The organism is Pantoea sp. Tr-811 (assembly GCF_011752535.1).
Taxonomy (GTDB): Bacteria; Pseudomonadota; Gammaproteobacteria; order Pseudomonadales; family Pseudomonadaceae; genus Aquipseudomonas.
This window is the reverse complement of record NZ_VWXJ01000004.1, coordinates 340,244-444,195: the sequence shown is the minus strand read 5'-3', so window position 1 is coordinate 444,195 and position 103,952 is coordinate 340,244. Positions and strand designations below refer to the sequence as shown.

Genomic DNA, 103,952 nt, shown 5'->3' with positions numbered 1-103,952 from the left:
GCGAACACCGGCAAAGCCGGTGCCAGCCAGCGCGGTAGGGCACCGGCTTCGCCGGTGTTCGCGGGGCAAGCCCGCTCCTACAAGACCAGCTCTTTGAGCTGGTGCCAAAGCATCCCCAGCGCCAGGATGGGCGAGCGCAAGTGCTTGCCACCCGGGAAGGTGATATGCGGCACCTTGGCGAACAGGTCGAAGCGCCCGCTTTCCTGGCCACTGATCGCTTCACCCAGCAAGCGCGCGGCCAGGTGCGTGGCGTTCAGGCCATGCCCGGCATAGGCCTGGGCGTAATAGACATTCGGCTGGCTGGCCAGGCGGCCCACCTGGGGCAGGCGGTTGGCGCCGATGCCGATCATGCCGCCCCATTGGTAATCGATGCGCACATCCGCCAGCTGCGGGAATACCTTGAGCATCTTCGGCCGCATGTAGCCGGCAATGTCCTTCGGGTCGCGGCCAGAGTAATGGCAGGCGCCACCGAACAGCAGGCGGTGGTCGGCGGACAGGCGATAGTAGTCCAGCGCCACGCGCTGGTCGCACACCGCCATGTTCTGCGGCAGCAACTGGCGGGCGCGTGCTTCGCCCAATGGCTCGGTGGCGATGATGTAGCTGCCGGCCGGCAGCACCTTGCCGCCCAGCTCTGGGTTGAGGTCGTTGAGGTAGGCGTTGCAGCACAGCACCAGGTTCTTGGCACGTACCCGGCCCTGGGCGGTGTGCACCTGCACCTCGGCGCCGTAGTCGATGCGGGTGACCTCGGACTGCTCGAACAGCTGCACGCCCAGGCGGCTGGCCACGGCCGCTTCGCCCAGGGCCAGGTTGAGCGGGTGCAGGTGCCCCGAGCCCATGTCGACCAGCCCGCCGACATAGCGGTCGGAGCCGACCACGCTATGGATGTCGTCCTTGCCGACCAGGCGCAGTTCATGGCGATAGCCCAGGCTGCGCAGCGCCTCGGCTTCCTCGGCGAAGCCTTCCAGCTCGCCGGGTTTGTTGGCCAGGTCGCTGTAGCCCCAGGTCAGGTCGCAGGCGATGGCATGCTTTTCGATGCGCTCGCGAACGATCTGTACGGCCTCCAGGCCCATCAGCTTGAGGCTACGCACCCCCTGCTCACCGATCACCGGCAGGAACTGCTCCAGGCCATGGCCAACGCCGCGAATCAGCTGGCCACCATTGCGCCCGCTGGCACCCCAGCCGAGCTTGCGTGCTTCCAGCAGGATCACCGAGAAGCCGCGTTCGGCCAGTTCGATGGCGGTGTTCAGGCCTGAGTAGCCGCCGCCGACGATGCACACATCGGCGCGGTGCTCGCCCTGCAGGAAGGAATGGTCCGGGTGTGGCGCGCTGCTGGCGGCGTAGTAGGAGGCGGCGTGCTGCGCGCTGTGGATCATGAAGGGCGGCCCTTGAACGTGGAGGGAGGCGCGAGGATAAGCCGAGCCATCGAGGTGGGGCAACCAGCGAGGGCTGCGCCCTCGTTCGCGGGCAAGCCCGCTCCCACAGGTTGGCCAAAGGGCTCGAACCTGTGGGCGCGGGCTTGCCCGCGAATGGGCCTATAATCCAGCCAATTTCTCAGCCCTGTAACCGTCATGTCCTGCAACCGCCACAAGATCCACTTCCTGCGCGAACTCATCCCGTCCTTCGAGTGCGTACCCGGCTGCCACGACTGCTGCGGCCCAGTCACCACCTCGGCGGAAGAAATGGCCTGCCTGCCGCGCAAAACCCAGGCCGAGCAGGACGCAGCGCTGCAGCGCCTGGACTGCGTGCACCTGGGCCCCAACGGCTGCACGGTGTATGAAGAGCGCCCGATGATCTGCCGCCTGTTCGGCACCACCCCGCGCATGGCCTGCCCACGCGGGCGTGGCCCCGACCCGATGATCGAGCCCGAGGCCGAGCAACTGGTCCACCAGTTCATCGCCAGCACCCGCCAGGTGCTGGTCTAGCCTCAGTCCGGAATCGGCAGGCAAAGGCTTTCCTTCACCTCTTCCATCACGATGTAGCTCTTCGACTCGCGCACGTGCGGCAGCTTCAGCAGGATGTCGCCCAGCAGCTTGCGGTACGAGGCCATCTCGGAAATGCGCGCCTTCACCAGGTAGTCGAAGTCGCCCGACACCAGGTGGCATTCCAGCACATGGGGCAGCTTGAGCACCGCGCGGCGGAACTCCTCGAAGGTGTCGCCCGACTTGTAGTCCAGGCTGATTTCCACGAACACCAGCAGGCTGCCCTTCAGGTGCTGCGGGTTGAGCCGGGCGTTGTAGCCCATGATGATGCCCTCGCGCTCCAGGCGGCGCACGCGCTCGGTGCAAGGGGTGGTGGAAAGCCCAACTTTCTCGCCCAGTTCGGTGAAGGAAATACGCCCGTCATTCTGCAGAATCCGCAGGATGTTGCGGTCGATCTTGTCCAGTTCACGCTTGCTCTGGTGCTGGGTTCTCATAGGGGATGCCCCTCCGTGAAAGGCGATTTTGCCGAGAATTCTCGCCAATATTAGGCTTTTATATAGTGAATTGCACTGGGCTTAGCTTCTTATACTGCGCGCATCCATGCCATATCAACAAAATCAGCGGTGCGCCGCGTGCGAGGGATCAACGATGCGAGTATTGGTACTTGGTAGCGGGGTAATCGGTACCGCCAGTGCCTATTACCTGGCCCGGCAAGGCTTCGAAGTGACCGTGGTCGACCGCCAACCGGCCGTGGCCCTGGAAACCAGCTTCGCCAATGCCGGCCAGATCTCGCCCGGCTATGCCTCGCCCTGGGCTGCCCCGGGTGTGCCGCTCAAAGCCATCAAGTGGTTGCTGGAGCGCCACGCGCCCCTGGCCATCAAGCTCACTGGCGATGTCGACCAGTACCTGTGGATGGCGCAGATGCTGCGCAACTGCACCGCCAGCCGCTACGCGGTGAACAAGGAGCGCATGGTGCGCCTGTCCGAGTACAGCCGCGACTGCCTCGACGAGCTGCGCGCCGAAACCGGCATCGCCTATGAAAACCGCAGCCTGGGCACCACCCAGCTGTTCCGCACCCAGGCCCAGGTGGACGCCGCGGCCAAGGACATCGCCGTGCTCGAACAGTCCGGCGTGCCTTACGAGCTGCTCGACCGCGACGGCATCGCCCGGGTCGAACCGGCGCTGGCCGGTGTGAAAGGCATCCTTGCCGGCGCCCTGCGCCTGCCCAACGACCAGACCGGCGACTGCCAGCTGTTCACCACCAAGCTGGCCGACATGGCGGTGAAGCTGGGTGTTGAGTTCCGCTTCGGCCAGGACATTCAGCGCCTGGACTTCGCCGGTGACCGCATCAACGGTGTATGGATCGACGGCAAGCTGGAAACCGCCGACCGCTACGTGCTGGCGCTGGGCAGTTATTCGCCGCAGCTGCTCAAGCCGCTGGGCATCAAGGCGCCGGTGTACCCGCTCAAGGGCTACTCGCTGACCGTGCCGATCACCAACGCCGACATGGCCCCGACCTCGACCATTCTCGATGAAACCTACAAGGTCGCGATCACCCGTTTCGACAACCGCATCCGGGTGGGCGGCATGGCGGAAATCGCCGGTTTCGACCTGTCGTTGAACCCGCGTCGACGTGAAACGCTGGAGATGATCGTCAACGACCTTTATCCTCGCGGCGGCGACCTGAGCCAAGCCAGTTTCTGGACCGGCCTGCGCCCGGCGACCCCGGACGGCACGCCGATCGTGGGCGCCACCGCGTTCCGCAACCTGTTCCTCAATACCGGCCACGGCACGCTGGGTTGGACCATGGCTTGCGGCTCCGGGCGCCTGCTGGCCGACCTGATTGCGCGCAAGAAGCCGCAGATCAGCGCCGAAGGCCTGGACATCTCGCGCTACGGCAATAGCCCGAAAGTGGCCGAGCACGGTCGGACCGAGCCTGCCCACCAGCAGTGAGGTTGCTTGTGCCGGCCTCTTCGCGGGGCAAGCCCGCGCCTACAGGGACCGTGTGGCTCCTTGTAGGCGCGGGCTTGCCCCGCGAAGAACCCAACACCGTTTTCAACCCGTACACCATAAGGCAGCCGCCATGCGTCCCGCCCGCGCCCTGATCGACTTGCAAGCCCTTCGCCACAACTACCGCCTGGCCCGTGAACTGTCCGCTGCCAAGGCCCTCGCCGTGGTCAAGGCCGACGCCTACGGCCACGGCGCCGTGCGCTGCGCCCTGGCCCTGGAACCCGAAGCCGATGGCTTTGCCGTGGCCTGCATCGAGGAGGCGCTGGAACTGCGCGCCGCCGGCATCAAGGCCCCGGTGCTGCTGCTGGAAGGCTTCTTCGAGGCCAGCGAGCTGGCGCTGATCGCCGAGCACGACCTGTGGTGCGTGGTGCACTCGCTGTGGCAGCTCGAAGCGATCGAGCAAACCCGGGTACACAAGCCATTGACCGTCTGGCTCAAGCTCGACAGCGGCATGCACCGCGTCGGCGTGCACCCCAAGGACTACCACGAGGCTTACCAGCGCCTGCTGGCTACCGGCAGGGTGTCGCGCATCGTGCTGATGAGCCACTTCGCCCGCGCTGACGAGCCGGACGCCGAGACTACCGAGCAGCAGATCGCTGTGTTCAACGCGGCCCGTGAAGGCCTGGTGGCCGAGTGCAGCCTGCGCAACTCGCCCGGCGTGCTGGCCTGGCCGCAAGCACCAAGCGACTGGGTGCGCCCCGGCATCATGCTGTACGGCGCCACGCCTTTCGAGGCCGAACAGCCCCTGGCTGCGCGCCTGCAGCCGGTGATGACCCTGCAATCGCGCGTCATCAGCGTGCGTGAACTGCCCGCGGGCGAGCCGGTGGGCTACGGCGCCAAATTCATCAGCCCACGCCCGACCCGGGTCGGCGTGGTCGCCATGGGCTATGCCGACGGCTACCCGCGCCATGCGCCCACCGGCACACCGGTGATGGTCGCCGGCAAGCGCAGCCAATTGATCGGCCGGGTGTCGATGGACATGCTCTGCATCGACCTCACCGATGTGCCCGAAGCCACTGTCGGCAGCCCGGTGGAGCTGTGGGGCAAGCAGGTACTGGCCAGCGACGTGGCCCAGCAGGCCGGCACCATTCCTTACCAGATCTTCTGCAACCTGAGGCGCGTGCCGCTGGACTATTACGGCGAATAAGGCGCCGAAGCGGTCAGCGTGAGGGCGGTGTGTTGTAAATACTGAACGGCATTGCCATGATATCGTTCACATTCACCCCGCCATCACACCGTTTCAGGAGGCGCAAGCTTTGGACGTCGGCGAACGACTGCAAGCTATCCGCAAGCTCAAGGGCCTGTCCCAGCGGGAACTCGCCAAGCGCGCTGGGGTGACCAACAGCACCATCTCGATGATCGAGAAGAACAGCGTCAGCCCCTCGATCAGCTCGCTGCGCAAGGTGCTCAGCGGCATTCCCATGTCCATGGTCGAATTCTTCTCGGTCGAACTCGAACCCGAGAGCCCCACGCAGATCGTCTACAAGGCCCACGAGCTGATCGACATCTCCGACGGTGCGGTGACCATGAAGCTGGTGGGCAAGTCGCACCCCAACCGCGCCATTGCCTTCCTCACCGAGGTGTACCCGCCGGGCGCCGACACCGGTGCTGAAATGCTCACCCACGATGGCGAAGAAACCGGCATCCTGCTCGAAGGGCGCCTGGAGTTGGTGGTGGGCAACGAGTTGTTCATCCTCGAAGCGGGCGACAGCTACTACTTCGAAAGCACCCGCCCGCACCGTTTCCGCAACCCGTTCGATGCGCCTGCGCGCCTGATCAGTGCGGCCACCCCCTCGAATTTTTGATCCAGCGCAGTGCATTGATTCGCTAATACCCCTTTCCGGAGTAGGGTCGTTTCACGCGCTCAGGGTTCCCGCTATACTTTTCAACGCTCGCAGAACCGTGGCCGCGGGCGTGATTAGCCACCATGAGGGTGTTCGCGTGAACCAAATCAAGAAGATGCTGGCCGTACCAGCAGCCGTACTCGCCCTATGGGCAATGAGCGCAAGCGCAGCGACCAATGATGAACTCGCCAAGCGCCTTGAACCCGTGGGCCAGGTGTGCGTGCAGGGCCAGGAATGCAAGGGCATGGAAGTGGCCGCCGCAGCCGGCGGCGGCGGTGCGAAAACGCCCGATGACGTGATCGCCAAGCACTGCAACGCCTGCCATGGCACCGGCTTGCTGGGCGCGCCGAAGATTGGCGATACCGCGGCCTGGAAGAAACGTGCCGATGAACAAGGTGGCGTGGACGGGATTCTGGCCAAGGCCATTACCGGTGTGAACGCCATGCCGCCCAAGGGCACCTGCGCCGATTGCTCGGATGATGACCTCAAAGGGGCCATCAAGAAGATGTCTGGGCTGTAAATTACAGATCAATCACATGAAGCCCGCCTTATTTGGCGGGCTTTGTTTTTATGTGGCTCAGTCGGCCCCGGTCATCTATCGACCTAGGCCAATGCTTGCCCCAGTAGCCCAAGGGCCCATCAAAAGGTCCCACCTATGCGTTTGGGTGGGGTGGCGAGGTCCGTCATTTTTACCAGTTTCATTTTTCTTCCTGCTCAGGAACACTCAAACCGCTGCTTAGATGAGTAGGAGGTAGGCTATGAAACCGGCAGAAGGCGGCGACCATTGCCCAGCGCATACTGCAATCAATCGGGCACAGGCGCAACGTCCGGTCCCGGGTAGGGCACTGGACTGTTTTGGCTATTCAGCCTACGGCTATGACACAACAAGGCAAACCCTGCTCGGTTTCAATGGCAGCCGACCGGATAGGGTGACGAGATGTTATTTATTAGGTAATGGCCGTCGAGCATTCAGCCCTTCACTGATGCGTTTCACCAGTTCCGACCGCATGAGCCCGTTTGCAGCGGGGGGGTTAAACTCATATGCCTACTGTCTGGGCGACCCGGTTAACCGGCGGGACCCCAGCGGCAGCGTTCCGGTGTTTGAGTCTATGAGGAAATCGTTCAGGCGCCATTTTACAGCGCGCCCTGTTGCATCTGCGTCTTCGCCGAGAGTACGAAAGCTGCCGGATCGCATTTATTCGGAGCGAAATTACTATAAACATGAATATAAAGGCGTTGAAGATGTCATGAATGTCGTTGGTTCATCCGATAAAGTTCCGCGTGGTTATCAATTAGTTGGGCTTCATGGAACAAGATCGGAAGAAAGCGTTAGAAGTTTGGAAGCCGGGTTGAATGTCGAATTCTCCGGCGCTGGACTGATGGGGCGCGGGCTTTACTTTACACAATCCGTTGAGCTGGCCAAGCATTTTGCAGGCCCTGATGGGACTGTGGTAGGGGTATATACAAAAGGCCTCTCTCGATTGGTTGAAGGTAGCGACTATTCATTTTTTCGCAAAGATGTAATGGTCGTTTACCCCAAGGCCTATGACAAATTTATAGTGCGCCGAGACATCATTCTGCCAATGCGTTTCAGTGCCGAATACATAAGGCAACCCTCTAACGAACTCTATGCGGGCAGGGAGTGGTTCTAGGTTTTTCACGGTGCTTTGAAGCCTCCGTTTAGGTATTCGTGAGCGTATGGCGCGGCGTGTAGGCGCGGGCTTGCCCCGCGAAAGGGCCGGCCCAGGCAACCAACCCGCTTGAGCTCTGTCCAATCCCTGACCCCAAGGATGACTCAGGAGGCCCCATGCACCTCTGCTCCATCGACCACGCCGTCGAGCAGGTTCTCGCCCGCCTGCCAGCCCACATCCACATGGGCCTGCCCCTGGGCCTGGGCAAACCCAACGCCTTCGTCAACGCACTGTATGCCCGCGTGCGTGAGTTGCCCGAGCGCCGGCTGACCCTCTACACCGCCCTGTCCCTGGGCCGCCCACCCCTGGGCGACGGCCTGCAACGGCGCTTTCTCGAACCCTTCGTCGAGCGCATTTTCGCCGACTACGAAGAACTCACCTACCTCGCCGACCTGCGCCACGACCGCCTGCCGCCGAACATTCGCGTCGAGCAGTTCTTCATGCAGCCCGGCAGCCTGCTGAGCAGCGAAACCGCCCAGCAGGACTACATCAGCAGCAACTACAGCCACGCCGCCCGCGACATCAACGCCAAGGGCCTGAACCTGATCGCCCAGCTGGTGGCCGCCACCCCGGAAAAGCCGGTGCACCTGAGCCTGGCCTGCAACCCCGACATCACCCTCGACCTGCAGCCGATGATCGCCAAGCGCCGTGCGGCGGGTGAAACCATCCTCATGCTCGGCCAGGTGCACGCCGAACTGCCCTACATGCCCGGCGATGCCGAGCTGCCGATCGATGCCTTCGACCTGCTGATCGACCAGGCCGAGCAGCGCCGGCTGTTCTCCACGCCGAACATGCCGGTAACCACCCAGGACCACTGCATCGGCCTGCATGCCAGCTCACTGGTTCGCGATGGCGGCACCTTGCAGATCGGCATCGGTGCCATGGGCGATGCGCTGGCGGCGGCGTTGCTGGCGCGCCAGGGTGACAACCCAGGCTACCGCGCCCTGCTCGACGAATTGGATGTCGGCCCCTGGCAGGCACTGATCGACCGCGAGGGTGGCCTGGGTGCATTCGCCCAGGGCCTGTATGGCTGCAGCGAGATGTTCGTCAACGGCCTGCTGGCGCTGGCCGATGCCGGCGTGGTGAGGCGCCCGGCGGACGAGCAGGGGGTGCTGGTACACGGCGGTTTCTTCCTCGGCCCACGGGCGTTCTACCAGCGCTTGCGGGAAATGCCGCTGGAGCAGCGCGCCCGGTTCGCCATGACCCGCATCAGCTACATCAACGAGCTGTACGGCGAGGAAGACCTCAAGCGCCGCCAGCGCCGCGATGCGCGCTTCGTCAACACCGTGTTCGGCATGACCCTGCTCGGTGCCGGGGTGGCCGACCAGCTGGAAGATGGGCGGGTGCTCAGTGGCGTGGGTGGGCAGTACAACTTCGTCGCCCAGGGCCATGCACTGGAAGGCGGGCGTTCGATTCTGCTGCTGCGCAGCTGGCGCGAGGCGGGCGGGGAGGTGACCTCGAACCTGTTCTGGAACTATGGCCATTGCACGATTCCACGGCACCTGCGCGATATCGTGGTGACCGAGTACGGCATCGCTGACTTGCGTGGGCAAACCGACAGCGAGGTGATCGCACGCTTGCTGGCGGTGAGCGATTCGCGGTTCCAGGGTGAGTTGATGGCGCAGGCCAAGCGCGCAGGCAAGCTGGCCAAGGATTTCGAGCTGGATCCGCGTTTTTCAGGCAACACCCCGCAACGGTTGGAAGCGGTCAGGGCACGGCATGCGAGGCTGTTCCCGGAGTATCCGATGGGCACCGATTTCACAGTTGAGGAGCGGGACTTGCTGCGGGCGCTGAATTGGCTGAAGAGCAAGTTCAAGCTGAGCGAGGTGCTGGAGCTGGGCAAGGCCGCGCTGGAGGCGCCGGGGCCACAGGGGTATGAGGCGCACCTGGTGCGCATGCAGCTCGACAAGCCGCAGGGGTTGAAACAGGAGCTTTACCAGCGGTTGTTGCTGGCGGGGTTGGCGGCTACCTGAAGAAGGCCGGGGCTGCTTTGCAGCCCATCGCGACCTGCGGTCGCTCCTACCGGGCGCGATCCGTCTGTAGGAGCGACCGCAGGTCGCGATGGGCCGCAAAGCGGCCCCAAGGGCAATCACTCGATGAAGCTGACCACACCACCTTCCAGCGACTTCACCCGGGCCAGCGATTCAACGCGGTAGCCCTGGCTGTCCAGCTCGGCGCGGCCGCCCTGGAACGACTTCTCGATCACGATGCCCAGGCCCGCCACGGTGGCGCCGGCCTGCTTGATGATCGAGATCAGCGCCTGCGACGCCTTGCCGTTGGCCAGGAAGTCGTCGATCACCAGCACGCGGTCGCTGCTGTTGAGGTGGCGCGGCGAGATCGCCACGGTGTTCTCGGTTTGCTTGGTGAAGGAGTACACCGAGGCCGTCAGCAGGTTCTCGGTCAGGGTCAGCGACTGGTGCTTGCGTGCGAAGATCACCGGTACGCCCAGCTTCAGGCCGGTCATCACCGCCGGGGCGATGCCGGAGGCTTCAATGGTGACGATCTTGGTCACGCCGGCATCGGCGAACAGGCGGGCGAACTCGTCACCGATCAGCTGCATCAGCGCCGGGTCGATCTGGTGGTTGAGAAACGCGTCGACTTTGAGAACCTGGTCGGAAAGCACGATGCCTTCTTCGCGAATCTTCTGATGCAGTGCTTCCACTGTGGTATTCCTCGATGTAACAAAGGTGGCCGCTGAAAGCGGCAGATTTAAAGGATAAGGGTTGATCAGCGTTTGAGCATTGCCCGGATGTCGGCCAGGGCGTTGTTGCCACGTGCGGCCTTCACCTCGACCGGCGCATCGTCCAGGCCTTCCCAGGCCAGGTCGTCGGGCGGCAGTTCGTCGAGGAAACGGCTGGGCGTGCAGTCGATGATTTCACCGTACTGCTTGCGCTTGGCTGCGAAGGTGAAGGCCAGGGTCTGGCGGGCGCGGGTGATGCCCACGTAGGCCAGGCGGCGCTCTTCTTCGATGGTGTCGGCCTCGATGCTGGAACGGTGGGGGAGGATTTCCTCCTCCATGCCCATGATGAACACGTAAGGGAATTCCAGGCCCTTGGAGGCATGCAGGGTCATCATCTGCACGCCCTCGGCGTTCTCTTCCTCTTCCTGCTGGCGTTCGAGCATGTCGCGCAGCACCAGCTTGCCGATGGCGTCCTCGATGGTCATGTCGCCCTCTTCGTCCTTTTCGAGGGTGTTCTTCAGCGCCTCGACCAGGAACCAGACGTTGCTGATACGGAACTCGGCAGCCTTGTCGCTGGCGGTTTGCTGGCGAATCCAGTTCTCGTAGTCGATGTCGCGGATCATCTCGTGCAGCGCGGCAATCGGGTCTTCCAGGGCGACCTTGTGGCGTACCCCGTCCAGCCAGTGCTTGAAGCGCTGCAGGCGCTCGGTGTAGCGGGCGTCCAGGTGCTCGCCCAGGCCCAACTCCTCGCTGGCGGCATACATCGAGATCTTGCGCTCGGTGGCGTAGTTGCCCAGCTTTTCCAGGGTGGTGGAACCGATTTCCCGGCGCGGCACGTTGATCACCCGCAGGTAGGCGTTGTCGTCGTCCGGGTTCACCAGCAGGCGCAGGTAGGCCATCAGGTCCTTGACCTCCTGGCGGCCGAAGAAGCTGTTGCCACCGGACAGGCGATACGGCACCTGGTGGTGCTGCAGCTTCAGCTCGATCAGCTTGGCCTGGTAGTTGCCACGGTAGAGGATGGCGAAGTCGCTGTACGGGCGGTTGGTGCGCAGGTGCAGGGTGAGGATTTCCATGGCCACCCGTTCGGCCTCGGCTTCCTCGTTCTTGCAGCGGATCACGCGGATTTCGTCACCCACGCCCATCTCGCTCCACAGCTCTTTCTCGAAGGCATGCGGGTTGTTGGCGATCAGCACGTTGGCGCAGCGCAGGATGCGGCTGGTGGAGCGGTAGTTCTGTTCGAGCATGACGATCTTCAGGGAGGGGTAGTCCTCCTTGAGCAGCATCAGGTTCTCTGGGCGCGCGCCCCGCCAGGCGTAGATCGACTGGTCGTCGTCGCCCACCACGGTGAACTGGTTGCGCATGCCGATCAGCATCTTCACCAGCAGGTACTGGCTGGCGTTGGTGTCCTGGTATTCGTCCACCAACAGGTAGCGCACACGGTTCTGCCAGCGTTCGAGCACGTCGGGGTGTTCCTGGAACAGCTTGACCGGCAGCAGGATCAGGTCGTCGAAGTCCACCGCGTTGAACGCCTTGAGCGTGCGCTGGTAGTGGGTGTAGACGATGGCGGCGGTCTGCTCGCGTGGGTTGCGGGCGTTTTCCAGGGCTTCGGCGGGCAGGATCAGGTCGTTCTTCCAGGCACCGATCATGTTCTTGATCTCGTCGATGCCGTCGTCGCCGGAATATTCCTTCTGCATGATGTCCGACAGCAACGCCTTGATGTCGGACTCGTCGAAGATCGAGAAGCCCGGCTTGTAGCCCAGGCGCTCGTGCTCCTTGCGGATGATGTTCAGGCCCAGGTTGTGGAAGGTACACACCGTCAGGCCGCGGCCTTCCCCCGGGCGCAGCAGGGTGGCGACCCGTTCCTTCATCTCGCGGGCAGCCTTGTTGGTGAAGGTCATCGCCACGATGTACTGGGCACGGATGCCGCAGTTCTGGATGAGGTGGGCAATCTTGCGCGTAATCACGCTGGTCTTGCCCGAACCTGCACCGGCGAGCACCAATAGAGGGCCGCCGACGTAGTCACGGGCTTCCTGTTGCCGGGGATTGAGTCGGGACATGCTAGAAACCGGGGGTCGCCAGAAAATAGCCGCGCATTCTAACAGGCATGGGGCGTTTGTGGCGTGACCGTCTGACGTTTGAGTCAGACTTTCTCTTGCGGTCCATAGCATGAATCAAACTAATGGTATTCACCGAAAAAAACCTAATTGCTGCTTTAGCGCGTTTCCCTCAGGATGCACGTCAAATTGCGACGGGAGGCGCTGCAGGCAAAGGATATGTCTAAAAGTGAAAATCATTTTCATTTATGCAGTAGCATATCGTGCGCCCAACGTATTACGCCCAAGCCTTAAGGAGCCCGCTTGTCCACGCCTGCCGAACCTCTGCGTTTGCTGCTGTTGGCCGATGAGCCGGAGTGGGCCGCCTTATTGCGCGAGCGCCTCAAGCCCCTGGGCGACGCCGCGGTATTGCTGACCGCGCCGAACTGGGCGGCGGTCGACAGCCTGTTCAGCCACGACCGCCAGGCCGTGGTGCTGGCCACGCCAGCGTTGCAACCGGCTGCGGGGCGCTGTGAACTGCCGACCATCCTGTTGCTGGACCACGAACCTGCGGCCACCCCCACAGGCGTCAGCGACTGGCTGGTACGCGGCCAGCTCACCAGTGATGCGCTGCGCCGTTCGCTGCGCCATGTGCGTGAGCGCGGGGTGCTGGTGGCGACTTTGCAGCGCCTGGCCGAGCAGGACCCGCTCACTGGCATCGCCAACCGCCAGGGCTTCCAGGCCCTGCTCACCGCGCGCCTGGCGGAAAACGACGGTCGCGGCCTGGCCCTGGGCCATCTCGACCTCGACAACTTCCGCCACGTCAACGACGCCCTTGGCCACCAAGGCGGCGACCGGCTGATTCTGCAGGTGGTGTCGCGGCTCAAGAAAGAGCTCGAAGCCAGCGACCAGCTGGCGCGCCTGGGTAGCGATGAGTTCGCCCTGCTGATCGACACCCGCCGCGACCCCAACCGCGCCGAGTGGATCGCCGAACGCATCGTCGAGGCCCTGGCCGAGCCCTACTGGATCGACGGCGAAAGCCTGCTGCTGGGCTGCAGCCTGGGCATCGCCCATGCCCGTACCCAGGGCGGCGCCGACCCGTTGATGTGGCACGCGCACATTGCCATGCGCCAGGCCAAGGGCGTGCAGGGGTGCACGTTCCATGTGTTCAACGAGCGTATCAACCGCAACGCGCGCAGCCTGGCCGACCTGGAAAGCGAGCTGCGCCGCGCCCTGCGCCGCGATGAGCTGGAGCTGCATTACCAGCCGCGGCTGAACCTGGCCGACGGCCGCATCGTCGGCCTGGAAGCGCTGGTGCGCTGGCGCCACGCCGAGCGCGGGCTGCTGCCGCCCAGCGAGTTCGTGCCGCTGGCAGAGCAGAGCGGGTTGATCGTGCCGCTGGGCTACTGGGTGATCTCCCGCGCCCTGCGCGACATGCAGGCCCTGCGCGAGCGCGGGCTGGCGCCGCTGCACATGGCGGTGAACCTGAGCTTCCGCCAATTCCAGGACAGCCAGCTGCTGGCAACCCTGAGCCGCCTGATCATCGAGCACGGGGTGGACGCCCGTTGGCTGGAGTTCGAGCTCACCGAAACCGCAGTGATGCGCCGTAACGAGCTGGTGCGCCAGACCATGGACGCCCTGGGCCGGCTGGGGGTGCGCTTCTCGCTGGACGACTTCGGCACCGGCTTCTCGTCGTTCGTGCACCTGAACAGCCTGCCGATTACCTTGCTCAAGGTCGACCGCAGCTTCGTCGCTGAAATGGAGATGCGCGAGGAGAACCGCAAGCTGGTGCATGCGATGATCAACCTGGCGCACAACCTCAACCTGGAAGTCGTAGCCGAAGGGGTTGAAACCCCCGAGCAGATGGCCTTGCTGCGCGAGTTCGGCTGTGATCAGGTGCAAGGGTTCCTGGTCAGCAAGCCGCTGCCGGTGGGGGAGTTGATCGAATACCTGGTGCAGGCCTCAGACCTGGAGCTGGCGGCAGCCCTCTAGGACCCATTCGCGGGGCAAGCCCGCTCTTGGTAGGAGCGGGCTTGCCCCGCGAAAGGGCCCTCATGTCAGGCCGAAACCGCCACCCCAACCCCGGCCTTCACCATCAACCGCTTCATCCGCCACTCGAACCCCAAGGTCAACGCCACCGCTGCACAGGCCAGCCCCAACGCCAGCCCCCACCAGATCCCCACCGCGCCACCACCAAGGTTGAAGGCGAACAGCCAGGCGCTCGGCGCCCCCACCAGCCAATAGCAGCACAGCCCGATCAGGAAGGTGGTCTTGGCGTCCTTCAGCCCACGGATCGAGCCCATGGCGATGGTCTGCATGCCGTCGAACAGCTCGAACCAGGCCGCCACCATCAGCAGTTGCACGGCCAGTTGATAGATCGCCGCAAAGCCTGGGTCGCTACGGTCGATGAAAACACCCACCAATGCCTCGGGCAGCAGCCAGAACAATGCCGCGAAGCCGAACATGATCATCGCCCCGAAGCCGATCCCCACGCGCCCGGCGCTGCGCGCCGCAAGCAGGTTGCCGCCGCCGTAGTACAGCCCCACGCGCATGGTTACCGCATAGGACAGCCCGGTCGGCACCATGAACGCGGTGGACACGATCTGCAGGGCGATCTGGTGCGCCGCAAGCTCCGTGCTGCCCAGCACGCCCATGCACAGCGCGGCAAAGGCGAACAGCCCCACTTCCACCATGTAGGTGCCGCCAATCGGCAGCCCCAGCCGCCACAACTCGCGCAGCGCCGCCAGCGACGGGCGCGACAGGCCCTTGCGCAGTGGGTAGTCGGCATAGGCCGGGTGCCAGCGAATGTACAGCGCCAGGGCGATGGCCATGCCCATCGACACCACCGCCGTCACCAGGCCAATGCCCATCAGGCCCAGCTTGGGCAGGCCGAACATGCCCTCGATCAGGGCCACGTTGAACAGGTAGTTGAGCACCGTGCCCACCAGGCTGATGACCATGACCGGGGTGGAGCGGCCCAGGGCGCTGGTAAAACCACGCAGGGCCATGAAGGTCAGGTAGCCGGGCAGGGCCAGTGGTAGCAGGGTCAGGAACTCGCTGGCCGCGTCGACGTTGGCCGGCTGCTGGCCGAACAGCAATAGCACCGGCTTGAGGTTCCACAGTGCCAATGCCGCCAGCAACGCCAGGCCCCAGGCCAGCCACAAGCCGTTCTGCGCCAGGCGCGTGGCGCCTTCGATGTCTTTGGCGCCCTTGCGAATCGCCACCAGGGTGCCGACTGCGGCGATCACGCCCAGGCAGAAGATCGACACGAACGAATAGCTCGCCGCCCCCAAGCCACCGCCGGCCAGGGCCTGGGGGCTGATGCGGGCCATCATCAGGGTGTCGGTCAGCACCATCAGCATGTGCGCCAACTGCGAGGCGATCAGCGGCCCGGCCAGGCGCAGCAAAGCCTTGAGTTCAGTGGTGGGCGCAACGTGCATGGGTGAAATCCTTCTTCCTGGGCCTGTGGGCGAGGGACGATTCTGAGGCTTCGGTCAGCTTTGCACAAAAGGATAAAAGCGATGCATGGCATGAGTTAAAGTCATGCGCGTATGATTTCTCCCATGTTCGTCGCGCCCAAACATGGCAGGTGCCTCATGTCCCGTCAGATGCCCCCGTTGTATGCGCTGCGCGCATTCGAAGCCGCGGCTCGGCTGAGTTCGTTCACCCGTGCCGGGGTAGAGCTGTCGATTACCCAGAGTGCCGTCAGCCGGCATATTCGCACCTTGGAAGAGCACTTCGCCTGCCGCTTGTTCGTGCGCAGCGGTCGCAACCTGCAATTGACCGAGGCAGCGCGGGTGCTGCTGCCCGGCGTGCGCGAAGGTTTCGCCGCGCTGGAGCGGGCCTGCGATACCTTGCGTGGGGAAGATGACATTTTGCGCATGAAAGCCCCCTCGACCCTGACCATGCGCTGGCTACTGGCACGCTTGAGCCATTTCCGGCACTTGCAGCCGGGCAACGAGGTGCAGCTGACCAGTGCCTGGATGGATGTCGACCATGTCGACTTCAACCAGGAACCGTTCGACTGCGCGGTGTTGCTCAGTGATGGGGTATTTCCCGCCGACTGGGAAGTGCGCCGGCTGTTTTCCGAGCTGCTGATTCCCGTGGGCGCGCCCGATCTGCTGGAGCAGGGGCCTTGGGACGAGCGTCGGCTGTCCGGTATCGAGTTGCTGCACCCCACGCCAGACAAGCGTGACTGGCGCGAATGGCTGGAACGCATGGGCCTGAGCGACAAGGTATCGCTCAAGGGAGGGCAGGTGTTCGACACCCTGGAGCTGGGCATGATCGCGGCGGCGCGGGGGTACGGCATCTCGATGGGCGACTTGCTGATGGTGGCCGAGGATGTGGCCCAGCGGCGTTTGAGCCTGCCGTGGCCAACGGCGGTGCCCAGCGGGATGGACTACTACCTGGTGTGGCCTCGGACCCGGCCCGGTGGCGAGCGGTTACGGCGCTTGAGCGTGTTCTTGCAGGAAGAGGCGGCGGCGGTGGCGTTGCCAGCTGTGGATATCCTGCCGGCTATTTGATCGCCTGTGCCGGCCCTTTCGCGGGGCAAGCCCGCTCCTACAAGGTTTTGCGCCCTCCTTGTAGGAGCGGGCTTGCCCCGCGAAAGGGCCGGCACAGACAAAAGAAAACGTTTGCCAATACCCCTACCCGATACTCAAGTATTCAAAACCGACGCCGATCTACTGGTACCAGCGTCCCGGAAGAGGACGCGCTTTCCCGTCGATTATCAGCAGGCGGTCAGCGTGATCAGGATCGATCCCAGCCTCTTGCCAGGAGCCTTTTCATGTCTCAACCGCGTGCCCGAATCGCCTCCCAGCTCGGTGTCGCCCTCGCCATCGTGCTGGCCTTGGTGATTTCCGGCAGTACCCTGTTCGCCCTGCGCGCGCTGGACGACGCCAACCTTGCCACCCGCCAGGCGCACCTGGCCAGCGAAGCTCGGCTGCTGGCCGACCAGCTCGACACCTTCCATGGTTCGCTCAAGGAAAACACCCAACGCCTCAGCGGCCTGTTCGAGCGCCGCTTTGCCGCAGGCCTGGCGCTGCGCCCGGGTGAGACGGTAGAGGTTGCAGGCCAGGCTACGCCTGCGCTGTACCAGGGCGATCAGCTGCTCAACAACGACTTCCAGGTGGTCGACGAATTTCAGCAGATGACCGCCGGCATCGCGACCCTGTTCGTGCGCAGCGGCGATGACTTCGTGCGCATCAGCACCAACCTGAAGAAGCAGGACGGCAGCCGCGCCATCGGCACCCTGCTCGACCGCAAGCACCCGGCCTACACCAAGCTGCTGGCTGGGCAGATGTACGTTGGCCGCGCGGTGCTGTTCGAGCGCAACTACATGACCCGCTACGTGCCGGTCAGCGACAGCAGCGGCCGGGTGATCGCCGTGCTGTTCGTCGGCTTCGACTACACCGATGCGCAGAATGCCCAGTTCGCCAACCTCAAGCGCTTTCGCATCGGCGAAACCGGTTCCCTGGCCATTCGCGACGAGCAGGGCCAGTGGCTGGTGCCCCCGGCCAATGCCGACCAGGACCTGTTCAGTGCCAGCGCACCTTTCGCCGAAGGCCCCTGGACCGTGGTCGCCAGCATGCCCAAAGCGGAAATCCGCGAGGTGACCTGGAGCGTTGGCCTGCGCCTGGCCATTGGCAGCCTGCTGGCGATGCTGCTGGCCGTGGCCGCCACCCTGTGGCTGCTGCGCCGCAGGCTGCGCCCGCTGGACGACCTGGTTCGCCAGGCCGAAGCCCTCGGCGCAGGCGATCTCAGTGCACGCCTGAACGTCACCAGCCATGACGAGATCGGCCAGTTGGCGCGCAGTTTCAACCGCATGGGCGATGCCTTGTCGACCATGGTCGAGCACATCCGTAGCGCCTCCGAACAGGTCAGCAGCCGTGCCCGGTCGCTCTCGGGGTTGTCCACCGGGGCGTGCGAGGGCATGGACCAGCAGTCAGGTGAGATCACCAGCATGGCCGGCGCCGTGGAAGAGTTCAGCGCCACGTCCATGAACATCGCCGACAACATGGCCGGCACCGAGCGCATGGCCCGCGACAACGCCCAGCAAACCCGCATCGGCCGTAGCGCCATGGACGAGGCGTCCAGCTCGCTGAAACAGATTGCCGAAGCCCTCGGTGGCACCGCCACGGTGATGGACAGCCTGGGCGCACGCTCGCAGGAGATCGGCGGCATCATCAGCGTGATCACGTCGATTGCCGAGCAAACCAACCTGCTGGCGCTCAACGCAGCCATCGAGGCCGCCCGTGCCGGCGAGCAGGGCCGCGGTTTTGCCGTGGTGGCCGACGAAGTGCGTGGGTTGGCGGCCCGTACCCGCCAGGCCACCGATGAAATTTCCGGGATGATTACCAGCATCCAGCAGCAGACCGGGCATGCCATCACCACCCTGGAGCAGGGTAACCAGTTGATGCAGCAGGGGCTGGAGCGTAATGACAAGGTGGCCCAGGCGCTGGCGCGGATCGATGAACAAAGCCGCACGGCGGGTGAGCAGTTTGCCGTGATCAGCACGGCGACCCAGGAGCAGAGCAGCACCGCGACGGTGCTCAGCCGCAACCTGCAGAGCATTGCCCAGGCCAACAGCGAGCAGCGGGATGTGGCCAATGAACTGGCCTTTACCGCTCGTGAGCTGGAAGGGTTGGCGGCGCAGTTGCGCGAGGAAGTGGGGCGCTTCCGCTGACACCGTACGGGGCCGCGTTGCGGCCCATTCGCGACCTGCGGTCGCTCCTACCGGGGCGTGCAATCCCTGGTAGGAGCGACCGCAGGTCGCGATCGGGGCCCTACATTGAACTCAGGCCCAACGCCTGGGCACACGCCTGCAACGAGCGCTGCTCACTCTGCGCATACAGCGCCAACTCATCCTGCACCTGCAGCCCCAGCGCCGCCTCGAACGCCTCGCGGTTGGCATTGCTGCCATAGTCGGCCTGGCCTTCATCGCCGAGGTTGGACTGGAAAATCCCCGCAGCGCTCACGGGCAGGAAGTCCTCGTACACCAGCGTTTCGAAGTGCACATGGCCAGCCTCGATCAGCCCCTGCAGCGTGGTCGGGCGGTCAGCCTGGCCACGCGCCGCCAGGCCCTTGTCGGTCGCGAAATAGCGGAAATACGCCAGGCCCTGCTCACGCATCTGCGCCAGGTCATCCGGGAACTGGGCGAAGGTTTCCTGCAACAGCGCCCTGTAGCGCTCGGCATTGGCCTCGGCCGGCACGCCCCCCAGGGCGGCGCGGGTGGCATCGAGCAGCTTGTCGTACAGCAGGCGGCCCTTGGGCGTCAGTGCCGCGCCACGTTGTTCGATTTCGCCGAAGCGAGCCGTGTGGCTGCCTTGGTGGTCGCTGAAGGCCACCTTCTCCTGCAGTGCCTTGAAGCTGGTCTGGCGCAGCAGAATCGGGTGGCGACGGGTGGGCGGGCCTTCGACCACGGCCTTCGGCGGAATGCCCTTGGCCGGCATGCCCAGCTGGATGGCGTCGATGTCCAGGGTGCGTGGGGTCAGGTGGTTGATGTGCGGGCCCTTGAAGGCCACCACGTCGGCGATCAGGCGATGCTGGTCGTGCAGCTGCTGGTACTGCTCGGCGGTGACCGTTGCCTCCTGGTGCCAGCGGAAGGTGTGCAGCGCTTCTTGCACGAATTCGTTGGCATCGGCGGCGCTCAAGCCGCCATCGCGTTCGCATTGGGCAATCAGCTCCAGGGCGCGGCGGGTGAAGATCTGGCGCTTGGCGAGGATGCCCTGGGCCATGGCGCGCAGTTGCGGGTTGTCGATCAGTTCCAGGCGCAGCAGCGAGGTGAACACACGGAACGGGCTGACGTGCAGCGATTGCTCGTGCACGGCGCGAAAGGCCGTGGAATGCACCGGCACGCCGGCTGAGCTGAGGTCGTAGTAGCCCACCGGCTGCATGCCCATGACCGCGAACAGGCGGGCGATGGTCGCCAGCTCCTCGGCGCTGCCAACGCGGATGGCGCCGTGGCGCTCCTGGTCCAGGCGCTCGACCTCGCCGGTCCAGCGCAGGGCCTGCGCCACCTGAGGCTGTTCGGCCATCACCTGCTGGTTGATTTCGCTCACCAGCTCCAGCAGCGTGCCATACAGCGGCACTTCCTGTTTGTACATGAGCGACATGGCGGCAGAGAACTGCGCGCGGATGCTGTCGGGGCTGACGAAATCGTGGGCGGGCATCGCAAGCTTCCTGGTTGGGTTCGGACACTTACATGAAAGCTGGGAATGCACTTGGCTCACAAGCGAAAAAAAGTGCGCCAGTCATTCCATTTTTGATCGACCTTGAGTGCCTCTTCGCGGGGCAAGCCCGCGCCTTGTAGGAGCGGGCTTGCCCCGCGAATGGGCCCTCAAGCCGGAAGCTGTTCGCGAATCCACTCCACCAACGCCCTGACCTTCGGCACCTCCGCCGCATGCTCGGCAAACGCCAGGTAATGCTTCCCGGCACTTTTCATCGCATGGTCCCAGGCAATCACCAGACTGCCCTCGGCCAACTCCTTCGCCACCAGGTAGCGAGGCACCAAGGCCACCCCACAGCCGGCCTGCGCTGCACTGAGCGCCATATAGAACGTGTCGAATCGCGGCCCATGGTAGGCACTGACACTGTGCAACCCCAGCTCCAGAAACCATTCATGCCAGGCCTCCGGCCGCGACGTGCTTTGCAGCAGCACCCGTTGGGCCAACGCCTCGGCACTGTCCGGCTCACCCCCGGCCAGCAACTCCGGGGCACACACCGGCACCACTTCCTCGCCGAACAGCTCGATGCAGGTTGCCCCCGGCCAGGTGCCCTGCCCATAGAAGAACACCGCATCCGCCGAGCCTTGCAGCAGGGCGAACGGCTCCATCTCGTTGCGGATATCCAGGTGGATATTGGGGTGGCGCTTGCCGAAGCCCTTGAGGTGCGGAATCAGCCAGCGCACGCCAAAACTCGGTTGAGTGGCTACCTTCAATATCTCGGTCTGCTCGCCGTAGGTCAGCACGTAGCGGCTGGACATGTCGACCTGGGTGAGGATCTTGTTGACCTCGGCCAGGTACAGGCTGCCGGCCGGGGTCAGTTGCAGGCGCCGGCGGATGCGCAGGAACAGGTGGTGGCGCAGCATGTCTTCAAGCTGCGCCACCTGCTTGCTGACCGCGCTTTGCGTCAGGTGCAGTTCTTCGGCGGCACGGGTAAAGCTCAGGTGACGGGCTGCGGCCTCGAAGCACTGCAGCGCGGTCATGGAAGGCACCAGGCGTTTGGACATAGCGGTCTCTGTGGCTCGGATCATTACCTGACGGAATGATATGCGGAATAAAGGTCGTTTGTTGCACCGGTGTGATCGGATTAATACTGATCCACATCATTTTTCCACCCCATCACCCGATGTAGGAGAAGCACAAATGGTTGCTGGATTGCTCGAGCGCCTTGGCGTTGCCGCCGAGGCTTACACCCAGGGCGACTACCCTGTTCACACGCCGATCGACGGCAGCCAGATCGCCTCGGTGAAACTGCTCGGCAAGGCCGAGACAACCGCCCGCATCGACCAGGCCCAGCGCGCCTTCGAAGCCTGGCGCAGCGTGCCGGCCCCGCGCCGTGGCGAACTGGTGCGCCTGTTTGGCGAAGTGCTGCGTGCGCACAAGGCCGACCTTGGCGAACTGGTGTCCATCGAAGCCGGCAAGATCACCCAGGAAGGCTTGGGCGAAGTGCAGGAAATGATCGACATCTGCGACTTCGCCGTTGGCCTGTCGCGCCAGCTGTACGGCCTGACCATTGCCTCCGAACGCCCCGGCCACCACATGCGCGAAACCTGGCACCCGCTGGGCGTGGTCGGCGTGATCAGCGCCTTCAACTTCCCGGTCGCCGTGTGGGCGTGGAACACCGCCCTGGCCCTGGTGGCCGGCAACGCCGTGGTGTGGAAACCGTCCGAGAAAACCCCACTGACTGCCCTGGCCTGCCAGGCGCTGTTCGAAAAAGCCCTGAACGCCTTCGGCGATGCCCCGGCGGGCCTGGCGCAACTGGTGATCGGTGGCCGTGAGGCCGGCGAAGCCCTGGTCGACGACCCGCGCGTGCCGCTGATCAGCGCCACCGGCAGCACCCGCATGGGCCGTGAAGTGGGCCCACGGGTAGCGGCCCGCTTTGGCCGCAGCATCCTGGAACTGGGCGGCAACAACGCCATGATCCTGGCCCCGAGCGCCGACCTGGACCTGGCCGTGCGCGGCATCCTGTTCTCGGCCGTAGGCACCGCCGGCCAGCGCTGCACCACCCTGCGCCGCCTGATCGTGCACCGCTCGATCAAGGACGAAGTGGTGGCCCGCGTCAAAGCCGCCTATGGCAAGGTGCGCATCGGCGACCCTCGCAAGGACAACCTGGTCGGCCCGTTGATCGACAAGCTGTCGTTCGACGCCATGCAAGGCGCACTGGCCAAGGCCCGCGACGAGGGTGGCCAGGTGTTCGGCGGTGAGCGCCAACTGGCCGAGCAGTACCCGAATGCCTACTACGTGTCGCCGGCCATTGCCGAGATGCCCGCCCAGAGCGATGTGGTGCGCCACGAGACGTTCGCGCCGATTCTGTACGTGCTGGCCTACGATGACTTCGAAGAGGCCCTGCGCCTGAACAACGAAGTGCCACAGGGCCTGTCCTCGTGCATCTTCACCACCGACATTCGCGAGGCCGAGCGCTTCCAGAGTGCTTCGGGCAGCGATTGCGGCATTGCCAACGTCAACATCGGCACCAGCGGTGCGGAGATCGGCGGGGCGTTTGGTGGCGAGAAGGAAACCGGCGGTGGGCGCGAGTCCGGGTCGGATGCCTGGAAGGGTTATATGCGCCGCCAGACCAATACCGTGAACTACTCGCGTGAGCTGCCGCTGGCCCAGGGTATCGTGTTCGATTGATGGAATGAGGCGGTATGGCCGGGGGCTTGCCCCCGGTTCGCGGGGCAAGCCCGCTCCTACAGGGATCGCGCAGGCAATGGAGATCTTTGTAGGAGCGGGCTTGTCCCGCGAAAGGGCTGCACAGCAGCCCCAACAAGAACAACACTGCTGGAGCCGGGCCATGTCCGAACTGCGTCAACAATGCTTGTGGGAACACGTCAGCCAACCGACCGTCGCCACCCAGGCCCTGGCCGGTGAACACAAGGCCGATGTCTGCGTGATCGGCGGCGGCATCACCGGCCTGTCGGCGGCCATCCACCTGCTCGAACAGGGCAAGTCGGTGATCCTGCTGGAAGCCTGGACAATCGGCCATGGTGGCTCCGGGCGCAACGTCGGCCTGGTCAATGCCGGCACCTGGATCCGCCCCGATGACGTCGAGGCCACCCTCGGCCAGAAGCAGGGCAGCCGCCTGAACAAGGTGCTTGGTGAAGCCCCTGGCGAGGTGTTCGCACTGATCGACCGCCTGGGTATCGACTGCCAGGCCCGGCACCAGGGCACGCTGCACATGGCGCACAACGCCACCGGTATCGCCGACCTCGAAGCGCGCCACGAACAATGGCGTCGCCGCGGGGCTGATGTCGAGTTGCTGACTGGCGCCCAGTGCCAGGAATACTGCGGTACCGACAAGATTTCCGCCGCGCTGCTCGACCGCCGCGCCGGCACCATCAACCCGATGGGCTACACCCAGGGCCTGGCTGCTGCCGTGGCGGGCCTGGGCGGCAAGCTGTTCCAGCAATCCTCGGTCGAAGGCCTTGAGCGTGAGGGCGATGCCTGGCGGGTGAAGACCGCGCGGGGTTCGGTGCGCGCCGACAAGGTGGTGATTTCCACCGGTGCCTACACCGAAGGCGACTGGAGCAACCTGCAAAAGCAGTTCTTCCGCGGTTATTACTACCAGGTGGCTTCCAAGCCGCTGCACGGCGCCGCCGCCGACAAGGTGCTGCCACACGGGCAAGGCTCGTGGGACACCCGCACCGTGCTCAGCAGCATCCGCCGTGACGACCAGGGCCGCCTGCTGCTTGGCAGCCTTGGCCGGGTCGACAACAAGCCGGCCTGGTTCGTGCGCAGCTGGGCAGACCGGATTCAGGGGCACTACTACCCGCAGCTGGGCAAGGTCGAGTGGGAAATGCACTGGACGGGTTGCATCGACTTCACCCCTGACCACCTGATGCGTTTGTTCGAACCGGCGCCAGGGCTGGTGGCGGTCACCGGCTACAACGGGCGCGGCAATACCACCGGCACCGTGATTGGCCGGGCGTTTGCCGAGTTTCTGTTGAAGGGGGAGGCGGACAGCTTGCCGATTCCGTTCTCGCCGATGCGCGGGGTGAGTGCGCCTTCGTTGCGAACCGCGTTCTACGAGTCCGGGTTCTCGCTGTACCACGCGGGGCAATGCCTAAGAGTTGTGTTGTAGGCACCGGCCCCTTCGCGGTGTAGGAGCGGGCTTGCCCCGCGAAAGGGCCCGCCCAGGCTTACTTGTGCAACCAGCTCAAGAAGCCGCCCTTCTTGATCGAAACCGGCTTCTGCAACAACAGCGATTCCCGGCTCTGGCGCCGGAACCGCTGCAGCTTGCTCAACGCGGTCTGCACATCACCCCGCTGTTCCAGGCAGTTCTTCACCTGCGCCTTGTCGATTCGGTACAGCACGCAGCTGGTCAAGGTGCGGAACTCGGCCAGCGACGCCTCCTCGTCGATGATCCCCTCGATCCCCAGCACCTCGCCCGGCCCCATGCGCCCGGCCTCCAGCAGCCGGTCACCCTCACGTACCGACGCCGACACCACGCCGCTGCCAATCACCAGCAAATGCTCGGAATGCTCGCCCACGCCCAGAATCACCTGGTCGGCCAGGTACTCCACCGTCGTCATGCGCTGGCTCAGGGCATCGCGTTCCTCCTCGGTCAATGAGCGGAACACCCGCACTTCGTCCAGCACTTCACGCTGGCGCGTGCGCGGCGGCATCGCCAGGTCGACGTTCCACATCACACCGCTGGCCTCCAGGTGCCGGTGGGCCAGGTCGAACAGCTGGTTGCGCGCCTCGGTCTTGCCGGCCATGTCGGCAATGAAACCACTGGCCTCATATTCCACCGACTCCAGCGACGAGGCCTTCACCGTGACCTTGGGCTTGGGTGAGGCAAGGATTGCGCTGGTGCCCTGCAGGGCCTTCTCCAGCGCATCGAACACCCGCTTGGGCCTGACCTTGGCCGGCACTACCACGCTGATCGACACCCCGTTCACATCGGCTGGGCGGCTATGGTTGAGCAGCCGCGCCTTGGCCGCCACCGAGTTGGGGATCACCGCCAGGCTGCCGCTGCCGGTGAGCAGGCGGGTGGCGCGCCAGTCGATGTCCAGCACCTTGCCTTCGGTGCCGTCGATGGAGATCGAATCACCAATCTGGTAGGGCCGCGTGGTGTTCAGCACGATGCCGCTGAACACGTCGGCCAGGGTGCTTTGCAGCGCCAGGCCGATGACGATGGCCATTACCCCGGAAGTGGCCAGCAGGCCCTTCACCGGCAGCTGCATCACATAGCCAGCAGCGGCGACCACGGCAGCGAGGAAGATCAGCGCCCCCAGCACATCCTGCAGCAGGCGCCCGCCATGGCTGCCACGGGCGACCAGCAGCAGGCCGAACACCACCGTCACCGTGCGCGCGCCGAACAGCCACCAGCCAATCGCCAGCACCGTGGCCATGAGGTTGCGCGAAACGTCGTCCGGCCACGGCGGCGGTTGCAGCGGGCTCATGCCGGCGGCCACCAGCACTGAGCTGAACAGCAGGAAGATCACCAGCCGCGTGCCGATGCGCCAGGCACGGCGCTGTATTGGGATCAGCTGCCAGAGAACGAGGTCGAGCAGGAGCAGGGCGGTACCGAGCAGTAACGGGGATGACTGGATGAATGCCAGCATGGGCGTCTCGGGGGTGAGGGGAGGGCTGTGCGTAGTAATAGAGCAGGTTGGCCGGGCAGGCAATGGGCCTGTGCCGGCCTCTTCGCGGGGCAAGCCCGCGCCTACAGGCCGTGCACTGGCCGGGTAGGAGCGAGCAAAGCTCGCGATGCGCTGCACAGCAGCGCCAATCCATCGTTCCTAAAACAGAACGCTAAAGCCAAAAACCACTATCTACCGCTCCAAAGGTGATGGTTTTAATCTTCTCCCATCAACGCGAAACACCCAACTTACTGAAAATCAAAACCCTTAGGAGCTACCCAAATGACTAACTTCAAATACAACCGCCTGAACAAAGACGACGCCGCCGTACTGCTGGTCGACCACCAGGCTGGCCTGCTGTCCCTGGTGCGCGACATCGAGCCGGATGCCTTCAAGAACAACGTGCTGGCCCTGGCGGACCTGGCCAAGTTCTTCAACCTGCCGACCATCCTCACCACCAGCTTCGAGCAAGGCCCCAACGGCCCGCTGGTGCCGGAACTCAAGGAACTGTTCCCGGACGCGCCGTACATTGCCCGCCCAGGCCAGATCAACGCCTGGGACAACGAAGACTTCGTGAAAGCGGTGAAGGCCACCGGCAAGAAGCAGCTGATCATCGCTGGCGTGGTCACCGAAGTGTGCGTCGCCTTCCCCGCCCTGTCGGCCCTGGAGGAAGAGTTCGATGTGTTCGTGGTAACCGATGCTTCCGGCACCTTCAACGAAATGACCCGTGATGCCGCCCACGACCGCATGAGCCAGGCGGGCGCGCAACTGATGACCTGGTTCGGCGTGGCCTGCGAGCTGCACCGCGACTGGCGCAACGACATCGAAGGCCTGGCCGCGCTGTGCTCCAACCACATCCCGGACTACCGCAACCTGATGACCAGCTACAACGCCTTCAACGCCAACAAGTAAGCCTTGCGCCCGGGCACCGCCAGTCGGTGCCCGCCCAGCGCAGCACACCTATCCAATCCTCCGCCCGTCCACCGTTGCACAGTGGATGCGGGCAAGCTCATCCCAAGGAACGCCGATGAACACCGCATTCCAAGACAACCGCAACGTGGTGACCCTGGTCATCCAGCACAAGGTCCGCGCCGAGTCACTGGCGGGCTACGAGGCCTGGCTCAAGCGCACGGTCAGCACCGCGCGTCGCCAGCCAGGGCACTTGGACGTCAACGTCATTCGCCCCGACGAGGGCGGGCTACACTTCACCACCGTGGTGCGTTTCGCCGACGCTGGCCTGTTGCAGGCCTGGGTCAACTCCGCCGAGCGCCAGGCACTGGTCAGTGAAGTGCTGCCGTTGCTCGAAGGCGGTGACCACACCCAGGTCCACGACGACCCGGAGTTCTGGTTCACCCCGGCCAGCACCAGCGCGCCGCAACCGCCGCGCTGGAAGCAGGCGCTGTTGACCTACCTGGTGATCTGCCCCATGACCATGATCATCCCGCAGCTGCTGGCGCCCCTGTTCGCGCGCTTCCCACACCTGGGCGGCCCGATCAGCGGCAACCTGATCGCCAACCTGTTCGTCATCCTGCCCGTGGTGTTCTACATCATGCCTTGGGTAACCCGCCGCTGCGCCACCTGGCTGCGCGGCTGAAGCAACGCCTTCACCTCGACACTTCAAGGAGATACCGACATGACCACGCTCGTTACCCGCGACGGCACTTCGATCTATTACAAGGACTGGGGCAGTGGCAAGCCCGTGTTGTTCAGCCACGGCTGGCCCCTGGATGCCGACATGTGGGATTCGCAGATGGAGTTCCTGGCCAGCCGCGGCTACCGCGCCATCGCCTTCGACCGCCGCGGTTTCGGCCGTTCGAGCCAGCCGTGGAGCGGCTACGACTACGACACCTTCGCCGATGACATCGCCCAGTTGATCGAACACCTCGACCTGCGCGACGTCACCCTGGTGGGCTTCTCGATGGGCGGTGGCGATGTCAGCCGCTACATCGCCCGCCATGGCAGCGAGCGGGTGGCCGGCTTGGTATTGCTGGGGGCGGTGACGCCGGTGTTCGGCAAGCGTGACGACAACCCCGAGGGCGTCGACCTGTCGGTGTTCGAAGGCATTCGCGACGGCCTGCGTGCCGACCGCGCGCAGTTCATCGCCGACTTCGCCGCGCCGTTCTATGGCATCAACCACGGGCAAAAGGTATCCCAGGGCGTGCAGAGCCAGACCCTGAATATCGCATTGCTGGCCTCGATCAAGGGCACCCTGGACTGCGTGACCGCGTTCGCCGAAACCGACTTCCGCCCGGACATGGCCAAGATCGATGTGCCAACCCTGGTGATCCATGGCGACGACGACCAGATCGTGCCGTTCGAGGTCACGGGCAAGCGGGCGGCCGAGCTGATTCGCGGGGCTGAGCTGAAGGTGTATGCCGGGGCGCCCCACGGGTTCGCCGTAACCCATGCCCAGCAGCTGAACGAAGACCTGCTGGCGTTCCTTCAGAAGTAATGGTGTGAGGCATTCGCGGGGCAAGCCCGCGCCTACAGGGTTGCGCGAAACCTGTAGGCGCGGGCTTGCCCCGCGAAGAGGCCAGAGCTGGCAGCACATCCATCCAATCCCTGACGCCAAGCCAACCGGCATGCTCTGCGGTTGCGTCCACACATTCATCCGAGGAGGTTCCATGACCGCCGACCTGATTCTGTTCAACGGCAAACTGCACACCGTTGACCGCGAAAAGCCCACCGCCACCGCCGTCGCCATCAAGGATGGCCGCTTCATCGCCGTGGGCAACGACGCCGAGGCCATGGCCCACAAAAGCGCCGCCACGCAGATCATCGACCTCAAGCAGCGCACGGTGATTCCGGGCCTGAACGACTCGCACCTGCACCTGATCCGCGGCGGCCTGAACTACAACCTGGAACTGCGCTGGGAAGGCGTGCCGTCGGTGGCCGATGCCCTGCGCATGCTCAAGGACCAGGCCGCACGCACGCCAACGCCGCAGTGGGTGCGCGTGGTCGGTGGCTGGAACGAATTCCAGTTCGCTGAAAAACGCATGCCGACCCTGGAAGAAATCAACCAGGCAGCCCCCGATACCCCGGTGTTCCTGCTGCACCTGTACGACCGCGCACTGCTCAACCGCGCCGCGCTCAAGGCCGTTGGCTACGACAAGACCACCCCGAACCCGCCGGGTGGCGAAATCCAGCGCGACAAGTTCGGCAACCCGACCGGCATGCTGATTGCTCGCCCGAACGCGATGATCCTCTACGCCACCCTGGCCAAGGGGCCGAAGCTGCCACTGGAATACCAGGTCAACTCCACCCGCCAGTTCATGCGTGAGCTGAACCGCCTGGGCCTGACCAGCGCCATCGACGCCGGCGGCGGTTACCAGAACTTCCCCGATGACTACTCGGTGATCCAGGAGCTGGCCGACAACAACCAGCTGACCGTACGCATTGCCTACAACCTGTTCACCCAGAAGCCCAAGGAAGAGCTGGACGATTTCCGCAAGTGGACCTCCAGCGTCAAGCTGCACAGCGGCACCGACTTCCTGCGCCACAACGGCGCCGGCGAGATGCTGGTGTTCTCCGCCGCCGACTTCGAGGACTTCCTCGAACCGCGCCCGGACCTGCCGCAAACCATGGAAGAAGAGCTGGAGCCGGTGGTGCGCCACCTGGTGGAACAGCGCTGGCCGTTCCGCCTGCACGCCACCTACAACGAATCGATCACGCGCATGCTCGACGTGTTCGAGAAGGTCAACCGCGACATCCCGTTCAATGGCCTGCCGTGGTTCTTCGACCACGCTGAAACCATCACCCCGCAGAGCATCGAGCGTGTGCGTGCGTTGGGCGGTGGTATCGCCATCCAGGACCGCATGGCCTTCCAGGGCGAGTACTTCGTCGACCGCTACGGCGCCAAGGCTGCCGAGCAGACTCCACCGATCAAGCGCATGCTCGACATGGGCGTCCCGGTGGGCGCCGGTACCGACGCCACTCGCGTGTCCAGCTACAACCCTTGGACTTCGCTGTACTGGCTGGTCAGCGGCAAAACCGTCGGTGGCATGGAGCTGTACCCAGAAGGCCTGGACCGCGACACCGCGCTGCAGCTGTTCACCCAGGGCAGTGCCTGGTTCTCCAGCGAGCAGGGCAAGAAGGGCCAGATCAAGGTAGGCCAGCTGGCTGACCTGGCGGCGTTGTCGCTGGACTTCTTCAGCGTTGAAGAAGAGGCGATCAAGGGCATCGAGTCGGTGCTGACCATCGTCGATGGCAAGGTGGTGTATGCGGCGGGCGAATTCGACCGCCTCGGCCCACCGCAGGTGCCGGTGCTGCCAGAGTGGTCCCCGGTGGCCAAGGTGCCAGGGCACTGGCGCGTGGGCACGCCATCGCTGGCGGCATCCGTGCACCAATGCTCGGGGCCGTGCGGGGTGCACGCGCACAGCCATGACAAGGCACGCAAATCGAGTGTCCCGGTCAATGACTTCCAGGGCTTCTGGGGGGCCTTGGGTTGCTCGTGCTTCGCGTTCTAAGCTGACCCTCTCAGCGCCGCTTGCGCGGCGCATCGCGAGCTGCGCTCGCTCCTACCAGGCTCCCGCAGCCCCGTAGGAGCGAGCAAAGCTCGCGATGAGGCCAGCAAACCCATCATCAATGATGGCCCCGGTGCTCCCCAGCCAACAAATGCCGGATCTTCACCTCGACCCCCTCGCTCTGCAGCATCCGCACCCGCGCCTCGATCTTCAGCTCACCCCGGGTCACCCGATGGTGATGCCGCAAATGCTCAAGCCACGACTCTTCGAAGAAGAACTCCAGCCACAAGGCAGGGTCGGCGCTGTCGCGCATCAACCCCCAGGACAACGCGCCATTGCGTTTGCGCATGGCTTCCAGCTCCCGCGCCGCCACCTGGAACGCCTCGGCCTTGGCCGGCTCGATGTGGTATTCCACGGTGACCATCACCGGGCCGCGGTCTTTGTCCAGGTCATCACCGAGCACCGGCACTGGCCAGTGCAGCGACGGTGTCAGCTCCTCGGCCTCGGTTTCCGGTAGCGTCACCTTGCAGGTCAGCAGCGTGCCCAGCGCCAGGCCACCGGCTGCCAGCAACAAGCTCAAGGTGATCGACCCATGGCTGGCCAGGGTGCCCCACAGCAGCCCGCCGCAGGCCATGGCGCCGAAGAAGATCAGGATATACACCGACAACGCCCGAGCCCGTACCCAGGCCGGCACAGACGTTTGTGCCGCTACCTGCAGGTTGGACAGCACGGCGATCCACGCTGCGCCACTGAGCAGCATCGCCGGCAGCAGCAGGTAGAAGTCGCGTACCAGCGCGAGCATCAGCAGGAACAGGGCATACAACAGGCTGGCAAGCATCACCAGGCGGTCGCGGCTGATGCGCTCGCGCAGGCGCGGCAGCAGGGTGGCGCCAGCCACCGCACCAATGCCGATGGCCGCCAGCAACAGGCCGAAATCGGCGGCAGTGCCGTGCATCTCGCCGCGCACGATCAGTGGCAGCAACGAGGTGCCGGCACTGGCGCAGAAGAAGAACGCCAGTGCCCGTAGCAGCACCGCCTGCAAGGGTTTGGCGCTGCGCGCAAAACGCAGCCCGGTGCGCATGGCGCCGACGAAACGCTCGGCCGGCAGCAGCGGCTCCTTCACCTCACGCTTCCACAGCAACAGCACCAGAATCACCCCGGCGAACGACACCGCATTGAGTGCGAAGGTCAGCCACGGCCCGACCAGGCTCACCACCACGCCGGCCAAGGCCGGGCCAATGGCCCGCGACACGTTGATGCCAACGCTGGAAATCGCCACGGCATTGGCCAGGTCTTCCTTGCCCACCAGCTCCGGAGTGAGCGCACTCCAGGCCGGCATCATCAGCGCCGTGCCGATACCCAGGGCCAGGGTCAGCACCAGCAGCAGGGTGACGTTCATCAACCCCAGCAGGGTCAGTGCCGCCAGCACCACCGCCACCGCGGACATCCACAGCTGCACCAGCAGCAGGTAGCGGCGCTTGTCGACGATATCGGCCGCCGCGCCTGCGGGCAGGGCCAGGAAGAACATCGGCAGGGAGCCTGCCACCTGGATCAATGCCACGTGCAGGGGGCTGGCCGACAATGTGGTCATCAGCCAGCCGGCGCCCACTTCGTGCATCCAGGTGCCGATATTGGAGGCGATGGTGGCGATCCACAGCATGCGGAACGTGAGGTTGCGCAACGGGCTCCAGGCGCCTGAAGGGGATGTGCTCATGTCAGAAGCTGCCTTTGAGTGGGTATTCGATGATCAGGTAGATGCGGTCGATATCGTCGCCGGCCTGGGCCTGGTTGGCGCGGTGGCTGACGTGGGAGAACGATAGGCTCAGGTCCTTGGCGGCGCCCGACTGCACCACGTACTTGAGGTCGATGTCGCGCTCCCAGTGCTTGCCGCCCTGGCCTTGCTGGCCGACATACACGCCGCCAGCCGGGGCATGGCTGCCGTCGATGCCGCGGCCGCTGACGTAGCGGCCCATCAGGCTCAGGCCGGGCACGCCGAGGCTGGCGAAGTTGAGGTCGTAGCGCAGTTGCCAGGAACGCTCGCCGGGGCCGTTGAAGTCGGCGTACTTGATCGAGTTGGCCAGGTAGATGGAGTCGCCGCCGACGAAGTCGAACGGGGTGTTGCCCTCGACTTTCTGGTAGGCCAGGGTCAGGGCCTGGGCGCCGAAGCTGTATTTGCCCAGCAGGCTGTAGGCCAGGGTATCGATGGCCCCGGCGCTGGCGTTGCCGGTGTCGCGGGTTTTGTAGACATTGCCGTCCAGACGCCAGTTGCCTTGGGCCAGGTTCAGGTTCAGGTAGGCCTGGCGCCAGGTGTCTTCCAGTTGGCCTGCGTACAGCGCGCCGCCGAAGGGACCGTGCGGGGCGAAGGTGGCCCCGGCCAGGCTGATGGCATGGTTGCGGGTGGTGGCGCCGTAGCCGGTGAAGTCATCGTGGGTGGAGCTGTTGTCCTGGTTGTTGAACGCGGTGAAACGCCCGGCCTGCAGGCGCCAGTCGGGCAGGCTGGTGTTTTCCACAAACCAGCCGGTGGCGTATTCGGGGTGCAGGCGCTTGTCGCCGGTGTCGAACACCGGGGTTTCCACGGTCATCTCGCCATAGCGCAGCTGGGTGTCGCCGAGGCGCAGCTTGAGGGCGGCCCCGGCGCTGGCGTAGTCGGACTTGGCGCGGCCATCGCTGTCGCGTGGCAGCAGGCCGGTGCCCGCATGGCCACGGCCACCGTCGAGCTTCAGGCCAACAAAGCCGTGGGCATCCAGGCCAACGCCGATCACGCCTTCGGTGAACCCCGAGCGTACTTCGCCGATGAAACCCTGGGCCCATTCCTGGCGGTAGTTCTGGCCACTGGGGGAGGGGGAGCGGAAGTCGCTGTGGAGGAAATAGTTGCGGCTGAGCAGCGACCAGCCGGGTTCGTCGGCCTGGCTGAGTGCCGGGTACAAGGCAAGGGTGACGAGCAGGGCGCGGCCTGGTCCGTGGGTGGCGCGGATCATGGGGGCTCCGAGGGGGCTATGATCCGGGACTTTGGGCTAAGAGTGGGGTGGGGGTCTTGTAAGGGTGTGCTGGTGTGGGTGATGGCTGTGCGGGCCCTTTCGCGGGGCAAGCCCGCTCCTACAGGGAATTGCGGCGCGGCTGCTGGCAATGTTCCCTGCGCGAGGGCTGGGTTTTCTCCTACAAAAACAGCGGTTGTAGGAGCGGGCTTGCCCCGCGACAGGGCCGGTGAGACGAGTTAACCTCAAGCCATGTCGCTGATGGCGAACTCTTCGGCCAAGTGATCGATCAGCGCCCGCACCGACGGCAGCAACCCGCGCCGCGACGGGAAAATCGCATGCACGATGCCGCACCGTGGGTGCCAATCCGGAATCAGCTCCACCAGCCGCCCCGCTGCCAGGTCATCGCGCACCGCCACCCGCGGCAAGTGCGCGATGCCCACCCCGGCCACCACGAAATGGCGCAGGGCGAACAGGTCATCGGTCACCATGCGCGGGGTGTGCGGGATGACGATGCTGCGGCTGGTGTCCTCGCCCTGGAACAGTTCCCACTGGTACTCCCGTTGGGCGCTGCCCCAGTGCAGGCTGGGCAGGGTGCCAAGCAGCTGCGGGTCGAAGCCTTCGGGCAGCTGCTCCAGGTACTGCGGCTGGCCCACCAGGCACTGGGTGCTGTTGCTCAGCACCTTCATCACCATGTCGGTGTTTTCCAGCGGCGGGAAGCGCACCCGCAGGGCCAGGTCGAAACCTTCGTGCAGCAGGTCGACGCGGCGGTTGGTGCTTTCGATGAACAGCTCCACCTGAGGGTACTTGAGCATGTAGCGGGTCAGCATCGGCCCGACCCAGGAATTGAGCAGGGTAGTGGGGCAACTGATGCGCACCAGCCCGCGCGGCTCGCTGCGGTTGCGCTCGATGATCTCTGCCGCGCCCTCGGCCTCCACCCGCATGGCCAGGCAGCGGTTGTAATAGGCCTGGCCGATTTCGGTCAGCGAGCACAGGCGGCTGGTGCGGTGCAGCAGGCGCACGCCCAGGCGGTCTTCGAGGTCGGCGATACGCCGGCTGAGCTTCGACTTCGGCATGTCCAGCGCCCGCCCGGCGGGTGCGAAGCCGCCGTGCTCGACCACCTGGGTGAAGTAGTAGAGGGAATTGAGGTCTTCCAATGATCGTTCTCCAGATGGAACGCTAAAGCCAAAATCTGCTGACTACCGCCCTTAGGGTGATGATTTTAATCTGTGCCCATCAACGCGAAACACCCCGAATTGCTGAAAAATTCATAAACCTTAGGAGCACAGACCATGAGCAAATTCACCTACAACCGCCTGAACAAAGACGACGCCGCCGTGCTGCTGGTCGACCACCAAGCTGGCCTGCTGTCCCTGGTACGCGACATCGAGCCGGACAAGTTCAAGAACAACGTGCTGGCCCTGGCTGACCTGGCCAAGTTCTTCAACCTGCCGACCATCCTCACCACCAGCTTCGAGCAAGGCCCCAACGGCCCGCTGGTGCCGGAACTCAAGGAACTGTTCCCGGACGCCCCGTACATCGCCCGTCCAGGCCAGATCAACGCCTGGGACAACGAAGACTTCGTGAAAGCGGTGAAGGCCACCGGCAAGAAGCAACTGATCATCGCTGGCGTGGTCACCGAAGTGTGCGTCGCCTTCCCAGCCCTGTCGGCCCTGGAAGAAGAGTTCGATGTGTTCGTGGTGACCGATGCCTCCGGCACCTTCAACGAAATGACCCGTGATGCCGCCCACGACCGCATGAGCCAGGCGGGCGCGCAACTGATGACCTGGTTCGGCGTGGCCTGCGAGCTGCACCGCGACTGGCGCAACGACATCGAAGGCCTGGCGGCGCTGTGCTCCAACCACATTCCGGACTACCGCAACCTGATGACTAGCTACAATGCGCTGACGGCGACTAAGTAATAGCGACAATTTTTGGTTGAAGAGGCCGGCCCCGATTGCGGGGCCGGTTTTTTTGCGTGATGGCGATGATATGCCTGCCTTCAGGGCGTGTCAGGGCTAGCAGGTGTATGCCTTGATGGTTGTGGCGCCTATGAGAACGAGCGCCGCCCGCGCGGCGCATCGCGAGCTGCGCTCGCTCCTACGTTTGTTTCGGGCCAGTAAACGGGTGGCCATAATGCGTGGGCTGCTTGTTCCATACGTCTGGATAAATCAGTGTGTATCAAAATATGAATATCTGAAACATAATATTTTTTCTAAAGCTGCTAGGGGTTAAGCCGATACGCTACTAGGCAAGTCATTTTGGCTTGCAGGGTAGGCAAATTAAGTCGCCTGCACGAAACAATACTTAGAAGCGCCACGGAGGGCACACGTTTTTTGGCGGGAGGCTAAAAATGAACGTAATTCCTCATGTGCTCTTCGGGCTCAGCGCACTCTGCCTGGCTCATGCATCGCTCGCGGCAACGACAGGCAGTTGGACAGCGAACAATCTGGCACCTAATGTTTACGGTGCTGGAATTGAAAATTCAAACTTCTATATCACTCCTCAGTCTGTACCTAAAGGTGCCTTGATTAGCTCCCTATCTTGGAATGTAGGTGCCTATGCCAATGGTGCTACCAGTCAGAACTTTAAGATCTGCTATGCGGGAAGGTATGAGACCTCTTACGGCGAGTGCCGGGATATATCTGCAAGTCGTGTCGGTACAACCGATTACTTCAAGGGGAAGGATGCCAAGGGTAAATTTAAAATCACCGGAGTTCTAACAGGCGGCTCCTACCCTGTCTATCCCAGCCACAGGAACACCATCAAGGTCGATTACCATTACTGATTAGTCCGCCAAGGATGCCTTTAACAAGGCGCAGGCATTGTTTTCAGGGAGAAATTCATGGTTCATATCAGCGCAACCCCTCTCGATCAACTCCACTCAGCACGCATTGCTAAATCGGACCTTTCCACGGGCGGTGCAAACTCCGTGAGTCAGCAGCCTACCACCCTGCAAGTTGGCGATGAACCCGCCATTTCGGATGAGGCCAAAGCATTATTGAAACTTTACGCTTCTGCTGGTGATTACGTGAGAGGGCAGTACATGGAACCCTATGCAGGCAGGGTCAATGGAAATTCACCGCCAAGTGGTTATATAAATATTGAAAAATATAATAACTACCTGTTCGAAAAGGCGGCGGGTAAGATGGTGTCGGCCGCGAGCGATCTTGGTATAACCTTGAAGGTGTCTGATGTGCTGGCGCAGCTAAAAGTGGACAACCAAGATATTGCCGACATCCAAATGGATGAGCGGAATCGCAAGAGTAGGGCGGGAGCAGAGAGTGTGCTCTACAACTTGACATCTTCCGATCTGGACAACTTTACTGACATTTATATAGCGGCCAAAGAAAACGGCTTGGACCTTGAGCAGGTCGCCGGCTTGGCCATTGATCGAGGTATTCAGAATCGGTACGGAAGTACATTGAAGGAATTCGACATCTATCCCTACGGCTGGGACTTTAGCGAAACTGACCCGGATAAAATTGCCGCTGCGAAAAATCAGTTGCCAGGCTCCATTACGCAAAAAGCTGATGAAATCAGAAACAAGCTACAAGGTGGTACAGGCCTGGCCGGTGACTTTGTCGAGTATCTTCTGAACCCAAGAACCGGACTGTGCAGTGCGACAGACGATTCGCTGGATTTTCTTTCGAGACTCATCGATATCTACAATCAACAACCTAAGGGGCAAGCCAAAGACATTTAGATTGTCTTCGGTATCGAGTGGCTGCACATCGCGAGCCACGCTGCTACCGGGAATGCTCAACAATCCCGTAGGAGCGAGCAAAGCTCGCGATGCGCCGCACAGGCGGCGCCCGATCTCAATAACGCTGCAGCCCTCAAGGCAGGCGCAACAAGCCTCAATCGGCGTCCGAATCAAACAACCGCGCCAATTCCACCCGTGCCTCCTTGGCCGTCTGCATCACCTTGGCCCGGTCATCGCGCACTTGCCCCTGGGCCTCCAGCACTTCCTCGTCATGCTGGGTGAAGCGCTCGATGCGGTCGCTGGCCTGCGCTTCGCTCAAGCCCAGCCCGACCAGCGCCCGGCGGGTCATCTCAAGGCTCGAATAGAACGTCTCGCGAATCGGCTCGGCGCCCACGTCGGCCAGCTTGTGCACATGCTGGCGGTTACGCGCGCGGGCCAGCACCTTCAGGTGCGGGTACAGGCGTTTTACCCGTTCTGCCGTGTGAATGGCGGCTTCAGGGTCATCGATGGTGATGATGAAATACTCCGCCTCGCCCACCTTGGCCGCATGTAGCACCTCCGGGCGCAGGGGGTCGCCGTAGAACACCGGCACTTGCTCGAACATGCGTGTCATCTCGATGGTGTCCACCGAGGTTTCCAGGGCAATGAACGGGATCTTCTGCGCCCGCAGAATGCGCGCGACGATCTGGCCCATGCGGCCCATGCCGACGATCACCACCCGCGGCGTACCGGCATCGATGCTCTTGTACTGCTCCGGCACTTCACGCGCCGGCTGCGGGCGCTTGAGGGCGCGGGCGCAGCCGAGCATCAGCAGTGGGGTAATGGCCATCGACAGGGTGATGGTCATCAGCAGCAGGTCGTAGGTCTGGCTGTCGAACAGGCCCTGGTCCTTGCCCAGCTTGAACACCACGAAGGCAAACTCGCCACCGGCCGCCAGCACCATGCCCAGGCGCAGCGCGCTGGCGCTGTTCAGGCCACCGGCCAGGCGGCCGACGCCAACCAGCAGCACCAGCTTCACGGCAACCAGCAGTAGGGTCAGGCCCAGCAGGACCAGCGGCATTTCCAGCAGCAGGCTCAGGTTGGCGCCCATGCCCACGCTGATGAAGAACAGCCCCAGCAGCAGGCCTTTGAACGGCTCGATCTGCGACTCCAGTTCATGGCGGTATTCCGAGTCGGCCAGCAGCAGGCCCGCGAGGAAGGCGCCCAGGGCCATGGAAATGCCGGCTTCTTCCATCAGCCAAGCGGTGCCGATGACCACCAGCAACGCAGTGGCCGTGGACACCTCCGGCAGGCCGGTGCGGGCCACGGTGCGGAACACCGGGCGCAGCAGGTAGCGCCCGCCGATGATGACCACGGCGATGCTGGCGAACACCTTCAGGCCGTGCTGCAGGCTGTCGCCGTGGCTGGTGTCCGGCCCGCTGGCTGCCAGCAGTGGCACCAGCGCGATCAGCGGGATCGCGGCGATGTCCTGGAACAGCAGGATGGCAAATGCCAGGCGGCCATGGGGGGCATTGAGCTGCTTGGTTTCGGCCAGGCTCTGCAGGCCCAAGGCGGTGGACGACAGCGCCAGGCCCAGGCCCAGCACGATGGCCGCCGGCAGCGACTGGCCGAAGCCGAACAGGGCAATGGCGCCGATCACCGCGCCGGTCAGCAACACCTGGGCGGTGCCAACGCCGAACACCGACTTGCGCATCAGCCACAGGCGCTTGGGCGAAAGCTCCAGGCCGATGATGAACAGCAGCAGGACTACGCCCAGTTCGGAAATGTGCGCGACGCTTTCGGTGTCGCGGATCAGGCCCAGCGCCTGCGGGCCGATGGCGACGCCTGCGAGCAGGTAGCCGATCACGGCCCCCAGTTGCAGGCGCTTGGCCAAGGGAACGGCGAGGACAGCGGCGAGCAGGAAGATCACCGCGGTTTGCAGAAGGCTGCCTTCGTGTGGCATTGGCTCGTACTCCATGAGCTGCCGGGGCAGCGTTAGAACAATATGGCCGACCATTCTGTGGGTTGGGGGTGAGCCAGACAATCTGCCTGGATGGAGAAACATTGTCCTGATAAATGAGACAACCTATTTGGGCCTCTTCGCGGGGCAAGCCCGCTCCTACAAAGGCCAGCGTGAGCGTTGCAGGCGCGGGCTTGCCCCGCGAAAATGCCCGCACAGGACAACGCCCGACTCAAACCCCACCAAACTGCGCCCGGTACTGCGCCGGCGTCATGCCAATTCGCTCGCAGAACACCTTGCGCATGTGCCGGTCACTGCCAAACCCGCAGCGCGCCGCCACCACCTTCAATGGCAGGTCGCTGCCTTCGAGCAACTTGCGCGCCTGGTCGATCCGCGCGTTCTGCAGGTACTGCAGCGGCGTGATGCCGACTTCGCGCTGGAACGTGCGGGCAAAGTTGCGCCCGCTCATGGCCACCAGGTCGGCCATCTTCTGCACCGTGAACGCCTGGTCGATATGGTCGACCACGTAGGCCTGCACCCGGGCCACCGGCGACCCATCGCGTGGCACGGCCGCCAGCAGCGGCCCGTAAGGCGTCTGCCCGCCTTGGCGGTGGCGTGCCACCAGCAGCACCTTGGCCACCTCCAGCGCCAGCGCCTTGCCATGGTCTTCGGCGACGATGGCCAGCGCCAGGTCGATACCCGCGGTAATGCCGCCGGAGGTAATCAGGTTGCGGTCCATCACGTAGATCTGCTCGGTTTGCACCTTGGCCTCGGGAAATGCCTTCGCCAGGCGTTCCAGGTAGTTCCAGTGGGTGGTGCAGCGGTAGCCGCCCAGCAACCCGGCACGGCCGAGCAGGAACACCCCGGTGCAGATAGCGCCGAAGCGCTTCGCCGCGCCCACCGCCTGCGGCAGCCAGCGCTCCAGCGCCGGCAGGGCCACGTCATAGGCGCCCGGCCCGCCGGGGACCAGCAGCAGGTCGAGGCCAGCAGGCAGGTCCTGCAGAGAAAGGTCGGCCACCACCTTCAGCCCGCATGAGCCGCGAATGGGGTGGGGGTGCTCGGCAACAGTGAGCAACCGGTATTGCTTGTTTTCAGGGAGGAACCGGTTGGCGATGGCGAAGGCATCCATCGGCCCGGTCACATCCAGCAGCAATACATCGTTGAACAGCACCATGGCCACGGTTCGATGAGCGCGATTTTCCTGCATACCCCAGAGTCCTGCATGTCGTGACCTCTGCATCTTAGGGCAGTGCCGCACAATTAAGAACAATTCAGCTTTGGCTCAGGACTTTGTCATGTGCCGGGGGCCAGACTTTCTGCATTGAACAGGAGAGTCGCCATGCCCCCTGGGATGCCCCAACAACCCCTGCAGCCGACCGGCGCCCTGACGCCCGCGCGGCTGCGCCAGGCCAAGGAACTGATGCTGCGCAGTTCGCTTTCGATCATCGAGATCGCCAGCGTGTGCAACCTGACCCGCAGCCATTTTTCCCGCGCCTTCAAGGTCAACACCGGCCTTTCACCCCAGGCCTGGCGCCTGCTCGCGCGCATGGAGAAGGCCAAGCGCCTGCTTGCCACCGAAGCCCCGATCACCCACGTGAGCCTGGAGTGCGGCTTCTGCGACCAGGCCCATTTCACCCGCGCCTTCAGCCGCCTGGTCGGCCAGCCACCGAAGGCCTGGCGTCAGGCGCAGGCCCATCCTTAAGCCGGATCTATCCGCCGGTATAGCCCCATCGGGCAGTGCCGGTTCGTTTTCCCAACCCAAGGAGTCACCCCAATGAGCCAACCCGATTACAAGCGCCTGAACAAAGACGACGCCGTGGTGCTGCTGGTGGACCACCAGACCGGCCTGATCTCGCTGGTGCAGGACTTCTCGCCCAACGAGTTCAAGAACAACGTGCTGGCGCTGGGCGACCTGGCGAAGTTCTTCGGCCTGCCGACCATCCTCACCACCAGCTTCGAGCAAGGCCCGAACGGCCCGCTGGTGCCGGAACTCAAGGAAATGTTCCCGGACGCGCCGTACATCGCCCGCCCTGGCCAGATCAACGCCTGGGACAACGAAGACTTCGTCAAGGCAATCAAGGCCACCGGCCGCAAGCAACTGATCATCGCCGGTGTGGTCACCGACGTGTGCGTGGCCTTCCCGACCCTGTCGGCGCTGGCTGAAGGCTTCGAGGTGTTCGTGGTCACCGATGCTTCGGGCACCTTCAACGAGACGGTGCAACAGGCGGCGTGGGTGCGCATGACCCAGGCTGGTGCGCAGATGATGAACTGGTTCTCGGTGGCCTGCGAGCTGCACCGCGACTGGCGCAACGACATCGAAGGCCTGGGCAACCTGCTGTCGCAGCGCATTCCCAACTACCGCAACCTGATGAACAGCTATGCGGCTTTGACTTCGCGTTGATGTAGACCTGTACCGGCCTCATCGCGAGCTCTGCTCGCTCCTACAGGCGCAGTTCAACGCTTGGTAGGAGCGAGCAGAGCTCGCGATGAGGCCGGTACAGACTACGCATGCCCCAAAGGCAACGTAAAGCGAATCCGGCACCCGCCAAACTCCGACACCAACGCCTGCAACTGCCCGCCATGGGCCTGCACCACCGAGCTGCAGATCGCCAAACCCATCCCCAGCCCTTCGCGCTTGGTGGTATGAAACGCCTCGAACACCCGCGCCCGCTCTTCGGCCGCAATTCCCGGCCCGTTGTCGTCCACGCAGATCTCCACCGCGTCACCCACCACTGCCGAGCCAATGTGCAGCAGCCCGTCGTCACGGTACCCGGCCAGCGCCTCCAGGGCATTGGTGATCAAGTTGAACACCAATTGCTGCAACTGCACCGGGTCGGCCATCACGCTGACGCCCGCCTGCAACCGTGTCTGCACCTGCACTGCACCTTTGCCGGCATCGGCCGAGGTCAGCCGAACCACTTCGCGGATCAGCTCATCCACTTTCACCGCCTTGAGCTGCATCGGCGACTGTTTGGCCAGCGAGCGCAGGGCACGCACGATATTCGCCGCCCGTTCGCCGTCGTTGCGGATATCTTCCAGGCCGGCGATGGCCTCTTCCAGGTTCGGCTCGGCGCGCTTGAGCCAGCGCAGGCTGGCGGCTGCATTGGAGGTGATACCCAACAGCGGCTGGCTGATTTCGTGGGCGATCGACGCCGACAGCTCGTTCATCACCTGCAGGTGCGCGCTGCGCGCAAGTTCGGCGCGTGAGCGGCGCAGTTCAGCTTCCATGTGCGCACGGCTCTGGTTGTCTTCGGCCAGGCGGGTATAGAACTTGGCGGTTTGCAGCGACACCGCCGCCTGGGACGCCAGGATCTCCAGCATGGCCAGGCGCTGGCTGCCGAACAGGTTCGGCACCAGGCGGTTCTCCAGGTACACCAGGCCGATCAGCACACCCTGGATCACCAGCGGCAGGCACAGCACCGAGCGAGCGCCCCGTGCCAGCAGTTCCTGGCGAAAGGCCTCAGGGCAGTCGCTCAAGGCATCGTTGAGCAGCAGCGGCTTCTTGGTACGCAGGGTGGCGTTGATGATCGACAGCGGCGCCTGGGTCATGAACTTCTGGCAGTTGTCCATGCGCACGTGCAGCCCGCTGTCGTCGATATCGGCCAGGGCGGCCATCTGGAATTCGGCGCCACTGACGATCAGCAGGGCGCCGTGGTCGGCACCGGAGTGCTGGGTCAGGTGGCCCATCAAGGTTTCGATCAGGCCTTCGAGCAGCACTTCCTCGGACAATGCTCGCGCCGCCTCGATGCCGGCCTCAAGGTCGAGCCTGGCCTGCTGCGTGGCGCGGTAGGTTTCCTGAATCGGCTGGGTGCGCAGGAACGGGTGCAGGGCCTCCAGCTGGTGCACCTTGCCGGTCGCGCCCCAGATATGGAAGCAATCGCGGGCAATGCGCAGGTGCAGGTTGGCGCCGGAAATCAGGCCACTGGGAATGCACACCTCGGCCAGTTGCTCGTGGGCCAGGGCTTGTTCGTGAATGAACCCGGCGGCGGTGGCGGCAATCTGCGCCTGGTCGAAACAGCGGATGGCGGCCAGGCCGTCGCCTTCGAGCTTGGCGATCACACCTTCGATCAGCAACAGCTTGTTGCGAAACGTGGCCGGGTTGAAACCGGCCCAGTGGCTGAAGCGCTCGCGCAGGGCCTGCAGTTCAGCCAGCTTGTCGGCCACCTGGCCGGGGGCTTCCGGGCTGCCCAGGGCGAGGCCACGGAACAGGTGGTAATCGGCCAGGTTGATGTGCGCAGGCACCGCCCAGGCGTGGTTGCCAGCCTGGGCCAGGCTGGCAATCGCCTGGGGGATGTTGCCCAGGTAGAACGCCGACATGCCCTTGAACAGCTGCTGAAAGAACAGCGTGGCGGGGGCGTTTACCGCCCCAGGTGCGGGCGGGCAGGATGCACCGCCAAGGTTGCCAACGAACGCCTGCTGGGCCTGCAGGATCCGTTCGTTGGCCCGGTAGCCATGGCGGCGCACGGTGGCCAGGCCCTGGGTGACTTCCTCGGCCACATCCGGCAGGTAGCGGCCCATGAACAGCGAGTCGGACACCCGGTGGCTGCAGGCGTAGCAGGTCATCGCCAGGTCGCCGCTCAGGCGCGCCGAGTCCACGGCCTCCTGGGCGGTGCGGCGGGCAAACTCCATGGGCGAGGTCCAGGCGCTGGCCTGGTCCAGGGCCAGCAGCGCGCTGGTGAGGTCGGCTTCGAAGCCATGCCGCTCGATCAACTTGAGCGCTGCCAGGCAGCAGGCATGGCCGTCGTGGTAGGCGCCGAAGCGCTCGGCAATCATCACCCCGTACCAGGCCAGGCCATAGGTGCTGCCCGGCGCCACGCCGTGCAGCAGCGACAGTTCCATGATCTTCGCCAGGTGCAGGAAGCAGAGATCACCCTGCACGGAAAACGAAGCAGACAGGGTGGCCAGCAGGCTGATCGCCACCGCTACCTCGTGTGAATCGGTGCGCGGCAGCGATTCCAGGCAGTGGCGGCCCTTGCGCTCGATCAAGCCTTGTATATGGGCGTAGCAGGTTGCCAGGTGCTGTGGGTCGTTGCCGCGGGCCAAGTCGATGCCTAGCAGTTCAAGGCCCGAAAGCGCGCAGGCGATGGCCGCCTGGTAGTCGCCGTGCAAGGTGTGAAGGCGTGCCTGCAACCGGCTGACCTGGGCTTGCTCCAGCGCCGAACGCGCCCGTTGCCGGCATTCGATGATGCGGGCTTCGGTTTCGCCCGTGCGCGCCAGTTGCAGGTCGCACTCGGCGGCCAGGCAGGCTATGGCAAAGCCGTGCGTGGCGTGGCTTTCACGCGATTCGGCCTGGCTCAGCAGGTGTTCGGCCGTGCGCAGGTAGGCGGCGGCCTGCTCCGGGGCGCCGCTGTCGCGAGTGCGCAGGGCAGCCTCATGCAAAAGCCCCAGGAACAGCGCACAGTCATTCGCTGCAAACCCGCGTGGGCTGGCGCGTTGCAGCTGGTTGGCGATCTCGAACAGCTCCTCGCTCTGGCCGCCCTGCCAGGCCTGGTGCATGGCCTGGGCAATGCGGGCGTGCAACGCCGGGCGCTCGTTCACGGGGGTAAGTTCGTAGGCGGCCTCCATGACCCGATCATGGGCAAAGCCCAGGCCTTTCTGGCCAGGCAGCAGGAAACCCGCGCCGATCAAGGCCCGCAACGGTTCGCCCAGGGGTTTTTCGAGTACCTGGGCCAGCAGTTTGCCGTCGCAGCGGCTGCCCACCGCGCTGGCGATGCGCAGCACATCGCGCTGTGGCGCTGGCAGGCGCGCCAGGCGGTGGATCATCAGGTCGGCGACGTTGTCGGAGTAACGGTGCCGAGCCACGGCCTTCAGGCACCACGACCAGCGCATGGCCTGGGTGTCGAAGGTGAACAGCTGGTCTTCGACCATCGCCCGCAGGATCTGGTTGATGAAGAACGGGTTGCCCGCGGTCTTGTCGTGCACCAGTTCGGCCACCTGCAAGGCCGCATCGGGGTGGACGTGGTAGCGCTCGGCGATCAGCTCGGTCACCGCGCCAACCGCCAGCGGGCGCAGGTTCAGGGTGGTGCTGCGCACCGAGGCGGGCGTTGCCAGCGGCGTGCCCGGTGCCTGCGGGTCGTTGCGCCGGGCGAACACCAGCAACAGGTTGCCCGATGCCTGGGCGAGCAGTTGGCTCAGCAGGTGCCGTGAGGCGTCGTCGGCCCATTGCAGGTCGTCGAGAAACAGCACCAACGGCTGGCCGGGGCGGCTGAGCGCCTGGAGGAATTCGACGATGGCCCGGTACTCCTTCTGCAGTGCCAGGCGCGTGGGCTTGGCCGGCAGGTCGGGCAGGGGGCCGAGGATCAGTTGCAGGTCTGGCGCCAGTTTGCCGAGTAGCCGGCCCTGGCCCTTGATGCGGCGCAGGATGTCGCGGCGCAAGGTGTCGAGGTCGTGGCTGTTCTTGGCCAGCAGCTGGGTCGCCAGTGCGCCAAGGATTTCGACCCAGGGCGCATAGGGCACCGCCTGCTCCAGGCTGTTGCACTTGCCGACGGCCCAGTAGCCCTGGGCGTGGGCCTTCAGCGTGGTTTCGACCAGGCGCGTCTTGCCCATGCCGGCGGCGCCGTTGATGAACAGCGCGTGCGGCTGGCTTTCGCGGCGCAGGGCCTTGAGCAGCAGGGCGATGGCCTTTTGCTCGGCGTCGCGCCCATACAAGCGCTCGCAGCCAGTTGAAACCGGGTCGGCGCAGCCGGGCGCGAAGGGCTCGATGGCCTGATTGCTGGCCCATTGTCGCTGGCAATGGGCCAGGTCCACGGCCAGGGCGCGGGCGCTCTGGTAGCGGGCGTCCGGCTCCTTGGCCAGGGCCTTGGCGAGGATCTGGCCCAGTGCTGGCGGTACATCGGCGTTGACCTCATGGGCCGCGCGTGGCTGCACGCCGGCGTGCAGCTGGCGCCAGTGCTGGGTGTCGCGCCCGGCCAGGGGCAGCTCGCCGAGCAGCGCCTGGTAGAAAATCGCGCCCAAGGCGTAGATATCGCTGCGCCGGTCACTGCTGCTGCCGTGGGGGCAGACCTGCTCGGGCGCCAGGTACGCCCAGTTGCCCAGCGCGGTGCCTTGGTCGCTGACCAGCTCCGGGGTGTCGGCGCGAAAGCAGCCCAGCCGCACGCGCTGGTTGTGCAGGCACAGGTGCGCCGGCTGCAGCGCGCCGTGCAGCACGTTGCGTTCATGGGCCAGGGCCAGGGCGTTGGCGGCGTTCACCGCAATGTCCAGTAACGGCCCCAGGGCGAGCGGGCCCTGGCTGATCAGGTCGGCCAGGGAGCGGCCGGCCGGGTACACCAGCAACGGGCCTTCGGCCGAACGCACGAAGGCCGAAGGGATCACTGCCCACTGCGGGTCGAGTTGCAGGCGGTAATCACGCTCCAGGCGCTGGCAGGCGGCCGGGGCCTCGACCGGGGCGCGCACGGCGGTCCAGGCCTGGCGGGTGACCGGGTCGCTCAAGCGGAAGTAACTGAGCTCTCCTTCCTGGCCCAGCGGTGTGATGTCGCACCGCTGCAGCCAGCCCTCGTCGATCGACTGGTCGAAATCGATGGGCCTGTGAGCAAGGCGTTCATCGAGCATCAAGCACCCCCTGCTAGCGACATCCAGAGCCGCGAGTATACGCAGCGGGCCCAGTGCGGACGCGGCCTGTAGCCGGCTTGGCAGGAACGGGCACGCTGTTGTCCGTTATCGCCCCCTGGGCCGCGACGTGGGGTTTGTATAGTCCTTCAGTTCCACCTATCCCTCGGGATAATTGTCTGAATGCGTGCGCTGCCCTAGGCTCGTTGGGTTTGCGCAAACGCCCGTGCCCGCGCGAGGAAACCATGATCCGACTAGGCAATGCCCAGGTGTCGCTGGAGCGGCGAGAAGCATTTCTCGACGGCAGGCCGATCCCGCTGGGCGGGCGCGCCTTCGAGGTGCTGGCCACGTTGATCAAGGCCAAGGGCCGGGTAGTTGGCAAGGATGAGCTGTTCAGCCAGGTCTGGGCCGGCACGGTGGTCGAGGACAACAACCTGCAGGTGCAGGTGTCGCTGCTGCGCAAGGCATTCGGCGACCGTGGCCTGATTCAGACCGTGCCGCGCCGGGGCTATCGGCTGGCGGCCGAGATGAGTTTCGACGTGCCCTGCCAGGCGCTGGCCGCCTCGCCGCTGAGCGACACCGCCGAGGCTGCCGAGCCGCTTGGCGACAGCGCCGGTGTGCCCGTGCTGGTGGTGGACGATGACCCGTCGGTACGCACGGCGCTGTCCCGCCTGCTGCGCTCGCAAGACATCCCCCATCGCCTGTTCGCCAGTGCCGAGGCGCTTTTCGAGGCGCGCCTGGAAACCCCCTACGCCTGCCTGCTGCTGGACATGCACCTGCCCGAAACCAGCGGCCTGGAGGTGCAGGCCGCGTTGCGCCAGCTGGCGCTGCCTTGGCCGATCGTGTTCATGACCGGGTTCGGCACCATTCCCATGACGGTGCAGGCCATGCGCGCGGGCGCCGTGGAGTTTCTTACCAAGCCCTTCGACGAAGACCAACTGCTGGAGCTGCTGGCCTCGGTACGTACCCGCGCCGTGGCCGAGGGGCGCAAATGGCGCCATGCGCGCCAGGTGCAAGAGAAGTACCAGCGCCTGACCCAGCGCGAGCGCGAGGTGTTCTCGCTGGTGGTCGGCGGCCTGTCGCACAAACAGATCGCCAAGCAGATCGGCACCAGTGAAGTGACCACCAAGGTGCACAAGAAGAACATCATGAACAAGATGCAGTCCCGCTCGCTGGTGGAGCTGGTGGCCATGCACCAGGTGATCGGGGTGCGGCCAGGCGCATGAGCAGAGTGGTGTGCATCGTCGACGACGATGCGTCGGTGCGCAAAAGCCTGGCCAACCTGCTGCGCTCGGCGGGGTACGAGACGTTGGCGTTCGCAGCCGGGGAAGCCTTCCTGGCCTCGGACCTTTCACGTGACGCCGGGTGCCTGCTGCTCGACCTGAAGATGCCGGGGCTGGGCGGCCTGGAGGTGCAGCGCGAACTGGCGCGCCAGGGCTGGCGGGTGCCGGTGATCTGCATGTCAGCGCATTGGGATGAGGGCACGCTGCAGGCGGCCATGCGCGAGGGGGCACTGGCGTGTCTGGGCAAGCCGTTTTCCGAAGACGTGTTGCTCAAAGGGGTTGAAGAGGCACTGGCCGGTGACGGGCTCCCCTGACGGGTCGAACCTGCTTTTGACCACAGGTATACTGGCGCGCTGTGATTTCCCAGCGCAAGGACGCCCCATGTCGACCCAGCAACTCGCGACCCCTCCCGATACCACCATCACCCCGACCTCGGACTCACTGCGCGCTGCGCTTGAGCGCCAGGCACAGGCCGAGCTTGCCCTGCATGCCCGCAGGCGCCAGGTGTCCAAGGCGTTCCTGGCGGTGCAGACGGGCTACTGCCTGTACCTGATGCTCAAGTGGATCTGGCAGGGACACTACATCGGCGGGCCGATCTACGCCGTGCTGGTCTGGGGCCTGCTGATGTTCCTCTACTACCCGGTCAGCCTGCTGTGGTACCCGCGCCAGCGGGCGTTCGAGCAGGCCTGCCGGGCGGCCGACGCCGAGCGGATGGAGGCGGGCAAGGCGTTTCTGGCCAGCCAGGCACTGGGGCCTTACCGCTGGGTCAGCCGTGGCGGGCGCATGCTTGGGGTGTTTCCGGAAAGCCGGGCACTGTACCTGCTGGCGCCTGAGGTGGGCGACCGCCACCTGCTGATGGACGCTGCGCGGGTGGTCAAGCAGGTCAGCGTGGATGAGCAGGCCACCACCAGCAGCACCAGCAAGACCACCACCAAACATGGCTGGCGCAATATCTATGGGCCCAGTAACAGTTTTATCGCCGTGATTGGCGGCGGCAAGTCCCGCTCGACGACCACGACCACCCACAAGACGGTGCGCACCTTCACCCTGCAGGTTCACTTGCAGTGCGAAGGGCAGGCGCCGTTCTGGGTTCAGTTGCCCTTTGCCGACGACTGGCAGGAAGCGCGCAACTGGCAACTGCTGATCGAGCAGGTCGCAGGCCTACGGGCGTGACCTGCGCAGCTCAGCACACCTGAGCAAGCAATCGGGTGCTGGATCGGTGATGCTCGGCGGCTGACCGATCCGCGAGGCCTTGCCCATGAACCGCCCGACACACTGGCTCAACCCTGCTTCTGCCACTTCGACCGCTGCTGGCCTGCTGTTCATGCGGGTAATGGCGGCCTTGCTGCTGCTGTTCGTGCATGGCCTGCCCAAGCTGCTGGACTGGAGTGGCGAATTGCAGCGGATCGAAGACCCGTTTGGCCTGGGCGCGCCGCTGACCTTGGGCCTGGCGGTATTTGCCGAGGTACTGTGCCCGGTGTTGGTGCTGCTGGGGGTGATGGTGCGGCTGGCGTGCCTGCCGGTGCTGGCCGTGCTGCTGGTGGCGCTGGTGGTGGTGCACCCGGAGTGGACGCTGGAACAGGGGCAGTTCGCCTGGTTGCTGGTGGCGCTGTATGGCGGGTTGGCGTTGACCGGGCCGGGGGCGTATTCGATTGCCGGGTTGATGGGGCGGCGTGGGATGGCCTGAGGTTTGTGGGGCGTTCTAGGGCCCTATCGCGACCTGCTGACTATCTGATTTAACAGAGGGCCTTGTAGGAGCGGGCTTGACCCGCGAAGCAGCCACCGCGGTGCATGGCACCGGCTTCGCCGGTGTTCGCGGGGCAAGCCCGCTCCTACAACGACAGCGTTACCCGCTCCCCGGTCGGTACTGCAGGGCCTCAGCCAGATGCGCCCGGCCAATGGCCTGGCTTGCTTCCAGGTCGGCCAAGCTCCGCGCCACCTTCAACAACCGGTGCGCCGCCCGCAAGGAAAGGCTCAACCGCTCACAGGCACTCTCCAGCCATGCCTGGTCCGCCGCCTGCAACGCACAATGCCGGCGCAGCCCCTCAAGGTCGAGAAATGCATTGGCGCACCCCTGGCGCCGCTGTTGCACCTCACGCGCCTGGGCCACCTTCGCCGCCACCTCGGCACTGCTCTGGCCGCAGGGCTGGTTGTTGAGCGTGGTGGTTTCACGTGCCACCGTCAGGTGCAGGTCGATGCGGTCGAGCAACGGCCCGGACAACTTGTTGCGATAGCGCGCGATCTGCTCGGTGCTGCAGCGGCAGCGGCCCGTCGGGTCGCCCAGGTAGCCACAGGGGCAGGGGTTCATTGCCGCCACCAACTGGAAGCGGGCAGGAAAGCGGACCTTGTCCCGCGCCCGGGCAATCACGATCTCGCCGGACTCTAGGGGTTCGCGCAGCACTTCCAGCACGCGCCGTTCGAACTCGGGCAGTTCATCCAGAAACAGCACCCCATGGTGGGCCAGGGTAATTTCGCCCGGTTGCGGGCGACTGCTACCACCGACCAGCGCCGGGCCCGAGGCGGAGTGGTGGGGGTGGCGAAACGGCCGCTGCGGCCAGCTGCTCAGGGGGGTGTGCCCGCTCACCGACTGGATCGCCGCCACTTCCAGCGCTTCTTGCTCGTCCAGGGGCGGCAGCAGGCCGGGCAGGCGGCTGGCGAGCAAGGTCTTGCCGGTACCGGGCGGCCCTGTGAACAGCAGGTTATGCGCCCCTGCCGCCGCCAGCAGCAAGGCGCGCTTGGCGCCAACCTGGCCCTGCACCTCGCTCAGGTCGGGGTAGGGCTGGCTATGCAGCACCAGGCCATTGGCCGCGAATGGCGGCAGCGGCACCTGCCCGTTCAGGTGCGCCACCAGCTCCAGCAGGTGCCCCACGGCATACACCACCAGGCCACCAGCCAGGCTGGCCTCCTCGGCGTTCTCCCTGGGCACCACCAATGCCCGCCCGGCTTCGCGCGCCGCCAATGCTGCCGGCAACACCCCCTGCACCGGGCGCAAGCTGCCCGACAACGCCAGCTCGCCCAGGCATTCCAGGTCGGCCAGCGCGGCCATCGGCACCTGGCCGTCGGCGGCGAGGATGCCCAGGGCAATGGCCAGGTCATAGCGCCCGCCGTCTTTCGGCAAGTCGGCCGGGGCGAGGTTCTGGGTAATCCGCCGCTGCGGATAGTTCAGCCCGGAATTGACGATGGCGCTGCGCACCCGGTCCTTGCTTTCCTTGACGGTGGTTTCCGGCAGGCCAACCAGGGTCAGGTGCGGCAGGCCATTGGTCAGGTGGGTTTCGACGCTGACCGCTGGGGCCTGCACGCCAACCTGGGCGCGGCTGTGGACGAGGGCGAGGGACATGGACGCTCCGTTGTCGCAAATGGGGAGGCCGCTTCCTGCGGCTTGGCAAGCATAGATCGGCTAGATCAACGATCCTGTTGGAAAGTGAGTCACGGAATGTCGGGCATTGCAGCCAGAGCAGCTGTTCGAGGGTAATGTGGTTGACATGCGTATCTCCCATCCTTACATTTTTCTCAACGCATGAGGGTTAACTCTCGTGCCTACCTTCCGAGACCCGCCTTGCGAAAGCAGCGGGTTTTCGTGTTTTTGGGCAAGGAATCCCGAGCACCAGAAGGGCACCGAAGTGCCTGCTGAGAAAGCCGACCTGGCCATGCCGGATGCTCAAGGGGATCTCGTGGAAGAGGGCAGCGGTAACTCAACGATCATCTGTAGCCAACAATAGGGGATACCCTTTGTTGACTGGTACGCGATCAAACCGGGCAGCTCACGGCTGTTCCCGCTGCTCCAGCGTCAACTCCACCCGCCGATTCTTCGCCCGCCCTTCAGCCGTGCCGTTGTCCGCCAGCGGTTGGGTATCCGCGAGCCCGACGGCACTCAGCCTGCCGCCAGCAATACCCTGCTGCTGCAGGTAGCGCACCACGCTGCCTGCCCGTGCCCCGGACAGCTCCCAGTTCGATGGGTAGCGGGCATTGCGGATGGTGCGGGTGTCGGTGTGGCCGGCCACGACGATGCTGTGCGGCACCGTGGCCAGTACCCGCGCCAGGCGCTGGAGTACCTGCATGCCCTTGGGGTCGAGTTCGGTTTGCCCGGAGCGGAACAGGATGCTGCTGTCGATGCGAAAACTCACGCTGCGCGCGTTGCGGATGACTTCGACATCAGCGCCCAGCTGCTCCACCGGCAGCTCGGCCAGTGGGTCGGGTTCAGGCTCCGGCGGTGCGGCAGGGGTGGCCTCGATGGCGGGCACTTGGGCAATGACGGGCTCGACAGGTACAGGTTCGACCGGGGCGGGCGGCACCCGCAGCAGCGTGCCCGGTGGGTCGATGTGGGTCAGTTGGTCGAGGTCGAGCGGCAACGCGAAGCGGGCAGGTGCTTGCGGCCCAGGGGCATGGTGGATCATCGCCTGGGCCAGCATTGCCAGGATCATCACCAGCAACAGGGTCATCAAGTCGAGGTAGGTCAGCATCCAGCTGTCGCTTTCCGGCTCCGGCGCAGGTTCGTCCAGCCAGGCGGGGGTAGTGGCTGCGCGCTTGAGGTTGTTCTGGCGCTCGCGGGCCTTGTTCAGCTCGACTTCCAGTGCGCGCTGGTGGGCCAGCCAGTGGCGGTTGTCGGCCAGGCTGCTGGGGGAGGTGGTGGGCATCATGGGCGTTTGCGCCAGGCCAGCGACAGTGGCTTGCGTGCCGGCCGGGCGCCTTCGGCCTGCAGCTCGTCGTGGTAATGGGCGACGAAGGCCTTGAGGGTTTCTCGCATCAGGCCAGGGCTGCGCTTGCGCGCCATCATCGAGATGCCCTGCAGGATCATGTTCATGATCACCACGCGCCGCTCGGTACGGCGCTCAAGCTTCAGCGCCACCGGCTTGAACAGCAGGTTTGCCAGCAGCACACCGTACAGGGTGGTGGTCAGGCTCAGGGCCATTTGCCGGCCAACGCTGCCCAGGTCACCGTCGCCCAGCACGAACACCATGTTCACCAGGCCCACCAGGGTGCCAAGCATGCCGAAGGCTGGCGCGTAGCTGGCCATGGTGCGGAAAATCTGCGCTTCGGCGCGCTCCTTGGCGCGCAGGCGGGCGATGCGCCATTGCATCAGCTCCAGAATGTCTTCCTCGGCCACCTGGTCCACCAACAGCTGCACGCCGTGGCAAACGAACGGGTTGTGCACCTGGGCCAGGGCGTTTTCCACGGCGCGGCTGTCGCCGTCCAGGCGCCGCCGGGCCAGGTTGACCAGGTCGTCGATGTCGCGCTCGGTGCGGTCCGGTTCGGTGCGCAGCACCGCCCCGAACAGGCGCGGCACCCGGCGTATTTCGGCCAGCGGGTAGCTGATGCAGGTGGCGGCGAAGGTGCCCAGCAGCACCACGCCCAGGCCCGGCAGGTCGATGAGCAGCGACGGTTGCTGGGCGGTGAACAGCAGCAGGACGGTCAGCAGGAGCAGGCTGGCGAGCAGCCCGACCAGGGTCGAGGGGTTCATGGGCACTCCGTGGACGGCAGCCGGCCGTAAACAATGATGGCGAGCTTTATAGCGCCAGCCCGGGTTGGGCAAAGGCGCTAATACAGGCACTTTTGCCGTTCAGCTTGAACGACCGTGGGTGACGGCAGCAGGGGCAAAAATTTTTTTGCGTGGGGCTAAAGGTGGGTTTTCGAGGCGCCGATGTTCGCGCTGTCAGCAGGACAACTGCCCAACCACGAAAGGAACTGCACGATGTCTGTCATCAATACCAACATCACCTCGCTTATCGCCCAGCAGAACCTCAGCGCTTCGGAAAGCAGCCTGAGCACCTCGATCGAACGCCTGTCCTCGGGCCTGAAAATCAACAGCGCCTCCGACGACGCCGCCGGCCAGGCCATCGCCAACCGCATGACCTCGCAGATCACCGGCCTCAACCAGGCCAGCAGCAACGCCAGCGACGGCATCTCCCTGGCGCAGACCACCGAAGGCGCACTGGACCAGGTGAACGACAACCTGCAGCGTATCCGTGAGCTGGCGGTACAGGCTGCCAATGGCACCAACTCGCAGTCCGACCTGCAGTCGATCCAGGATGAAATCACCCAGCGCCTGGACGAGATCAACCGTATCTCCGACCAGACCTCGTTCAACGGCGTGAGCGTGCTGGCCAAGGACCAGACCATCAGCATCCAGGTCGGTGCCAACGACGGTGAAACCATCAGCATTTCCCTGAGCCAGATCAACGCCACCACCCTGGGCCTGGGCGACTTCAACGTCAACGGCTACGACACCACCCTGACCGCCACTACCCTGACTGACGACTCGGGCACCGCGATCACCTCGACCAACACCAGCTACGTCGACAGCTCGGGCACCACCGTCAGCGGCGGCACCCTGTCTCAGGACGCCGATGGCGACTACTTCCTGACCGTGGGCGGCAAGACCTACGCGGCCACCGTGGACACCACCACCAGCGGCTCGACCACCACCGCAACCATCACCATCGATACCGACAACGCGGTCACCAAGAAGTCGACCAACACCCTGACTGCCCTGGACAGCGCGCTGAACACCATCGACTCGATGCGTTCGGACCTGGGTGCGATCCAGAACCGCTTCGACTCGGCGATCACCAACATCTCCACCACGGTGACCAACCTGACCTCGGCGCGTTCGGGGATCCAGGATGTGGACTACGCCACCGAAGTGTCGGCCATGACCAGCGCGCAGATCCTGCAGCAGGCAGGTACTTCGGTGTTGTCGCAAGCCAACTCGATGCCACAGCAGATGCTGTCGCTGCTGCAGTAATGCGCAACGGGCGCCGCTTTCGCGGCGCATCGCGAGCTGCGCTCGCTCCTACCGGTTTTGCATACAACCCGTAGGAGCGAGCGCAGCTCGCGATGCGTCGCGAAGGCGGCGCTGCTTTTTATGGGGTTTATCCCGGCTTTGAACCGCGCGACCCAGGCATAGGATTCCCCAAGCTTCCACCGCCACAAGGCCGTCCCCCATGCCCAAACCCAGCCGCTCCACCGCCCCCACCGACCTCGCCCAGGCCCGCCGCCTCTGCCAGCGCCGCCCGGACGATGCCGCTGCCTGGCAAACCCTCGGCAACCTGCAACTGGCCTTGGCACCGGAGCAGGCCCTGGCCAGTTTCGAGCAAGCCCTGCAGCTGCGCCCCGCGCATCCCGAAGCCTTGGAGCTGGTGGCCAAGGCAGCCCAGAAGCTGGGCGACAGCGAGCGTGCCGAAACCCTGGCCAACCACGCCGTGCAACTGGCCCCGCAGTTCGCCCCGGCGCACCACCGCCTGGCCACGCTGCATTTCGAAAAAGGCCGTTTCACCCAGGCCCTGGCGCATATCGAGCAGGCCCTGCACGCCGAGCCCGGCAATGGCCGCATGCTCTCGCGCAAGGCCCTGACCCTGGGCCGCCTCGACCGCCATGGCGAAGCCATCGCGCTGTTCGAGACGCTGGTCAAAAAAGAACCCACCGACTACAGCCACTGGAACAACCTGGCCAACCTGTACAAGGACATCGGCCAACTGGCCCTGGCTGACCAACACTACAGCCGCGCCGTCGAGCTGGCTGGGCGCAAGGACGTACTGCCGTATTCCAACCGCCTGACCACCCTGCATTACGACCCCACCCGCAGCCGCGACTACATCTTCGAGGTCTGCAAGCAGTGGCAAACCCGCTTCGGCCCGGCCCATGTGCCGCCACGGCCACGGATGGCCGACCTGGCACCTGACAAGTGCCTGCGCATCGGCCTGGTTTCCGATGGCCTGCGCCAGCACCCGGTGGGCAACATGATCGTCGGCGTGCTGGAACACCTGCCGGCTCATCAATTCCAGCTGCTGGCCTACAGCAGCAGCCAGGTCAGCGACCACCTGACCCGGCGCATCCGCGCCCGCGTGCAGGCCTGGCGCCCGATCAAGCACATGGACGATGAGCGCCTGGCCCAGCAGATTCGCGACGACCAGGTCGACATCCTGATCGACCTGAGCGGCCACAACGCCGGCAACCGCATGGGCTGCATGGCCTTGCAGCCAGCGCCGCTGCTGGTCAAGTGGGTCGGCGGCCTGATCAACACCACAGGCCTTGCGGCCATCGACTACCTGCTCAGCGATGCCATCGAGTCACCGCCGGGTGAAGACGCCTTCTACACCGAAAAGCTGATCCGCCTGCCCGATGACTACATCTGTTACGACCCACCGCCCTACGCCCCGGACGTGCAGGCGTTGCCGGCGCAGGCCAACGGCTATGTCACCTTCGGCTGTTTCAACAACCCCACCAAGGTCAACGACCTGCTGCTGGCCCGCTGGGCCGAGCTGCTGCACGAAGTGCCCGGCTCGCGCCTGCTGCTCAAGGGCGGAGCCTTCGCCAACCCTGGCCTGCAACAGCATGTGCACGGGGTGCTGCAAGGCCACGGCATCGCGCCAGAGCGGGTGCAGATCGAAGGGCCGGTGGGCCACAAGGGCCTGCTGGAAAGCTACAACCGAGTCGATATCGCCCTCGACCCCTGGCCCTATTCCGGTGGCCTGACCACCTGCGAAGCGCTGTTGATGGGGGTGCCTGTGGTCACGCTGCCAGGGCCGACCTTCGCTGGCCGTCACTCTGCCACGCACCTGGTCAATGCCGGGCTGCCTGAGCTGGTGGTCGACAGTTGGGATGCCTATTGCCAGCGCGCAGCGGGCCTGGCCCGCGACCTGCGCAGCCTGGCCACCATTCGTAGCCTGCTGCGCGGGGTGCTGATGAATTCACCGGTGTGCGACAGCAAGCGCTTTGCCGGCCACCTGGGCAATGCCCTGCGGGCCATCTGGCAGCGCCACTGCGCGGGCCAGGCACCGGCGGCGCTGGCCCTGAACACGCAAGGGCAGGCGGTGTTCGACGGCGACAGCCAAGCGGTGGTGCTGCAGCACCCGGCAGCCCCGGCCCAGGCGCAGGCGTTCAGCTTCAAGTTCCAGGGCCGCATCGTCACCCTCGACCATGGCGCCAGCTTGCTGGCCACGCCGCACTACGTCGCGCTGCAGCGCCTGGGGGTGCTGTCGACCCTGGCCTTCGACCCGGCCGGGCGTGTGGGCAACGCCGAACAACTGGCGCAGCTGGGCGAGCTGCATCATTTCCCCAAGGTGGCGTTGGGCGACGGCCAGCCGCTGACCTTGCATGCCTGCCTGGACCCAGCGCTGAGCGCGACCCTGGCGCCGCTGCCCGCGGCTGGCGCGTTGGACCCTGCGCGGGTGCTGGCGCGCCTGCCGTTGCCGTCCCTGCGCCTGGACGCCATCGAGGGCCTGGGCACGCTGGATTGGTTGCTACTGGACAACCTCAATGACAGCCTGAAGGTGCTTGAGCACGGCAGCCGTACGCTGGCCGATTGCCTGCTGGTGCAAGCGCGGGTCAATTTCACCCCGACCCATGAGGGCCAGGCGGATGCCAGCCGCCTCAGCCAGTGCCTGGCGCCGCTGGGGTTCAGCCTGTGCGGGCTGCATAACCTGCAGTACCGCCGCTATACCCAGGGCGATGCTCCGAGCGCCGGGTTGGGCGCGTCCCAGTTGATGTGTGCAGATGCGTTGTATCTGCCAGATGCCACGCGGCTGGCGAGCTTGAGCGATAACCAGCGGCTGAAACTGGCGTTTCTGCTGCACACGGTCTACGACGCCAAGGATGCGGCCCTGCAGGTGCTGCAGGGTGATGTTGCCGAGCACTACCGGCGCCATTGCCGCGCGTGACCTGTAGGAACGGGCTTGACCCGCGAAGCAAGCGACGCGGCGCATGGCACCGGCTGCGCCGGTGTTCGCGGGGCAAGCCCGCTCCTACAGCGACTGGCGGCCCACGGCCCGGTAGATCAGGCCGGCGTCGGCCACCGCCTGGGGGTCGTAGAGGTTGCGCCCGTCGATCACCACCGCGCAGCGCAGCTGTTGGCGCAGCCAGTGAAAATCGACGCTGCGAAACGCCTTCCACTCGGTGCAGATCACCAGCGCATCGGCGCCTTTCACGGCCTGAATCCGGTCACCGGCCAGCAACAGGTCATCGCGCTCGCCATACAAGCGGCGGCATTCGGCCATGGCTTCCGGGTCGTAGGCCTGCACCCGCGCACCGGCCTGCCACAGCGCCTCCATCAGCGCGCGGCTGGGCGCGGCGCGCATGTCGTCGGTGTTCGGCTTGAATGCCAGGCCCCATACCGCGATGGTCCGGCCTTCAAGTTCACCGCCCAAGGCCTGCTGCAACTTGCGCAACAGCGAAGCTTTCTGCCGCTGGTTGATCGCCTCCACCGCCTCCAGCAATTGCGCCTCGTAGCCCACCGCCTGGGCGCTGCGGCTCAGGGCCTGGATGTCCTTGGGGAAACACGAGCCCCCATAGCCGCAGCCGGGGTAGATGAAGTCGTAGCCGATACGCGGGTCGCTGCCGATGCCCAGGCGCACTTGCTCGATGTCGACCTGCAGGTGCTCGGCCAGGTTGGCCATTTCGTTCATGAAGCTGATCTTGGTCGCCAGCATGGCGTTGGCGGCGTACTTGGTCAGCTCGGCGGCACGCAGGCTCATGAACATCAGCTTGTCGTGGTGGCGGTTGTACGGCGCGTAGCATTCGCGCATCAGGCGTTTCACCTGCTCGGAGTCGCTACCGACGACGATGCGCGCGCCACGGGTGAAGTCCTCGATGGCGGCGCCTTCCTTGAGAAATTCCGGGTTCGAGCACACATCGAACGGCAGGGTCAGGCCCCGTGCGGCCAGCTCGGCGGCAATGGTGTCATGCACCTTCTCACCGGTGCCGACCGGCACCGTGGACTTGCCCACCACCAGCTTGTAGGCATTCATGTGGCGGCCAATGTCGCGGGCCACCGCTAGCACGTGGCGCAGGTCGGCCGAGCCGTCCTCGTCAGGTGGCGTGCCCACTGCGATGAACAACACTTCGGCAAAGGCCACCGCATCCGCCGCGCCGCTGCTGAAGCGCAGCCGGCCCGCACGCAGGTTGGCTTGCACCAGCAGGCCCAGGCCGGGTTCATGGATAGGCACTTCGCCTTGCTCAAGCTGGGCGATGCGTTGCGGGTCGATGTCCATGCACAGCACGTCATGGCCAACATCGGCCAGGCAGGCGCTGGCCACCAGGCCGACGTAGCCCGAGCCGAATACGCTGATTTTCATGGTGAGGTTCCGTTCGGCAAAAAGGCGGTCAGGCCGCCAACGAGGCGCGCAGCCGGGCGATTGCCAGGCTGTGCAACTGGCACACGCGCGATTCGCTGATCTCCAGCACCAGGCCGATCTCGCGCATGTTCAGCTTCTCCTGGTGGTACAGCACCATCAGCAGCCGCTCGCGTTCCGGCAGGTTCTCGATGGCGCGGATCAGGCCGCTGTGGTTGCGTTCGTCGAGCAAGGCATTGAGCGGGTTGCGGCCATGGGGCTCGTCGTGTTCCAGGGTGTCTTCGTGCACCTGGTCGATGGCCAGCATGTGGCTGCCGTTGATGTCCCACAGCAGCTGCTGGTATTCACCCAGGGACATGCCCATGGCGGCAGCGATCTCGCGCTCGCCGGGGGGGCGGCCCAGGCTTTGCTCCAGGCGGTGCAGGGTGTCTTCGAGCAGGCGGGCGTAGCGCCGCACCCGCCGTGGCGCCCAATCGCGGGTGCGCAGTTCGTCGATCATCGCGCCGCGGATGCGGTGCGCGGCAAAGGTGCCGAAGGGAATGCCCAGGCTCTGGTCGTAGCGGGTCAGGGCATCGAGCAGGCCGATGCTGCCGGCCTGGATCAGGTCATCCATGTCGACGCCCGCCGGCAGGCGGGTCTTGAGGTTCAGCGCATGCTTCTTGACCAAGGGCAAGTACTGCTGAAGCAGCTCCTGCTGGTGCATCTTGCCTTGTGCCGTATACATCGTGCGTGCCTGTGAAGAACAAGGGTGGCGATGGGGGTAACGGCGCGATTATCGGCGTGACGGGGCGCAGGCTAAGCCGAGAACAACCCCGAAGTTGCAGGGGTATTCGCCCCTTAGCCGGCCGGCGCGCCAATGATGCTGGTGATGCGCAGGGTGCGGTCGTCGGGCACTTCGCTGAGGGCGATCACCGCCAACTGGCGCAGGCGCCGGCGCAGGAAGCGCGACAGCACCGGGCGCAGGCGGTTGGGCACCACCAGCACGGCGGGGTTGTTGCCCAGCTCCTGGCGCTTCAAGGCCTGGGTGGTTTCCTTCATCAGGGTGTCTGCCAGGCTGGGTTCCAGCGCGCCGCCATTGCCCACCGCCTGCATCACCACCTGCTCCAGGTTGAAGTCCAGGCCGATGACATTGAGCTCGGGCTTGTTGGCGTAGTACTGGTTGACGATGGAGCGGCCCAGGGCCACGCGCACCAGTGCGGTCAGCTCGGCGATGTCTGGCGGCTGCTGGGCCCCGGCGTGTTCGGCCAGGGTGTCGAGCAGGGTGCGCAGGTCGCGAATCGGCACCTGTTCTTCCAGCAGGCTCTGCAGAATGCGCTGCAGTTGGGTGAGGCTCAGCAGCTTGGGCACCACTTCGTCGGCCAGGCTCTTGCCGTCGTTGCCCAGCTTGTCCAGCAGCTTCTGCACCTCGCTGCGCCCGAGCAGGTCCTTGGCGTGCTGGTGCAGCAGGTGGTTCAGGTGGGTGGCGGCCACGGTGCTGGCGTCGACCACGGTGTAGCCGTAGATCTGCCCGTGCTCGCGCAGGTTCTGCTCGATCCAGATGGCGGGCAGGCCGAAGGCCGGGTCCACGGCCTCCTTGCCCTCCAGCTGGCCGGTGACCTTGCCTGGGTTGATCGCCAGCCACTTGCCGGGGTAGATCTCGCCGCGCCCCACTTCCACGCCCTTGAGGCTGATGATGTAGGTGTTGGGCGGCAGCTCCAGGTTGTCGCGCACATGCACCACGGGCGGCAGGAAGCCCACGTCCTGGGCGAATTTCTTGCGCAGGCTCTTGATGCGCGTGCTCAGTTCGCCCTGCTGGCGCACGTCCACCAGCGGGATCAGGCGGTGGCCCACACGCAGGCTCAAGGTTTCCACCAGCTTCACGTCATCCCAGCTGGCCTCGCTGCTCTGCACCGCAGCCTTGGGCTGGGCGTCCAGGGCGGGGGCCTGCGCGGCTTCCTGCTCCTGGCGCGAGAACCACCAGCCCAGGCCGCCGAGCAGGGCGGTGAGCAGCAGGAACACCAGGTTCGGCATGCCCGGCACCAGGCCCAGCAGGCCCATCACCCCGGCTGTCATCATCAGCATCTTGGGGCGGCTGAACAGCTGGCCGATCATCTGCCGGCTGACGTCTTCCTCGGTGTTGACCCGCGACACCATCACGCCGGCAGCAATGGAAATCACCAGCCCGGGAATCTGCGCCACCAGGCCGTCGCCAATGGTCAGCATGGTGTAGGTGTGGGCGGCGTCGGCGAAGCTCATGCCGTGTTGCAGCAGGCCGATGGCCAGGCCACCGACCACGCACACGCCCATGATTACCAGGCCGGCCACGGCGTCGCCGCGCACGAACTTGCTGGCGCCGTCCATGGAGCCGAAGAAGTCGGCCTCCTGGGCCACCTCGCGGCGGCGCTTGCGCGCCTCTGGCTCACCGATCAGGCCGGCGTTGAGGTCGGCGTCGATGGCCATCTGCTTGCCGGGCATCGAGTCGAGGGTGAAGCGCGCGCCCACTTCGGCGATACGCCCGGCACCCTTGGTGATCACCATGAAGTTGATGGTCACCAGGATCAGGAACAGCGCCAGGCCCACCGCGAAGTTACCGCCCACCAGGAACTCGCCGAACGCTTCGATGACCTTGCCGGCAGCGTCGGTGCCGGTGTGCCCGTGCATCAGGATGACCCGCGTGGAGGCCACGTTCAGTGACAGCCGCAGCAGGGTGGTGAACAGCAGCACCGAGGGGAAGGCGGAGAAATCCAGCGGCTTCTCGGTGAGCATGCTGACGATCAGCACCATGATCGCCAGGGCGATGTTGAAGGTGAACAGCAGGTCGAGGATGAAGCTTGGCAGCGGCAGGATCATCATCGACAGGATGAGCACGATCAGCACCGGGCCGGTCATGATCTTCAGGTCGGCGCCAGCGGGCCAGTTGTCGCGGCGGAGCAGGGCGGTCAGGCCTTTCATGGGGGGGTTGGGTCCTCGGTTCGGGTTCGGCTGCGCCCTGGTCGGTCCATGCCTTCAGGGACGTTGAGGTTGACGGGGGTGGGCGGCACCAGGCCGCCGTGCTCGGCGACGCGCTTGAGGCGAATGGCCCAGGCCACCACCTCGGCCACCACCGTGTAGAGCTCGCCGGGAATCTGCCGGTCGAGGTCGACGTTGAAGTACAGGGCCCGCGCCAGGGGCGGGGCTTGCAGGATCGGCAACTGGTGTTCGGCGGCGATCTCGCGAATGCGCAGGGCCACGGCATCGGCGCCCTTGGCGATGACCCGCGGCGCGCCGTCCTTGTCGCGGCGGTAGCTCAGGGCCACGGCGAAGTGGCTGGGGTTGGTGACCACCACGTCGGCCTTGGGCACCTTGCTCATCATTCGCCGCCGCGCACGGGCCTGTTGCAGGCGGCGGATGCGCGCCTTGACGTGGGGGTCGCCGTCGGCGTTCTTGTGTTCCTGGCGCACCTCCTCCTTGGACATGCGCAGGTTCTTGGCGTAGGTCCACAGCTGGTAGGGGGTGTCGATGCCCACCACCACGATCAACGCGGCCACGCAGGTGGCGCAGGACTTGGCAGTCAAGGTCAGCAAGGTGGCCAGGGCCTGGTGCGGCGGTAGCTTGGGCAGGCCCAGCAGCTGGCCGACATGGGCCTGCAGGTAGAGGTACAGCACGGTGCCGATCAGCGCTGCCTTGGCCACGGCCTTGGCCAGCTCCACCGGCACCTGCAGGGAAAACAGGCGGCCCAGGCCACTGACGGGGTTGAGCCTGGAAAACCGTGGTTTCAGCGCGCCCAGGGTAATCACCAGGCCGCCGAGCAGGGTGGGCGCAGCGATGGCGGCAAGCAGCATGAGGGCGAAGAACGGCACCAGCGCCAGCAGCGCAGAGCTGGCCAGGGAGGCGAGGGTGCTGAGCATCAGCGCGGTGTCGAACAGCTGGGCGCGGTCGAACAACAGCCCACGCTCGACGATGCCGCCCAGGCGGTCGTACAGGTGGCCACCCAGGCTCCACAGGCCACCGATGCCGGCCAGCAGCATGATGAAGGTGCTCAGTTCGCGGGAACGGGCGACCTGGCCTTCTTCGCGGGCCTTTTCGATGCGGCGCGGGGTGGCCGCTTCCGTCCGGTCTTCTGTGCTGGTCTCGGCCATGGCTCGGCCACCCGGGGTGATGCTGGGGGCGCTATTGTGGGCGGGGGCGGGGTGGGGTTAAGGGGGGAACAACCGGTGAAATGCGGGTTTGTTTTTTTGATGGGGTGCCTGGCTTGAGTTTTTCAGGGCCTGTGAGATCGAGCGCCGCCCGCGCGGCGCATCGCAGGCAAGCCTGCTCCTACATCTGTTTCGGGCCAGTGTTCCTGTTGCCTGCGCGCGCGGCCCCTTGGCGCACGCCTGTAGGAGCAGGCTTGCCTGCGATGCGCCGCGCGGGCGGCGCTCGATCTTGCAGGCGCTGCAAGCCCCACGGCGTACTAATCGCCCTGGGTACCAAACTCCTCCTGGGAAAGAATCCGCGCCGCCACCTGGCTGTCGAGCACGATGATCTCGATGCGCCGGTTGACCGCGTCATACGGCCCGGCACCAGGGAACCTGATGCGGTCGGACATCCCCGACACCCGCAACAGCTTGCCCGGGTCGAGCCCGCCGGCCACCAGCTCCTGGCGCGAGGCCTTGGCCCGGTCGGCCGACAAATCCCAGTTGCTGTAGGTGGCCTCGCCGCCCGGGTAAGGGTGGCTGTCGGTGTGGCCGCTGATCTGGATCTGGTTGCGCAGCTCGTTGAGCACCGGGGCGAAAGTGCGCAGCAGCTGGCTCATGTACGGCGCCACCCGCGCACTGCCCAGCTCGAACATCGGCCGCTTGTCGGTGTCGAGCAACTGCACGCGCAAGCCCTCCGGGCTGAGTTCGATGGCGATCTGCTGCTTCAGCTCGCGCAACTTCGGGTCGCGTTCCACGGCATCTTCCAGGCGCTGCTTGAGGGCCTGCAGGTGGCGCCGTTCCTCGTTCGACAGGCGGCTCTGGCGGCGCGGCTTGCGCGGCGCCTCGGCGTCGGGCTGGCGCGCCTCGGTGCCGCCGCCAGGGATCGCGCTGGTGCTGGCGGAGTTGCGGTCGCCGTGGCTCAGGGCAATCAGCAGGGGCGTGCTGAAATACTGGGCGATGGCTTCCTTGTCGCCCTTGCCGGCGTTGGACAGCACCCACAGCACCAGGAACAGTGCCATCAGCGCGGTCATGAAGTCGGCAAAGGCAATTTTCCAGGCGCCACCATGGTGGCCGCGGCCGGCTTTCTTGCGCCGCTTGATGATGATCGGCTGCTCGCTCATGCCGAGGCCAAGCCTGGCTGCACGTTGCCCCCGCGAACATGGTTCTCCAGCTCTTCGGCGGATGGCCGCTCGGCGCTGTGCAGCGCCTTGCGGCCGAACTCCACGGCCAGTTGCGGGGGAATGCCCTTGACGTGGGCCAGCAGCGTCACGCGCAGGCAATGCAACATCTTCACGCACTCGCCAGACTGCCGCTCGATACGGCTGGCCAGCGGCGCGACCACGCCATAGGCCAGGTAAATGCCCAGGAAGGTGCCGACCAGGGCATGGGCGATCATCTGCCCCATCAGGTCCGGGCCGACATTCACCGCGCTCAGCGCCTTCACCACGCCCAGCACCGCCGCGACGATGCCGAAGGCCGGCAAGCCATCGCTGACCTTGTGCAGGGCGTCGGCGGGCAGGTGCGCCTCGTTCTCGAATTCCTCGATCTCGTGCTGCATCAGCTCGTCGAGCTCATGGGCCTGCAGCGACAGGCTGATCAGCAGGCGCAGGTAGTCGACCAGGAAGTTCATCAGCAGCGGGTCGTTCAGCAACTGGGGGTACTGGGCGAACAGCGGGCTCTGCAGCGGGTCGTCGACATCGCGCTCCACGGCCAGCAGGCTTTCCCGGCGGGCCTTGTTCAGCAGGTTGTAGAGCATGCCGAGCAGCTCCAGGTAGAACGCCTTGTCGTAGCCGGTGCTGCGCTTGAAGGTGGCGATGGCGCCGAGCGTGGCGCGGATTGCCTTGCCATTGTTGGCCGCGATGAAGGCGCCGAGTGCGGCGCCCAGGATCATCAGCAGCTCGGTAGGTTGGTACAGCGGCCCCAGGCTGCCGCCAGACAGCACGAAGCCGCCCAGCGCCGAGGCCATTGCCACGAACAGTCCAATTACAATGAGCACGTCGCCGCTCCTCAGGTTCTTGATGAAAGTTCGCTGAAGATCGGCAACGGCAGGGGGCGACTTGAAAGAACTTGCCGTGCGCGCGGCTCAGCCCTGGCTGGCGGGGCGCAGGGTGTCCAGGGCGTCGGCGTCGACCTCGCGGCGCTTGAGGGTTTTCCCGGCCCGGGACGGCGGCTGGCAGATGCCGCACACGTAGTTCTGCGTGGGCGAGTACGAATGGGTAATGAACTCGCCCGAGCAGCACGAGCAACGGATCTGCTCCAGCATGCCGTTCTCGACGAAGCGCACCAGGGTCCAGGCCCGGGTCAGCCCCAGCACCCGCTCGCCATCGGTATCGCTGGCGTGCTCCATGTACAGCCGATAGGCCTTGATGAAGGCATCGATGCGGTGGCCGCCGATCTCCAGCATGCTGCGGTAGATGTTGTAGAACAGCGAGGCGTGGATGTTCGGCAGCCAGGTCACGAACCAGTCTGTGGAAAACGGCAGCATGCCCTTGGGTGGCGGCGCGCCGCGTACTTCCTTGTACAGGCGGATGAGCCGGCCCCGGGTGAGGGAGGTTTCCGTTTCCACCACCTGCAGGCGGGCCCCGAGCTGGATCAGCTCGATGGCCAGCTGCACCTGCTGCATTTCGGTGACCAGGCTTTTATCCGACATGGCTCAGGCGCCGCTGTTGAGCATGCCGTCGGAACGGTCGGCGGCCGCCATCAGCAGGGAGGTGTGGATCTCGACCATGCCCAGCTCACGGGAATTGTCCAGGGCTTTGGAAATGCGGTCGGCTTCTTCGAAGATCGGCCTGCAGATCAATTGGTTGACCCGTGACAGCTGGGTCATCTGCTTGCTGCTCAGACCGGTCAGCAGGTCGGCCATGTTCTCGCTGAGTTTCAGGCGAAAGATCGCGACGTCGCGGTCTTTGCGCAACATGCTCTGCGCCAGCAGCAGATAGGACAGGTTGAGTTCCTGAATGTCTGCAAGGTAGCTGTTGGTGTGCGGCAACGTACTCCCCTCCTTTTTTTGCGGCCTATCAATGTGTTGGGTGTGGCGTGCTCCGGTAGGGAGCGTCGAGAATTTTTTTTCCTAAACTATCAGGGTGCTCGACCGATAACAGATAAGGGTGGACCTTTCTCGTACTTTTTCTGGTGTGCTGTCCAAGCACTAAATCTTTACATGGATCTTTACACTCAAATGGTGTAATAGTTGGCGTGCTGATGATCGCCCAATGGACCTACTGGTACAAGCGATGACTCAATGATATTACCTGCGCCCCTGTGACGCGGTACGCATTATCGAGATCATTTTTTTGCCGGCCTACTTGCAAAAGTTCGCCGAGATGGTGCTGGCGCGCCTGCAAACAGTGGCTCACTTGATTATCCAGTGCGATTATTTCAGTGATGAGTTCCAGTTTGCGCAGTTGCCCGGCTTCATCGAGCTCGGCCTGGCTCTCGGCGCGGCGCAGGCTGGCGGCATCGATCAGGCCCTGCGACTTGAGTGCGAAAATACCATCCCAGTCGGCATTTTCCGCGCACGTCAGCATGCGTCGCGATTGCTCAAGCAGCCCTTCATAGGCAGCGATCACTTGTGCTTGCAGCATAACTAACGTTGATCCTCGGTTTGTGGGCCGATCGCGGTCCAGGCCGAGGCGATAGTGCCCAGGAGTTGTGCCGCGTCATTCAGCAGTTCTTCATTGTTTTCCAGGTTGGCGCGCAATAGCAGGCGCACCACGAAGTCGTACAGTTCGTCCAGTTGGCGGCCAATCTCGCCGCCCTGTTGCAGGTCCAGCGAGGCGCGCAGCCCCTGGCTGACGATCTTGATCGCGCGGGTAATCGCCTTGCCCTTTTCCGGGATGTTGCCTGCCTGCAGGTGCAGTTTGGCCAGGCGCAGCGACGCCTGGTACTGGTCGAACAGCAGGGTGATCCGCTGGTGGGGCGAAGCGGCCAGGATGGCGCTTTCCAGGCCAACCCTGGCATAAGCGCTGGCATCGAAGGGTGAGGTCATCCGGCGTGCTCCGTCGCGGGGGCTTTAATCACTGTTGAGGGCCTCGAATTGTTCAGTGAGGTAATCGGCCGTCGAGTTCAGCGTGGAGATCAGTGTGTCGAGTTGGGTGAACTGTTCACGCCAGCGATCCATTTCGGAATCGATCAGGGCCTGCTTTTCTTCGTAGCGTTCTTCAAGCTGGTCGAGCTTGTTTTCCAGGCTGTCGGTCTTGGCCACGATCAGCCCGTTGTCTTCATCCAGGTAGCTGTCAAGGTCGGTGGTCATGCGCGAGATGAACCCCGAGCTGCCATCGCTGCCGATGAAGAACTCCGACACCGCGTCGATGTTGTCGGTCAGGGCGCTTTCCAGGGTGTCTTCGTCGATCGACAGGGTGCCGTCCGACTCCAGGCCAATGCCCAGTTGCGACAGGTAGCTGAAGGTGCCGCTGCCGATCTGCGAGTAGATGTCGCTGGCCAGCTTGGTGCTGATGCGCCGGGTGGTGGAGTCGCCCAGCAGCTCGCCGCTGGTGCCGGCGTCGGCATCGTAGGCGGTGAGGTCGTCGACGGTGCCGACGAAGTCGTTGTAGGCATCGACGAAGGCGGTGATGGCTTTCTCGATCTTGTCGGTGTCGCGCTTGATGGTCAGCGTCTGTGAGCTACCGGTGTCGCTCAAGGTTAGGGTCACGCCCTGCAGCGCGCCTTCCACGGTGTTGCTCTGGCTGGTGACGGCAATGCCGTTGATGGTCAGCTCGGCATCCTGGGCGGCAACCGTTTCGGTCATGTTGCCCTCGCCATCGGCGTAGCCGAACAGCGAGGAGGCCAGGTCGCTGCTGTCGTCGCTGCTGTAGCTGACGGTCATCGCCGCGTCGGTGCCGGTGCTGTTGGAGGTCAGTACCAGGCGGTAGGGGCTGTCGCTGCCGTCGTTGACGATGGTGGCGGTGATGCCGGCATCGGCGGCGTTGATGGCGTCGCGCAGGCCTTCGAGGGTGTTGTTGCTGCTGTCGAGGGTGATCGACACCGCGTCGCTGCCACCGGCCTGCAAGGTCAGGGTGCCGGTGCCCAGGGTGGTGCTGGTGTCGCTCACGCCATCGGTGGCCAGGCTCTGGGCCTGGGCCAGCTGGGTCACTTCGATCTTGTAGGTGCCGGCCACGGCCGCGCTGCTGGTGCTCACCGACACGCCGCTACCGGAAATGCTGGTGCTCAGCGAATCGTACAGGCTCGAATCGGCCAGGGCCTCGGCGGCAGTCTGCAAGGCATCGAGGGCGCTGGTGAGGGTGCCGTAGGCCGAGATTTCGGCTTCCACCGACTCTTCCTGGGTGGTGATCGGGTCGAGCAGGCTGGCGGTCTTGGACTCTTCCAGGCTTTCCAGGATGCTTTCCAGGTCGAGCCCCGAACCGACGCCCAGGCTGGTGATGGTGGCGGTGGAACTGGTGGTGGTCGTCATGAGGGTGTCCGTCCTGATGTGCGCAGCATGTGCGGCCGGGTGAGTGCGTTGTGGCGCAACATCGGCATGGGCTCATGGCGTCTTTAGGGGATGGCCCGAAAATTCTGTGACGGGTCACTCAAACCTGCATGGCCATCACGTCCTTGTAGGCGGTGAGCAGGCGGTTGCGCACCTGTACGCCCATCTGGAAGGCGACACTGGCCTTTTGCGAATCGGCCATCACATCGCTCAGCGACACCTCGCTGCTGCCCGCCTGGAAGGCGTTGGCCTGGTGGCTGGCGGTTTGTTGCAGGCGGTTGATGCGCTGCAGCGACGCTTCCAGCTCACCGGCGAAGCTGCCCACCGCCTGGCCCGGACGGCTGGCCGCCACGCCCTCGGCCTGCTCGGCGAGGCTGCTCAATTGTTGCAGGGCTTGCGCAAGGGCTTGGGTGGTCATGGCGCGGGGCTCGTGGCTGGTGAATGCGCGCAGCTTAACAAGCCCCCGGCGCTGCGGATTCGCCCAATTGGCCGCAAAACAGCGGGCTTTTCCGCCCTTTGCCCAAGGGTTGCTTCGCCACAATGACGCTGAGCCAATCCCGTCAGGGCCTGCGCGCCTTCCGGCCGGCGGGCTGCGGGCCGATTACCATTGCCAGCGGACTCTGTAATGCCCCTTCTTCCGGCCAGAACCCCAGCTTCGAGGTGTTCGTGACTACTGCTGCCCAGGCCAAGGGCGCGAAAAAGAACCTGCCGATCGCCACCGCGCCCACGCGCCCGCTGGAGGCCCTGGCCGCGCTGATGCGCGGGCGGCCGATGCTGCCGCTGCTGCTGGCCGGGGCCGCTGCGGTGGCCGTGTTGGTGGCGTTGCTGCTGTGGGCGCGCGAACCGGACTACCGGGTGCTGTTCTCCAACCTGAGCGAGGCCGACGGTGGCCAGGTGATCGGTGAGCTGGACAAGCGCAACGTGCCTTACCGCCTGGGCGAGGGTGGCCATACCATTCTGGTGCCGGCCGAACGGATGAACGCCCTGCGCCTGCAACTGGCCGAGCAGGGCCTGCCAAAAGGCGGCAGCATCGGCTTCGAACTGCTCGACAAGCAGGCCTTTGGCATCAGCCAGTTCGCCGAACACCTGAATTACCAACGCGGCCTGGAAGGCGAGCTGGCACGCACCATCGAATCCCTCGGGCCGGTGGCCCATGCCCGGGTACACCTGGTGATGGCCAAGGACTCGGTGTTCGCCCGCGACCACGAAGCGGCCCGTGCATCGGTGACCCTGCAACTGCAACCGGGCCGTGAACTGGGCCAGGGCCAGGTCAGCGCGATCATTCACCTGGTAACCTCCAGCGTGCCGGAGCTGGCGGTGGACGCGGTGACCGTGGTCGACCAGAACGGCCGCCTGCTGTCGCGCAGCCACGCCGCCGATGGCCTGGACGACACCAAGCTGGAATACGTCAGCGAGGTGGAAGGCACCTACCAGCGGCGCATCGAGGAAATCCTCGCGCCGCTGCTGGGCAGCCGCAACGTGCACGCCCGGGTCGTGGCGCAGATGGACTTTTCCACCCGCGAAAGCACCGCCGAGCGTTACGCGCCCAACCAGGAAGAGAAACGCGCCGCGGTGCGCAGCCAGCAAACCTCCGAGCGCATGCTCCAGGGCAGTGACAGCGGGCGCGGCGTGCCGGGCGCGCTGACCAACTCACCACCCAACACCCCGCCGCCCACCCGCGCCACGGCGCCAACGCCGGCTCCCGGCAGCGCCAACGCCAATTCGGCCAACGCCAACACCGCCAGTGCCACGCCGGCCAGCGGCGCGGCAGCGTCCGACAAGCCGCTGCAGACCGAGCGCATGGTCAACTACGAAGTCGACCGCGATGTCGAGCACGTCAAGTCGAGCCTGGGCGATATCCAGCGCCTGGCGGTGGCGGTGGTGGTCAACTACCGCACCGTGATGAAGGACGGCAAGCCCGTCACCGAGGCCTTGAGCAAAGAGGAACTGGCCGGTATCAACGACCTGGTACGCCAGGCCATGGGCTACACCGAAAGCCGTGGCGACACACTGCAGGTGCTCAACAGCCCCTTCGTCGACGAAGACACCGAGCTCGGTGAAACGCCCTGGTGGCGCACCCCCGAGGCTTACAACCTGGGCATGGGCCTGCTGCGCTACCTGCTGGTGGCGGTGGTCGCCTTCGTGCTCTGGCAGCGTGTGATCAAGCCGATGCAGCGCCGCGCCAGCGAGTCGGGCCAGCGCGGCCTGATGGCACTGGATGAGCATGATGCGGAATTGACCAGCACCGGCGCTGCCAGCGATGCGCTGATCGACGGCCCGGCGCGGCCAGCGTTGCCACGCAAGTCGGCGCTCTACGAACAGAACATGGAAAGCCTCAAGCGGCTGGCCACCGATGACCCGCGCCTGGTTGCCATGATCGTGCGTGGCTGGATGAAAAAACATGACTAGCAAGCTCAGCGGCGCCCGCCGCAGTGCCATCCTCCTGCTGTCGCTGGATGCCGACAGTGCCGCGGAAGTGTTCAAGTTCCTGCCCGGGCAGGAAGTGGAAGACATCAGCCGCGAAATGGCCGGCCTGAGCCAGGTGTCCCATGACGAAATGCGCCAGGTACTGGCCGAGTTCATGGACGAAACCGAGCAGTACGCGGCCATCAATATCCAGAGCAGCGACCATATCCGCGCCGTGCTGACCAAGGCCCTGGGCACCGAGCGGGCGGCCAGCCTGATCGACGACATCCTGGAAACCAGCAACACCGTTTCCGGCATCGACAAGCTCAACCTGATGGAAGCGCAGATGGTCGCCGAGATGATCCGCGACGAGCACCCGCAGATCGTCGCCACCATCCTTGTGCACCTGGAGCGCAACCAGGCCTCGGCGATCCTGCAACTGCTGCCCGAGCGCCTGCGCAACGACATCATCCTGCGCATCGCCACCTTCAGCGGCGTGCAGCCGGTGGCGTTGCACGAGCTCACCGAAGTGCTCGGCGGCATGCTCGACGGCCAGAGCCTCAAGCGCAGCAAGATGGGCGGGGTCAAGGCCGCGGCGGAAATCCTCAACCTCATGGCCTCCAGCCACGAGGCTTCGGCCATCGAAAACCTGCGCAACTACAACGCCGACCTTGCGCAGAAAACCCTGGACGAAATGTTCCTGTTCGAGAACCTGGCCGAAGTCGACGACCGCAGCATCCAGACACTGCTGCAGAACATCGATAGCAACTCCTTGTCCATCGCCCTCAAGGGGGCTTCGGCCCCGCTGCTCGATCGCTTCATGCGCAACATGTCGCAACGGGCCGCCACCTTGTTCCGCGAGGACATGGAAGCCCGTGGGCCAATTCGCATGTCGCAGATCGAGAGCGAGCAGAAGTCGATCCTGCAGGTGGTGCGGCGGCTGTCGGAGAGCGGCGACATGGTGACCGCGCGAGGCGACGATGCCTATGTCTGACCCCTTTGCCCACGCCCACTGGCGCCCGTGGCACATGGAGCCGCTGGGCGCCGACCAGCCGCCCGTGGCCGATGCCGGCGCGGCCCGCCGCGAGCTGGCGCGCAAGCGTGCGTTCGAGCAGCGCCTGGCGTTGCAGCAATTGCGTGAGCAGACCGAGGCCCAGGCGCGAGAAGTGGGCCACGCCGAAGGCCGCGAGCAGGGGTATGCCCAGGGCCTGGAAGAAGGGCGCAAGGCCGCTGCCGAAGAACTGCGTCAGCAGCTGGAGCAGACCCTGGCTCCGCTGCGTGCGCTGTGCCGGAGCTTCGATCAGGCCCTGCAAGCGGTCGACGGCCAAGTGGCCAGCCAGCTGGGCCGGGTAGCCATCGACCTGGCCGGGCGGCTGGCCGGCCAGGCGCTGGCGGTGCAGCCGGCGCAGGTCGAGGTGCTGGTGCGGCAGATGCTGGCCTGCGAGCCGGCACTGTCCGGCAAGCCCGGGCTTGGCCTCAACCCCAACGACTTGCCCTGGGTGCAGGGTTGCCTGGGCGACGAGCTGGCGGCAGCGGGCTGGCACCTGCAGGCTGACCCCTCGATTCTGCCGGGCGGCTGCCGCCTGCTGAGCACGGCAGGCGAGTTGGATGCCACGCGCCAGGCCCGCCAGGACCTGTTCGAGCGCAATGCCCAGTGGTTGCTCGAAAGGGCCGCCGCCGAGCCGGGCAGCGTCTGATGGTGGCCGGCAACCCGCATGTACGGCGTTGGGGCCAGGGCCTTGAAGCCCTGGCCAACAGCGCATTGAGCGTTCCTGGCTACCGCCGCAGCGGGCGCATCACCCGCGCCACCGGCATCGTGCTGGAAGCCGTGGGGCTGCGCTTGCCGCTGGGCGCAGGCTGCCGCATCGAGCTGGTGCCATCGGCCCCTGCAACGCCTGCGATCTACGCCGAAGCCGAGGTGATCGGTTTCGCGGGCGAGCTGCTGTACCTGATGCCGCTGGAGGAAATCCATGGCTTGCAGGCCGGGGCGCGCTACTTCGCCCTGGCCGACGAGCCCGGTGCCAGCGACGGCGTGCGCCCGGTGCCGCTGGGCATGGGCCTGCTTGGCCGGGTGCTGGACAGCGGCGGCAACCCGTTCGACGGCAAGGGGCCGGTGCTGGCCGACCGCTGTTCGAGCTTGCATGGCCAGCCGATCAACCCCTTGCAGCGGGCGCCGATCAGCCAGCAGATCGATGTCGGCATCCGCGCCATCAACGCCCTGCTCAGCGTTGGCAAGGGCCAGCGCCTGGGCCTGTTCGCCGGCTCCGGGGTCGGCAAGTCGGTGTTGTTGGGCATGATGGCCCGCTACACCCAGGCCGATGTGGTGGTGGTCGGGCTGATTGGCGAGCGTGGGCGCGAGGTTCAGGACTTCATCGACAATATCCTGGGCGAGGAGGGCCTGCGCCGCTCGGTGGTGGTGGCCGCCCCGGCCGATGCCTCGCCGCTGCAGCGCCTGCAGGGCGCGTTGTACGCCACGCGCCTGGCCGAGGACTTTCGCGACCAGGGCAAGGACGTGCTGCTGATCATGGACTCGCTGACCCGCTACGCCATGGCCCAGCGCGAAATCGCCCTGGCGCTGGGCGAGCCACCGGCAACCAAGGGCTACCCGCCCTCGGTGTTCGCCAAGCTGCCCAAGCTGGTCGAGCGCGCCGGCAACGGCCCGCGTGGCGGCGGCTCGATCACGGCGTTCTATACCGTGCTCAGCGAGGGCGATGACCAGCAGGACCCGATTGCCGACTCGGCGCGGGCGATCCTCGATGGCCACTTCGTGCTGTCGCGCCAGTTGGCCGAAAGCGGCCACTACCCGGCGATCGACATCGAGGCCTCGATCAGCCGGGCGATGAGCGCAATCGTCAGCGACGCCCAGCAGCGCAAGGCGCAGAAGCTCAAGCAGGCGCTGTCGCGCTACCAGCGCAACCGCGACCTGATCAGCGTCGGTGCCTATGCCCCGGGGCACGATGCCCAGCTCGACCGGGCGGTGACCCTGTACCCGCACATCGAGCGTTTCCTGCAGCAGCAGACCCATGAGCGCAGTGGGCTGCAAGACACCCTCGCCGGGCTCAACCTGCTGTTCCCCGGCAAGTGAAGGTGACCCGCCATGGCCCATGAACCGCTGCACATGCTGATCGAACTCACCGACCGCGCCCGCGAGGCCGCCGCCACTGCGCTGGCCCAGAGCCGGCGCACCGAGCAGCAGATGACCGGGCAATTGCGCCTGCTCGACCAGTACCAGCGCGAGTACCGGCAAAACCTGCAAGGGGAGCTGGTGGGGGCCGGCATGAGCCCGTCCACCCTGGCCAACTACCGTGGTTTCCTGAAGTCGCTGGAAGGTGCCATCGAACGCGCCGAGGCAAGCCTGGCGCGCCACCGGGCGCAGTTGGCCCAGCACCAGGAACACTGGCGCCAGCAGTGGCGCAAGGCCAATGCCCTGGAAACCCTGCTGGCCCGGCGTCGCGAACAGGCACGCTTGCAGGCCGGGCGTGCCGAGCAGCGGCGCACCGACGAACTGGCCGGCCGTGCCCGTTCCACCATCGATATCGGATTCTGAGGTTAAACGTGGACATCATCACCGCCCTGGCACCTGCCGCACCGGCCACGCCGCAGGTTGCGGCCGACGACAGCGTCGCGACGGGCCAGGCGACGCCTTTCGACGCCCTGCTGCAACAGGTGCAAGGCGCCGAACCGGTTGCCGCCAGCGAGCCGGCCGTTGCGGCCGTGCCTGCGCCGATGCCGAGCGAGCCGCCTTTGGCTGCACCGGCACCGGCCTTGCCGCCACAGGCGCCGGAGCTGCCCGAGGCGGGCTTGCAGGTCGCCAGCGACCCCGTGCAACCTGAGCCGGAACCTCAACCATTGCCTGCCCTGCCGATACCGGCGGAGGCAGCCGAAGTGGCACCTGCCGAAGCCGATGAGCCACCGCCTGTGGTCGCCGTGGTGCAGCAAGCTGCCGAAGGCGAGGGTGATGCGCTGGCGATGGACGACGACCCCGAGCCCGCCAGCGATTCGCTGGAGGCCATCCGCCAGCGCCTGGAGCTGATCGACAGCGCTGGCCTGATGGCCTCGGGCGCATTGGCGGTGGCACCGCCGGTAACCTGGGCACAGCCAACCGTGGCGGCCCCGGAGCCGGAGACAGAGCGCGGTACAGGGGATGCGCTGGAGCCTGCCGTGGACCTGGGCCTGGTTGTGGATAACCCGGCTGAAACGGCCGCAGTCGCTGAGCTGGCGGTTGAAGGCAGCGACAGCCAGAAGGCCGACGGGGCGTTTACCCTGGGCGCGGACTGGGACCTGAGCGCCTTGCCAGGTGCCCCGGCATTGGCCTTGCACGATGCCGGTAGCGAAGCCGCGCCGGTGCTGATCGGCGCGAGCGTGGGCAGCGATGAATGGCAGGCCGACCTGGGCCAGCAGGTGGTGGCCATGGTGCGGCGTGGCGAGCGCCAGGTGGATGTGCAACTGCACCCGGCTGACCTGGGGCCGTTGTCGATCAGCCTGAACGTCAGTGACAGCGGGGTGCAGGCGCAATTCCAGTCGGCCCATGCGTCGGTGCGGGCAGCGGTGGAGCAGGCCTTGCCACAGCTGCAGAGCGCGCTGGCCAGCCAGGGCCTGGCCCTGGGCGAAGCCTCGGTCAACGACGGCGCCTCGCGCCAGGCCATGGGCGAGCAGGCGCCACGGCGCGAGGCACGCGAGCCACGGGTGGTGCAGGCGGAAAAACCGGCCCCGGCACTGCCGACCGCCAACCCCGGCAGCGGGGTCGACCTGTACCTCTAACCCCCCCTCTTTGTAGGAGCGGGCTTGCCCCGCGAACACCGGCAACGCCGGTGCCATGTGGCGCTGGATGGCACCGGCGTTGCCGGTGTTCGCGGGGCAAGCCCGCTCCTACAAGGTTTATCGGCAAAGCCACAAGGGTAATTGGCAAAGCCACAAGGGTAATTGGCAAAGCCACAAGGGTAATCGGCAAAACCCCAAGTTGAGGCGCATAACCCCCGCTAATCGCGCCTTAACCCCTTCCCCTCGCTGTTCATACTTGCGCCCTTTCGACTCGCTTCCCCAAGGCTGCTGTCCATGCCCACCACCAAGAAAGTCTGGCTCTGGTTCATTCCAATTGCCCTGGTCGCCGCTGCGGCCAGTTCCGCTGGTGTGTACGCCTACGTGATGCGCGAGCGGGCCCACGCCAAGGACATCAGCCTGGCCCGCAAGGTGCCGCAGGCGCCGCTGCTGGTGAGCGTCGCGCCGATGACCGTGAACCTGCGCAGCGCCCGCGACGAAGTGAACATGCTCTATGTCGGCTTCAACCTCGAAGTTGGCGATGAGGCCACGCGCAAGCTGCTCGAACTGTACATGCCGAAGATTCGCAGCCAGCTGCTGACCGCCCTCAGCGGCCAGGACAGCGCCGACCTGGCCACCCCGGCAGGCAAGGATGCGCTGGCGGCGAGCATCCTCGCCCTGTTGCGCAACACCCTGGGCGCCGAGCAGCCGGACCTGGCCCTGCTCGGTGTGCTCTACACCGACTTCATCGTGCAGTAAGCCCATGCCCACCAACGACATGCTCTCCCAAGAGGAGATCGACATGCTGCTGCGCGGCGGTGACGACCTGGACACCAGCCACCTGGGCGACGAAAGCACCTTCGACTTTGCCGAAGACAGCGCCAGCAACCCGGAACGGGTGCGCCCCTACGACCCGGCCACCCAGCACCGGGTGATCCAGGAGCGGCTGCATACCCTCGACATCATCAACGGCCGCTTCGCCCGCTACCTGCGCATGAGCCTGTTCAACCTGATCCGGCGCAACGTGGACATCACCTTCAAGAGCATCGGCTACCAGAGCTTCAGCGAATTCTCGCTGCACCTGCCGATGCCGTCGAACATCAACCTGATGGCCATGAAACCGCTGCGTGGCACCGCCCTGGTGGTGTTCCCGCCCAGCGTGGTGTTCATGGTGGTGGATAACCTGTTCGGGGGTGACGGGCGCTTCGTAACCAAGTCCGAAGGGCGCGAGTTCACCAGCACCGAGCAGCGCATCATCCGCCGCCTGATGGGCCTGGCGGTGGACGCCTACAGCGATGCCTGGAAGTCGGTGTACCCGCTGGAAATCGAATACCTGCGCTCGGAGATGCAGGCCAAGTTCGCCAACATCACCGGTTCGCCCAACGAAATCGTGGTCAACGCCACCTTCCACCTGGAAGTCGGCAACCTCTCCAGCGACTTCAACATCGTCATTCCCTACCTGATGATCGAGCCGATGCGCCAGCTGCTCAGCGGCCCGCTGACCGACGCCAACCCCGAGGAGGAGCGCCAGTGGAACCGGCGCATGGCCGATGAGATCACCCAGTCCCAGGTCGACCTGATCGCCGATTTCGTCGAGGTCGATTCGCGCCTGGGCCAGGTCATGGCGCTGAAGGTCGGCGACGTGCTGCCCATCGAGCTACCCGACAGCGTCAAGGTGCGCGTCGACGGGGTGCCGGTGATGACCTGCGAGTACGGCAGCTACAACGGCGCCCGCGCCTTGCTGGTGAAGGAGTTGATCGATCACTCCATCGGCAAGCCTTCTTCTTCCAGCCGATTCGTCAAGGGCCACCTGCCCAAAGCCAAGGAATCCGATCATGAGTGACCCGAACACCCCCGAACCGCGCGAAGACGACGAATGGGCCAGCGCCCTGGCCGAGCAGGGTGCCAGCGACAACGCGGACGACCCTTGGGCCGCCGCCTTGGCCGAACAGCAGGAAGCCGAGCCTGCAGTTGCCGCAAGCCCCGCGCCAGGCGCGGTGTTCAAGCCGCTGGGCGCGGCCCAGGCGCAGGCCTCGCCGCGCGAGCTTGAAATGATCATGGACATCCCAGTGAAGCTGAGCGTGGAACTGGGGCGTACACGCATCACCATCAAGCAGTTGCTGGAGCTGGCCCAAGGCTCGGTGCTGGCCCTCGACGGCCTGGCCGGCGAGCCAATGGATATCCTGATCAACAGCTACCTGGTGGCCCAGGGCGAAGTGGTGGTGGTGGATGACCGCTACGGCATTCGCATCACCGAAATCATCACGCCTTCCGAGCGTGTGCAGAAGCTCAACCGATGACCACTGGCAACCCGCTGGCCGTGCCTGCCAGCCTCGGCGCGCCGGCCGGCGACCTGGTAGGCCTGGGCCTGCTGGGCAAAACCGCCCTGGCCCTGGGCGTGGTGATGGCCTGTGTGCTGCTGTGCGGCTGGCTGGCCTCGCGCCTGGGGGCGCGGCCATCGTCCACGGCCAAGCGGGTGCAGGTGGTGGCCAGCACGCGGCTGGGGCAGCGCGAGAAAGTGGTGGTGGTGGACGTTGAGGGGCGCCGCCTGGTGCTGGGCGTCACGGCCCAGCAGGTGAGCTGCCTGTGCGACCTGCCAGCACCGGCAACCGCTAGCGAAACCGAAGCTGAACCGGCTGGGCGCGGCTTTGCCCAGCGCCTGGTGGAAGCGCTCAAGCAGGGTGGCCAGCGTGACCCGGAGCCGCGCCCATGAGTGCCAAGCGCCTGGCCTGGGTGCCGTTGCTGGTGCTCGCAATGCTGCCATCCGCGCAGGCGGCGCCGGCGCTGCAGGGGCTGGCCGGGTTCACCGGCCAGGCCGGTGGCGAACAGTGGTCGCTGAGCCTGCAAACCCTGCTGCTGCTCAGTGCCATGGCCTTCCTGCCGGCGGTGCTGCTGATGATGACCGGCTTCACCCGCATCATCATCGTGCTCGGCCTGCTGCGCACCGCCATCGGCACCACCAGCGCGCCGCCCAATCAGGTGTTGTTGGGGCTGGCGCTGTTCCTCACGTTTTTCGTCATGTCGCCGACCCTGGAGCAGGCCTACAAGCAGGCCTGGGTGCCGTTTTCCGAAGACCAGATCGGGGTCGAGCAGTTTCTCGACCAGGGCAGCCAGCCGTTTCGCACCTTCATGCTGGCGCAGACCCGCCAGAGCGACCTGGCCCTGTACGCCCGCCTGGCGCGCCTGGACAAGCTCCAGGGCCCCGAGGACGTGCCCATGCGCGTGCTGCTGCCGGCGTTCGTCACCAGCGAGCTGAAAACCGCTTTCCAGGCCGGGTTCACCATCTTCATCCCGTTCCTGATCATCGACCTGCTGGTGGCCAGTGTGCTGATGGCGCTGGGCATGATGATGGTGCCGCCCTCGACCATCTCGCTGCCGTTCAAGCTGATGCTGTTCGTGCTGGTGGACGGCTGGCAACTGCTGCTGGGCTCGCTGGCCCAGAGCTTCTACCCGGTATGACCCCGCGAGGACTGCTGCGATGACCCCGGAAATGGTGATGGACCTGGCCTACAAGGGCATGCGCATGAGCATGACCGTGGCCGCGCCGATTCTGCTGGTGACCCTGTGCATCGGCTTGTTGGTGAGCCTGTTCCAGGCGGCCACGCAAATCAACGAATCGACCTTGTCGTTCATCCCCAAGATCGCCGGAGTGTGCCTGGTGCTGATTCTGGCCGGGCCCATGCTGATGGAGATGCTGGTGGACTACACGCGGGCGCTGTTCACCAGCCTGCCGCAACTGGTGGGTTGAGCGGCATTGATCGCGTTCGGCTGGGACCAGTTGCAGCTCTGGGTCAGTGCGTTGTTCTGGCCATTCTGCCGGCTGCTGGCGTTCTTCATGAGCGACCCGATACTGGGCCACAAGAACGTTTCCAGCCAGGTGAAGGTGGGGCTTTCGCTGTTGCTGGCGTTCCTGCTGGCGCCAAACCTGCCGCCGATGCCGGACATCCCGCTGATTTCCTGGGCGGGGCTTGGGGTGGTGGTGGAGCAGTTGCTGATCGGCATGTCGCTGGGCATGGTCATGCGCATTACCCTGGCGGTGGTGGAAATGGCCGGGGAGATCTGTGGCATGCAGATGGGCCTGGCATTCGCCTCGTTCTTTTCCGCCGACACCGGCACCAACAGCCAGGTGCTGTCGCGCTTCCTGAGCCTGGTGACGATCCTGATGTTCCTGGCCCTGGGTGGGCACCTGATGGTGCTGGAGCTATTGGCCTCGACGTTTTCCCGCTTGCCGGTCGGCCAGTTCGGCTTCAACCCCGAGGCCTGGAACCAGCTGGCGCGCCATGGCGGCAGTATCTTTCTCACCGGGCTGTTGCTGGCGCTGCCGATGGTGGGGGCGTTGCTGATCATCAACCTGGCCATGGGCATCCTCAACCGCGTGGCGCCGCAACTGACGGTGTTTTCGGTGGGCTTTCCGGCGACGTTGTTCGTGGGGATGTTGCTGTTGACGGTGCTGGTGGGGGATTTGGGGCAGTTTCTGGCGGGGTTGTTGTACCAGGCGCTGCATTTCATGCAGGCGCTGATCGAGGGGTTGCCTGGTTGATGTGGGAGTGCCTTTAGGGCCCATCGCGAGCTGCGCTCGCTCCTACAGGGCCCGCGTATCCAGCGGGCCTGCGCAAATCCGGTAGGAGCGAGCGCAGCTCGCGATGGGTTGCAAGGCAGCCCCTCCCTCAGATGTACTCGAACAACGACAACTGCTGCACGCTGGCAAAGGTCTGCTGGGCGGCCTGCATCGATACCTGCAGGGTCACGTAGCGCGAAATCGACTCGGTGTAGTCGGCATCCACCAACCCCGACAGGCGCTCGGTGTAGCTCAGCGCCAGGTCGTCGCCAATGGTGTCCAGCACATCCACCTGGCTCAACCGCGTGCCCACCGAGGTGAGCACGGTCAGCACGTTGTCCTGGGCATTGCTCAGCTCGCGGCTGGACGTGGACAGGGTGTTGCTCAGCGCTGCCTGGTCGGCGTCATCTTCCACCGGCGTCTGCAACGCCGTGATCACATTCTGCAAGGTGGCGAACACGTCCGGGTCGGCATCGGCGGCCGCGCTGACAGTCAGGCTGTCGCCATCGGCGGGCGCGCCGCTCAGGGTCAGGTTCAGGCCGTTGATTTCCAGGGTTTCACCGGCGCTGTAGGCCACCGGGTCCTGGCCGTCGACGCTGTAGGTGGTGGTGCCGTCGGCATCCACCGCGAAGGTCAGGGTAAAGGCCTCGCCATAGTTGGCGGCGCTGGTGTCGGCCACGTCGGGGCCGGTGAAGGTCAGCGTGCCGCTGTTGGCGCCGGCCTGGGCAAGGAAGCCTGCGCTGCTGCTGACCGAGAGGAACACCGTGGCGCCATTGTCGCCGCTGGCCATGCTCTGGGTGGCACTGACCTGCTGGCTGACCACATTGTCATCGCCCTGGTACACCAGGGTGCCGCTGGCATCCTCGGCAAACGCCGGGCTCTGGCTCTGGTAGCCGGAGAACAGGTAGTTGCCGTTGCTGTCGGTGCTGTTGGCCAAGGTCACCAAGGTGTCGTAGATGCCCTGCAGCGAGGTGGCCAGGGACTCGCGGTCGGCGTCGCTCAAGGTGCCGTTGCCCGCTTGCACCACCAGGCTCATGGCACTGGTGATGGCGTCGTTGATGCTGTCCAGGGTGCTTTCCTCCTGGGACAGCGAGGTGGTGATGGCGGCGCGTGAATCGGCGTACTGCTCGTTCGCGGCAATCGACTGGCGCACGGTCACGGCCTGGGCGGCGGCCAAGGAGTCGTCCGAGGGGTTGACCACGCGGGTGCCGCTGGACACTTCCAGCGCCGCCTCCTGGTAGGCAGCCTGCTGGGACAGCATCGAATTGAGGTTCTGGTTGTAGATGGTTGCACTGCTCAGGCGCATGGCGAGTTCTCCCGGGGCTGCAATCAGTCGATGTTGAGGATGGTGTCGAGCACCGTGGTGCCCACTTCGACGATCTTCGCGCAGGCCTGGTAGTACTGCTGGTAGACGATCAGGTTGGCTGCCTCCTCGTCGAGGTTCACCCCCGATTCCGACTGCTGCAGGGTGGTCAGTTGCTCGGTCAGCGCCGACTGGGTTTCCAGCTGCGCGGCCACGCGGGTGGCGGTGCTGCCGACTTTGCTCACCAGCGAGGCGTAGGTTTCGCTGAGGGTGGCGCTGCCGCCAACGATATCGCTGGTTTGCAGGCCGAGCATGGCCAGGGCATTGGTGTTGTCGCTGCTGCCGCTGGAGGTGCCGGCGGCGATCTGCTCGCCGTCGGTGAGCAGTGCGCTGAAGCTGCTGGCGGCGTTGCGGGTAGGTTGCACCAGGAAGCTGTCGCCGTCCGCGGCGGTGCCGCTGATGCTCAGCTGCATGCCGGCGAAGCTGAGGGTGGCGCTGTCGCTGTCGTAGCTGGCATCGACGCTGGCGCCGGTGTCGTTGCGGGTGACCGTGAAGCCTTGGCTGTCGGACCAGGTCACGGTGTAGTCACTGCTGGTCAGGGTGCTGACATCATCGCTGAAGGTCGCGCTGAGGGTGGCATCGCCGGTGTTGCCGGTGTTGCCGGTCACCAGCGGGTCGGCCACCGAGAACATCGCCGTGCCGGTGTCGCCGTTGAGGTCGATGCCCTGGGCCTGCAGGGTATTGAAGGCCTGGGTCAGCGACACGGCCATCAGGCCCAGTTGGTTCTGGGTTTCGGCCAGGGTGGTGTCGCGAAATTCGATCAGGCCGCCGAGCGAGCCGCTGTCGAGCACGCTGTTGTCCAGGGTGACGCTGTTGCCGGCGGCATCGATGTAGCTGATCGACGATTGGCTGGCGTCGCTGGCCGAGGGCTCGGTGCTCAGGGAAAAGCTGTCGCTGCCGGACACCAAGGCCATGCCGTTGCTCAGCGACACGGTGTAGCTGCCGTTGTCCTGCACGGTGACGTCCACCGCCACCAGTTCGCTGAGCTGGCTGACCAGCAGGTCGCGCTGGTCGAGCAGGTCGTTGGCGCTGCTGCCCAGGGTGTTGGACAGGCTGATCTGGCTGTTGAGCGTGGCGATCTGGTCGCTCAGGTCGTTGACCTGGCTGACCTGGTCGTCGATCTGGTTGTCCACGTCGTCGGCCATGGCCGACAGGTAGCTGCCCAGCTGGTTGAACTGGCTGGCCAGGGTTTCGGCAGCGCCCACCACTTCTTCCCGGGCTGCGGTATCGCTGGCATCGGAGGTGAGGGTCTGGATGGCCGAGAAGAAGTTTTGCAGCAGCGCATCGAGGCTGGCGTCGCTGTCGGCCAGCAGGCTGTCGATCTGGTCGACCTCGGTTTGGTAGGTGGACAGCGCGCTTTCGGCGCTGATCGAGCCGTTGAGCTGGGTGGTGACGAACTGGTTGTATTGGCGGCTGACGCTGGACACCTGCACGCCATTGCCCGAGGTGGCTTCGCTGAAGTTGGCGACCTGGCGGGTATAGCCGTCGGTGTAGGCGTTGGTGGTGTTGTTGCTGCTGGTGGTCAGGGCGATCTGCGCCGCCGTGAGGCCGCTGACGCCAATGGAGATGAGGCTCATTGAAAAGCTCCTGGGCTACATGTTGCGCAAGATCGGCCTGGGGGGAGGGGATCTTGACCCCAGGCGAGGCAGAATTTTCCTGGCCGGTGAGGGCGTGCGCCGCATCGCCGGCTTTGCGCGCGCCTACGGGGCTTGCGTGGGGCTGGTAGGCGCTCGGGCGATGGTGGCCATCACGCCAATCAACTTGTCGGCGTAATGCGGGTCGGTGGCGTAGCCGCCTTGCTGCAATGCAAGGGCAGCCTGGGTGCTGTCGGCAGCATTGCGCGCCGCGGCGTAGCCGGGCCGCGAGCGGATCAACCGTGCATAGTCGTCGAACGCCGCCTGGGCACTGGGGTACACGCGGAAGCTCTCCACTTGTTTCTGCGCCTGGCCGTCGACGTACTCGGTGGTCTGCACCTGGGCTGTTTCACCCTGCCAGCCAGCACCGGCCTTGATGCCGAACAGGTTGTGGCTGTCGGCGCCGCTGGCCGTGGTGATGCGCCGCCGGCCCCAGTCGGTTTCCAGCGCCGCCTGGGCCAATATCAGCTCGGCAGGCACGCCGCTGCGGCGCTCGGCGAGCTGCGCGGGGTCGGCCAGGCGGGCGACGAAGGCGTCGACGTGGTCGGCGTTTTCGCGGTTGCCGGGGCGCACTTCATAGCGCTTCCAGGCCTCGAATGCCGGGGCCTGGCGGGTGAGGCCAGCAAACGGCGAGTCGCTGCTGGCCACCGCCTGGTCGAGCAGGTTGCCGTTGCCGCTGCCGGGCACGTGGCCGGTCAGGCTGCGGGTCAGCTGGTCGGCCAGGCCCATGCCACGCCCGGCCAGGGTCTGCGCCCATTGCTGGTCGAGCATTTCGGTGTACAGCTCGGTTTGCGAGCCGCTGGACAGCTGCGATTTGGGAATCGCCTCGCGCATGCTCTTGAGCATGGTCTGCAGGAACAGCGCCTCGAATTGCCGCGCGGCCTCCTTCAGGCCTGCTTCGCCATCGCGCCCGGCCTCGCTGCGCAGGCGCTGCAGGCCCTGCACGTCCATGGCAAAGCCAGCTGCACTGCCATTGCCCAGGCTCATCAGATGATCTCCAGTTCGGCGCGCAGGGAGCCTGCGGCCTTGAGCGCCTGCAGAATCACCATCAGGTCCTGCGGGGTGGCGCCCAGGGCATTCAAGCCCTTGACCACGTCCATCAGGTCGGCGCTGCCTTCCAGCACGCGCAGGGCGCGGGCCTGGGTTTCGATGGAGATGTTGCTGTTGGCGGTGGCGGCGGTTTGCCCGCCACTCAGGGCGCCCGGCTGGCTGACGCTGTTGGTGGTGTCGATGGTCACCGACAGGTCCCCGTGGGCCACGGCGGCGCGCAGCAGCTTCACCGAGCCGTTGAGCACCACCGAGCCGGTACGCGAGTCGAGAATGACCTTGGGCCGCGCCTGCATCGGCAGCACGTCGAGGCTGTCGATGCGGGCCATGAAGTTGACCCGCTCGTTGGCCGACAACGGCCCCTGCACCTGCACCAGCCCGCCGTCCACTGCCGAGGCCACGGTGCTGCGCATTTCGCTGTTGATGGCGAACACCACGCGCTGGGCGGTGGCCGGGTCCGGCTCGCGCAGCTGCAGTTCGAGCAGGCCGTGCTGGCTGCCCAGGTTCAGCGGCACCGTTTGTTCCACTACCGCGCCCCGGCTGATGCGGCCACCGGCGAGCTGGTTGATCTGCACGCTGCTGCCGTTGGCCGAGGCGCCGGCGCCACCCACCAGCAGGTTGCCCTGGGCCACGGCATAGACATCGCCATCGGCGCCCTTGAGCGGCGTCATCAGCAAGGTGCCGCCGCGCAGGCTGCGGGCGTTGCCGATGGAGGAGACGACCACGTCGATCTGCTGGCCGGGGCGGGTCAGCGGCGGCAGGTCGGCGGTGACGATGACCGCGGCGATGTTGCGCATCTGCATGTTGGCGTTGGCCGGCAGGGTCAGGCCCAGCTGCGACAGCATGTTGGTCAGGCCCTGCTCGGTGAACGGGCTTTGGGTGGTCTGGTCGCCGGTGCCGTCCAGGCCCACCACCAGGCCGTAGCCGACCAGGTTGTTGGTGCGGATGCCGGCGAAGTCGGCAATGTCGCGGATCTGCTCGGCCTGGGCAGTGCCGGCCAGCAGCAGGGCCAGGCCTGCGAGCAGCAGGCGCAGCACGCGCCCCGGGATGGACTCAGCCATGGTTCACTCGCTAGAAAGGGGACAGGTTGAGCAGGATGCGTTGCGCCCAGCCCATGCGTTGCGCTTCGTTGATGTAGCCTTCGCCGACGTACTCGATGCGCGCCAGTGACACCTGGCTCGACGACACGGTGTTGTCGCCGGTGATCGAGCGCGGGTTGACCACGCCGGAGAAGCGGATGAATTCGGTGCCCTGGTTGATGGCGATCTGCTTGTCGCCGCGCACCCGCAGGTTGCCGTTGGCCAGCACTTCCATCACCGTGACCGAAATGGTGCCGGTGAACGAGTTGTTGGCCCGCGAGCCGCCGCTGCCGGCGAACGCGTGGTCGGTGGAGGCCGACAGGCCGTAACTGCCAACCTGGGAGTCGCGCGCGGAGGTGGTGGCGAACGACAGGCCCAGGCTGCCGCTGCGGTCGGCACTGGACGAGGAGGTCTTGCTGGCGCTGACCTGCTCGTTGAGCTCCACGGTCAGGGTGTCGCCGACCATGCGTGGGCGGCGGTCCTCGAACAATGGCTGGGAGACGTGCCGGCCCTGGTAGATCGAGCCGTTGGCCAGGCGCGAGGGCAGGGTGGGCAGGTCCATGGCCTCGTCGGGCACCACTGGCTTGCGCACCAGGTCCGCGCAGCCGGACGCCGCCAGGGCGGCGGCGAGCACGGCAACCTGCAACGACGCACGCCATGTCATGGGGCCGGGCATCAGAGCTGGGCCAGGCGCTGGAGCATTTCGTCGGAGGTTTCGACGGCCTTGCTGTTGATTTCGTAGGCGCGCTGGGTCTGGATCATGCCGACCATTTCCTCCACCACGTTGACGTTGGACGTTTCCACGTAGCCTTGGCTCACCGTGCCGCCGCCGTTCAGGCCGGGCGTGGTTTCGGTGGGCGAGCCGGATGCATCGGTTTCCTGGTACAGGTTCTGGCCGATGCTCTGCAGGCCTGCGTTGTTGACGAACAGCGCCAGGTTCAGCTGGCCGACCTGGGTCGAGGCGCTGCTGCTGGGCTGGGTCACCGACACGATGCCGTCGGTGCTGATGCTGATCGAGGTGGCGTTGGCCGGAATGGTGATGCCGGCGGTGAGCTTGTAGCCGTTGGAGTTGACCATCTCGCCGTTGGCGTCGAGCTGGAAGCTGCCGTCGCGGGTGTAGGCGGTGGTGCCGTCGGGCATGTCCACCTCGAAGAAGCCCAGGCCGTTGATGGCCAGGTCCTTGGAGCTGCTGGTCTGTTCCAGGTTGCCCTGGGTGTGCAGGCGCTCGGTGGCCACCTGGCGCACCCCGGTGCCCACCTGCAGGCCCGACGGCAGGCGGGTGTCGGTGCTGCTTTGGGCGCCTGGCTGGCGCACGTTCTGGTAGACGAGATCTTCGAACACCGCCCGCGAGCGCTTGAAGCCGTTGGTGCTGACGTTGGCCAGGTTGTTGGCGATGACGTCGAGCTGCCCTTGCTGGGCTTCAAGGCCGGTCTTGGCCGTCCACAGTGATCTGATCATCGATCGGTTACCTATTCATTCGGTGCCGGCTCAGCCCTGCAGGGCGAGCAGTTCGTTGGCGGCCTTGGCGTTTTCGTCGGCGGCGCTGATGGCCTTCATCTGCATTTCGTAGCGGCGGGCGTTGTCGATCATCGCCACCATGGCGCCGGTGGGGCTGACGTTGCTGCCCTCCAGCGCCCCGGGGGCGACCCGCAGGCTGTCGTCGGCCGCCAGCGGCTGGCTGACGCCGTTGGCGTCGGCAGGCGTGCGGAACAGGCCGTCGGTGCCTACCTGCAGGCTGCCCGGCGGCGCCGAAACCAGCTTGAGCTTGCCCACCGGGCTGAGCCCGCGCGGCTCCATGCCCTGCTCGCGCACGCTGATGGTGCCGTCGCTGCCCAGGGTCACTTCGCTGCCCAGCGGCACGCTGATCGGGCCGCCGTCGCCGATCACCGGCCGGCCGGCGACGGTCATGGCGCCGTTGCCGTCTACCTGCAGGTCGCCCCGGCGGGTGTAGGCCTCGCTGCCGTCGTCGGCCTGCACGGCCAGCAGGGTGTCCTGGCCCAGGGCCACATCGAGGTTGCGGTCGGTGTGGGTGATGGGGCCTTCGCTCCAGTCCACGCCAACCCCGGTGGCGCTCACCGAAACCCGGGTTGGCAGGCCTTCGCCGGCCACCGGCGAAGACTCCATCTGCACCAGTTGCGCGCGAAAGCCTGGGGTGACGATGTTGGCCAGGTTGTTGGCCACCACCGCCTGCTGCTCAAGGGCCTGGTTGGCGCCGCTCATGGCGGTGAAGAGCATCCGGTCCATGGCATCAGGAACCGATGTTCACGGCTTGCTGCAGCACTTCGCTCTGGGCGGTCACCGACTTGGCGTTGGCCTGGAAGGTGCGCTGGGCGATGATCAGGTTGACCAGCTCGGCGGTCAGGTCGACGTTGGAGTCCTCGGTGGTGCCGCTGAGGATCGAGCCCAGCGAGCCGCTGCCAGCCACCCCCAGCAGGGCCTGGCCCGAGGCGGTGGTGGCCAGCCAGGTGTTGTCGCCGTTGGACTTCAGGCCGTTTTCGTTGGAGAAGGTGGCCAGCTGGATCTGGTCGATTTCCTGGGTCTGGTCGTTGGAGTAGGTGGCGATCACCGTGCCGGTGTCGTCGATGGTGAAGCTGACCAGGCTGCCGGAGGTGTAGCCGTTCTGGTCGATGCTCGACACTTCCGAGTCGTTGCCGAACTGGGTGGTGCCGGTCAGGTCCAGCTCGATGGACATTGCGGCGGCGCCGTTGGCCGGGTCGTAGGTGTAGGTGCCGGTTTCGCCGCTGGTGATCAGGCCGCTGGAGCTGAAGGTGACGGTCTGGCTTTCGCTGAGCACATTGCCGTCGATGGCGGTGTGCACTTCCCAGGTGTTCTCGTCGGTCTTGCTGAAGTACAGCGTCGAGGTGTGGCTGATGCCGAGCGAGTCGTACACCGTGGCGGTGGTGGAATAGGAGTAGGTGGACGAGTCGGTGGCGTCGAAGGTGTCGGTGATGACGTCTTCGCTGGCGTCCAGGTTCAGTTCCGCGTCCAGTTCGCTGCTGGCGCTGGCCTGCATGCCGCTGGTGGGAATCTGGATCACGCCGTTGACGCCCAGCAGCTTGTCGCCGGCCGCGTTGGTCAGGTAGCCGTCGGAGGTCAGGGTCAGCTGGCCGTTGCGCGAGTAGACGGTCTGGGTGCCATCGGTGAAGGTGAAGAAGCCTTCGCCGTTGATGGCCAGGTCCAGGCTGTTGTCGGTGGTGGTCAGGCTGCCGGACTCGAAGTTCTGCACCACCCCGGACACCGTGGTACCCAGGCCCACATCGGCCCCGGAGTAGACGTCGGCGAACTGCACCGTCGAGCTCTTGAACCCCACGGTCTGCGAGTTGGAGATGTTGTTGCTGACCACTTCCAGGTCAGTGGATGCGGCGCTCAGGCCGCTCAGCGCTTGGGAAAAGCCCATGGTTGTTCTCCGTGATCAGGGTTCAGAGGACCAGCTTGATGTCGCCCAGGCCAACGTTGTCGTTGACCCCGCCCAGGTCCAGGGCCACTTCGTCGTTGTTGTCGGTGGTCACACCGGTGACCAGTGCGTACTTCAGGGCCGTGGCGGTGACGCTGTCGTCGCCGCTGGTGGCGCTGACGCTGAAGGTGTAGCTGCCGTCGGCGGCGGTGCTGCCATCGTCCTGGGTGCCGTCCCAGGTCAGGGTCTGGGTGCCGGCGCTCATGTCGCCCACGTCCAGGGTGGCAACGACATTGCCGCTGCTGTCCTTGATGCTGACGGTGACGTCGTCGGCATCGCTGCCCAGGGTCACGCCGAAGGTGGTGGCCACGCCGCTGGCAACCTGGATGGTGTTGCCCTCGATCAGCACGCCGTTGCCCACCAGCGCCGAGGCCTGCAGGGTTTCCGAGGCGCTGATCTGGCTGGAAATGCCTTCCAGGGTGCTGGTGACTTCCTCGATGCTGCTGATGGTGCTGATTTGCGCCAGCTGGGTAACCATCTCGCTGTTGTCCAGCGGGTCGGTTGGGTCCTGGTTCTGCAACTGGGTGGTCAGCAGGGTGAGGAACTGGTCCTGCAGCTCTTCGGCGCTGGAGGCGGTGTTGTCGCTGCTGGAGCTGTTCATGGTCGAGAGGACCGAACTTGCAATGGTGCTGGTCATGGTCAGGCTTCGCCGAGGGTCAGGGTCTTGAGCATCAATTCTTTGCTGGTGGCCATGACTTCGACGCTGGCCTGGTAGGAGCGCGAGGCGGAAATCATGTTGACCATCTCGCCCACCGGCTCGACGTTGGGCATGGTCACGTAGCCCGACTCGTCGGCCAGCGGGTCGCCGGGGCGGTACTCCTGGCGCATCGGCGAGCCGTCCTCGATCACTTGGCTGACGCGCACGCCACCGATGTCGCTGCCGTCCTGGTACTGGGTTTCGAACACCACCTGGCGCGCGCGGTAGGCCTCGCTGTCCGGGCCGCTGGTGGTGTCGGCGTTGGCCAGGTTGCTGGCGGTCACGTTCATGCGCTCGGACTGGGCACTGAGCGCGGAACCTGCGATATCGAAAATGCTGAACATCGGCATGGGCTGTTCCCCGGGTTATTCGGATTGCATCGCGGTCTTGAGCGATTGCAGGCGGTTGCTGAGGAAGGTCAGGCTGGCCTGGTAGCGCACGCTGTTGTCGGCGAACTGGGCGCGCTCGCGGTCCATGTCCACGGTGTTGCCATCCAGGCTCGGCTGGTCGGGCACCCGGTACAGCAGCTCGCTGACGCGGCTGGCGTGGCTGCTGGCCTGCAGGTGGCGGTCGGACGTGGTGGCAAGGCTCATGCTGCGGCTGGCCGGGCGGCCGTCGCCCAGCGAACTTGCCAGTTCGGCGGCGAAGTCGAAGTCACGGGCGCGGTAGTTGGGCGTGTCGGCGTTGGCGATGTTGGTGGCCAATACCTGCTGGCGCTCCGCGCGCAAGCTCATGGCGTCCTGCTGGAAACGCAGCTCGTTGTCGAGTTTGTCGATCATGCCTGGCGGCCCATGCCCTTTCGTTGAACGGCTTGCAGAGTAGTGGGCGGGGGCGCCGGGCAAAGGCTGGAACAGACCGCTATTTGGCGAGCAATTCGAGCTTTGCGTTGTGGCCGGGGTGCCTAGAATGCTGCGCCTGAACCTTTTCAAGAGGCGCCTGCGATGCCTGGACCTGCCCGATATGCGCGAACCCTGGCCCTGATGGTGTGCCTGCTGCAGGCCGGGTTTGCCTGGGCCGAGGGTGGCCTGCTGGAGCAACGGGTACGCCAGCTGGTGGAGCCGCGCCTGCCGGCGGGCAGCCGCCTGACGGCGCTGGAACTCGGCCAGCCGGCTGCGCGCATCCTTGGCTGCGGCCAGCCATTGCCCTATTTGGTGCACCCGCGCAGCTTGCCGGTGGGGCGCGTGGCATTTGGCGTGCGCTGCGCGGGCGATGAAGCGTTGCTGGGGTATTTGCAGGTCATGGTGGGTGCGTCCGGCAGCTATGTGGTCAGCGCCCGGCGTATCGATGTGGGCGAGGTGATCCAGGCGAACATGCTGATCAGCCGCCGCGGGCCGCTGCAGGACCTGCCCAAGGGCAGCGCCCTGCGCGCCGAGCAACTGCTGGGCCGCCAGGCGGCGCGGGGCGTGCAGGCCGGCGCGGTGATCGCCCTCAAGGCCGTGCGCGAGCGCTGGCTGGTGGAGCGCAACCGGCCCGTGGTGCTGCGGGCACAGGGCACCGGGTTCAGCCTGAGCCGCGAGGGCAAGGCGCTGGACAACGGCGGCCTGGGCAGCACCGTGCGGGTTCAGGGGGGCGATGGCAAAACCTATAACGCCCAGGTCATAGGCAGCAACGAACTGCTGCTGCGCTACTGACGTGCCCCGCGAAACTTTTTTCATCAAAAGCCTATCGGCGGGCAAAAGTGGCCCCCCACGGATGCCGATAGTGTTGCAATCACAGCCATCGAAGCCTCTATCGTGAAAATCATAAGCTCCCCGCCAAGCAGCCTTCTGCCCCCGACCGATAGCAGCCTGGCCGGCACCAATCCGAGCCGGGTCGGCGCACAAGACCTGGACGCCCTGGCCGAAGAAACCGTGCAGATTTCGCGCATCGGCGACCTGCAAGGCAGCGACGCGACCGCGGACGTCGACCTGGAAAAGGTGGCGGCCCTGCGCCAGTCGATTGCCGATGGCAGCCTGCAGACCGACGCCCAGGCCATCTACACCAGCCTGGTTGCCGATATCCGGGAAATGGCCGGCAGCGAGCCGACATGAACGCTTGCGCGTACCGAGCCTGAGCGTGGGGTGCCTATGAGCCTGGAAAGGCATCTGGATGTGCAGCAGCGCGCTGTCGAGCTGCTGCTGCAACTGCTGGAACAAGAGCGCCTGGCCCTGGCCCAGGGCCGGGTGGATGCCGAACGCTTGCGCGAACTGGTGGCCGGCAAGCAGGCGGCGTTGCTGCGCCTGGAGCAACTGGAGGCGGTGCGCGCCGGTGCGCAGCTCAAGCTTGGCTATGGGCCGGGGCGCGAGGGTGCCCTGCGCGCGGCCCGTGATGCCGACTGCCTGGGCGCCTGGCGCCGCCTGCGGCAACTGGCGCTGCGCGCCCGCGCCCTGAACCGGGCGAACGGCGAGGCGCTGGGTGTACGCCTCAAAGGTAACCAGCAGATTCTCGATTTCCTCGACCGCATCACCGCCGACCGCCTGTACGGGCCCAACGGTCGCCCTTTGCCAAGCCTGGGCTGAGCCCTCCTTTCACACCCAGCGCGCACATCACTGTCGTCAGCGGTTCGCAGCCCAGGGGATTTCCCTGGGTATTCATACCAACTGATAAATAGTGGATCCAATGTCTTTGCGCTAAGGTGGGCTATGGCTTAGTGTTCAAGCGCTGACCGCCGTTGCCATGGGATGGCAACGTGACCTTTGAAATGGACTTAAGGTACTGCCCGTGCAAATGCTCACTCGCGCCCGCCAGCACATACGCGAACGGGTGAAGGCCAGTGAATTCGCTGAGCTGAACCGTTTTTTCGATAGCCTCCAGGCACACTGGCGGCAGGCACCCCCCGGCGAATGCCCTGCCTACCTGCAGGCGCTGCAGGGCTATTGGCTACTCGGCTGGGACCAGCAGGATGGCAAGGCGCTCACGCCGCTCATCAAGGCCTGGATCGACGCCTGCCCCAAGGCCTACCACCCGCAAGTGGTGATGGGCTTTCACTGCCTGGGCCGCGCCTGCCAGATCCGCGGCAACGCTGCCGCCCATGATGTCCCCGAAGAGCGCTGGCTGGCCGCCGAACAGGCGTGCGAGATGGCCACGGCGCATTTTCTGCGGGCCATGGAGCGCTCCGCGCAGCCGGTGGCAGCGGTAATCGGCATGCTGCGCCTGAGTGCGCACTTTCGCGAGCCGGGCTGGCTGGTGGAACTGTTCCAGGGCCACGTGGCGCGCTTCAGGCCCAGTGCCCACGCCGATGTGGAAGTGCAGGAGGGCGCGGCGCCCTGGCTGGTCAGGCATGGCTTGGCGCCCTTGGTCGAATTGCCCCAGGTATTGCCGCCCTGCCTGTGTGCCCGCGATGCAAATGAAAGCGCCCAGGCGTATTGGTTGCACCACGCACTGCTGTGGTTTCCCGGGTGTTTCGAGGCGATCGAAACCTACGCCGCCTACCAGACGCCGCGCTGGGGTGGGCGCCATGATGCCATCGAGCGCCTTGCCGCAGGCCCGTTGTGCCAAGGCTGGACAGACAGGCAACGCAACGCGGTTCGCTGGCTGGCGCTGGAAGAGCAGTTCTGGCTGCCCCAGGCCGACCAGTTGCAGCAGGTCGCGGCTTGGAAGAGAACCTTCGAACAGTGGGCCGAGCGCGAACTGCGCCCCCGGGAGCGGGCCACCTTGCTCGCCCGCCGGGCGGCCTTTCGCCGCCATTCGCTGCATGATTGCAGCGGCGCCATGGGCGACTTCGTTGCCGCGGTGGAGCTTTATCCTGACCACGCCTTCGTGCCGGCCATTGGCGAGCCTTTCTACAGCGGTGTCTGCCTGGTACTGCTGCATGGCATGCCGGACCCCACCCAGGCATTGCGCACGGCCATCGAACGCTTGTGCGAGCAGCCTTGGCAAGCGGCGGCTTGCGCCCTGCGCGGGGTCGGCGAGCGGTTTGGGTTATGGGGCTTCGCGCCCTGCGCCGAGGCGGCCCATGGGTGGCTGCAGGTTGCGGTGAAGCGTCAGCACGGGCGTGAAGGGCAGGGCTTCGATGTACTGGAAGTTGCGCGGCTGTTGTGGACGGCCAACCTGCATGAGGCCGCCCTCTACCTGTACCAGGCCTGTGCCGAGCTGAAACTGGCAGACGCCGCCATCACCTTGTACGAACTGCACCGGGGGGCGCTGGCCAACACCCCGGAGCGCTACCTGAACCCGGAGGCTGCCCAGCACTGGCTGCTGCGCGCGGTTGAAGCGGGCACGCCGACGGCCAGGTACACCCTGGCCTGCCAGCACATGCGCGAGGGGCAGGACTTTACCCAGCGCAGCGCCGTGCAGATGGTCCGGCGTTTGTTGTTCGATGCCCTGGGGCACGCGCAGACCGACGCCGGGGCGCGGTTGCAGTTGGGCATTCTGTTAAGGCAACACGGCCAGCCGGCGGAGCAGGTGGAGGCGGTGGATTACCTGCTGGGGCTGGTGGAGCATGCCGATGACAGCATTGCCGCGCGCGCGTGCGCCGAGCTGGGGCTGGCCTGGATGCAGGGGCAGGGCACCCGCAGGCAGAGCCGCTATGCGGCGATCGAATGGGCCAACCGTGCCGTTGAACTACAGCCGCAAGATTCGCTTATCGCAGGGATTCAGGGGCAAGTGCGTAATTCCGGCAGCCGGGTGAAAACCTTGTTTACCCTGTGTGGGGCGGCGTTGTTCCGGGGCGACCTGCATGCCAGCGAACTGCCGCCCAAGGTCGTGGGCCAGGACCAGCAGCGGGCATCGGCTTGAGGGCGATGGGGCGCCCGCAAATCGTAAATATCGGGTTTAACGGATATTGCTGTAGGAGCGGGCTTGACCCGCGAAGCAAGCGACGCGGTGCATGGCACCGGCTGCGCCGGTGTTCGCGGGGCAAGCCCGCTCCTACAAAGGGCTTATGGCTTGGTGCCGAGGATGATGTGCGAGGCCTTGATCAGGGCAGTGGCCTTGACGCCCGGCGCCAGGCCCAGCTCCTGCACTGCCTCGCGGGTGACGATGGAGAACACCTCGGTGCCCCCGGCCAGTTTCAGCACCACTTCGGCATTCACCGCACCGTCACCCACGCGCACCACTTCGCCTTCCAGGGCGTTGCGCGCCGACAGCTTATAGCCGGCGGCATCGGTCATCAGCACCACCCACGGCGCTTTCACCAGCGCCACGGCCTCCTTGCCGACATTGATGTTCAGGCTGTGCAGGCTGGCCATGGTGACCACCGCCACCAGCTTCTCGCCGCCGCCCAGGGTCAGCTCGACCTCGGCATTGACGGCGCCAGGCTGCACGGCGCTGACCTTGCCTTCGAATACGTTACGGGCACTGACTTTCATGGTGTGGCACTCCTTATCGATTGTTATTCCTGTGCCGCTGGCGCCATGCGTGCTTCCAGCTCGGCGACTTGCTTCTCCAGGGCTTCCAGGCGCGCGCGAGTGCGCGCCAGAACCACCATCTGGCTGTCGAATTCTTCGCGGCTCACCAGGTCCAGCTTGCTGAACGCGCCTTGCATCAGCACCTTGAACTGGCTTTCCAGCTCGGCACGGGGCTGGGAGGTGTCGCCGCTGAACAGGCGCGAGGCCTGGTCGCTGAGGGCGTCGAGGAGGGCTTTGGGCGCGAGCATGTTCGGCTGTCCACTGAAACTGAGAAATGGCCCGCAGTGTAGCACGGGGCAAAACACCCTTCTGGCTGCACATTTTTCGAGCAGCGTTTGCCGGCCCTGCGCACCGAAACCGTGCATCTTTTTCGTGCTGGCGACTGGCCAATCTTGGTTGTTTTGCGTAACCCGCTGTTTTTCGGCGCTTTGCCGGAACTGGCAAGCTTTCTGCAATGACCTGTATGAGCCATGCACTGATGCAGTTCCTTTGTGACCAGGCAGCGCGCACGCGCAGCCGATGCCGACGGTGCGTTACAAAGCCAACCGCTGCGCTTAGACTTGAGACGGGTTTGTTTTCCTGGGGCAAGTCCACCAAATCGGGAGAGAGTTTCATGAAGCTAGTCACAGCCATCATCAAGCCGTTCAAGCTGGACGACGTACGCGAGTCGCTGTCGGAAATCGGCGTGCAGGGCATCACCGTCACCGAAGTCAAAGGCTTCGGGCGGCAGAAGGGCCACACCGAGCTGTATCGCGGTGCGGAATACGTGGTCGACTTCCTGCCCAAGGTGAAGATCGACGTCGCCATCGACGACAAGGACCTTGATCGAGTGATCGAAGCCATCACCAAGGCAGCCAACACCGGCAAGATCGGTGACGGCAAGATCTTCGTGGTGAATCTGGAGCAGGCGATCCGCATCCGTACCGGCGAAACCGATACCGACGCGATCTAAGCGCCAACACGCCTCACCAAACCCAAAGCCCCAGGAGAAAACAACATGACTCTGCGTAAGATCGCAGGGCTAGGAGCCCTATTGTCCCTCGTAATGCCTGGGCTAGCCCTGGCCGAGGAAACAGCTGCCCCAGCGCTGAACTCCGGCGACACCGCCTGGATGCTCACTTCCACAGCGCTGGTGCTGTTCATGACCATTCCGGGTCTGGCCCTGTTCTACGGCGGCATGGTGCGTTCCAAGAACGTGCTGTCGGTGATGATGCAGTGCTTCGCCATCACCGGCCTGATCAGCATTCTCTGGGTGATCTACGGCTACAGCATGGCCTTCGATACCACCGGTATGGAAAAGGGCGTGCTCAACTTCAGCTCCTTCGTCGGCGGGTTCTCCAAGGCGTTCCTGAGCGGCGTCACCCCGGCCAACCTGACCTCGGCCACGGCGCTGTTCCCTGAGGCGGTGTTCGTCACCTTCCAGATGACCTTCGCCATCATCACCCCGGCGCTGATCGTCGGTGCCTTCGCCGAGCGCATGAAGTTCTCCGCAATGCTGGTGTTCATGGGTATCTGGTTCACCCTGGTGTATGCACCGATCGCGCACATGGTGTGGAGCGGTGACGGCGCGCTGCTGTGGGACTGGGGCGTACTCGATTTTGCAGGCGGCACCGTGGTGCACATCAACGCCGGTATCGCCGGCCTGGTCTGCTGCCTGGTGATGGGCAAGCGCAAAGGCTACCCGACCACGCCGATGGCCCCGCACAACCTGGGCTACACCCTGATGGGCGCGGCCATGCTGTGGATCGGCTGGTTCGGCTTCAACGCAGGCTCCGCTGCCGCCGCCAACGGCACCGCTGGCATGGCCATGCTGGTGACCCAGATCGCCACCGCCGCTGCCGCGCTGGGCTGGATGTTTGCCGAGTGGGTCTTCCACGGCAAGCCAAGCGCCCTGGGCATCGCCTCGGGTGTGGTCGCCGGCCTGGTGGCCATCACCCCGGCCGCTGGCACCGTGGGCCCGATGGGCGCCCTAGTGATTGGCCTGGTGTCGGGCGTGGTCTGCTACTTCTGCGCCACTACCCTCAAGCGCAAGCTGGGCTATGACGATTCGCTCGACGCCTTTGGCGTACACGGCGTGGGCGGCATCATCGGCGCCATCCTCACCGGTGTGTTCGCAGCCCCTGCCCTGGGCGGGTTCGGCGCGGTCACCGACATCGGTGCCCAGGTCTGGATCCAGGCCAAGGGCGTGATCTTCACCGTGGTCTACACCGCCATCGTCACCTACGTGATCCTCAAGGTGCTGGATGTGGTGATGGGCCTGCGGGTCAACGAAGAAGAAGAGTCGGTCGGCCTCGACCTGGCTCAACACAACGAACGCGGCTACAACCTGTAACTGCGACGCTGGAAAAACTTGCCCGGTTCGCCGGGCATTTTTTTGCCTGTTTTTTGCCATTTCCCGCAGGGCAAACGGTTTATCACCCCAGTTCGCGACGTAGGCCAAAAACTTACAACTTGTAAGGCGTTTATGGAGCTTTGTTTTTTCTGCGGGCGCGCTAGAATGCGCGCCGAAGGGTGTTGGTCATGCAGGCCGCACACTTCGCCAGCCTTTGCTAGGCTTGCCAATAGCGTGTGGCCAGCAGGGGGCTAGGATTTTCCAGGTCCTGCCAGGAGCAGGGCCTGCTGGGTACCGCCTCCCATGAGGAGTGCCGGCCCAAGGGCAGTGGCCAACCCACGGCCAGTTGAATTTTCACTGGTGGCTGCCGGTCTACGGCTGCACTGGTCTATAACTAACCTGCTTTTCGCAAGTCATGAGGTAGAACATGAGCGACGACGATCTGGAAAACGACGACCTCGAAGTAGGCGATGAAGACGAGGCTGATGAAGGCCTCGAAGCGGCGGCTGACGATGGCGCCGAAGATGCTGGCGATGACGACAGCAGCCCGGCCCCCACTGCCAAGGGCAAGTCCAAGGCCGCCGTCTCGGTAGACGAGATGCCGAGCATGGAAGCCAAGCAGAAGGAGCGTGATGCCCTGGCCAAGGCGATGGAAGAATTCCTGTCGCGCGGTGGCAAGGTGCAAGAAGTCGAGGCCAACGTGGTCGCCGACCCGCCCAAGAAGCCGGACAACAAATACGGCAGCCGCCCTATCTGAGTGGCTGAGTATAAAAAAGCCCGCCGTCGCTGCGGGCTTTTTTGTGGGCGCCTATCGGCGCTTCGCGAGCTTTGCTCGCTCCTACGGGATCGGTGCGCGGACTGGTAGGAGCGAGCGCAGCTCGCGATGCGCCGTCAGGCGCTCAATCTGTCAGCGCCAGCGCGATAGCACGTCAGGCAATTGCGACAACCGCTGAATCTCGGCATCCGGCGCCTGCTCACCCGTCCAGGCCTTGCCCTGTGGGTTGAACCACACGGCCCGCAAGCCGGCCCGCTGGGCCCCGGCGATGTCATCGCCGGGGTGATCGCCGACGTGCACCGCCGCACCGGCCTGCGCCTCGCCGCGCTTGAGCGCTTCGAGGAATGGCGCCGGGTCCGGCTTGCCGATGCCCAGGTCCTCGGCGCACAGGGCGAAGCGGAAGTAATCGGCAAGCCCCAGCCGGCGTACGTCGGCATTGCCATTGGTCACTACGCCCAGGGTGTAGTGGTGGCGCAGGATTTCCAGTACCGGCACCACCTCGGGGAATACTTCCACCTGGTGGCGGGCGTGCAGGAACACCTCGAACCCTTCGTTGGCCAGTTCCTGGGCCTGTTTATCGCTGTAGCCGACCGCTTCCAGGGCATGGAACAGCACGCGCCGGCGCAGGGCGCTGATGCGGTGCTTGAGCCCCGGCTCGGCCTGAACCAGGCGCTCGCGGATGGCGAACAGGTGTTCCACCGGCACGCCACCGAGCACCGGCGCGTTGGCCTGCAGCCAGTCGCGCAGCACTACCTCCGCGCTGGCAATCACGGGTGCGGTATCCCACAGGGTGTCGTCGAGGTCGAAGGTGATCAGCTGGATGCTCATGAGTCTGTGCCTTTGCTGCGTTTGGCCCTGGGGTGGGCGCTGTCGTACACCGCGGCCAGGTGCTGGAAGTCCAGGTGGGTGTAGATCTGCGTGGTGCTGATGTCGGCGTGGCCGAGCATTTCCTGCACCGCTCGCAGGTCCTGGGACGATTCCAGCACGTGGCTGGCGAAGGAATGGCGGAGCATGTGCGGGTGCAGGTGCTGGCCCAGCTCGCGCTCACCGGCGGCCTTGACCCGCAGCTGAATGGCCCGGGGGCTCATGCGGTTACCCTGGCGGGTGATGAACACCGCGCTGTCGCGTGGGCCGCCGATGCCGCGCAGCTTGAACCAGGCCTGCAGGGCCTCGCGCGCCTTGCGCCCAACGGGCAGCACGCGGCTCTTGCTGCCCTTGCCGAGCACCTGCACCAGGCCGGCGGCAAGGTCGAGCTGTTCCAGGTCGAGGTTGTTCAGCTCCGACAGGCGCAGCCCGGAGGAATAGAACAGTTCCAGGATGGCCTGGTCGCGGCGGGCGATGAAGTCGTCATCCACGCCGCCATCGAGCAGTTGCAGGGCGCGGTCAGTGTCCAGCACCTTGGGCAAGCGCCGCTCGCCCTTGGGGGCGCTCAGGCCGCTGGCCGGGTCGTGCTGGCAGTGGCCTTCGCGGTTGAGGTAGCGGTACAGGCCGCGCACGGCTGACAACAGCCGTGCCAGGCTGCGTGAGGACTGGCCCTGGTGGTGCTGGCGGGCGATCAGCTGGCGCAGTTGCTGGATCTGCAACGCGCCCCAGCCGGCGATGCCCTGGCTGTTGCAGTAGTCGATGACCTTGTCGAGGTCGCGGCGGTAGGCCAGCAGGGTATGCTCGGACACCTGGCGCTCGTTGCGCAGGTGTGCGCAATAAGCCTCCAGCAGGCGCTCCATCAGCGCACCGGGCGCAGGGTCTGGGTGACGCGCGGCACCACGCGGCCGAGCACTTCGGCAATGTAGCCGAGGAACAGGGTGCCGACGCTGCTCTTGTAGTGCTGCGGGTCGCGGCTGCCGATCGCCAGTACGCCGTGCAGGCCTTGGTACTCAAGGGCGGCCACGGCGCTGGAACCCACTTCCTGGTGCTGCTCCTTGCCGAACAGGAATGCCAGCTCGTGCTCGCGCAGGTTGCCGCTGACGGTCTTGCCACCGCCAAGCAGGCCGCCGATGGCCTGCTGCGCCTCGGCGCTGCTGACCCAGCGGCCAACGGGTGCTGCGTTGTCGCCGAACAGGATGAGGCTGACGAAGGGCACCTGGAATTCCTGGCGCAGGCTGTCTTCGACAGCCATTACCACTTCTTCCAGGCTGCCAGCGTCGAGCAGGTCGAGGATCAGCCGGCGGGTCTTGTCGAACAGCCGGTCGTTGTCGCGGGCCACGTCCATCAGTTGCGACAGGCGGTGGCGCATCTCGATGTTACGGTCACGCAGCAGCTTCAGCTGGCGCTCCACCAACGACACGCTGTCGCCACGCTGGTGGGGAATGCGTTGCTCGACCAGCAGCTCGTCGTGCTCGGCGAAGAACGTGGGGTGGGCGCGCAGGTAGGCGACCACCGCGTCGGCGTCGAGCTCATCGGGCTGCTGGGGTACTGGCTGATCGGTCATGGCGGTTACTCGCTTAGAGACGAACCTGTCCTTCGTAGACGCGCACGGCCGGGCCGGTCATCAACACGGGCTTGCCGGGGCCGGCCCACTCGATGTTCAGGCGGCCACCGGGCAGGTCCAGGGCCACTGGGGAGTCCATCCAGCCCTGGCTGATCGCGGCCACGGCCGCGGCGCAGGCGCCGGTGCCGCAGGCCTGGGTTTCACCGGCACCGCGCTCCCACACGCGCAGGTTGGCGCGGTGGCGGTCGATGACCTGGAGGAAGCCGACGTTCACCCGTTGTGGGAAGCGCGGGTGGTGCTCGATTTTCGGGCCCAGGGCATGCACAGGCGCGGTGTCCACGTTATCGACGCGCAGCACGGCGTGCGGGTTGCCCATGGACACGGCGGCAATCGAATGCACCTGGCCGTCGACTTCCAGCGGGTAGTTCAGGGCCTGGGCGTCGGCGACGAAGGGGATGTCAGCCGGGATCAAGCGCGGCGGGCCCATGTCGACACACACCTGGCCGTCGTTCTGCACGTCCAGCTCGATGACGCCGCCCTTGGTTTCCACGCGAATGCGCTTCTTCGCGGTCAGGCGCTTGTCCAGCACGAAGCGGGCGAAGCAGCGCGCACCGTTGCCGCACTGCTCGACCTCGGAGCCATCGGCGTTGAAGATCCGGTAGCGGAAGTCCACTTCCGGGTTGCTCGGCGCCTCGACGATCAACAGCTGGTCGAAACCGATACCGGTGTGGCGGTCACCCCATTGCCTGGCATGCTTGGGCTGGATGTGCGCGTGCTGGCTGACCAGGTCGAGAACCATGAAGTCGTTGCCCAGCCCATGCATCTTGGTAAAGCGCAGCAGCATGGGTTTACTCCGGCAGCAGGCTTTCGCCAGCGTACAGTTCGGCAATGGTTTCGCGGCGGCGAACTTCGAAGGCCTGGTCACCGTCGACCAGGATCTCGGCGCAACGGCCACGGGTGTTGTAGTTCGAGCTCATGACGAAACCATAGGCGCCCGCCGACTGAACGGCCAGCAGGTCGCCTTCGGCCAGGTTCAGCACGCGGTCCTTGGCGAGGAAGTCGCCGGTTTCGCAGATCGGCCCGACCAGGTCGTAGGCACGGCCTTCACCTTCACGTGGGGTGACCGCGCTGACACCCATCCAGGCCTGGTAGAGGGCCGGGCGGATCAGGTCGTTCATCGCCGCATCGATGATGGCGAAGTCCTTGTGTTCGGTGTGCTTGAGGTATTCCACGCGGGTCAGCAGGGCGCCGGCGTTGGCCACGATGTAGCGGCCTGGTTCGAACACCAGGGCCAGGTCACGGGTGCCGACGCGCTCGCGGATGGCCTTGATGTAGTCGGCCACCAGTGGCGGCTCCTCGTCACGGTAGCGCACGCCCACACCGCCACCCAGGTCCAGGTGGCGCAGGTGGATGCCGCACTCGGCCAGGCGGTCGACCAGGGCCAGCAGGCGGTCGAGGGCATCGAGGAACGGGTCGACGGTGGTCAGCTGCGAGCCGATGTGGCAGTCGACACCGACCACGTCCAGGTTCGGCAATTGCGCGGCGCGCACGTAGATGGCTTCGGCGTCGGCAATGGCGATGCCGAACTTGTTTTCCTTGAGGCCGGTGGAAATGTACGGGTGGGTGCCGGCATCGACGTCCGGGTTCACCCGCAGCGAGATCGGCGCGACCTTGCCCATCTCGGCAGCCACCACTTGCAGGCGCTCAAGCTCGTCGGTGGATTCGACGTTGAAGCAGTGCACGCCGACTTCCAGGGCGCGGCGCATGTCTTCGCGGGTTTTGCCCACGCCGGAGAACACCACGCGGTCGGCACGGCCGCCGGCGGCCAGCACCCGCTCCAGCTCACCGCCGGAGACGATGTCGAAGCCTGCGCCAAGGCGCGCCAGGACGTTCAGCACGCCGAGGTTGGAGTTGGCCTTGACGGCGAAGCAGACCAGGTGCTCGGTGCCTTGCAGGGCATCGGTGTAGCTGCGGTACTGGGCCTCGATGTGGGCGCGCGAGTACACGTAGGTAGGGGTGCCGAAACGTTCGGCGATGGCCGAGAGGGCCACGCCTTCCGCGAACAGTTGACCGTCGCGGTAGTTGAAAGCGTTCATCTGATTTCCTTACTGCTCTGGCGACTGCTCGGGCTGGATCGGCTGCTCATCTTGCGGCTGGACCGCAGGGGCGTGCTGGTGCTGGTGCGATTTTTTCGGGCCTTTGCCGTCCTTGCCATCTTCAGGCAGGTACAGGGGGCCCTTCTGGCCGCAGGCCGAAACGAGGCAGGCAACCGCGACCAGCGCCGCGAGCGAGGAAATCAGGCGCTTCATGGGTGAAATCCTTTGAAATATGCAGTATTGCGCCCGAGTATACCGAGCGACCGGCGGCTTGCCTATGCAAGAGCCGGTCCGTCGGGCGGGCTATGCTTGGGTGTTGCCTGTGCCGGCACTGGCACCCCCTGTGGCAGCGGGTTTACCCGCCAAGAGGCCGCTGCAGGCAGTCGCTAGCCTTTGCATTCAGGGCTCGGCGCCCGTATCTTGCCCGGCTTGCCCGTGAAGCAGTCAATTTCGAGGTTCCTGCAATGAGTTTGAGCGAAGCGCGTTTCCATGATCTGGTCGACGCGACCCAACAGGCCCTGGAAGACCTGTTCGACGAGAGCGGCCTGGACCTGGACATGGAGAACTCCGGCGGTGTTCTCACCATCAAGTTCGAAGGCGGCGCCCAGCTGATCTTCAGCCGCCAGGAGCCGCTGCGCCAGCTGTGGCTGGCCGACCGCTCCGGCGGCTTCCACTTCGACTACGACGAAGAAAGCGGCAAGTGGGTGTGCGAGAAAAGTGAAGAGCTGCTGGGCGAAATGCTCGAGCGCATCGTCTGGGAGCGGGCCGGCGAGAAGCTGGACTTCGACGAGATCTGACATGAGCACTCTGGCGCGGCCAGCCAAGCCGCTCTACAGCAATGTCAGCCCCGCAGTGCCGTCGCCCTGCATCAGCGTGTGCCGGCTGGACGAACAGCGGGTGTGCACCGGTTGCCACCGGCATGTCGAGCACATTCGCGAGTGGCGTTCGGCCGATGACGAGCGGCGCCGGCAGATCTGCCGCGAGGCCCAGGCGCTGCGCGCACGGGCTTGAGTATTTGCCCGGCTGTGGTAGTGTCGGGTTGTGCGTCACCGACGCGAAAGCATTGACAAACCCCGCCCTTGGGCGGGGTTTTGCTTTATCTGCCTGTGCAAAATCGCCTGTTCAAAGGAGTCTGACTGGATCATGAGCACCAAGCCTTCCCTTATCCTCACCCGACTGGACGTACAGCGTCTCGAGCGCCTGATCGACAGCCTCGATGACAGCGCCCCGGGCGTGCTTGCCTTGCAGGAGGAGCTGGACCGTGCCGGGCAGGTGGTTGGGCATGAGGAAGTGCCGGCGGGCGTGGTCACCATGAACTCGCGGGTGCATTGCCGTGAATTGGCCAGTGGCAAGGATTACCACCTGACCCTGGTGTACCCCAAGGATGCTGGCGGCGAGGGCAAGGTGTCGGTGTTGGCGCCGATTGGCTGTGCGCTGCTGGGGTTGTCGGTGGGCGAGCAGATCGATTGGCCG

98 protein-coding genes (1 of these 98 cut by a window edge) are annotated in these 103,952 nt (G+C 65.3%); 50 read left to right on the top strand and 48 right to left on the bottom strand.

Translation table 11 applies throughout. The features are described 5' to 3' along the window. Nucleotides 1–77: 77 nt before the first annotated feature. Complete coding sequence (locus F3J44_RS09065) at nucleotides 78–1,373, bottom strand: FAD-binding oxidoreductase (protein ID WP_167271804.1); 1,296 nt, start codon at nucleotides 1,371–1,373, stop codon at nucleotides 78–80. A 195-nt stretch (nucleotides 1,374–1,568) separates the two neighbouring features. On the opposite strand from F3J44_RS09065, the gene F3J44_RS09060 reads away from it, so the two are divergent. Then, nucleotides 1,569–1,922: a YkgJ family cysteine cluster protein gene (locus F3J44_RS09060; RefSeq protein WP_167271803.1), complete on the top strand. Its 354-nt coding sequence runs from the start codon at nucleotides 1,569–1,571 to the stop codon at nucleotides 1,920–1,922. 2 nt (nucleotides 1,923–1,924) lie between these two features. Here F3J44_RS09060 and dadR read toward each other — a convergent pair whose 3' ends face one another. Continuing rightward, nucleotides 1,925–2,413: a transcriptional regulator DadR gene (dadR, locus tag F3J44_RS09055; RefSeq protein WP_003258963.1), complete on the bottom strand. Its 489-nt coding sequence runs from the start codon at nucleotides 2,411–2,413 to the stop codon at nucleotides 1,925–1,927. 154 nt (nucleotides 2,414–2,567) lie between these two features. On the opposite strand from dadR, the gene dadA reads away from it, so the two are divergent. From dadA to F3J44_RS09025, 6 genes are all read left to right on the top strand, one after another. Beyond that, complete coding sequence (gene dadA / locus F3J44_RS09050) at nucleotides 2,568–3,872, top strand: D-amino acid dehydrogenase (RefSeq protein WP_167066111.1); 1,305 nt, start codon at nucleotides 2,568–2,570, stop codon at nucleotides 3,870–3,872. Nucleotides 3,873–4,002: 130 nt separating this feature from the next. Further along, nucleotides 4,003–5,076, top strand: a complete 1,074-nt coding sequence (gene alr / locus F3J44_RS09045) for an alanine racemase (RefSeq protein WP_167271802.1) — start codon at nucleotides 4,003–4,005, stop codon at nucleotides 5,074–5,076. 109 nt (nucleotides 5,077–5,185) lie between these two features. Next, entirely contained in the window at nucleotides 5,186–5,734 is a 549-nt protein-coding gene (locus F3J44_RS09040; protein WP_167066106.1) for a cupin domain-containing protein, read from the top strand. A gap of 136 nt (nucleotides 5,735–5,870) precedes the next feature. Continuing rightward, nucleotides 5,871–6,293, top strand: a complete 423-nt coding sequence (locus tag F3J44_RS09035; protein ID WP_205299772.1) for a c-type cytochrome — start codon at nucleotides 5,871–5,873, stop codon at nucleotides 6,291–6,293. A gap of 238 nt (nucleotides 6,294–6,531) precedes the next feature. Next, nucleotides 6,532–7,425 carry an RHS repeat-associated core domain-containing protein gene (locus F3J44_RS09030; protein ID WP_167271800.1) on the top strand — a complete coding sequence of 298 codons (894 nt, stop codon included), beginning with the start codon at nucleotides 6,532–6,534 and terminating at the stop codon, nucleotides 7,423–7,425. Nucleotides 7,426–7,580: 155 nt separating this feature from the next. Continuing rightward, nucleotides 7,581–9,437, top strand: a complete 1,857-nt coding sequence (locus F3J44_RS09025) for an acetyl-CoA hydrolase/transferase family protein (RefSeq protein WP_167271798.1) — start codon at nucleotides 7,581–7,583, stop codon at nucleotides 9,435–9,437. 116 nt (nucleotides 9,438–9,553) lie between these two features. Here the strand turns inward: F3J44_RS09025 and F3J44_RS09020 are convergent, their stop codons facing one another. Both F3J44_RS09020 and rep read right to left on the bottom strand, forming a co-directional pair. Next, the gene (locus tag F3J44_RS09020) at nucleotides 9,554–10,126 is read right to left on the bottom strand and encodes a xanthine phosphoribosyltransferase (RefSeq protein WP_003253535.1); all 573 of its coding nucleotides are present in this window, start codon (nucleotides 10,124–10,126) and stop codon (nucleotides 9,554–9,556) included. 65 nt (nucleotides 10,127–10,191) lie between these two features. After that, nucleotides 10,192–12,201, bottom strand: a complete 2,010-nt coding sequence (gene rep / locus F3J44_RS09015) for a DNA helicase Rep (RefSeq protein WP_167066097.1) — start codon at nucleotides 12,199–12,201, stop codon at nucleotides 10,192–10,194. 300 nt (nucleotides 12,202–12,501) lie between these two features. On the opposite strand from rep, the gene F3J44_RS09010 reads away from it, so the two are divergent. Continuing rightward, on the top strand, nucleotides 12,502–14,169 hold the full coding sequence (locus F3J44_RS09010; RefSeq protein ID WP_167271796.1) for a bifunctional diguanylate cyclase/phosphodiesterase: 1,668 nt from the start codon (nucleotides 12,502–12,504) through the stop codon (nucleotides 14,167–14,169). Nucleotides 14,170–14,234: 65 nt separating this feature from the next. Here the strand turns inward: F3J44_RS09010 and F3J44_RS09005 are convergent, their stop codons facing one another. Then, nucleotides 14,235–15,617 carry a NorM family multidrug efflux MATE transporter gene (locus F3J44_RS09005; protein WP_167271794.1) on the bottom strand — a complete coding sequence of 461 codons (1,383 nt, stop codon included), beginning with the start codon at nucleotides 15,615–15,617 and terminating at the stop codon, nucleotides 14,235–14,237. Nucleotides 15,618–15,773: 156 nt separating this feature from the next. On the opposite strand from F3J44_RS09005, the gene F3J44_RS09000 reads away from it, so the two are divergent. Further along, nucleotides 15,774–16,700 carry a LysR substrate-binding domain-containing protein gene (locus F3J44_RS09000; RefSeq protein ID WP_167271792.1) on the top strand — a complete coding sequence of 309 codons (927 nt, stop codon included), beginning with the start codon at nucleotides 15,774–15,776 and terminating at the stop codon, nucleotides 16,698–16,700. Nucleotides 16,701–16,963: 263 nt separating this feature from the next. Beyond that, nucleotides 16,964–18,862, top strand: a complete 1,899-nt coding sequence (locus tag F3J44_RS08995; protein ID WP_167066086.1) for a methyl-accepting chemotaxis protein — start codon at nucleotides 16,964–16,966, stop codon at nucleotides 18,860–18,862. Nucleotides 18,863–18,962: 100 nt separating this feature from the next. Here F3J44_RS08995 and F3J44_RS08990 read toward each other — a convergent pair whose 3' ends face one another. Together F3J44_RS08990 and F3J44_RS08985 are read right to left on the bottom strand one after the other, a co-directional pair. Continuing rightward, nucleotides 18,963–20,348: a VOC family protein gene (locus tag F3J44_RS08990; protein WP_167271790.1), complete on the bottom strand. Its 1,386-nt coding sequence runs from the start codon at nucleotides 20,346–20,348 to the stop codon at nucleotides 18,963–18,965. A gap of 167 nt (nucleotides 20,349–20,515) precedes the next feature. Continuing rightward, nucleotides 20,516–21,406 (bottom strand): LysR family transcriptional regulator, encoded by an 891-nt coding sequence (locus F3J44_RS08985; protein WP_167271788.1) that lies wholly within the window; start codon nucleotides 21,404–21,406, stop codon nucleotides 20,516–20,518. Nucleotides 21,407–21,542: 136 nt separating this feature from the next. Between F3J44_RS08985 and F3J44_RS08980 the strand changes: the two genes are divergently transcribed. Continuing rightward, on the top strand, nucleotides 21,543–23,033 hold the full coding sequence (locus tag F3J44_RS08980; RefSeq protein WP_167271786.1) for an aldehyde dehydrogenase family protein: 1,491 nt from the start codon (nucleotides 21,543–21,545) through the stop codon (nucleotides 23,031–23,033). A 160-nt stretch (nucleotides 23,034–23,193) separates the two neighbouring features. Then, on the top strand, nucleotides 23,194–24,480 hold the full coding sequence (locus F3J44_RS08975) for an FAD-binding oxidoreductase (protein WP_167271784.1): 1,287 nt from the start codon (nucleotides 23,194–23,196) through the stop codon (nucleotides 24,478–24,480). A 58-nt stretch (nucleotides 24,481–24,538) separates the two neighbouring features. On the opposite strand, the gene F3J44_RS08970 is transcribed toward F3J44_RS08975, so the two are convergent. Then, complete coding sequence (locus F3J44_RS08970) at nucleotides 24,539–25,966, bottom strand: mechanosensitive ion channel family protein (RefSeq protein ID WP_167271782.1); 1,428 nt, start codon at nucleotides 25,964–25,966, stop codon at nucleotides 24,539–24,541. A 300-nt stretch (nucleotides 25,967–26,266) separates the two neighbouring features. Between F3J44_RS08970 and ycaC (F3J44_RS08965) the strand changes: the two genes are divergently transcribed. From ycaC (F3J44_RS08965) to F3J44_RS08950, 4 genes are all read left to right on the top strand, one after another. Then, nucleotides 26,267–26,896 carry an isochorismate family cysteine hydrolase YcaC gene (gene ycaC, locus F3J44_RS08965; protein WP_167066070.1) on the top strand — a complete coding sequence of 210 codons (630 nt, stop codon included), beginning with the start codon at nucleotides 26,267–26,269 and terminating at the stop codon, nucleotides 26,894–26,896. A gap of 115 nt (nucleotides 26,897–27,011) precedes the next feature. Beyond that, complete coding sequence (locus F3J44_RS08960) at nucleotides 27,012–27,578, top strand: antibiotic biosynthesis monooxygenase (RefSeq protein ID WP_167271780.1); 567 nt, start codon at nucleotides 27,012–27,014, stop codon at nucleotides 27,576–27,578. Nucleotides 27,579–27,617: 39 nt separating this feature from the next. Then, nucleotides 27,618–28,436, top strand: coding sequence for an alpha/beta fold hydrolase (locus F3J44_RS08955; protein ID WP_167066064.1), 819 nt, complete (start codon nucleotides 27,618–27,620; stop codon nucleotides 28,434–28,436). Nucleotides 28,437–28,608: 172 nt separating this feature from the next. Beyond that, nucleotides 28,609–30,450: an amidohydrolase gene (locus F3J44_RS08950; RefSeq protein ID WP_167271778.1), complete on the top strand. Its 1,842-nt coding sequence runs from the start codon at nucleotides 28,609–28,611 to the stop codon at nucleotides 30,448–30,450. Between the two features lie 115 nt (nucleotides 30,451–30,565). Here the strand turns inward: F3J44_RS08950 and F3J44_RS08945 are convergent, their stop codons facing one another. The 3 genes from F3J44_RS08945 to F3J44_RS08935 form a co-directional block, all read right to left on the bottom strand. Next, nucleotides 30,566–32,161, bottom strand: a complete 1,596-nt coding sequence (locus tag F3J44_RS08945; RefSeq protein ID WP_167271776.1) for an MFS transporter — start codon at nucleotides 32,159–32,161, stop codon at nucleotides 30,566–30,568. Nucleotide 32,162: 1 nt separating this feature from the next. Further along, nucleotides 32,163–33,425, bottom strand: a complete 1,263-nt coding sequence (locus F3J44_RS08940) for an OprD family porin (RefSeq protein ID WP_167271774.1) — start codon at nucleotides 33,423–33,425, stop codon at nucleotides 32,163–32,165. A 242-nt stretch (nucleotides 33,426–33,667) separates the two neighbouring features. Further along, nucleotides 33,668–34,579 (bottom strand): LysR substrate-binding domain-containing protein, encoded by a 912-nt coding sequence (locus F3J44_RS08935; protein WP_167066053.1) that lies wholly within the window; start codon nucleotides 34,577–34,579, stop codon nucleotides 33,668–33,670. A 135-nt stretch (nucleotides 34,580–34,714) separates the two neighbouring features. Between F3J44_RS08935 and ycaC (F3J44_RS08930) the strand changes: the two genes are divergently transcribed. The 3 genes from ycaC (F3J44_RS08930) (at nucleotide 34,715) to F3J44_RS08920 (ending at nucleotide 37,128) form a co-directional block, all read left to right on the top strand. Further along, nucleotides 34,715–35,344: an isochorismate family cysteine hydrolase YcaC gene (ycaC, locus tag F3J44_RS08930; RefSeq protein WP_167066050.1), complete on the top strand. Its 630-nt coding sequence runs from the start codon at nucleotides 34,715–34,717 to the stop codon at nucleotides 35,342–35,344. A gap of 431 nt (nucleotides 35,345–35,775) precedes the next feature. Then, the gene (locus F3J44_RS08925; RefSeq protein WP_167066047.1) at nucleotides 35,776–36,210 is read left to right on the top strand and encodes a hypothetical protein; all 435 of its coding nucleotides are present in this window, start codon (nucleotides 35,776–35,778) and stop codon (nucleotides 36,208–36,210) included. A 57-nt stretch (nucleotides 36,211–36,267) separates the two neighbouring features. Further along, nucleotides 36,268–37,128 carry a hypothetical protein gene (locus tag F3J44_RS08920; protein ID WP_167066044.1) on the top strand — a complete coding sequence of 287 codons (861 nt, stop codon included), beginning with the start codon at nucleotides 36,268–36,270 and terminating at the stop codon, nucleotides 37,126–37,128. Nucleotides 37,129–37,282: 154 nt separating this feature from the next. On the opposite strand, the gene F3J44_RS08915 is transcribed toward F3J44_RS08920, so the two are convergent. Continuing rightward, nucleotides 37,283–39,070, bottom strand: a complete 1,788-nt coding sequence (locus F3J44_RS08915) for a monovalent cation:proton antiporter-2 (CPA2) family protein (RefSeq protein WP_167271772.1) — start codon at nucleotides 39,068–39,070, stop codon at nucleotides 37,283–37,285. 229 nt (nucleotides 39,071–39,299) lie between these two features. Then, the gene (locus F3J44_RS08910) at nucleotides 39,300–40,274 is read right to left on the bottom strand and encodes a GlxA family transcriptional regulator (protein WP_167066039.1); all 975 of its coding nucleotides are present in this window, start codon (nucleotides 40,272–40,274) and stop codon (nucleotides 39,300–39,302) included. Nucleotides 40,275–40,406: 132 nt separating this feature from the next. Here F3J44_RS08910 and F3J44_RS08905 point away from each other — a divergent pair, with 132 nt between their 5' ends. Both F3J44_RS08905 and ycaC (F3J44_RS08900) read left to right on the top strand, forming a co-directional pair. Further along, nucleotides 40,407–40,769, top strand: a complete 363-nt coding sequence (locus tag F3J44_RS08905; protein ID WP_167066036.1) for an AraC family transcriptional regulator — start codon at nucleotides 40,407–40,409, stop codon at nucleotides 40,767–40,769. A 72-nt stretch (nucleotides 40,770–40,841) separates the two neighbouring features. Beyond that, nucleotides 40,842–41,468 (top strand): isochorismate family cysteine hydrolase YcaC, encoded by a 627-nt coding sequence (gene ycaC / locus F3J44_RS08900; protein ID WP_060498171.1) that lies wholly within the window; start codon nucleotides 40,842–40,844, stop codon nucleotides 41,466–41,468. A gap of 101 nt (nucleotides 41,469–41,569) precedes the next feature. Here ycaC (F3J44_RS08900) and F3J44_RS08895 read toward each other — a convergent pair whose 3' ends face one another. Further along, complete coding sequence (locus F3J44_RS08895; protein ID WP_167271770.1) at nucleotides 41,570–46,615, bottom strand: ATP-binding sensor histidine kinase; 5,046 nt, start codon at nucleotides 46,613–46,615, stop codon at nucleotides 41,570–41,572. Nucleotides 46,616–46,857: 242 nt separating this feature from the next. On the opposite strand from F3J44_RS08895, the gene F3J44_RS08890 reads away from it, so the two are divergent. The 4 genes from F3J44_RS08890 (at nucleotide 46,858) to F3J44_RS08875 (ending at nucleotide 49,582) form a co-directional block, all read left to right on the top strand. After that, a complete protein-coding gene (locus F3J44_RS08890; RefSeq protein WP_167271768.1) occupies nucleotides 46,858–47,838 on the top strand; it encodes a response regulator in 981 nt (326 codons plus the stop codon). Then, nucleotides 47,835–48,209 carry a response regulator transcription factor gene (locus tag F3J44_RS08885; RefSeq protein WP_205299771.1) on the top strand — a complete coding sequence of 125 codons (375 nt, stop codon included), beginning with the start codon at nucleotides 47,835–47,837 and terminating at the stop codon, nucleotides 48,207–48,209. The genes F3J44_RS08890 and F3J44_RS08885 overlap by 4 nt, the downstream gene beginning before the upstream one ends. A gap of 67 nt (nucleotides 48,210–48,276) precedes the next feature. Then, the gene (locus F3J44_RS08880; RefSeq protein ID WP_167271766.1) at nucleotides 48,277–49,068 is read left to right on the top strand and encodes a hypothetical protein; all 792 of its coding nucleotides are present in this window, start codon (nucleotides 48,277–48,279) and stop codon (nucleotides 49,066–49,068) included. Nucleotides 49,069–49,153: 85 nt separating this feature from the next. Then, complete coding sequence (locus tag F3J44_RS08875; RefSeq protein ID WP_167271764.1) at nucleotides 49,154–49,582, top strand: DoxX family protein; 429 nt, start codon at nucleotides 49,154–49,156, stop codon at nucleotides 49,580–49,582. 159 nt (nucleotides 49,583–49,741) lie between these two features. On the opposite strand, the gene F3J44_RS08870 is transcribed toward F3J44_RS08875, so the two are convergent. From F3J44_RS08870 to F3J44_RS08860, 3 genes are all read right to left on the bottom strand, one after another. Further along, nucleotides 49,742–51,232 (bottom strand): YifB family Mg chelatase-like AAA ATPase, encoded by a 1,491-nt coding sequence (locus tag F3J44_RS08870; protein ID WP_167066021.1) that lies wholly within the window; start codon nucleotides 51,230–51,232, stop codon nucleotides 49,742–49,744. Nucleotides 51,233–51,656: 424 nt separating this feature from the next. Next, entirely contained in the window at nucleotides 51,657–52,532 is an 876-nt protein-coding gene (locus tag F3J44_RS08865; protein WP_205299770.1) for an OmpA family protein, read from the bottom strand. Further along, the gene (locus tag F3J44_RS08860; RefSeq protein ID WP_167066018.1) at nucleotides 52,529–53,353 is read right to left on the bottom strand and encodes a motility protein A; all 825 of its coding nucleotides are present in this window, start codon (nucleotides 53,351–53,353) and stop codon (nucleotides 52,529–52,531) included. Before F3J44_RS08860 ends, F3J44_RS08865 begins: the two co-directional genes overlap by 4 nt. A gap of 231 nt (nucleotides 53,354–53,584) precedes the next feature. Between F3J44_RS08860 and F3J44_RS08855 the strand changes: the two genes are divergently transcribed. Together F3J44_RS08855 and F3J44_RS08850 are read left to right on the top strand one after the other, a co-directional pair. After that, on the top strand, nucleotides 53,585–54,637 hold the full coding sequence (locus F3J44_RS08855; protein WP_167066015.1) for a FliC/FljB family flagellin: 1,053 nt from the start codon (nucleotides 53,585–53,587) through the stop codon (nucleotides 54,635–54,637). Between the two features lie 199 nt (nucleotides 54,638–54,836). After that, on the top strand, nucleotides 54,837–57,551 hold the full coding sequence (locus F3J44_RS08850) for a tetratricopeptide repeat protein (protein WP_167271761.1): 2,715 nt from the start codon (nucleotides 54,837–54,839) through the stop codon (nucleotides 57,549–57,551). Nucleotides 57,552–57,635: 84 nt separating this feature from the next. Here the strand turns inward: F3J44_RS08850 and F3J44_RS08845 are convergent, their stop codons facing one another. The 12 genes from F3J44_RS08845 to fliE all read right to left on the bottom strand — a co-directional run bounded on the left by F3J44_RS08845 (nucleotide 57,636) and on the right by fliE (nucleotide 68,943). Next, nucleotides 57,636–58,964, bottom strand: coding sequence for a UDP-glucose/GDP-mannose dehydrogenase family protein (locus tag F3J44_RS08845; RefSeq protein ID WP_167271759.1), 1,329 nt, complete (start codon nucleotides 58,962–58,964; stop codon nucleotides 57,636–57,638). A 28-nt stretch (nucleotides 58,965–58,992) separates the two neighbouring features. Continuing rightward, nucleotides 58,993–59,685 carry an RNA polymerase sigma factor FliA gene (locus tag F3J44_RS08840; RefSeq protein WP_167066006.1) on the bottom strand — a complete coding sequence of 231 codons (693 nt, stop codon included), beginning with the start codon at nucleotides 59,683–59,685 and terminating at the stop codon, nucleotides 58,993–58,995. A 113-nt stretch (nucleotides 59,686–59,798) separates the two neighbouring features. Next, nucleotides 59,799–61,892: a flagellar biosynthesis protein FlhA gene (gene flhA / locus F3J44_RS08835; RefSeq protein WP_167066003.1), complete on the bottom strand. Its 2,094-nt coding sequence runs from the start codon at nucleotides 61,890–61,892 to the stop codon at nucleotides 59,799–59,801. Continuing rightward, nucleotides 61,889–63,058, bottom strand: coding sequence for a flagellar biosynthesis protein FlhB (gene flhB, locus F3J44_RS08830; protein ID WP_167271757.1), 1,170 nt, complete (start codon nucleotides 63,056–63,058; stop codon nucleotides 61,889–61,891). Before flhB ends, flhA begins: the two co-directional genes overlap by 4 nt. A gap of 314 nt (nucleotides 63,059–63,372) precedes the next feature. Then, nucleotides 63,373–64,218: a flagellar motor protein MotB gene (gene motB / locus F3J44_RS08825; RefSeq protein ID WP_167271755.1), complete on the bottom strand. Its 846-nt coding sequence runs from the start codon at nucleotides 64,216–64,218 to the stop codon at nucleotides 63,373–63,375. After that, nucleotides 64,215–65,093, bottom strand: coding sequence for a flagellar motor stator protein MotA (gene motA, locus F3J44_RS08820; protein ID WP_167063013.1), 879 nt, complete (start codon nucleotides 65,091–65,093; stop codon nucleotides 64,215–64,217). The genes motB and motA overlap by 4 nt, the downstream gene beginning before the upstream one ends. A gap of 87 nt (nucleotides 65,094–65,180) precedes the next feature. After that, complete coding sequence (flhC, locus tag F3J44_RS08815; protein WP_167063010.1) at nucleotides 65,181–65,747, bottom strand: flagellar transcriptional regulator FlhC; 567 nt, start codon at nucleotides 65,745–65,747, stop codon at nucleotides 65,181–65,183. Nucleotides 65,748–65,750: 3 nt separating this feature from the next. Further along, complete coding sequence (gene flhD / locus F3J44_RS08810; RefSeq protein WP_167063007.1) at nucleotides 65,751–66,086, bottom strand: flagellar transcriptional regulator FlhD; 336 nt, start codon at nucleotides 66,084–66,086, stop codon at nucleotides 65,751–65,753. A 229-nt stretch (nucleotides 66,087–66,315) separates the two neighbouring features. Continuing rightward, nucleotides 66,316–66,681 (bottom strand): flagellar protein FliT, encoded by a 366-nt coding sequence (locus F3J44_RS08805; protein WP_167063004.1) that lies wholly within the window; start codon nucleotides 66,679–66,681, stop codon nucleotides 66,316–66,318. A gap of 2 nt (nucleotides 66,682–66,683) precedes the next feature. Continuing rightward, a complete protein-coding gene (gene fliS / locus F3J44_RS08800) occupies nucleotides 66,684–67,085 on the bottom strand; it encodes a flagellar export chaperone FliS (protein ID WP_167271753.1) in 402 nt (133 codons plus the stop codon). Nucleotides 67,086–67,109: 24 nt separating this feature from the next. Further along, nucleotides 67,110–68,507 carry a flagellar filament capping protein FliD gene (fliD, locus tag F3J44_RS08795; RefSeq protein ID WP_167271751.1) on the bottom strand — a complete coding sequence of 466 codons (1,398 nt, stop codon included), beginning with the start codon at nucleotides 68,505–68,507 and terminating at the stop codon, nucleotides 67,110–67,112. Between the two features lie 118 nt (nucleotides 68,508–68,625). Next, on the bottom strand, nucleotides 68,626–68,943 hold the full coding sequence (gene fliE / locus F3J44_RS08790) for a flagellar hook-basal body complex protein FliE (protein ID WP_167062994.1): 318 nt from the start codon (nucleotides 68,941–68,943) through the stop codon (nucleotides 68,626–68,628). Between the two features lie 248 nt (nucleotides 68,944–69,191). On the opposite strand from fliE, the gene fliF reads away from it, so the two are divergent. The 13 genes from fliF to fliR all read left to right on the top strand — a co-directional run bounded on the left by fliF (nucleotide 69,192) and on the right by fliR (nucleotide 80,229). Next, complete coding sequence (gene fliF, locus F3J44_RS08785; RefSeq protein WP_370526719.1) at nucleotides 69,192–70,934, top strand: flagellar basal-body MS-ring/collar protein FliF; 1,743 nt, start codon at nucleotides 69,192–69,194, stop codon at nucleotides 70,932–70,934. Continuing rightward, nucleotides 70,927–71,925: a flagellar motor switch protein FliG gene (gene fliG, locus F3J44_RS08780; protein ID WP_167062987.1), complete on the top strand. Its 999-nt coding sequence runs from the start codon at nucleotides 70,927–70,929 to the stop codon at nucleotides 71,923–71,925. Before fliF ends, fliG begins: the two co-directional genes overlap by 8 nt. Further along, on the top strand, nucleotides 71,918–72,628 hold the full coding sequence (locus F3J44_RS08775) for a flagellar assembly protein FliH (RefSeq protein WP_205299769.1): 711 nt from the start codon (nucleotides 71,918–71,920) through the stop codon (nucleotides 72,626–72,628). Before fliG ends, F3J44_RS08775 begins: the two co-directional genes overlap by 8 nt. Next, the gene (gene fliI / locus F3J44_RS08770) at nucleotides 72,628–74,016 is read left to right on the top strand and encodes a flagellar protein export ATPase FliI (protein ID WP_205299768.1); all 1,389 of its coding nucleotides are present in this window, start codon (nucleotides 72,628–72,630) and stop codon (nucleotides 74,014–74,016) included. The genes F3J44_RS08775 and fliI overlap by 1 nt, the downstream gene beginning before the upstream one ends. A gap of 12 nt (nucleotides 74,017–74,028) precedes the next feature. After that, a complete protein-coding gene (gene fliJ / locus F3J44_RS08765) occupies nucleotides 74,029–74,478 on the top strand; it encodes a flagellar export protein FliJ (RefSeq protein ID WP_167062984.1) in 450 nt (149 codons plus the stop codon). Between the two features lie 8 nt (nucleotides 74,479–74,486). After that, nucleotides 74,487–75,692 carry a flagellar hook-length control protein FliK gene (locus F3J44_RS30330; protein ID WP_167271747.1) on the top strand — a complete coding sequence of 402 codons (1,206 nt, stop codon included), beginning with the start codon at nucleotides 74,487–74,489 and terminating at the stop codon, nucleotides 75,690–75,692. Nucleotides 75,693–75,986: 294 nt separating this feature from the next. Continuing rightward, a complete protein-coding gene (locus F3J44_RS08755) occupies nucleotides 75,987–76,448 on the top strand; it encodes a flagellar basal body-associated FliL family protein (protein ID WP_167062978.1) in 462 nt (153 codons plus the stop codon). Between the two features lie 4 nt (nucleotides 76,449–76,452). Then, on the top strand, nucleotides 76,453–77,532 hold the full coding sequence (gene fliM / locus F3J44_RS08750) for a flagellar motor switch protein FliM (protein ID WP_167062975.1): 1,080 nt from the start codon (nucleotides 76,453–76,455) through the stop codon (nucleotides 77,530–77,532). Then, nucleotides 77,525–77,989: a flagellar motor switch protein FliN gene (gene fliN / locus F3J44_RS08745; protein ID WP_167271745.1), complete on the top strand. Its 465-nt coding sequence runs from the start codon at nucleotides 77,525–77,527 to the stop codon at nucleotides 77,987–77,989. The genes fliM and fliN overlap by 8 nt, the downstream gene beginning before the upstream one ends. Further along, nucleotides 77,986–78,402, top strand: a complete 417-nt coding sequence (gene fliO / locus F3J44_RS08740) for a flagellar biosynthetic protein FliO (RefSeq protein WP_167271743.1) — start codon at nucleotides 77,986–77,988, stop codon at nucleotides 78,400–78,402. Before fliN ends, fliO begins: the two co-directional genes overlap by 4 nt. After that, nucleotides 78,399–79,148 (top strand): flagellar type III secretion system pore protein FliP, encoded by a 750-nt coding sequence (gene fliP, locus F3J44_RS08735; protein ID WP_205299767.1) that lies wholly within the window; start codon nucleotides 78,399–78,401, stop codon nucleotides 79,146–79,148. The genes fliO and fliP overlap by 4 nt, the downstream gene beginning before the upstream one ends. Nucleotides 79,149–79,167: 19 nt before the next feature. Beyond that, on the top strand, nucleotides 79,168–79,437 hold the full coding sequence (fliQ, locus tag F3J44_RS08730) for a flagellar biosynthesis protein FliQ (protein WP_167062967.1): 270 nt from the start codon (nucleotides 79,168–79,170) through the stop codon (nucleotides 79,435–79,437). Between the two features lie 6 nt (nucleotides 79,438–79,443). Beyond that, nucleotides 79,444–80,229, top strand: a complete 786-nt coding sequence (fliR, locus tag F3J44_RS08725; protein WP_167271741.1) for a flagellar biosynthetic protein FliR — start codon at nucleotides 79,444–79,446, stop codon at nucleotides 80,227–80,229. A gap of 127 nt (nucleotides 80,230–80,356) precedes the next feature. Here the strand turns inward: fliR and flgL are convergent, their stop codons facing one another. The 11 genes from flgL to flgB all read right to left on the bottom strand — a co-directional run bounded on the left by flgL (nucleotide 80,357) and on the right by flgB (nucleotide 90,300). Beyond that, a complete protein-coding gene (flgL, locus tag F3J44_RS08720) occupies nucleotides 80,357–81,553 on the bottom strand; it encodes a flagellar hook-associated protein FlgL (RefSeq protein ID WP_167062961.1) in 1,197 nt (398 codons plus the stop codon). Between the two features lie 23 nt (nucleotides 81,554–81,576). Then, nucleotides 81,577–83,187, bottom strand: coding sequence for a flagellar hook-associated protein FlgK (gene flgK, locus F3J44_RS08715; RefSeq protein WP_167271739.1), 1,611 nt, complete (start codon nucleotides 83,185–83,187; stop codon nucleotides 81,577–81,579). A 123-nt stretch (nucleotides 83,188–83,310) separates the two neighbouring features. Further along, nucleotides 83,311–84,231 carry a flagellar assembly peptidoglycan hydrolase FlgJ gene (gene flgJ / locus F3J44_RS08710; protein ID WP_167271737.1) on the bottom strand — a complete coding sequence of 307 codons (921 nt, stop codon included), beginning with the start codon at nucleotides 84,229–84,231 and terminating at the stop codon, nucleotides 83,311–83,313. Next, nucleotides 84,231–85,352: a flagellar basal body P-ring protein FlgI gene (locus tag F3J44_RS08705; protein ID WP_167062952.1), complete on the bottom strand. Its 1,122-nt coding sequence runs from the start codon at nucleotides 85,350–85,352 to the stop codon at nucleotides 84,231–84,233. The genes flgJ and F3J44_RS08705 overlap by 1 nt, the downstream gene beginning before the upstream one ends. A gap of 10 nt (nucleotides 85,353–85,362) precedes the next feature. Continuing rightward, on the bottom strand, nucleotides 85,363–86,034 hold the full coding sequence (locus F3J44_RS08700; RefSeq protein WP_240158280.1) for a flagellar basal body L-ring protein FlgH: 672 nt from the start codon (nucleotides 86,032–86,034) through the stop codon (nucleotides 85,363–85,365). A gap of 11 nt (nucleotides 86,035–86,045) precedes the next feature. Further along, on the bottom strand, nucleotides 86,046–86,828 hold the full coding sequence (flgG, locus tag F3J44_RS08695) for a flagellar basal-body rod protein FlgG (protein ID WP_167062946.1): 783 nt from the start codon (nucleotides 86,826–86,828) through the stop codon (nucleotides 86,046–86,048). A 30-nt stretch (nucleotides 86,829–86,858) separates the two neighbouring features. Then, nucleotides 86,859–87,614 (bottom strand): flagellar basal body rod protein FlgF, encoded by a 756-nt coding sequence (locus F3J44_RS08690; protein WP_167062943.1) that lies wholly within the window; start codon nucleotides 87,612–87,614, stop codon nucleotides 86,859–86,861. Nucleotides 87,615–87,618: 4 nt separating this feature from the next. Next, nucleotides 87,619–88,767 (bottom strand): flagellar hook protein FlgE, encoded by a 1,149-nt coding sequence (gene flgE, locus F3J44_RS08685; protein ID WP_167062941.1) that lies wholly within the window; start codon nucleotides 88,765–88,767, stop codon nucleotides 87,619–87,621. A 22-nt stretch (nucleotides 88,768–88,789) separates the two neighbouring features. Next, on the bottom strand, nucleotides 88,790–89,461 hold the full coding sequence (locus tag F3J44_RS08680; RefSeq protein ID WP_167271732.1) for a flagellar hook assembly protein FlgD: 672 nt from the start codon (nucleotides 89,459–89,461) through the stop codon (nucleotides 88,790–88,792). Between the two features lie 2 nt (nucleotides 89,462–89,463). Then, the gene (gene flgC, locus F3J44_RS08675; RefSeq protein ID WP_167062935.1) at nucleotides 89,464–89,871 is read right to left on the bottom strand and encodes a flagellar basal body rod protein FlgC; all 408 of its coding nucleotides are present in this window, start codon (nucleotides 89,869–89,871) and stop codon (nucleotides 89,464–89,466) included. A gap of 15 nt (nucleotides 89,872–89,886) precedes the next feature. After that, nucleotides 89,887–90,300, bottom strand: a complete 414-nt coding sequence (gene flgB, locus F3J44_RS08670; protein WP_167271730.1) for a flagellar basal body rod protein FlgB — start codon at nucleotides 90,298–90,300, stop codon at nucleotides 89,887–89,889. Nucleotides 90,301–90,462: 162 nt separating this feature from the next. Between flgB and flgA the strand changes: the two genes are divergently transcribed. The 4 genes from flgA (at nucleotide 90,463) to F3J44_RS08650 (ending at nucleotide 94,237) form a co-directional block, all read left to right on the top strand. Then, complete coding sequence (flgA, locus tag F3J44_RS08665) at nucleotides 90,463–91,152, top strand: flagellar basal body P-ring formation chaperone FlgA (RefSeq protein ID WP_205299766.1); 690 nt, start codon at nucleotides 90,463–90,465, stop codon at nucleotides 91,150–91,152. A gap of 102 nt (nucleotides 91,153–91,254) precedes the next feature. Then, the gene (locus F3J44_RS30090) at nucleotides 91,255–91,551 is read left to right on the top strand and encodes a flagellar biosynthesis anti-sigma factor FlgM (RefSeq protein WP_167062928.1); all 297 of its coding nucleotides are present in this window, start codon (nucleotides 91,255–91,257) and stop codon (nucleotides 91,549–91,551) included. Nucleotides 91,552–91,587: 36 nt separating this feature from the next. Further along, nucleotides 91,588–92,019 carry a flagellar protein FlgN gene (gene flgN / locus F3J44_RS08655; RefSeq protein ID WP_167062926.1) on the top strand — a complete coding sequence of 144 codons (432 nt, stop codon included), beginning with the start codon at nucleotides 91,588–91,590 and terminating at the stop codon, nucleotides 92,017–92,019. Between the two features lie 208 nt (nucleotides 92,020–92,227). After that, on the top strand, nucleotides 92,228–94,237 hold the full coding sequence (locus F3J44_RS08650; protein ID WP_167271806.1) for a DUF4034 domain-containing protein: 2,010 nt from the start codon (nucleotides 92,228–92,230) through the stop codon (nucleotides 94,235–94,237). A gap of 143 nt (nucleotides 94,238–94,380) precedes the next feature. Here F3J44_RS08650 and F3J44_RS08645 read toward each other — a convergent pair whose 3' ends face one another. Further along, the gene (locus F3J44_RS08645; RefSeq protein WP_167062923.1) at nucleotides 94,381–94,809 is read right to left on the bottom strand and encodes a molybdopterin-binding protein; all 429 of its coding nucleotides are present in this window, start codon (nucleotides 94,807–94,809) and stop codon (nucleotides 94,381–94,383) included. A gap of 23 nt (nucleotides 94,810–94,832) precedes the next feature. Beyond that, nucleotides 94,833–95,096, bottom strand: coding sequence for an accessory factor UbiK family protein (locus F3J44_RS08640; RefSeq protein ID WP_167271728.1), 264 nt, complete (start codon nucleotides 95,094–95,096; stop codon nucleotides 94,833–94,835). Between the two features lie 365 nt (nucleotides 95,097–95,461). Between F3J44_RS08640 and glnK the strand changes: the two genes are divergently transcribed. The 3 genes from glnK to sutA all read left to right on the top strand — a co-directional run bounded on the left by glnK (nucleotide 95,462) and on the right by sutA (nucleotide 97,937). After that, entirely contained in the window at nucleotides 95,462–95,800 is a 339-nt protein-coding gene (gene glnK, locus F3J44_RS08635) for a P-II family nitrogen regulator (RefSeq protein WP_002555808.1), read from the top strand. 45 nt (nucleotides 95,801–95,845) lie between these two features. Continuing rightward, a complete protein-coding gene (locus tag F3J44_RS08630) occupies nucleotides 95,846–97,180 on the top strand; it encodes an ammonium transporter (protein ID WP_167062920.1) in 1,335 nt (444 codons plus the stop codon). A gap of 427 nt (nucleotides 97,181–97,607) precedes the next feature. Then, entirely contained in the window at nucleotides 97,608–97,937 is a 330-nt protein-coding gene (sutA, locus tag F3J44_RS08625) for a transcriptional regulator SutA (RefSeq protein WP_056794110.1), read from the top strand. Nucleotides 97,938–98,087: 150 nt separating this feature from the next. Here sutA and F3J44_RS08620 read toward each other — a convergent pair whose 3' ends face one another. The 6 genes from F3J44_RS08620 to F3J44_RS08595 are packed head-to-tail and all read right to left on the bottom strand — an operon-like array spanning nucleotide 98,088 to nucleotide 102,692. Continuing rightward, nucleotides 98,088–98,783: an HAD family hydrolase gene (locus tag F3J44_RS08620; RefSeq protein WP_167271726.1), complete on the bottom strand. Its 696-nt coding sequence runs from the start codon at nucleotides 98,781–98,783 to the stop codon at nucleotides 98,088–98,090. Then, nucleotides 98,780–99,679 carry a tyrosine recombinase XerC gene (xerC, locus tag F3J44_RS08615; RefSeq protein ID WP_167062914.1) on the bottom strand — a complete coding sequence of 300 codons (900 nt, stop codon included), beginning with the start codon at nucleotides 99,677–99,679 and terminating at the stop codon, nucleotides 98,780–98,782. Before xerC ends, F3J44_RS08620 begins: the two co-directional genes overlap by 4 nt. Next, on the bottom strand, nucleotides 99,679–100,383 hold the full coding sequence (locus tag F3J44_RS08610; protein WP_167271724.1) for a DUF484 family protein: 705 nt from the start codon (nucleotides 100,381–100,383) through the stop codon (nucleotides 99,679–99,681). The genes xerC and F3J44_RS08610 overlap by 1 nt, the downstream gene beginning before the upstream one ends. A 13-nt stretch (nucleotides 100,384–100,396) precedes the next feature. Next, nucleotides 100,397–101,221: a diaminopimelate epimerase gene (dapF, locus tag F3J44_RS08605; protein WP_205299788.1), complete on the bottom strand. Its 825-nt coding sequence runs from the start codon at nucleotides 101,219–101,221 to the stop codon at nucleotides 100,397–100,399. A gap of 10 nt (nucleotides 101,222–101,231) precedes the next feature. Beyond that, nucleotides 101,232–102,479: a diaminopimelate decarboxylase gene (lysA, locus tag F3J44_RS08600; RefSeq protein ID WP_167271722.1), complete on the bottom strand. Its 1,248-nt coding sequence runs from the start codon at nucleotides 102,477–102,479 to the stop codon at nucleotides 101,232–101,234. Between the two features lie 9 nt (nucleotides 102,480–102,488). Further along, a complete protein-coding gene (locus tag F3J44_RS08595; RefSeq protein ID WP_167062902.1) occupies nucleotides 102,489–102,692 on the bottom strand; it encodes a lipoprotein in 204 nt (67 codons plus the stop codon). Nucleotides 102,693–102,943: 251 nt separating this feature from the next. Between F3J44_RS08595 and cyaY the strand changes: the two genes are divergently transcribed. The 3 genes from cyaY to rnk all read left to right on the top strand — a co-directional run. Beyond that, entirely contained in the window at nucleotides 102,944–103,276 is a 333-nt protein-coding gene (gene cyaY / locus F3J44_RS08590) for an iron donor protein CyaY (RefSeq protein WP_167062899.1), read from the top strand. Nucleotide 103,277: 1 nt separating this feature from the next. After that, nucleotides 103,278–103,490 carry a DUF1289 domain-containing protein gene (locus F3J44_RS08585; RefSeq protein WP_167271720.1) on the top strand — a complete coding sequence of 71 codons (213 nt, stop codon included), beginning with the start codon at nucleotides 103,278–103,280 and terminating at the stop codon, nucleotides 103,488–103,490. Between the two features lie 132 nt (nucleotides 103,491–103,622). After that, a protein-coding gene (gene rnk / locus F3J44_RS08580; RefSeq protein ID WP_167062891.1) for a nucleoside diphosphate kinase regulator crosses the window boundary here: on the top strand, nucleotides 103,623–103,952 show its 5' portion. It continues 81 nt past the right edge of the window; the window shows 330 of its 411 coding nt (coding positions 1–330); the start codon lies at nucleotides 103,623–103,625; its stop codon lies off the right edge, out of view.

What these genes read in the sequence shown, in the direction of transcription:
- F3J44_RS09065 (WP_167271804.1), bottom strand. Translation starts at nt 1,373, where the DNA reads ATGATCCACAGCGCGCAGCACGCCGCCTCCTACTACGCCGCCAGCAGC.
- F3J44_RS09060 (WP_167271803.1), top strand. Translation starts at nt 1,569, where the DNA reads ATGTCCTGCAACCGCCACAAGATCCACTTCCTGCGCGAACTCATCCCG.
- dadR (WP_003258963.1), bottom strand. Translation starts at nt 2,413, where the DNA reads ATGAGAACCCAGCACCAGAGCAAGCGTGAACTGGACAAGATCGACCGC.
- dadA (WP_167066111.1), top strand. Translation starts at nt 2,568, where the DNA reads ATGCGAGTATTGGTACTTGGTAGCGGGGTAATCGGTACCGCCAGTGCC.
- alr (WP_167271802.1), top strand. Translation starts at nt 4,003, where the DNA reads ATGCGTCCCGCCCGCGCCCTGATCGACTTGCAAGCCCTTCGCCACAAC.
- F3J44_RS09030 (WP_167271800.1), top strand. Translation starts at nt 6,532, where the DNA reads ATGAAACCGGCAGAAGGCGGCGACCATTGCCCAGCGCATACTGCAATC.
- F3J44_RS09025 (WP_167271798.1), top strand. Translation starts at nt 7,581, where the DNA reads ATGCACCTCTGCTCCATCGACCACGCCGTCGAGCAGGTTCTCGCCCGC.
- rep (WP_167066097.1), bottom strand. Translation starts at nt 12,201, where the DNA reads ATGTCCCGACTCAATCCCCGGCAACAGGAAGCCCGTGACTACGTCGGC.
- F3J44_RS09005 (WP_167271794.1), bottom strand. Translation starts at nt 15,617, where the DNA reads ATGCACGTTGCGCCCACCACTGAACTCAAGGCTTTGCTGCGCCTGGCC.
- F3J44_RS09000 (WP_167271792.1), top strand. Translation starts at nt 15,774, where the DNA reads ATGTCCCGTCAGATGCCCCCGTTGTATGCGCTGCGCGCATTCGAAGCC.
- F3J44_RS08995 (WP_167066086.1), top strand. Translation starts at nt 16,964, where the DNA reads ATGTCTCAACCGCGTGCCCGAATCGCCTCCCAGCTCGGTGTCGCCCTC.
- F3J44_RS08990 (WP_167271790.1), bottom strand. Translation starts at nt 20,348, where the DNA reads ATGCCCGCCCACGATTTCGTCAGCCCCGACAGCATCCGCGCGCAGTTC.
- F3J44_RS08985 (WP_167271788.1), bottom strand. Translation starts at nt 21,406, where the DNA reads ATGTCCAAACGCCTGGTGCCTTCCATGACCGCGCTGCAGTGCTTCGAG.
- F3J44_RS08980 (WP_167271786.1), top strand. Translation starts at nt 21,543, where the DNA reads ATGGTTGCTGGATTGCTCGAGCGCCTTGGCGTTGCCGCCGAGGCTTAC.
- F3J44_RS08975 (WP_167271784.1), top strand. Translation starts at nt 23,194, where the DNA reads ATGTCCGAACTGCGTCAACAATGCTTGTGGGAACACGTCAGCCAACCG.
- F3J44_RS08970 (WP_167271782.1), bottom strand. Translation starts at nt 25,966, where the DNA reads ATGCTGGCATTCATCCAGTCATCCCCGTTACTGCTCGGTACCGCCCTG.
- ycaC (WP_167066070.1), top strand. Translation starts at nt 26,267, where the DNA reads ATGACTAACTTCAAATACAACCGCCTGAACAAAGACGACGCCGCCGTA.
- F3J44_RS08960 (WP_167271780.1), top strand. Translation starts at nt 27,012, where the DNA reads ATGAACACCGCATTCCAAGACAACCGCAACGTGGTGACCCTGGTCATC.
- F3J44_RS08955 (WP_167066064.1), top strand. Translation starts at nt 27,618, where the DNA reads ATGACCACGCTCGTTACCCGCGACGGCACTTCGATCTATTACAAGGAC.
- F3J44_RS08950 (WP_167271778.1), top strand. Translation starts at nt 28,609, where the DNA reads ATGACCGCCGACCTGATTCTGTTCAACGGCAAACTGCACACCGTTGAC.
- F3J44_RS08945 (WP_167271776.1), bottom strand. Translation starts at nt 32,161, where the DNA reads ATGAGCACATCCCCTTCAGGCGCCTGGAGCCCGTTGCGCAACCTCACG.
- F3J44_RS08940 (WP_167271774.1), bottom strand. Translation starts at nt 33,425, where the DNA reads ATGATCCGCGCCACCCACGGACCAGGCCGCGCCCTGCTCGTCACCCTT.
- ycaC (WP_167066050.1), top strand. Translation starts at nt 34,715, where the DNA reads ATGAGCAAATTCACCTACAACCGCCTGAACAAAGACGACGCCGCCGTG.
- F3J44_RS08925 (WP_167066047.1), top strand. Translation starts at nt 35,776, where the DNA reads ATGAACGTAATTCCTCATGTGCTCTTCGGGCTCAGCGCACTCTGCCTG.
- F3J44_RS08920 (WP_167066044.1), top strand. Translation starts at nt 36,268, where the DNA reads ATGGTTCATATCAGCGCAACCCCTCTCGATCAACTCCACTCAGCACGC.
- F3J44_RS08915 (WP_167271772.1), bottom strand. Translation starts at nt 39,070, where the DNA reads ATGCCACACGAAGGCAGCCTTCTGCAAACCGCGGTGATCTTCCTGCTC.
- F3J44_RS08910 (WP_167066039.1), bottom strand. Translation starts at nt 40,274, where the DNA reads ATGCAGGAAAATCGCGCTCATCGAACCGTGGCCATGGTGCTGTTCAAC.
- F3J44_RS08905 (WP_167066036.1), top strand. Translation starts at nt 40,407, where the DNA reads ATGCCCCCTGGGATGCCCCAACAACCCCTGCAGCCGACCGGCGCCCTG.
- ycaC (WP_060498171.1), top strand. Translation starts at nt 40,842, where the DNA reads ATGAGCCAACCCGATTACAAGCGCCTGAACAAAGACGACGCCGTGGTG.
- F3J44_RS08895 (WP_167271770.1), bottom strand. Translation starts at nt 46,615, where the DNA reads ATGCTCGATGAACGCCTTGCTCACAGGCCCATCGATTTCGACCAGTCG.
- F3J44_RS08890 (WP_167271768.1), top strand. Translation starts at nt 46,858, where the DNA reads ATGATCCGACTAGGCAATGCCCAGGTGTCGCTGGAGCGGCGAGAAGCA.
- F3J44_RS08885 (WP_205299771.1), top strand. Translation starts at nt 47,835, where the DNA reads ATGAGCAGAGTGGTGTGCATCGTCGACGACGATGCGTCGGTGCGCAAA.
- F3J44_RS08880 (WP_167271766.1), top strand. Translation starts at nt 48,277, where the DNA reads ATGTCGACCCAGCAACTCGCGACCCCTCCCGATACCACCATCACCCCG.
- F3J44_RS08875 (WP_167271764.1), top strand. Translation starts at nt 49,154, where the DNA reads ATGAACCGCCCGACACACTGGCTCAACCCTGCTTCTGCCACTTCGACC.
- F3J44_RS08870 (WP_167066021.1), bottom strand. Translation starts at nt 51,232, where the DNA reads ATGTCCCTCGCCCTCGTCCACAGCCGCGCCCAGGTTGGCGTGCAGGCC.
- F3J44_RS08865 (WP_205299770.1), bottom strand. Translation starts at nt 52,532, where the DNA reads ATGATGCCCACCACCTCCCCCAGCAGCCTGGCCGACAACCGCCACTGG.
- F3J44_RS08860 (WP_167066018.1), bottom strand. Translation starts at nt 53,353, where the DNA reads ATGAACCCCTCGACCCTGGTCGGGCTGCTCGCCAGCCTGCTCCTGCTG.
- F3J44_RS08855 (WP_167066015.1), top strand. Translation starts at nt 53,585, where the DNA reads ATGTCTGTCATCAATACCAACATCACCTCGCTTATCGCCCAGCAGAAC.
- F3J44_RS08850 (WP_167271761.1), top strand. Translation starts at nt 54,837, where the DNA reads ATGCCCAAACCCAGCCGCTCCACCGCCCCCACCGACCTCGCCCAGGCC.
- F3J44_RS08845 (WP_167271759.1), bottom strand. Translation starts at nt 58,964, where the DNA reads ATGAAAATCAGCGTATTCGGCTCGGGCTACGTCGGCCTGGTGGCCAGC.
- F3J44_RS08840 (WP_167066006.1), bottom strand. Translation starts at nt 59,685, where the DNA reads ATGTATACGGCACAAGGCAAGATGCACCAGCAGGAGCTGCTTCAGCAG.
- flhA (WP_167066003.1), bottom strand. Translation starts at nt 61,892, where the DNA reads ATGAAAGGCCTGACCGCCCTGCTCCGCCGCGACAACTGGCCCGCTGGC.
- flhB (WP_167271757.1), bottom strand. Translation starts at nt 63,058, where the DNA reads ATGGCCGAGACCAGCACAGAAGACCGGACGGAAGCGGCCACCCCGCGC.
- motB (WP_167271755.1), bottom strand. Translation starts at nt 64,218, where the DNA reads ATGAGCGAGCAGCCGATCATCATCAAGCGGCGCAAGAAAGCCGGCCGC.
- flhC (WP_167063010.1), bottom strand. Translation starts at nt 65,747, where the DNA reads ATGTCGGATAAAAGCCTGGTCACCGAAATGCAGCAGGTGCAGCTGGCC.
- F3J44_RS08805 (WP_167063004.1), bottom strand. Translation starts at nt 66,681, where the DNA reads ATGCTGCAAGCACAAGTGATCGCTGCCTATGAAGGGCTGCTTGAGCAA.
- fliS (WP_167271753.1), bottom strand. Translation starts at nt 67,085, where the DNA reads ATGACCTCACCCTTCGATGCCAGCGCTTATGCCAGGGTTGGCCTGGAA.
- fliD (WP_167271751.1), bottom strand. Translation starts at nt 68,507, where the DNA reads ATGACGACCACCACCAGTTCCACCGCCACCATCACCAGCCTGGGCGTC.
- fliE (WP_167062994.1), bottom strand. Translation starts at nt 68,943, where the DNA reads ATGACCACCCAAGCCCTTGCGCAAGCCCTGCAACAATTGAGCAGCCTC.
- fliG (WP_167062987.1), top strand. Translation starts at nt 70,927, where the DNA reads ATGACTAGCAAGCTCAGCGGCGCCCGCCGCAGTGCCATCCTCCTGCTG.
- F3J44_RS08775 (WP_205299769.1), top strand. Translation starts at nt 71,918, where the DNA reads ATGTCTGACCCCTTTGCCCACGCCCACTGGCGCCCGTGGCACATGGAG.
- fliI (WP_205299768.1), top strand. Translation starts at nt 72,628, where the DNA reads ATGGTGGCCGGCAACCCGCATGTACGGCGTTGGGGCCAGGGCCTTGAA.
- fliJ (WP_167062984.1), top strand. Translation starts at nt 74,029, where the DNA reads ATGGCCCATGAACCGCTGCACATGCTGATCGAACTCACCGACCGCGCC.
- F3J44_RS08755 (WP_167062978.1), top strand. Translation starts at nt 75,987, where the DNA reads ATGCCCACCACCAAGAAAGTCTGGCTCTGGTTCATTCCAATTGCCCTG.
- fliM (WP_167062975.1), top strand. Translation starts at nt 76,453, where the DNA reads ATGCCCACCAACGACATGCTCTCCCAAGAGGAGATCGACATGCTGCTG.
- fliN (WP_167271745.1), top strand. Translation starts at nt 77,525, where the DNA reads ATGAGTGACCCGAACACCCCCGAACCGCGCGAAGACGACGAATGGGCC.
- fliO (WP_167271743.1), top strand. Translation starts at nt 77,986, where the DNA reads ATGACCACTGGCAACCCGCTGGCCGTGCCTGCCAGCCTCGGCGCGCCG.
- fliP (WP_205299767.1), top strand. Translation starts at nt 78,399, where the DNA reads ATGAGTGCCAAGCGCCTGGCCTGGGTGCCGTTGCTGGTGCTCGCAATG.
- fliQ (WP_167062967.1), top strand. Translation starts at nt 79,168, where the DNA reads ATGACCCCGGAAATGGTGATGGACCTGGCCTACAAGGGCATGCGCATG.
- flgL (WP_167062961.1), bottom strand. Translation starts at nt 81,553, where the DNA reads ATGCGCCTGAGCAGTGCAACCATCTACAACCAGAACCTCAATTCGATG.
- flgK (WP_167271739.1), bottom strand. Translation starts at nt 83,187, where the DNA reads ATGAGCCTCATCTCCATTGGCGTCAGCGGCCTCACGGCGGCGCAGATC.
- flgJ (WP_167271737.1), bottom strand. Translation starts at nt 84,231, where the DNA reads ATGAGCCTGGGCAATGGCAGTGCAGCTGGCTTTGCCATGGACGTGCAG.
- F3J44_RS08705 (WP_167062952.1), bottom strand. Translation starts at nt 85,352, where the DNA reads ATGGCTGAGTCCATCCCGGGGCGCGTGCTGCGCCTGCTGCTCGCAGGC.
- F3J44_RS08700 (WP_240158280.1), bottom strand. Translation starts at nt 86,034, where the DNA reads ATGACATGGCGTGCGTCGTTGCAGGTTGCCGTGCTCGCCGCCGCCCTG.
- flgG (WP_167062946.1), bottom strand. Translation starts at nt 86,828, where the DNA reads ATGATCAGATCACTGTGGACGGCCAAGACCGGCCTTGAAGCCCAGCAA.
- F3J44_RS08690 (WP_167062943.1), bottom strand. Translation starts at nt 87,614, where the DNA reads ATGGACCGGATGCTCTTCACCGCCATGAGCGGCGCCAACCAGGCCCTT.
- flgE (WP_167062941.1), bottom strand. Translation starts at nt 88,767, where the DNA reads ATGGGCTTTTCCCAAGCGCTGAGCGGCCTGAGCGCCGCATCCACTGAC.
- F3J44_RS08680 (WP_167271732.1), bottom strand. Translation starts at nt 89,461, where the DNA reads ATGACCAGCACCATTGCAAGTTCGGTCCTCTCGACCATGAACAGCTCC.
- flgC (WP_167062935.1), bottom strand. Translation starts at nt 89,871, where the DNA reads ATGCCGATGTTCAGCATTTTCGATATCGCAGGTTCCGCGCTCAGTGCC.
- flgB (WP_167271730.1), bottom strand. Translation starts at nt 90,300, where the DNA reads ATGATCGACAAACTCGACAACGAGCTGCGTTTCCAGCAGGACGCCATG.
- flgA (WP_205299766.1), top strand. Translation starts at nt 90,463, where the DNA reads ATGCCTGGACCTGCCCGATATGCGCGAACCCTGGCCCTGATGGTGTGC.
- flgN (WP_167062926.1), top strand. Translation starts at nt 91,588, where the DNA reads ATGAGCCTGGAAAGGCATCTGGATGTGCAGCAGCGCGCTGTCGAGCTG.
- F3J44_RS08650 (WP_167271806.1), top strand. Translation starts at nt 92,228, where the DNA reads ATGCTCACTCGCGCCCGCCAGCACATACGCGAACGGGTGAAGGCCAGT.
- F3J44_RS08645 (WP_167062923.1), bottom strand. Translation starts at nt 94,809, where the DNA reads ATGAAAGTCAGTGCCCGTAACGTATTCGAAGGCAAGGTCAGCGCCGTG.
- F3J44_RS08640 (WP_167271728.1), bottom strand. Translation starts at nt 95,096, where the DNA reads ATGCTCGCGCCCAAAGCCCTCCTCGACGCCCTCAGCGACCAGGCCTCG.
- glnK (WP_002555808.1), top strand. Translation starts at nt 95,462, where the DNA reads ATGAAGCTAGTCACAGCCATCATCAAGCCGTTCAAGCTGGACGACGTA.
- F3J44_RS08630 (WP_167062920.1), top strand. Translation starts at nt 95,846, where the DNA reads ATGACTCTGCGTAAGATCGCAGGGCTAGGAGCCCTATTGTCCCTCGTA.
- sutA (WP_056794110.1), top strand. Translation starts at nt 97,608, where the DNA reads ATGAGCGACGACGATCTGGAAAACGACGACCTCGAAGTAGGCGATGAA.
- F3J44_RS08620 (WP_167271726.1), bottom strand. Translation starts at nt 98,783, where the DNA reads ATGAGCATCCAGCTGATCACCTTCGACCTCGACGACACCCTGTGGGAT.
- xerC (WP_167062914.1), bottom strand. Translation starts at nt 99,679, where the DNA reads ATGGAGCGCCTGCTGGAGGCTTATTGCGCACACCTGCGCAACGAGCGC.
- F3J44_RS08610 (WP_167271724.1), bottom strand. Translation starts at nt 100,383, where the DNA reads ATGACCGATCAGCCAGTACCCCAGCAGCCCGATGAGCTCGACGCCGAC.
- lysA (WP_167271722.1), bottom strand. Translation starts at nt 102,479, where the DNA reads ATGAACGCTTTCAACTACCGCGACGGTCAACTGTTCGCGGAAGGCGTG.
- F3J44_RS08595 (WP_167062902.1), bottom strand. Translation starts at nt 102,692, where the DNA reads ATGAAGCGCCTGATTTCCTCGCTCGCGGCGCTGGTCGCGGTTGCCTGC.
- cyaY (WP_167062899.1), top strand. Translation starts at nt 102,944, where the DNA reads ATGAGTTTGAGCGAAGCGCGTTTCCATGATCTGGTCGACGCGACCCAA.
- F3J44_RS08585 (WP_167271720.1), top strand. Translation starts at nt 103,278, where the DNA reads ATGAGCACTCTGGCGCGGCCAGCCAAGCCGCTCTACAGCAATGTCAGC.